This window comes from Bradyrhizobium sp. Rc3b, from assembly GCF_900114915.1.
Classification (GTDB): domain Bacteria; phylum Pseudomonadota; class Alphaproteobacteria; order Rhizobiales; family Xanthobacteraceae; genus Bradyrhizobium.
The window spans coordinates 510,778-623,378 of the sequence record NZ_FOUS01000003.1 but is presented as its reverse complement, the minus strand read 5'-3'; the positions used below and the strand labels follow the sequence as shown (position 1 = coordinate 623,378).

The following is a 112,601-nucleotide window of genomic DNA, read 5'->3' as shown; positions in this document are numbered from 1 at the left end:
CGCTCGCCGCCATCCCGCGCGAAAACTTTCTGCCGAGAGGGCCCTGGCGGATCAAGAGTGAAGCGGCGCGCAGCTATCGGCTGACGCCGGATGGCGATCCCGTCCATCTCTATGACAACGTGCTGGTCGCAATCGACGCGCGCCGCAAGCTCGACACCGGGCTGCCCAGCCTGTGGGCGCATTTCATCGATTTGCTCGACATCAAGGAGAAGCACCGCGTGGTCCAGATCGGCTGCGGGCTCGGCTATTTCTCGGCGGTGTTGTCGAAGATCGTGGGACCCAAGGGCAGGGTGATCGCCATCGAATGCGACGAGCGTCTGGCGCGCCGCGCTGCAGGTTTCCTTCAGACTTATCATAACGTCGAGGTGGTCCATGGCGACGGATGTGAGGAGATCCGCGAGCGCGCTGACGTGATCATCATCCACGCCGGCTTCTCGCATCCGCATCCGCTCTGGCTCGAGGCGCTTCGGCCGCGCGGCCGCCTGTTGGTGCCGCTGACCCAGCGGGACCGTGAAGGCGCCGCCCTCAAGATCACGCGCAGGGGCGGGGGGTTCGAAGCCGAGGCGGTGCAGCAGATCCGGATCTTCCCCGGCCAGGGCCGTGGTGTGACCGCGCTCGACGACCGTGTCGCCGACTGGTGGCAGCGCGCCTCGGCTCTGGCGCCGCTGCGCTTTCGCGGGATCGAGCAGGGACTGCCGTCGGATTAGGGCTTGCCGGAATCGAGGTGGCAACTATCTGGAAGTTATGCTCTTTTTTGTTTCGCGTTGGTTGTCTATATTCTGGTCCGGTCCACGGACAAGCAGATGAGTGACGGATTGAACGAAGGCGTGGTTGGCGACACCGCTAAGCTGATGATGCATCGGCTGATCGCGCGGAGACTTCGTCGTGACCCAACTTTGGTGGACAAGGCCAAGGCAGCTCACACGCGTCAGGCCGACCAATTCACCGACTGGCCATTCGTGCAGGAGTGGCAGGAATTGCTGGCGCTTCCGACTGGAGAGTTGGCGGTGAAACTGATCAGTCGCGATCGCGAGATGGTCAGATTGCGCAATTCGTCGCCGTTCTTTCTCACCGATGGCATTCATTTCGGCGATTACGACACGAGGATCCGGCTACGGAGGGCTGCGAGAAGAATCGTCGAGCGCGGCTTGAGCACTCAACTCGCTTCTGCTCGAGGCCTGTGATGCCTGGTGGCCCCTTCCGCGATTTCGAGGATTTGCTCAGAGTGGTGAGGGCACTTGCCTTGGAGTTCAAGACGGACACCGTGTTCATCGTTGGTAGCCAGGCGATTCTGGCTTCCATGTCGGACGCGCCGGAGGCGGCGACGGAATCGCCGGAAATCGATGCGTTTCCAGCAAACGCGAAAGTCTGGGAAATGACGGAGGCCAAGCGCACGCGTGACGGTGTGCAGCCTATTGCGTCTGAGCACATCGATGGTCTTTTCGGATCTGAAAGCCACTTTCACCGAACACATGGTTTCTACATCGACGGCGTGGATGAGACGACGGCCAAGCTTCCGAGAGGCTGGCGGCACCGCCGTTACAGTGCAGACCGAAGTCGAAGGACGGACGGTAATCGGCGTGGCGCCTGCGCCGGAAGACCTCGTCGTGTCCAAAATCGCCAGATTGGATGAGAGGGACAAGCAGTTCGTTGGCGCGATCCATGAGACGCATCCGTTGGACCTGGAGTTGATCGAACGGAGAATCCGAGAAACCGACCTTGATCCGGCTATTGCGGAGCGAGCGGTCGCCTACATCAGAAGCCTGAAATCCAAAAGCTAGATTTCCCGTGTCGCGCTCCATTTCGCTTTACCTTGATTCAGGTTGAGAGTTTCCAGTCTCTATCCGCGCCGCTATGAGTACGGCCTGATGGCCATTTGAGCGCGCTCCATGCATTCCGTTGCCCTGCTGACCGCCAGCTATGCCAAGGATATCGAACGCTTTTCGCTGCTCAGCGAGAGCATCGACACCTGGCTCTCGGGATACACGCGGCATTATGTTCTCGTTAACGATGAAGACGTGCCGCTGTTCGAGCGCTTCGCCTCCGACAAGCGGGTCATCGTTCCGGCCTCGCGCTATTTGCCGAAATGGCTGTTTGCGCTGCCGCCGGCGCTCCAGTTCATCAGCAAGCGCCGCGTCTGGCTGTCGCTGCTGTCCTCGCCGGTGCATGGCTGGCACATCCAGCAGATCCTGAAGATCGCCGGCGTCCTCAATGCGCCCGAGCAGCGCGTCTGCATCCTGGATTCGGACAATCTGTTCTTCCGCGAATTCGACGTCGGCCAATATGCCGGGGCTGAGAAGACGCCTCTGTTCGTCACGCCGAAGGACATCCGCGCTGACCACCCGCTGCACGGGCTGTGGCTGCGCACCGTCGATCAGCTTCTCGGTATCAAGGATCGCTCGTTTCCCGCCGATGATTATGTCGGCAACGCGCTGGTCTGGGACAAGGACACCGCGCGCGCGATGACCGCCGCCATCAAGTCGGCGACCGGCTTGAACTGGGTTCTGGCGCTGTGCCGGAAGAAGAAGTTCTCGGAATATCTGATGTACGGCCACTTCGTCGCGAACTCGCCCGCGCATCTTGCCGCCCATCGGGTCACCGAAGACAGCATCGCGGTCTCGCATTGGGATGACACGCCGCTCGACCGCCCGGCGATCGAAGCGCTGATGCGTGCCGCTTCGCCCGGGCAGGTCGCGCTCTGCATCCAGTCCTATTCCTCGACCTCGGTCGAGGATATCCGCGACGTGTTCCGCCTCAGCTCGCGCGATCGCCGGGCTCCGAGCCTGTCTCCCGAAGATATGGGAGACGCGGCCGAGTTCGAGGTGAAGACGCGCAGCTAAGCTCGCGCGTTCAAACGTCCTTTGTGAACTTGCTGATCACGTCCATGAATGGCTTCGGCTTGAACTCGCCGTCGAGCGGCAGCGGCCGGTTCGGCTGCTTGTCCGCGCGGGCGAAGGTGCCGTTGATCCAGCTGTAGCGATCCGAGAGGCCCCAGGTCAGGATCGACCGCACCGGGCCGCTGATTGAAATGGCCGTCAGCAGGTCGTCGACGCGTTTGGCGACGATGGCGTCGCGCTCGGCCGGATTGCCCGTCAGCTTCTGGTCGTCGACGTCGAGTTCGGTGACATACACCTCGAGTCCCCACGAGCGCAGCTCGGTGACGAACTCGGCGAGCCCATGGGTGTCGATCTCGAGCTCGGCGTGCAGATGCGATTGCAGTCCGACGGCGTGCAGCGGAACACCCTGGTCGAGCAGGTCCATGATCAGATTGCGATAAGCCGCGCGCTTGGCAATGAAGGAATCCTTGGCCGACTCGATATCATATTCGTTGATCGCGAGCTTGACGAACGGATCGGCCGCAGCGGCCGTGCGGAACGCCAGCGGAATCCAGCTCTGGCCGAGATGCTGCGTCCAGAACGTATCGCGCCGGTCCTTCGGGCTGCGGGGATTGTCAGGGATCGGCTCGTTGACGACGTCCCACGACGTCAGCTTGTCCTTGTAGTAGGAGACGACGGTGCCGATGTGGTCGACATAGGCGCGCTCGACGCCGCGTGTGTCCTTGATCTGCTTGGCCCAGTCCGGGATGTCGTGATACCAGGCCAGCGCGTGGCCGCGCATCGTCAGATCGTTGTCCCGCGCAAAATCCAGAATCGCGTCGGCGCGCTCGAAGTTGAACGTGTGCGCATTCGGCCGCAGCATCGGCCATTTCAGCTCGAGCACCGGGACGACCTGGGTGCAATAGGTGCTGATGGCTTCGCCGAGCCTGGGATCGGCCTGCAGGTCCCAGAGCGTGGCCGCTGCCCCGAACCCCGGATGGCGCTGCGCCAGTTTCGACGCCGGCGCCGCCGACGCGGATGCGCCCGCCGCGAGGGCTGCGGCGCTGCCGAGGAGAAATTCGCGTCTGTCGAGCCTGGTCACGGCCGTCCTTTTCGAACCAACGCACCATCGTACCAAGCGGCGCCTCGCGACGCCGGGGTTTCGCCTTGTTAAGTTAACCTCTGCCGCCTGGAAGCCATGGTTCCTTTTCGTGATCGCGCCTTGCCGTTCAGGGAAGGGCAAATTTAACGCTAACGCGCGAAAGCGGCTCCAAGGCTTCATTCGCCGCCCGATCTGCAGACTTATGTGACACTCTTGAGCGATGCTGCGGCGCATTCGTTTGCCCCGCCAAAGGCCCCATTTAAGGCCCCATTGATGAACGGCCGTCACACCCGCAAGACCGCCGCCGGTCCCGTGCTCGCATGCTGAACCGACATTTTTCGATTTATCTCGTTGCCTACATCCTGCCTGCGGCGGTGGGCTTCTTCGCGGTCACGGCCTATACGCGGCTGCTGACGCCGGCGGAGTACGGCGTCTATGTCGTCGGCATCAGCCTTGCCGGCATTCTGGGCGCGATCTTCTTCGCCTGGATCAAGCTGTCGGTGTCGCGTTATCAGGCGACGTCGGCGGAGGTGGATTTTCGCGGCACCGCGATGGTCGCCTTTGGACTTACTGTCGCCGTGCTGTGCGCCACCACGCCGCTGGTCTTCCTGTTCCGTAGCGACCTCAGTGTCGAGCTGCTGCTCGCCAGCGTGTTCGTCGCGATCATGGCCAATGCCGTCGATGTCGGCCAGGAGTTCGAGCGCGCCAAGTTGCGTCCCTACCGGTTTGCCGCGATCTCGATCGTGCGCAGCGTGTCGAGCGTCGGCTTCGGCCTCCTCGGCATTTGGCTCGGCTGGGGTGGATTGGGGCTGCTTGCCGCGTTTGGTCTGGGGTCGCTCACTGGCATCATCCTGAACCTCGTCGGCGACCGCACCAAAATCGCGCGCTTCCAGCGCAGCCAGTTCATGCAGCTGGCGCGCTACGGACTGCCGCTGACGCTGGCCGGGCTCTCCGTTGCAGTCTATTCGGCCTGCGACCGCCTGATTGTCGCGTATCTGCTCGGCAAGGACGCCGCGGGCATCTTCGGCGTTGCCGCCGACCTGCCGCGCCAGTTCATGGTCATGATCGCATCCAGCGTTGCCGCGGCCACCGTGCCGCTGGTGTTCCGGTCGTTGTCGGAGAATAGCAAGGAGACGACGCGGGAGCGGCTGACCGAGAGCCTCGAGCTGCTGCTCGTCGTCGTCACCCCCGTTGCGATCTGGCTCGCGCTTGCAGCGGATCAGGTTGCCGGCACGCTCGTCGGCATCGACTTCCGCGCCGGCGTGTCGGCGCTGCTGCCGACCCTGGTGCTCGCCCGCTTCTTCGGTATCGCCAATCAGTTCTATGTGCAGATCAGCTTCCAGCTTGCCGAGCGGCCCTTCATGCTGGCGGCGCAGTCCTTTCTCACGCTGGTGGTCAGCGTGGTCCTGATGTTCGCGCTCGTCGCCGGCTACGGGATCTTTGGGGCGGCACTGGCGACGCTCGCGACCGAGGCGCTCGGTTTCCTCGTCGCCGTCGTCCTGATGCATCGCGCCCACCCGGTCCCGTTCGACCTCGGCCGCCTCGCCGGTATTGCGGCCTCCGCAGCGGCGATGGCGGCTGCAATCCTGGCTGCGCGGTCTCAAGCGGGCGGCACCGGCTTTGTGTCGCTCGTCATCGTCAGCTTCGCCGGCGGCCTTGCCTATGTCGCGGCGGCCTGGCTGCTCAACGTCGCCAATGTCCGGACGCTGTCGCTGCGTTTCCTGCGGACGTTCAACCGCAAGGCTCTGGGCGCCTGACGGGCGTGTCCTTGCCGGCAGAGGCGGACATTCTGCCGCAGTGAATGCCACCAGGTTCGGACCAACCCCGGCTGCAACCGACCTTCCGCCGGCTCGGGCCGTCATATATGAGGGATTTGTCGCCGGACCGGGCCGAATATCGCCACAGACGGAACGTATGGCGGCTGCGCTTTCTTAATTGAATGACCGCAATCTGATACATGATCGGCACGAGCGGGCCGGCATTTCGACCGAGGATGGCATGAAAAACCGACTGACGACGGCGCAACCCACCAAGGCGATGCGGCGTCGGTTGCCTCCCGGAATCGTGACATTGGCGGCAATGGCGGTCCTGGCGGCGGTCGCGCCGGCGAGCGCGGCCAAGCAGGCGCGCCAGCCCGCCGAGGCGGTGGCGCAGCGCCAGGCCGGCGATCCCATCATGGCGATCGTGTCGATCAAGAGCCAGCAGGTCACGTTCTACGATTCAGAGGGCTGGATCCTGCGCGCGCCGGTGTCGACCGGCACCACGGGACGCGAGACGCCGGCCGGCGTCTTCGCCGTCGTCGAGAAGGACAAGGACCACCGCTCGACCATGTATGACGACGCCTGGATGCCGAACATGCAGCGCATCACCTGGAACGGCATCGCGCTGCATGGCGGACCGCTGCCCGGCTATGCCGCCTCGCACGGCTGCGTGCGCATGCCCTTCGGCTTTGCCGAGAACCTGTTCGACAAGACTTATATCGGGATGCGGGTGATCATCTCGCCCCACGATACGGTCCCGACCGATATCGCTCACCCCTCGCTGTTCGTACCGAAGCCGGAAGCGATCGCGGCAGCGCCCAGGCTGGCCGACAAGCTCTCCGTCGAGGCCGACGAGGCCACAAGGGCCGCCGACGAGGCCAAGAAGGCTGCGTCCGCCGCCGCCAAGGAAGCTGCGTCGCTTCCTGCCGCACTGCGCAAGCTGGAACAGCAGAAGGCCCGCGCTGACGCCGAGCTCGCCTTCGCCGACAAGACGCTCGCGAATGCCAAGAACGATCAGGCCCGCGCCAAGGCCGAGGAGTTGAAGCAGAAGGCGGCGACCAAGGCCGCCGACGCGGCGACGCAGCTCGACGCCGCCAAGGCCGCCGCGCAGCCGAAGCGCGATGCCGTGGCCGCGACGAAGGACGCCGCGAAGGCCTCCGCGGCCAGGAAGGCCGACGCCGTGAAGGCCGCGACCGACGCAAAGCTCGCGGGTGAGCCGGTCTCGGTCTACATCAGCCGCTCGACGCAGAAGCTCTACGTGCGGCGAAACACGCACAAGCCAGCACCCGATGGCGGCGGTGAGGTGTTCGACACCAGCATCGAAGTCCCCGTTACGATCCGCAATCCCGAGCAGCCGATCGGCACGCATATCTTCACGGCGATGGCGAAGTCCGCTACGGGCCTGCGCTGGAGCGTGGTCACGATCGAGAACGGCGACGAGGCGAGGAATGCGCTCGACCGCATCACCATCCCGCAGGACGTCTGGGATCGCATCGGGCCGACTGCATTGCCGCGCTCTTCCATCATCATCTCGGACGAGCCACTGAGCAGCGAGACCAATTATCGGACCGAATTCGTCGCTGTGCTGAGCGACCAGCCGCAAGGCGGCTTCATCACGCGCAAGCCGACCGCTCCTGCCATGATCGCCAGCGATGACGGCTGGGACAATGGCGGTAACGGCTTTGGCTTCTTCTACCAGCGCGACCCCTACGTACAGCCGGCCAATCCGCGCCGGCAGCGCGGCCAGTACCAATACTATCAATCGACGGAGCCGATGCAGCGGAGCTGGTGGTAGGACGCGGGATAGCCGCTCGGACGACGTGGAGTTACGGACGCGCTTCGATCACCACAGCCTGAATCTTGCCATCTACCGGTCCGGCGCCATGACGCGTCCGGATCGCCTCGGTGACGATGTCGGTCGCAGCCTGAAGCTTGCTGGCGTCTCTTGCCTCGATCTCGCTGCGCAGTGGCGTGCCTTGGCAAAGGGCGACCGCGACGTATTCGGGCGATGGCGCGCGGCTTGTTTCAGCTCGCGTCTCGATCGAGATGTCGCGGAAGCCGGCACGTTCGAGGTCGGCTCTGATGACGTCTCTGTCGTGATAGCCGTGGGGCGTGCGGACCATGAAGCGCGGCGGGTCGTCGGGAAACAGCTTTCCGAGCGCGACCGTCGCTTCATCCGTCAGCACATTGTTCTCGATCCGATCCCAGACGTTGAACACGAACGTGCCGTCCGGCTTCAGGACGCGCTTCACCTCCGCGTAAGCTTTGGTGCGGTCCGGAAAGAACATCGCGCCGAACTGGCAGCAGACCACGTCGAACTCGGCATCACCGAAGGGCAGGGCCATGCCGTCCGCCTGGCGCCAGCTGATGCGATCATCGTCCTTCTGACGCTGCGCGGCGACTGCGAGCATGGGCTCGTTGAGATCGGTGGCTACGTAACGGATGCCGCGCGGCAGCGCCGCCGCCACGGCGCGCGTCACTGCGCCGGTGCCCGCGGCGATCTCGAGCAGCACGGAAGGAGAGCGGGCGGCGATCCGTCTTGCGATGTCCTCCGCATAGACGGAGAAGATCATCGGGACGAGATACTCGTCGTAGATTTTCGGAATCGAGCCGGCGAAAACCTTGTCAGTGTCGGACATGCTTGCCTCGCTGAAGGGTCGGACACCTGGCTTATGTACCATGGTTTGTCCGCCAACGCGCCTGCCCAGCCGGCGAAAGCTCCTACGATTTCCCGCCACCGACCTCGCGGATCGGCCGGGTGCCGTCCCAGCTTATCGCGGCCTGCCGGACCTTCTCGAAGAACGGCCCCTTGGTGCCGCTGATGTCCGAAATCTCGATCACCGTGCCCGGATGGGCCTGGGTGTCGAAATAGGCAAAGCGCCCCTTCTCGCCGCCGATCTGGCCCTCATGGCCGATCCTGTAGCCGAGCCCGATCGCCTTGTCGTAGAGCGCCTGATAGTCGTGGCTCCAGTACGACATGTGCTGGAGGCCTTCGTGCCCGGCGTCGAGGAATTCCTTGTAGAGCGAGGGCGCGTCGTTGCGCTGCTGGATCAGCTCGATCTGGAGGTCGCCGGAATTTGCCAGCGCGATGCTCATCTCCACGGCGGAGTCCTCGCCGCGATGGCGAAACCAGTCGGTCTTGACCCGGTCCATGTAGTACCAGGGGCCGACCCCCATCACCTCGATCCAATGCTTCATCGCAGCGTGGATGTCCCGCACCACATATCCGTTCTGGCGCACCGCGCCGAAGATGCGGCTCATGCCCGCGCTCCTGTCCTTTGCCTATTCACTTGACCTCAATGCCTGCGTCCTTGGCAACCTGCTTCCAGGCCGCGATGTCGCGCGCGTTGAGATCGCGCTGCTCGTCGCCGGGGACGAAATGCGGGGTGATGCCGAGTGCCAGCAGCTTCTGCTTCACCACCTCGTCACCGAGCGCGTCCTTCAGGGCCGCCGAAAGCTTCTGTGCGATCGGCGGAGCGACGCCCGCCGGCGCATACATCGCCCAGGACAGACTGCGATCGAACGGCACCCCCTGCTCCCCGTAGCTGGCGACATCCGGCAGGCTCGGCGAACGCTCGCCGCAGGCGGCCAGCGCCTTGATCGAACCGTCCTTCACCAGCGGCGTTGCCGTCGCCACGTCGAGCGTTGCAAGGGAGATGTGGCCGCCGAGCAAATCGCCGGCGAGTTTTGCGATGCCGTTGAACGGCACGTGGTCCATCTTGATGCCGGCCTGCTGCATCAGGATCTCCGCGCAGAATTGGCCGGTCGAGCCGACGCCCCAGCTGCCGTACTGGATCGGCTCGCCCTTCTTGGCCAGCGCCACTAGGCCCTTGATGTCGTTGGCGGCAAAATTCCTGGTGGCGACCAGCATGATCGAGGAGGTGCCGACGCGGCCGATGGTCGTGAAATCCTCGATCGGATCGTAGGGCAGTTTTGGATAGATCGCGGGAGCCAGCACATGCGTGGTCATGCCGCCGACGGTGATGGTGTAGCCGTCATTCGCAGATGTCGCGACCATCTGCGTGCCGAGCGTGCCGGCCGCACCGGTGTGGTTCTCGATGTAGATGCTCTGTCCGAGCGTCTTGCCCATCCTGTCCGCAAGCAGCCGGCCGACCACGTCACCGCCGCCGCCGGCCGCGTAGGGCAGCAACATCCGGATCTTGCGGGTCGGGTAGGCGGCGGGATCTTCGGCTCGTGCCGGCAGGGCCGCCGACAGCAATGCTAGAAACGAAAGCGTGACCGTGCGCAGCTTCATGATGTTTCCCCCTAATCTTCGAAACGAAATCTGTAGGCATCGCCGTGCCTGACCACGCGTCCCGCGGTCGGCGCCGGAAAATGGCCGGTGAGCAGATAGCTCGGCGTATCCGCAAGCTCTTCCAGCAGCGCCATGCGCGTTGCGACCGCCGCAGCCGGATCGACGTCGGCGGCATTCGATAGCCACGGCGCCGCGCACTGGATCGGATGATGGATGACGTCGCCGGACATCACCGCGTGATCGTGGTCGCCGTTGAGGTGGATCTGCATGTTGCCGGCGGTGTGCCCAGGTGCCGGCGCAAAGCGCAAGGTCGCGTCGTGATCGCTAAATAGGTGATGATCGGTCTCGACGAATTCGGCAAGGCCGGCCGCCACTACCGGCAGCACGGAATCCTCAAACGAGCCGTGGTTCACTGGGCTCCTCGGCGCCGCATTGTGCGCGGCTTCGAAGTGGCGATATTCGGCGCGGCCCATCAGATAGCGCGCATTGGGGAAGGTCGGCACCCAGCGGCCGTCGATCAGCCGCGTGTTCCAGCCGACGTGATCGACATGCAGGTGCGTGCACATCACGAAGTCGACCTGTTCGGGTGCAACGCCCAGCGCCTGCAGGTTATCGAGATAAGGCTGGTCGAGGTTGTTCCACGCCGGCACGCGGGGTCGATGCTTGTGGTTGCCGCAGCAGGTGTCGACGATCGCGGTCCAGCGCGGTGTTCGGACCAGATAGGAGTGATGGCTGAGGATGAACCGGCCGGTCTCCGGCTCGATGTAGCGATGATCGAGCCAGCTCCGGTTTTCCGCGATCACCGCGTCGGTGACGTTGGCGAACAGCCAATCTTTCTCGAAAGCGAGCGCGGGGATCTCGCTGACGAGATCGACCCGCATGCCGCCGATCTTGACCTGCCGCATCGATCAGTTCTTCAGGAGATCGCCGAACGGCACCCAGCGCGTGCCGTCGAAACGAATCAGCTGGAGGCTCGTCATCGGCGTAAAGCGCTCGGGCGAGTTGTTCACCGCGGTGCCGTTGATCAGCATCGGCAGCTTCACGTCCTTCATGGTCGTCGCCTGCTTCATCACGTTGGCTCGGGTGAGATCGTTGCCGGAGGCCTTCAGCACCGTCACCAACGTCTGCGCGATGGTGTAGCCGTAGACGTTGAGCCAGTCGCTTTTGTTGGCGTCCGGCATGTACTTGTCCATGAACGCCAGCCATTCCTTGTAGCCGGGGTCATCCTTGTTGGCGGGGTCGGTTGCGTCCTTCAGATATTGGCTGGAGATGACGCCGGTGGAATTGTCCTTGCCGGCCGGCTCCAGCACGCCGCTGATCGAGGCCGAGACATTGGAGATGATGGTCGTGGGCTTCCAGCCGATCTCGCCGATCTTGCGGATCGCCTGCGCCGCGAATTTCGGCGTCGCCGCGACCAGCACCACGTCGGCGCCGGCGGTCTTCAGTTGCAGGATTTGCGTATCGACGGTCGGCGCCGAGGTCTCATAGGCCGCGCGCGCGACGATCGCCTCGCCGCTGCCGAGGCCTTCCTCCAGCGCCTTCAGGTAATCCTTGCCGAGATCGTCATTCTGGTAGAGCACGCCGATCTTCGCATTGGCGTGGCTTGCCTTGATGAACTTCGCGTAGGCGATCGCCTCGTCGCGATAGGTCGGCTGCCAGCCGACGGTCCACGGAAAATTCTTGGGATCGTCCCACTTCGCCGCGCCCGAGCCCAAAAAGAGCTGCGGCACCTTGCGGTCGTTGAGATATTTGTGCACGGCGCCGTTGGTCGGCGTGCCGACGCCGCCGAAGATCAGCAGCACCTCTTCGCTCTCGACCAAGCGGCGGGTCTGCTCCACCGTCTTCGGCGGGCTATAAGCATCGTCGGCGATGATCATCTGGATGCGCCGCCCGTTGACGCCGCCATCGTCGTTCACCTTGCGGAAATAGGCTTCAGCCGATTTCGCGATCTGCGCGAAGGCCGACACCGGGCCGCTCAGCGGCGCGGTGGTGCCGATCTTGATCGTCTTGTCGTCGGCGCCGGGATCGTATTTGCTTTGGGCAGAGGCGGCGCTGCTTGCGAGCAGCGGCAACAGGATGCAGGCCGCACGAAGGCGGGCAAAGCGCGCCATGACGTCGTCTCCCCAAAATTGCTCTCCGCCTCTCGAGGAGCGGAGTTGAAACGCGAGAACAGCGCCCGCAAGCGGGCTTGCGGGCCGCGACCATTGCCGCCAGACTGACGAAACGAACGATCGTTCGTACGGTTGACTAGCGAACGATCGTTCGTTAGTCAAGCCGACATGGCTGTCCACACCTCCAGCGCGGCGGAAGCGGCTGCGCCCACGACCCGTGAACGCATCCTCACCGAAGCGCTCGACCTGTTCGCCCAGAGCGGCTATGGCGGCGCCTCGATGCGCGAACTCGCGCGCCGCGTCGGCATCCGCGAGAGCAGCCTCTACAATCATTTCCCCGGCAAGGCCGCGATCCTGGAGGCGATCGTCAGCGAGCATGGTCCGGCAAGCTCGGCGAGCCGGCTGGAGGAGCCGCGCTACAAGCAGCTCGCGCGCCAGCCCGCCGCGTTCTGCCGACAGTTTGCGCTCGACCTCGTCGAGCAATGGTCCGATCCGCGCGAGCACCAGTTTCAGAAGGTGATCACGGCTGAGCGTAACCGCGTGCCCGGTATCCGCGCCAAATTCGCCGATCATTTCTACGCGCGCGAGCAGAGCATGATGACGGACTATTTTCGCGGCTTTGCGCTCGCCGGCCTGCTCAAGACGCCGGACCCGCGCGAGACCGCGCGACTGTTCGCGGCTGGCCTGATCTACATCCGCCTCGAGCACTACGTGATGGGCGCAACGCCTTCGCCGCGGCCCAAGGTGATCGAAGCGATCGACCGCTATCTCGCCTTCTTCCTGTCGCTGATCGCGGCAGGCGCTGATACCGACAACAAGAAACGGAAACCCAAGGGAGAGAACCGTGGCAAGGCTGCCCCTGATTGATCCGGAGACGACGAGCGGCGACATCCGCGCCTCGTTCGACCGCATGCCGGTCAAGCTCAACATCTTCCGCATGATGGCCCATGCCGAGGCCAACATGATCCCGGCGATGCGGCTCGGCAATTCGATCCTGCACAAGCAGAAGCTCTCGGCCGTCAACCGCGAACTCCTGATCCTCCAGGCCGCTCAGCTCGAGGGCGGCGCCTATGAATGGCGCCAGCACGTGCCGATCGCGCTCGGGGTCGGCTGCACGCAAGCGCAGGTCGATGCCGTCGAGCGTGCAGATTATGACGCCGCCACGCTGAGCGAGGCCGAGCGTGCGCTGCTCAAGTTTGGCCGCGAGGTGGTCGAGAACGTCCGCGTGCCCGAGGCAACCTTCGCGGCTGCCCGCAAACATTTCAGCGACCAGGAGATCGTGGAGTCCATCGTCGCGCTCGGTTTCTACATGATGATGGCGCGCCTGACCGAGGCGACCGAAACCGATCTCGATCCCGCGGCCGGGATGACGGTCTATGACGGCGGCAAGAAGCAGGGCGGCTGAGATGACGGAGACCGAGAGCAAGCCGGAGCGCTATGTCCGGCCGCCGAGTGCGGAGTCGCTTGGCGAAGCGCCGGGCAGGGGACGGTTGAAAGGACGCCGCATCCTGATCGTCGGAGGCGGCCAGCGCGTATTCGATGCCTCAACCGACCCGATCGGCAACGGCCGCGCCATGAGCATTTTGTGCGCACGCGAGGGCGCGAGGGTCGCGGTGGCCGACCTCAACCATGCCTCCGCGCAGCAGACCGTCAAGCACATCACCGATGAAGGCGGCGAGGGCTTTGCCATCGTGGCCGACGTGACGTCCGAGGCTGACGTCCAGCGCATGATCGAGGAAGCCCATCGCGCCATGGGCGGCCTTGATGGCATGGTTCTGAACATCGGCACCTTCGGCAAAACCGGCCTCGATAACGTCAGCCCCGAGGGGTGGAACAGGATCTACGACGTCAATGTCCGCGGTCCCATGCTGTGCTGCCGCGCCGCGCTGCCGCGATTCGACAATGGCGGCTCGGTCGTCTTCATCTCCTCGATCGCCGCCTTGAAGGCTGGATCGCAGATGGCGGTGTACGATTCCTCCAAGGCCGCGCTCGGCGGCCTGATGCGCAACATCGCCCATCTGGGATCGCGCCGCGGCATCCGCGCCAACCTCGTCTATCCCGGTCTGGTCGATACCCCAAACGGTCGCGAAGCCGGCGCCGGCCGCCCCAACCGCGGCAAGGGCCGCGTCCCGTTCGGCCGCCAGGCCACGGCCTGGGAGATCGCCTATGCGGTGCTGTTCTTCCTGTCGGACGAGAGTGTCTACGTCACCGCGCAGACGCTCGCAGTGGATAGCGGTCTCAGTGGGATGTGAGGTCTGTAGCCCGGATGGAGCAAAGCGTAATCCGGGACCGCCGCCTCATCATGCGAGCTGCCCCGGATTGCGCTGCGCTCCATCCGGGCTACGGATACGACAAAGCAAATGATCGAGCGAAATGTTCCCCGGCCCGTGAGCCATGATGCCGAGCGCCATCGCCGCCCAGGTGAGGTGGATCGGCCAGCCATCGGGCACCGTGAGCTCGACGATGACAGTCATGAACAGCAGCCCGAGCGCGGCCAGCCGGGTGCCCAGCCCGAGCACCAGCAGGATCGGAAGCAGGATCTCGCCGCAGCCCGACAGGAATGCCATCACGGTCGGTGCCGGGAAGTGATAGGGCCCGCCCGGCAGATGCAGCATGAATTCGTCGCTGAACAGCGTCACGGCGCTGTCGTTCAGCTTGAGGAAGCCGCCCCATTTGAGCATGCCTGAACGCCAGAACGGCACCGCCAGCGCGAGGCGCAGCACGAGCTGAACGAGCGACGGCGCGGCAAGCGTCTGGATCAGGCGATTGGCCCTGTCGACGAGCAACCAGGGCGAGGGCAGTCCGCTTTCGGTGGTCATGTGCTGGTCCGTGATCATGATGGGTCTCCGCAAGCGAGCGAGATGAAGGCGCCGGCCTCGATCAGCCCGGCGATGTTCGCGGCGATGTCGAATTCGGGCGCAGCGTCCAGCGCCGCCGCCGCGGCCTCGCCGAGCGATAGCCCCGAGATCAGGTTACTCGCGAAGACCGCGCCGCCGGGCGGAAGGCGGCGCACCGTGACGTCGAATGCCGGTCGCGTGATCAGGGCGTCCTCCGGCGTCGAGGCATCGATGCGCAGAAGCGGTGCACCGTCGCGGTTGGCAGCAAAGATCGTGACGGCTGCGTATTGCGAGCGCAGGCATCGGGCAGCCGGGTGAGCAACGAACACCAGCTCTGCCAATCGGCCAGGCGTCACCGCCGACAGCCGGTCCGCCGGCAGCGGGGCGGCATCGCGCGCATGGTAGCAGTCGAGCCAGGCCCGCTCGATGCGCGCGACGTCGGCGAGAAAGGGCATATCTTGCGCATGCTCATAGGCTGCGATGAATTCCGGAAAGTCGCGGCCATACTCGAACAGCCGCGGCGAGGTCGGCGGATTGCTGCGAACATGGAAGCGTGCCATGGCGCGGAAGAACTCGGCGCCGGTGATGCGCTGCACCGCCGGATAAATCGCGGCCAGCGCGTCGATCAGGCTGACGGTGACGTTGTTGCGGTAGACATCGTAGCGCCGGCCGGCGGCCTTGCCGTTCGGGCCGGTCACGATCGCAGGCGTCCTGCGTGCCGGATCCAGCAGCGCCGGTGCGAACGCGGCGGCGTAGGACAGACCGGATTCAGGCAGCATGACGCTCTCCTGCCATTGCTGTGGATTGATGACGGTCGAGGATCGCCTGTGCGGCAAGGGCTTCCGCTTGCAGCACCGGCCAGTCCGGAATTTTGCTGTCCCATTCGACCAGCGTCGGCACCGCGCCGCGGCGCCTGATGACGATTTCATAGAGCTTCCAGACGGCGTCCGCGACCGGGCCGTCGTGACTGTCGATCAACAGCAGATCGCCTTCGTCGTCGGCCTGCTCGGCATGGCCCGCAAGGTGAATCTCCTGGACCTGCGACAGCGGGAAGTCCGCGAGGTAGTCGAGCGCCGAATAGCCCTGATTGGTGGCGGAGACGAACACGTTGTTGACGTCGAGCAGCAGCGCGCAGCCGGTGCGCTCGGCAATGGCGCGGATGAACTCGGTCTCGCGCATCGAGGATTCGCGGAAGGCGACATAGGTCGACGGGTTCTCCAGCAGCAGCGGACGGCGGATCGCCTCCTGCACCTGGTCGATGTGGTCGCAGACGCTAGCCAGCGTCGCTTCGGTATAGGGCAGCGGCAATAGATCGTTGAAGAAGCTGGTCTCATGGGTCGACCAGGCGAGGTGCTCGGAGACCAGCGCCGGCTGATAGCGCGCGACGAGGCTGCGGAAGCGCGCCAGATGCGCCTTGTCGAGCGGCCGAGGGCCGCCGATCGACATACAGACGCCATGCAGCGACAGAGGATGGTCGCGGCGGATCGCCTCCAGCGCGCGATGCGGCGGACCTCCATCGCCCATGTAGTTCTCGGCGTGAACTTCGAAGAAGCCACGCCGAGGTCCCGCCTCGAGGATATCAGGCAGATGCTCGGGCTTGAAGCTCGTCCCGGCAACGCCGCCGATGGGCGTTGCGAAGCGGAGCGGCATGGCTGCTGGTCGGGTCGGCTGGATCACCGTGCTCATCGTGCTGCTCCGTTCGTGCTTGTTGGCGACGTCGCGCCGGCGGTCAGACCGGCTTGAGCGAGCCCTTCTTGCCGCCCGGCAGCTCGATGCTGGTGCAGGTGCCGCCCTGCACGAACTTCCAGGCGTTGCCCTGGAAATCGATGGTCGAGGTGCCCTGGCAGGTGGTGCCCGGTCCTGCCGCACAATCGTTCTGGCCCTTCAGCGCAACGCCGAAGCACTTTTCCTTCTTGGCGGCGACGGCAGCTTCGCCCTCGGCCTTGGTCAGCGGGCCGGCGGCGGCGAGGGTCGCGAGCGCGGTCGAGACGGCGCCGGCGAGGACGAGCGAGGTGACGGCATGTTTGGCAGACATCGAGATTCTCCTGTTCGAGATGGCATCGCCTGGCAGGCGACGCGCGCATGGTCTCCTTCGCTGCGCGCGCAGCCCGCGTTACAGCGAGACTGCTCACGAACCCGTGAGACCGTTTGGATCGGGCGGACCGCCGGTGCGCTTGGGCCGGCATTAGCGGGCAAGCGTTCTTTGAAGGCCAATGCCTAGGGTCTATCGAGACAGTAGCCACCGGGCATTGGCGGCGCGCGTCCATTTCCTGCCAGACGTAACGGGCGAGCCCCGGCGGCGTAGAGCAATGTCAGTGGCTCGTATGGCAGGCGAAGACAGCGATGAAGGTTGATCCCGAACGACGGCTTCATGCGATCGCTGGGCTGACGGTCAGCATCCGTCTTGCGGTGTCCGCGCTGGTCCTGGCCGCGATCCTGCTGACGGCCGCGCTCTCCAGCCTGCTCTGGTGGCGAACGGCGGAGGCGACCAGCCGACAGCTCGCCGCGACCATCAACGAGCAGATCGTTGCGGCAGTGCGCAAGGAGGTCTCGGCCATCGTCGACGAGGCCCGCGCCGCGCATACCGCGATCCGCACACTGTTCCTGCAGAACGTGCTCGACACCCGCGAGGCCGACAAGCGGGAGTTCGTGTTCCTGTCGCAATTGCAGTCGCAGGCGACGATTTCCTGGGTCGCCTTCGGCTGGCCCGACGGCTCCTTCTTCGCCGCGCACAAGCTCGGCGATCGCCGCCTGGAGATGATGGAGATCTCGCTGACCGATCATCCGGGCCAGCGCCGCGTCGATGAATACGACGTGGTGCCCGGCGACATCGAATTCGCCAATCGCCGGTTCGAGCCCAGCGGATTCCATGTCGCCGATCAGGCCTGGTTCAAGGCGGGGCTGACCGCGGACGATCCGCAATGGTTCAGGGTGATGGACCACGCGACCGGCGAGCGGCCGTCGATCGCGTTCGCGGGGCCGATCGACGTCTATCAGGAGCGGCAGGGTGTATTGGCCGTCATCATCGAATACACGAGACTTGCGCGCTTCCTGTCGCAGCTCGAGGTCGGGCGCACGGGGACCGCCTTCATCGTCGATGGCAGCGGCGAGCTCGTCGCGGCGCCGGACAAGGAGGCCGACGAGCTCCATCCGGCGCGCGGCGACACGACGCTGCTGCCGCTGGCGCGCGCTGCGCTCGACAAGGCGGGCGAGGACGGCCGCAAGGAGGCCTGGCGAAGCCGGCTCACCTCCGGCGGCGCCGCCTACGAGGTCGCGCTGACGCCGCTGCCGTTTCCGGGCTGGTCGCTCGCCACCGTGATCCCGGAGGCCGAATTTCTCGGCCCGGTCGAGACGACGCTGCGGCGCCTGATCGTCGGCCTCGCCATCGGCGCCGTACTCGCCGCGCTGGCCTCGGCGATGCTGGCGCGTTCCGTCATCGCCGCGCCGCTGTCGCGCGTCGTCGGCGAGCTTCGCCACGTCGAGGCTTTCGCGCTGGAGCAGGTGCGCCGCCACCCGTCACGACTCAAGGAGATCGCGAGTCTGTCGGGTGCGATCGCCGAGATGGCGTCCGGCCTCTCCGCGTTCCGCAAATTCATCCCGGCCGATCTGGTCCGCGGCCTGCTGCGCCAGGGCGTCGAAGCGCGGCCCGGCGGCAGCGTCCATGAGCTCAGCGTGATGTTCATCGACATTGCCGGCTTCACCGGGCTGTCCGAGCGGTTGGGCGATCGCGTGGTGCCGCTGCTGTCGCGCTATCTCGACGTCACCTCTGAGATCATCGTCGCCAATGGCGGCACCATCGACAAGTTCATCGGCGATGCCGTGATGGCGTTCTGGGGTGCGCCGCAGCCGCAACGCGACCACGCCGCGCGATGCTGCCGCGCGGCGCTCGCTTGTCGCAGGGGGATCGAAGCATCGGGCCTCGCCGACGATCTCGGTCAGCCGCTCCAGATCCGGATCGGCATCAATTCGGGCCGCATGCTGGTCGGCAATATCGGCTCGGAGTTGCGGCTGAACTATACCGTGATCGGCGATGCCGTGAATGTCGCCAGCCGGCTCGAAGGCGCCAACAAATCCTATGGCACGCAGATCCTGATCGGCGAGGCGACCGAACGCCTGGCGCGCGGCGCCGTCATCACGCGGGAGGTCGACAGCATCGCGGTCTACGGACGGGAGGAGGGACTTTCCGTACACGAACTGGTCGGGATCGCGGACGAAGACGCCATCGACGGAGAGGCGATCGGCTGGATCGGGGATTACGAGCGCGGCCTTGCCTGCTATCGCGCGCGGCGGTTTGCCGATGCGCTCGCCGATTTCGAGGCCGTGCTGAAACGGCGCGGCCACGATCGTCCGGCCGAGCTGATGCGCGACCGCTGCAAGCAGCTCGCATCGGCCGCGCCCGACCCCGCCTGGCGGGCCGTGGCGACACTGGCGTCGAAATAGCGGCGTCCGAGTCCGGGACATCTGGCGTTCTAATCGCGTTTGTCCGCGCATCTCGCATCAGGCTCTTGAGCCCGCCGGGCGTCTATAGTAGGAACTGCGTGGGTCTGCAGTTCACCCAGGCGTCACCGTCCCGCGAGGGAAGCTAAACCTGCAAGGCTCAATCGCACCGACACCAACCTCGTGCCGCGTCGTAAGCCGGTGACCTCCGACAATCCTACCCGGATCGGCGCATCGAGGATTGGTCATGACCAGAACTCCCATTGCCTTTGTCGCGGGCGACATCTCGGCGCTCGCGAAATCCGTGCGTGCCCAGCTGCTGCAGCGGACGTCGCCGCCCGGTCACGTCGAGCTGCTCAACATTCTTGCGCGTGCGACGGGACACAGGAACTATCAGCATTTCCGCGCGCGTGCGGTCGGCACTGCCGTGGATGACCGCGGCACGCCCGCACCACAAGTCGATGCGGTCGATCTGAAGCGCGTGCAACGCGCGGCGCGCCATTTCGACGACCACGGCAGGCTGTTGCGCTGGCCGGCCCGCCACAGCCTGCAGCAGCTGAGTCTCTGGGTGCTGTGGGCCGGCTTTCCGCCGCGGAGCAGTCTGGCCGAGGCGGAAGTGAAGACGCTGCTGAACCGTCAGCACGCTTTCGCCGATGATGCCTTGCTTCGCCGCGCGCTGTGCGATCACGGCATGGTCTCACGAACGGCCGACGGGCGCGCGTATCGCCGGATCGAGCGTCGGCCGCCGACGGAGGCGGCAGCGCTTTTGCGTCATCTCAAGGCCAGCGCACCCGGGCGAGCGGAAGCCGCAACATGACCGCAATTTCGAACGCATTGCCGCCCGCCGGGCGAACGCGCTTCCCTGCATCGCCATCGCATCGAGGACCGCCATGAAGGCAACACTGCTCAGATCTGAAGACTACACCCGCTCGCCCTGGAAGAACGGCGGCGGCATCTTCACCGATATCGCGGATGAACATCGCGCTGACGCAGCGGTGAAGGATTGGAGCAGCATGCTCTGGCGTTTTGCGAGCACGCCGATCGTGGCGCCCGGTCCCTTCTCCCATATGCCGGGCATCGACCGCTTGCAGATGGTGGTCGGTGGGCGCGGGCTGGTGCTCAAGGCTCCGGGCCAGGAATTCGACGAGCGTGAACCTTTTACGACCGTGCGCTTCACCGGCGAGCTCGAGATCGTGACGGAGCTTCACGCCGGGCCGGTCGAGGTCGTCAACCTGATGGCGCGGCGCGGCGTCGCGGAGATCGAGCTTGAAGCGCTCAGGGAAGCCGGCGATCGACCGTTGCATGCCGGCACGCATCTGGTTTACGCACCGCACGGCGATTGCCGCATCCGCCTCGATGGTGAGGATTTTGCCATCCCCGGCAACGGCACGCTCAGGATCGAAATGACCGAGACATCGAGGCTCGCGCTCGTTTCGGGTCTGGTGGTGCTGGGGTCGATCCGGATCGTCGGCTAAGGGGCGATAGCCCCGACGGGCCGATGCGTACAATCCATGCAACTGGCTAGGTTGACGCGGCGGAGCCGGGGCACGATATCTGCCCTGATGCAGACCGCCGTGAAGGGCAGGACATGACCGCGCAAGACAACCACGCCACGCAGGCCGACGGTGTCGTCGACTGGCTGACCAACGGCACGCGCGACGAACGCTTCATCGACAATATCTTCGCCGACATGTGCATCCGTCTGCAGCAGGCGGGCATTCCGCTGAAGCGGTCGACGCTGCATGTCCTGATCCACCATCCGCAATGGCTTGGCGCCCGGTTCATGTGGTCCGACGGCATGCGCGAGGCGGAGATCGCGCGGGTGGATTATGACGTCCGCGAGCGGTCCGAATTCATTGGCAGTCCCGCCAACGAAATGCAGGACGGCGCCAGCGAGGTGCGCGAGAATCTCGAGCGCGATCCCTCGCTCGGCCGCAAGCACGCCCTCTACGACGAGATGCGCGAAAAGGGCCTGACCGACTATGTGGCCTGGCCGCTCTACCACACGCTCGGCAAGCGGCATCTCATCACCTTCGCGACCGACCGTCCCGGCGGCTTCGAGGATTCGCATATTGCCGCGCTCAAGAAGCTGCTGCCGGTGCTGGCGCTGGTCAGCGAGATCCGCATCAAGAACCGGTTGGCGCGCACGCTGCTGGAGACCTATGTCGGCTCCCATGCCGGCCAGTTGATCCTCGCCGGCGCCACCAGGCGCGGCAGCGGCACGACCGTGCGCGCCGCGATCATGATCTGCGACCTCAGGGATTTCACCAAGATCTCCGACAATTGGCCGCGCGACGACGTCATCGATCTGCTCAACGATTATTTCGACGCGATGTCCGAGCCGATCGCGCGGCACGGCGGCGAGATCCTGAAATTCATCGGCGACGGCCTGCTCGCCATCTTCCCGCTTCATGAGCCCGATGCCTGCGCGAACCTGCTCCACGCCGTGACCGAAGCCCGTCAGGCGATGACGGCGCTGAACGAGCGGAACAACGCGACCAGCCGCGCGCCGCTGAACTACGGCATCGGCGTCCATGTCGGCGATGTCATGTACGGCAATATCGGCTCAACCAGCCGGCTCGACTTCACCGTGATTGGCCCCGCCGTCAACATGGCCTCCCGCCTCGAAGCCCTCACCAAGCAGCTCGGTCGAACGGTGCTGCTGTCACGCGACTTTGCGGAGCTGGTGGAGGAGAAGTTCGAGCTCGAGCACGTCGGCAAGCACGAGGTCCGCGGCTTCAGCGATCCGATCGAGCTGTTCGCGTATCACGGGTAGGGCGACTGCCTCACCCAGGACGAATTGCCAGCGGCGCATCTATTTGCGGTTCGCTCCGGAGGAGCCCGAGTTCGGCATCGCCTGCTGGCCGCCCTGGGTTTGCCTTGGGTCGTTGTCCCCCGGCCGCGTCGTTGTCGATTTGGCCGGTGCGCTGGCGCCGCCGCTATTGTTGTCCGATGAGGTGTTGAGGCCCGAAGCTCCTGCTCCGGTCGCGCCGCCCGTCCCGGTCGAATTGATGCTCGACCCGGTCCTGGAGGTACCCGCGCCGCCTTGCCCGTACGCGGAGGGAGGCGATGCGAGAGCCGCAACGAGCCCTGCGAGAACAAGCACTTTCATGTCCGCTCCTCTTGCTTCGGTCAAGCAGCCCCGGCTCTCGGTCCAGGGGCGGAGGTCGAGCCGAGGCCGCCATTCGCCGGAATTGTCGGACCCCGGTGCAGGCCAATGCTCAGGACCGCGCGGTCGTTCCAATCTGGGACGGCACGCCCATCACGCCTACGCGGACCAACGATCCTGCTCTTCCTGGTGCGCGTGCTCGTTCAGACGTTCGGCGATCTGGTCCGCAATCTTGTCCGACTCCGCCGAGGCGACGGGCTCGCCCTTGCGTGTCCTGAGTTTGTCCTTGTCGGCCTCGATCGGGAAGTCGTCAGGCTTCAGTCCATCATCCTTGCCCATGGCGCGCCTCACTGCATCTCATGTCGGAAGAACACGTCTGGAGGCTGATCGTTGCTTGAACAAGAGAAACTTCCGACCGACGAATGGACGGGCGGCTCGCGTTTGGGCGTTGTAAGCACGATCCCGGTGTCAGGCGCCGCCGGCAGCCCTGGCAAGCCCCTATTGCCGATGCAGGATTGTACGAATAGGCTTCCGCCCCGAAGACGCCCAAACGGTCTTTCAATTTCGGCCGCACGTTCATGCCCAAATTCCTTCGCATCGGAGTCCTGCAGTCCAACGTATCCGGCTACACGTCGAAGGCGTGGTGCGTTCGGCGCGTCGGCTCGGCGGTGTTCCTGAAGTGGGGTGCCGTGGAGGTGCAGGGCGCCGGCGATGGACGAAGGGTCTACTGGACGCGACTGCCGCAGGAGAAGACAGTTCGCTGCGGCACGACGCAGCGCGCCCAGGACTACGCCAAAGCGGCTATCGCCCGGCGCCGCAGCCACCGCTACGAACCGCTGGCCGGGCCGATCGCGCTCCGGCCCCGATCCGGCGAGCGGAGCGCGGAGCTCAAGCAGGCACTCGCCACCATCCTGATCGTCGATATCGTCCGCTCCACCGAAAAGGCGGCAAAGCTAGGCGATGCCCGGTGGACCAAGGTCATGGGCCACTATTACGCGGCCGTGCGCAAGGAGCTGAAGAGTACGCGTGGCAAGGAAGTGGTGACGACCGGCGACGGCGTGCTGGCGACATTCAAGGCGCCGGCTTCCGGCGTCCGTTGCGCGACTGCGATCCAAAAGGCCGTGCGCACGCTGGGGCTCGACATCAGGGTCGGGCTGCATGCGGGCGAGTACAGTGTGAGCGGAGGCGAGATGGTCGGTCTCGCGTTTCACATCGGCACGCGCGTCGCCGCCAAAGCGCGCGCCGGCGAAGTCCTGGTCTCGAGCGCAGTCAAGGACCTGATGGCGCAGTCGGAGATCAGGTTCCGCGATCACGGCGTGCATCAGCTCAAGGGCGTGCCGGAGCGGTGGCGGCTGTTTCGGGTGGAGGATTGAGGGGATTGCGGTCTATCCGTTCGAATCGGTCCGGTCGCATCTCGGGCATCGCCCGTCCGCGGCGGCGGCGAGTTGGTGGCCGATCTCTTCCCTGAGAGCGTCCGCCTCGAAGGCCGTGCCGTCGCTCCTGAGGATTCGCTTGGCGCGTTCGTAGGCATGGCTCTCGGCGGCGTCGTCGCCGACGCGGACGATCACCTCATCGTGGAAAGGGCAGATCGTGGTCGCACGAGTGGTTTCGAGCGCGTAGCGAACCGCTGCGGTCAGATCGTCGATGTTGGCGGATATCATGGCTGCTCTCCTGATCGTGGCGGTCCCGATGGTGGCCCGTGTCCGGCGGAGGTCGTACCGTACGGCCGTGTTGGTCGGGTCAGGCGACAAGGACGACGTCAATCAGCGTCGGCTTCCTTGAAGCGCCGAGGCCGATTGCGTGTTCTGTTCAGGGCTGCGCCATCTCAACCCGCGGTTCTTGCCCTGGTTCCATCGAAGCCGCTCGTCCGGAGCCGGCTCCTGGTCGCGGTCGGTCGGTGCCCGTCTTGCGAAGCGGTGCCCGGAGTGCCTAGGAGTCCGGGCTCCGCTTCGTTCGGCACCGGAGCAGGAGCGCCCGATGTCATGCAGAGCATAGGCGTGGGCAGACCGTTCGCCTTGACCCATCTCAAACACTGGGAAGGCCCCTAAGGAATCATCCGCAATTTCGCCGGCCGCGGTTCGGGGCACATCAATAAGGGATGCAGCGCCAGATCCTCTTCAGGTGCCCGCGCACCGGCATGAACGTCCAGCATCGGATCGATGACGCGCGGCCCGAGAGCTTCGAGCCGGCGGACAGCTATGTATCCGTGAGGTGCCCGGCCTGCATGTCGCTGCACTTCGTCAACAGCACCACCGGCAAGCTGCTGGGTGAGCGAAGCGCGCAGCCTGTCTCCATGCCGCGTTCCGCCTGATCGGTCCCCGTCGATCGTGCTGCGACGTGGCGGGCGGGCAACCGTCAATGGATCGCGGCGTACGTGGGCGGGCGCCGAGCGCCGGTGATGACGTTCGGCGGCAATCAAGTCCGGCAAATGGCCGGTCCGCGTGTTCTATTTCTCCACCGCCCCCGACCAATCCTTGAAGCCGCCGACGTTATAGACCTTCTCGTAGCCCATATCCTTCAGCACCTTGCCCGCCAGCGCCGACCGGCCGCCGGACGCGCAGTAGAGAATGACGGACTTGCTCTTGTCGAACGCCTTGTCGTGATAGGGCGACTCCGGGTCCGCGCGAAACTCCAGCATCCCGCGCGAGACGTGCACGGCCCCCGCGATCTTGCCGCTGGCCGCAACCTCCGGCGCATCGCGAACATCGACGACCAGCGTGTTCCCGTTCTTGATCATGTCAGTGGCCTGTTCCGACGTGATCTTGGGCACCGCCGCATTGGCGGCTTCGAGCATTTGCTTGACGCTGGTTGGCATGGGTTGTCTCCGTTGGTGGCCTCGCGGGGAGGATAGCACATTGGCCGCGCTTCGCCTCCTTCTGTTGGAGGAGCGTGCTCTGCTTGATCATGCGCTCATTCTGCGCCCAATATCGCCCGGGCCAGCTCCGACGGGTTCTCGACAGCCGAGAAGTGGCCTGTATTCCTCAGCGTCACCATCTGCGCGTTGGGAATGAGAGACCGTGTGCGCTCGCGCTCGCCGGGCCGGGACCAATCGCTATCGCCATAGATGAGCGTCACCGGCGCCGAGATCTGCCAATAATAGTCGCGGGCCTGGCTCCAGGATCGCCATCCGGCCAACACCTTGCGTGCGGCCCGCTTGTATCCCGCGCGATGGGCCACCTTGTCGAACTCGGCGAGCAGATCGGCCGGCAGCTTGCGCGGGTCGTGATATCCGCCGCCCATGATCTTGCCGAGAACGATCTTGTTTTCGAGTGACGCGTTGATCGCGCCGAGCACCGGCACTTGCAGGCTTCCGATGATGAAGTTCGCGAGCCAGTTGCCACGTCGAAGTCCGTCGCCATAGCGGGTCTCGTAATCGTAAGGATTGATTGCAAAGACCCGCTTCACCCTCTGCGGAAGTGACGCCGCCACCGTGAGAGCCAATGCGCCCCCGATCGACTCGCCGACGAGCGTTACATCCGAGAGGTCTAGCTCCTCGATGAAGCGTATGACTGCCTGCCTGAAATAGGGCTCGTTGAAGCTTGCGTCCGGATCGATCGGTGAGTGTCCGTGGCCGGGCAGATCGATGGCGTATACCGTGTGCGATCGTGCGAGCAGAGGCGCAAGGCTGCGGAAATACTCGAGCTGCGTCCGGATCGTATGGATGAGGAGTAGCGGAGGCCCGCTGCCAGTCTTGTGAAAACGCACACTGAGCCTCTCCGATAATTTGAGCAAGCTCGGCCCGGCTTCGCTCACGTCAAGCATCCGGTCTCTCCATGTTTCGAGGGGGCAGTCGTTCAAGCGGCGGCGGCTTCACGGACCAGCGCGGCTGCGGCATCGAGAAGGGCCCGTGCGAGGTCTGTGTCGTTGACCGCGCGCGCCAGCGTCACGGCGCCGACCATCGTCGCGAGAATGGCCATGGCCTTGTCTCTCGACCCCTTGCCTTCCTTGGCGATGAAGCGGCCGAGCACGTCGAGATGGGCCTTGATGCCCGCTTCGAACTCGGCCTTGACGTCGGGGCCCTGCCGGGCGGCATCCGAGCCGAGGGCCACGATCGGACAGCCTTCCATTCTCTCTTCGCGATGATCTGCGCTGAGATAGAATCCGATCACTGCGCTGAGCGGATCGTCAGGATTGCGTGCGGCCGCGTCCGACCATCGGGTGGAAGCGCTCTCCAACGCTCGCTTGGAGGCCTCGACCGCCAAGTCCTCCTTGGACGCGAACTGCTTGTAGAAGGCGCCCTGGGTGAGCCCGGCCCCCTCCATCAGATCCTTGAGCCCAATGCCGTCAAAGCCGCGCTCCCTGAAGAGGCGACTTGCCACATTGATCACGGTTTGGCGGTTCTCCGCGGCTTGAACGCGACTGACGCGCATCATGCTCCTCCATTTGGATTTCAGTCGAAATCTATGCCCAATATAGATTTCGAACGACATCTATCAAGTTGCCCTCGGACGCGCCCCTGGCTTCCTGAGATCACGTTTCCGTCAGGACGCAAATTTAGATTGTGATCGAGCTCTAAGTCAATATAGAGTTCGAACGAAATCTAAATCCCAGAGGAGACCGTCATGAAAAGGGGTGTTGCCGTGTTGGCCGGTATTATGATCCCGGCGGGGGTGGCCACGTTCGTCAGTCTTGGCATTTTCGCCCCCAACGCCTCTGCCGTGAGCGACCCGAGACAGGAGCCGCCGATGGTCAGCCTGGCGACGGCCACGCGGGTGAGCGGATCCGACCGCGGGTTCACGGGCACCATCGGCGCGCGGGTGGAGAGCAATCTCGGCTTTCGCGTCGCCGGCAAGATCGTCGAGCGGCTGGTGAATGTCGGTGAGCAGGTCAAGGCCGGGCAGCCGCTGATGCGGATCGACGAGACCGACCTCCGCCTTGCGCTCGCGGCAAAGCGCAACGCTGTCGCCGCAGCGCGCGCAGTCGTCGTGCAGACGGATGCGGATGAGCGTCGATACGCCAACCTGGTCAACGACGGATGGACGTCCAAGCAGCGCTACGAGCAGGCGAAGGCCGCCTCGGACACAGCCAAGGCGCAACTCGCCGCGGCCGAAGCCGAGGCAGGGGTCGCGGAAAATCAGGCGACCTATTCCATCCTGGTGGCAGACGCGGACGGCACGGTCACGCAAACGCTTGGCGAGCCCGGCCAGGTGGTCTCGGCCGGCCAGACGGTCGTTCGGCTTGCGCAGTCCGGGCCTCGCGAAGCCGTGGTGGCGCTTCCCGAAACGATCCGGCCGGCCATCGGCTCGCTCGCCGAGGCCAGCCTGTATGGCAGCGATGGACGCCGTTACGCGGCGCATCTGCGCCAATTGTCGAACTCTGCTGACGCGCAGACCCGGACTTACGAGGCCCGCTACGTGCTCGGCGGCGAGGCGGCAGCAGCACCGCTCGGCGCGACAGTCACCATTCGGCTCGCAAGCCAGGACAGTCAGTCGGAAGTCCAGGTGCCGCTGGGCGCCGTGCTCGATGATGGCAGGACCACCGGCGTCTGGGTGTTCGACAGCGCCAACTCGACTGTACACTTTCGCCCCATCAAGCTTCTGCGCGTGACCAGCGAAGCGGCAATCATCTCTGGATCGAGCTCCAGTGACCCCATTGTGTCCCTCGGCGCTCACCTCCTGCACGAGGGCGCCCGCGTCAGGACCGTCACTGACGGCGGGAGCAAATCATGAGCTTCAATCTTTCCGCGGTCGCCGTTCGCGAGCGCGCCGTGAGCCTGTTCTTCATCATGCTGCTGGCGGCCGCAGGCGCCTACGCCTTCTTCATGCTCGGACGGGCCGAGGACCCGTCCTTCACCATCAAGACGCTCACGGTCACCACGGTATGGCCCGGTGCGACGGCACGCGAGATGCAGGACCAGGTCGCCGAACCCCTGGAGAAGCGGATTCAGGAGCTGACCTGGTACGACCGGGTCGAGACGACCACGCGGCCGGGTTATGCCTACATGACGGTGACGCTGAAGGACAGCACGCCGCCATCGAGCGTGCAGGAAGAGTTTTATCAGGCGCGCAAGAAGCTCGGGGATGAAGCGCGCAAGCTGCCGGCCGGCGTGCTCGGCCCCTTCGTCAACGACGAATATTCGGACGTGAGCTTCGCACTCTATGCCCTCAAGGCGAAGGGCATGCCGATGCGTGAGCTCGCCAGGAAGGCGGAGGTGATCCGCCAGGACCTGCTGCACGTGCCCGGCGTCAAGAAGATCAATATCTTCGGCGAACGTCCCGAGCAGATCTTCGTGGAGTTTTCCTATCCCAAGCTGGCAACGCTCGGCGTGTCGGCACAGGATATCGTTGCCGCCCTGCAGCGGCAGAATACGGTGACTCCGGCAGGTTCGATCGACACAAGCGGGCCGCAGGTCTTCATCCGGGTCGACGGCGGCTATGACAGCGTGCAGGCGATCGCCGACACGCCGATCGTTGCGGCGGGACGAACCTTGAAGCTGTCCGACATCGCCGAGGTCCGCCGCGGCTACGAGGATCCGCCCACCTACATCATCCGGCACCAGGGTGAGCCCACGATCATGCTCGCGGCAGTGATGCAGGAGGGCTGGAACGGCCTGGCGCTCGGCAAGGCATTGGAAGAGAGGTCCGCTGCCATGGCGCGGACACTGCCGCTCGGGATGACGCTCGACAAGGTGACCGACCAGGCCGTGAACATCACCTCCGCGGTCGACGAGTTCATGATCAAATTCGCAATGGCGCTCGCAGTGGTGCTGCTGGTCAGCCTGCTCAGCCTCGGCTGGCGCGTGGGAATCGTCGTGGCTGCAGCGGTCCCTCTGACGCTGGCCGTCGTGTTCCTCATCATGCTGGAAACGGGCCGGTTCTTCGACCGCATCACGCTCGGTGCTCTCATCCTCGCGCTTGGCCTGCTCGTGGACGACGCCATCATCGCCATCGAGGTGATGGTGGTGAAAATGGAAGAGGGCATGGACCGCCTCAGTGCGGCGGCCTACGCATGGAGCCACACCGCGGCGCCGATGCTCTCGGGCACACTGGTGACGATCGCGGGATTCCTGCCGGTGGGTTTCGCGCGCTCGACGGCCGGCGAATATGCCGGCAACATCTTCTGGGTCGTCGGGTTCGCTCTCATCGTCTCCTGGATCGTTGCGGTGATCTTCACGCCTTATCTTGGCGTCAAGATGCTGCCTGCGATCAAGCCCGTCGAAGGCGGCCACCACGCGATCTACGACACGCCGAACTACCGGCGTTTGCGGCGGCTCATCACCTTCGCCGTGCGCCACAAGTTCCTGACCTGCAGCCTCGTCGTGATCGCTTTCGCGCTGTCCGGCCTCGGCATGGGCGCGGTCAAGCAGCAGTTTTTCCCGACGTCGGATCGCCCCGAGGTTCTCGTGGAGGTTCGCCTGCCGGAAGGCACCAGCATCGAGACGACGACCGCCGCGGTCGAGAAGCTCGAAGGCTGGTTGCATGATCAGCCCGAAGCGAAGATCGTCACCAGCTATGTCGGTCAGGGCGCGCCCCGCTTCTTCTTTGCGATGGCGCCGGAGCTCCCCGATCCGGCCTTTGCCAAGATCGTCGTGCTGACGCCTGACGCCGAGGCGCGCGAGGCCTTGAAGCACCGGCTCCGGGAGGCCGTGTCACACGGTCTTGCCCGGGAAGCGCGCGTGCGCGTCACCCAGCTCGTCTTCGGACCCTACACGCCGTTCCCGGTGGAGTTTCGGGTGATGGGCCCGGATCCCGCAAAATTGTACGCGCTCTCTGAAAAGGCCGTCGAGGTCATGCGTGGCGTTCCCGACGTGCGACAAGCCAATCGCGATTGGGGCAATCGCACACCCGTGCTCCGCTTCATTCCGGATCAGGATCGGCTGAACCTCATCGGCCTCTCGCCGGCGGAAGTCGGGCGGCAGCTCCAGTTCCTCCTCACCGGCATCGCCGTCACGCAGGTCCGCGAGGACATTCGCAATGTCCCGATCGTGGCGCGCAGCGCCGGCGGCGAGCGGCTCGATCCGGCACGGCTCGCCGACTTCTCGCTGACGAGCCGGGACGGCCGTCTGATTCCGCTCGACCAGATCGGCCATTCGGAAGTCCAGCTCGAAGAGCCGATCCTGAAGCGCCGCGATCGCACCCCGGTCATCACGATTCGTTCGGACATCAATGAGGCGACCCAGCCTCCTGAGGTCTCCAAGGACATCGTGAAAGCGCTTCAGCCGCTGATCGCATCGCTTCCGGCCGGCTATCGCATCGAGACCGGCGGCTCGATCGAGGAGGCGACGAAGGCCAATGACGCGCTGGCGACCATCTTTCCCGCCATGATCGCCGCAACGCTGATCGTCATCATGCTTCAGGTCAGATCATTCTCGATGATGGCCCTCGTCATGCTGACCGCACCGCTCGGTCTCGTCGGCGTCGTGCCTGCGTTGCTGATCTTCAACCAGCCGTTCGGATTCAACGCGATCCTGGGACTGATCGGACTGGCCGGGATCCTGATGCGCAATACCCTGATCCTGACCGAACAGATCAAGGAGAACCGCGCGGCAGGCCTCGACGATTACCACGCCGTCATCGAAGCCACGGTGCAACGCACGAGGCCCGTGATCCTGACCGCACTTGCCGCCGTGCTGGCGTTCATCCCCCTCACACACTCCGTCTTCTGGGGATCGATGGCCTATACCTTGATCGGCGGCACGGCAGTCGGCACGGTGCTGATCCTGCTCTTCCTGCCCACGCTCTATGCCGCGTGGTTCCGGATCAAGCCGACTGCGGATGAGAGCCATGAGAGCGCGACGGACAAACCCGAGGTGCGAACGGCAATGGCTGCGGAGTAGGGCGATCTGATCAGCTCGCGAGGAGCCTGGCGTCTTCCGATCGCGGCAAGAGAGCTTCGATCCGAACGGTGTCTCGGACGCTCAAGCGGCGTAACGCGGCGCCCGCCTTCGCCCTCAGGGCTTCGGCGCGGCAGCCCCGCGGAACACAGTGACCGTCTCAAGTAGATCTCTACGGCACGTCTAGATCTTGCAAGTTGGGGCGTCACTAACCTGCCTTCGGTTCAGTAGCACGCAGCCATCAATCCAAGTGGTGGGTACTGCCGATCGATTGCCACTAGCTCATCCCGCATCTGTACGATGATCCAATCCCGGATCTCAGCAGCGATCGGGCGCATCGGCCGGTTGCGCGGCGGCAGGAATTCGCACACGCGGCGCGTGGTGGTCAGACGGTCGGAGGCCGGCACAAGCGCGCCGGTGAGCAGCCAGTGCGAGGCGACCGTCAACCATCCGAGCGCGATGCCCTGGCCGAGCAGGGCGGCCTGCACCACGACGGCATAATCGGTGAAGCTCAGCGCCTTGGCCGCGCCGCGGCGTCCGGTGAGGAGCGATGCGTAATCTGCGGCCCAGTCGCCCGGCGTCTCGGCGAGGCGGATGATGGTGTTGCTCTCGGTGGGATCGGTTTCCCCGAGATAGGTTGGGCTGCACATCGGCAGCATGACTTCCTTCATCACGAGCGTGCCGCCCGACGACGGCTCGTCGCGATCGCGAAAGCGCATGCCAAGGTCGACATTCTCCACCGGCCCGCGCAACGCGCCGGAGATGAGTTGGAAGCGCAGATCGACCTGCGGAAACTGCTTCTGCAGCTTGTCGATGCGCGGCATCAGCCAGTGCGTGGTGAAGGCGGAGGACACCGACAGCGTCACCGTTTCGGTGCCCTTGCGGCGGCGCTCGATCTCGACGAGGCCGGTCTCGATGCTGCGAAAGCCTTCGAGCACGCGGCGATACAGAAGCTCGCCTTCCTCGGTGAGCACCGCGCGGCCCGCCTTGCGATCGAACAGGCGGACGCCGAGATGCTCCTCGAACTGGCCGAGCATGCGGCTCACCGCGGGTTGCGTGACGTTCAATTCAGCGGCTGCGGCCGTGAAGCTGCCGTTGCGCGCCGCTGCGTCAAAGACGAAGAGGGCGTTGCTGGAGGGCAGCATCCGGCGTAGCTCAGGCATAACGTCATGTTATGAGCGCGGTGAGAATTTGGCAATTGCCGAGTTTTGCCAAGTCTGGTGTCATTGGCATCACAGCCTAAAGACAGGACTTACGGGAGAAGAGATGGTGCGGTGCACGCTTCGAGCGTGAGTGCGTCAACTCCCCTGTCTATAAAGCAGGCTTATGGCGTGCAGTGAGGCACGCCATTGCAGGGACGAGGCGAGGTCGATCGTTGGACAAACGAGCGGAAAGCGTCGAGATCAGATCCGCGAGCAAGGCCTATGGCCCGGTTCGCGCCCTCGATGACGTCTCCCTCAATGTCGGCGCCGGCGAGTTCGTCTCGCTGCTCGGTCCCTCCGGTTCCGGCAAGACCACGCTGCTCGGCATTTTGGGCGGCTTCATCATCCCGACGTCGGGCGCAATTCTCTTCGGTGGTCGCGACGTCACCTGGATGCCGCCGCACAAGCGCGATATCGGCGTGGTCTTCCAGAACTACGCGCTGTTCCCGCATATGAGCGTCGGCGAGAACGTCGCCTTTCCCTTGCGTGCACGGCGTCTGCCGAAGGTGATCTGGCCCGACAAGGTGCGCGCGGCGTTGTCGATGGTCGGCCTTGCCGGCTACGAGGAGCGCGGCATCGCGCAGCTCTCCGGCGGCCAGCGGCAGCGCGTCGCGCTCGCGCGCGCGATGATTTTCGAGCCGCGGCTGATCCTGATGGACGAGCCGCTCTCGGCGCTGGACAAGCAGCTGCGCGAGACCATGCAGATCGAGCTGCGCGCGCTGCACAAGCGCATCGGTGCCACCATCATCTACGTCACCCACGACCAGCGCGAGGCGCTGACCATGAGCGACCGCGTCGCGGTGATGAAGGACGGCCGCCTGATCCAGATCGACGAGCCCGAGCGGCTGCACGATCATCCCGCCGACTCCTTCGTCGCAAGCTTCATCGGCGAGGCCACGATGCTGCCGGTGCGCCGCGTCGACGCCTCCAGCGTCGCGCTCGGCAACGCGCTGCTGCGCAGCGCCCGCGCCATTCCCACAGGCGATGCGCTGATGCTGGCCGTGCACAGCGAAAAACTGCTGATCGACGATGGTGCGCAGGATGCCGCCTGCAACCGGCTCACGGCTACGGTCACCGACATCGTTTATCAGGGCGAGAGCCTGCGCATCTTTCTGGCGCTTGCCGACGGCGTCGCGCTCAGCCTGCGACAGCCGAGCTATCACCAGGCCTACAGCCGCATTCCGCCACTCGGCGGCAGCCTCACCGTCACCCTTCACCCCGAGGACACCATCATCGTGCCCCGGGTGGACTGAACCCTAGCCTGTCTAACCTGAGAGAAAAACGACATGTCGACCCAAGCCGCGTTCAGCAATTTCAAGGTCCTCACCTTCGACGTCGTCGGCACCTTGATCGATTTCGAAACCGGCGTGATCAACGCAGTGCGCAAGATCTCGGGCAAAACGCCGGCCGAGCTCAGCGACGATCAGATTTTCGAGCCCTACAAGCGCGGCCGCGACATGCACTACGAGCGCTCGAGCGAGGCGATGTTCCACGTCTATCGCCATCTCGCCAAGGAGCTCGGCCTGCCGTCTGACGACGCGTCGTGCGATGTCTTCCAGCTCTCGGTGCTGCGCTGGGGACCATTCGTGGACTCAGTCGAAGCACTGAAGCGGTTGCGCACGAAATTCCGGCTGGTGGCGATGACCAATGCGGACCGCGTCGCGCTCTCGTGTTACGCGCATGCGCTCGGCAATCCCTTCGACGACACCGTCTGCGCCGACGACACCGGGGTGGCAAAGCCCAATCCAGAGTTCTTCGCTTACAACAAGGGGCGTCAGTCCGCCTTCGGCTACAAGCAGTCCGACATTCTGCATGTCGCGCAGAGCCAGTACCACGACATCGGCATCGCGCGGAAGCTGGGCTACAAGGTGTGCTGGATCGAGCGCCGCCAGGGCATTGCCGGTTTTGGTGGCACGCCCGCGGTGGAGACACTAACCAAGCCGGACTTCCATTATCCGACCTTGAAGGCACTGGCCGACGCAGCGATCGGGCCGGCGGCATAAATCCGTGAGCGCGGGCATGACACGGGACTGGAGCGCGCAGCCATCGGTCAACTCGCTGTGGGAAGCCACGGCGGAGCCGGCGCGCGATTGTCCCGTGCTGTCGGGCGAGCATCAGGCCGATGTGGTGATCATCGGCGCGGGCTATACCGGGCTCTCCGCCGCGCACCATATCGCCAAGAGCGGGCTCGCACCGATCGTGCTCGAGGCCAACCGCCCCGGCTGGGGCGCGAGCGGGCGCAACGGTGGCGTGATCACCGCAAAGTTTCGCCTATCGTTCCGCGAGATCGACGCCGTGCACGGCCGCGCGATGGCAAAGCGCATGTACGAGATCGCTCATGAATCGACCGACATGGTCGAGGAGCTGGTGTCCGAATTCGGTATCACCAGCGCAAACCTGACGCGCACCGGCCAGGTCAAGGCTGCCCACAACGAGACGACGCTCAAGGCGGCGATCGACGAAGCCAACTGGATGACGCGCGAGATGGGCTCCGCCGAGGTCCGCATCCTCGACAGAAGCGGCGTGCGCGAGGAGACCGGCTCCGACATTTTCGTCGGCGGCGTGCTCAATCCCGGCTCGGGCGGGATCCATCCGCTGAACTATCTGCGCGGCCTCGCCGATGGCGTGGCGCGCCGCGGTGTTCCGATCTTCCAGGAATCTCCGGTCGTCAAGCTGCGGCGCGAGAACGGCGGCATCGTCGCCGAGACGCCGCAAGGCGCGGTGCGCGCGAAACAGGCGATCATCGCGACCAACAGCTATTCGGATTTGACCGGCGCGACCGCGCGTCTGCAGCGCACGCTGATCCCGTTCCGCAGCGCCATGGTGGCGACCGAGCAGCTGCCGCGCAATCTCGCTGGCAAGCTGATGCCGACGGGACGGACCTACACCGAGACCAAGCGCATGATGCGCTGGTTCCGCATGGTCGGCAATCGCGTGATCTTCGGCGGGCGCGGCGCATTCGGCAAGCAGGACTCCCAGGCCGCGTTCGACGCGCTGCGCAAGGCGATGGTCAGCATCTTCCCTGATCTGGCCGAGGTCCCGCTCGCATACAAATGGTCGGGCCTCGTCGCGATGACGCTGGATTCGGTGCCGCATATCGGCCGGCTCGACGACCGCACGCTGGTCTCGCTGGGCTACAACGGAGCAGGTGTGGCGATGTCGAGCCTGATGGGCCGCTATCTCGCCGCCTTCGTGCGCGGCGAGAGCCCCGACGTCGCCCTGCTCGATGTCAGTCGCATGAAGACCATTCCGTTCTATCCGCTGCGCGAGCCCGCCGTGCGCATGGTCGCCGGCTGGTACCAGTTTCTGGATGCGATCGGTCAGTGAGAAGTCTTTGGAGGAGGCGAGGATGACGATGAAGCAGAAGTTTGGACTGGGCTGCGCGCTGCTGGGCGCAATCGGATTGACCAATGCGGCCGATGCCGCCGAGCAGATCACCTTCGTCTCGCAGGGCGGCGCCTACCAGCAGGCGCAGACGGTGGCGATCCTGGATCCCTCCGCCAAGAAGCTCGGCATCACCATCAACCAGGATTCCATTCCCGACGCCTGGCCCGCGATCAAGACCCAGGTCGGCAGCGGCAAGCCGATCTGGGACGTCGTCGACACCCCGACCGGCAACTGCCTGCGCGGCGGCGAGCAGGGGCTGATGGAGAAGCTCGACTTCTCGAAGATCCCGAACGGCGCGGCGATGCCGGAGGCGTATCGCAGTCCCTATTCGGTCTCCTATGAGTTCTATTCCAGCGTGCTGGCCTACAGCCAGAAGACGTTCCCGAAGGACGCGCCGAGTAGCTGGGCCGATTTCTGGGACGTCAAGAAATTTCCGGGCCGCCGCGCGCTGCGCAACCACCCGTTCGCAACGCTCGAGGCCGCGCTGATGGCCGACGGTGTTGCGCCCGACAAGCTCTATCCGCTCGATGTCGACCGCGCCTTCAAGAAGCTGGAGGAGATTAAGCCGCACATCACGGTGTGGTGGACCTCGGGTGCGCAGTCGGCGCAGCTGCTCAACGACGGCGAGATCGACATGGAGATGGCCTGGAACGGCCGTGTCAGCGCGGTCGCCAAGGAAGGCGCCAAAGTCTCCTTCACCTACAACCAGGGCATTTTGCAGAGCACCTCGCTCTGCATCCTCAAGGGCGCGCCGAATCTCGCCACGGCGGTGAAATTTCTCAACGAGGCCGTCGATCCCGTGCACCAGGCCAACCTTCCACTCCACATCGACTACGGCCCGGGCAATCCAAAGGCTTTCGAAACAAATGTGATCAAGCCCGAGCGTGCCGCGCAATTGCCGAGCGAGCCGGCGAATGCAGCGAAGCAGGCGCTGATGTCCTACGCCTGGTGGTCCTCGCCCGCCGGCGAGGCGGCCGAGAAGCGCTGGGCGTCGTTCATGCAGAAGTGAGCGAAGTCGTGATGAGCGCAAGTGTTGCCACAGCCGATGCTGCGCTCCCTCCCCCGCTTGCGGGGGAGGGTTGGGGAGAGGGTGTCTCGGCAACGAAGATTCCCCCAGGGGACCGAACCCTCACCCGGATCGCTTTCGCGATCCGACCTCTCCCGCAAGCGGGAGAGGTGCAACAACTGACACCGACGAGGCGGCGTTGACGATATCAGAGCCAGATCGATCGCAAAGGCATCAGCGCCGCGAGCACGGCCTGATGCTGGCGCTGGTGTCGCCGGCGCTGCTGGTGATTCTGGCGCTGATCGTGCTGCCGGTCGGCTGGCTCGCCTGGCAGTCGATCTATCATGACGGCTTCACACTGGAGAATTATCGCCGCGTCTTTACCGAGGACGTCTACTGGCGCAGCTTCGCACTGACCTTCGAGATCAGCCTCGCGGTCACATTGATCGCGCTGCTGCTCGGCTATCCCGTGGCTTATCTTGCCAACGCGTTGCCGAAAGGCTGGAGTATCCTCATCCTGTCGCTGGTGGTGCTGCCGTTCTGGACCAGCGTGCTGGTGCGCGCCTATGCCTGGCTGGCGCTGCTGCAGCGCACCGGCGTGATCAACCAGTTCCTGCGCTATCTCGACGCCATCTCCGAGCCGCTCGCGCTGGTCCACAACACCTTTGGCACGGTGGTCGCGACCGTGCATATCCTGCTGCCCTTCATGGTGCTGCCGCTCTATGCCGCCATGCAGAAGATTCCGAACGACCTGATGCAGGCCGGCGCCAGCCTGGGCGCGAGCCCGTCGCTGACCTTCTTCAGGGTCTTCCTGCCGCTGTCGTTTCCGGGCGTGCTCGCCGGCTGCACCATGGTGTTCGTGCTCTGCCTCGGCTTCTACATCACGCCGGAGCTGCTCGGCGGCGGCCGCACCGTGATGGTGTCGATGCTGGTGAGCCGCAATGTCGAGCTCTACAACCAGTTCGGCGCGGCGAGCGCCGTCGCGGTGGTGCTGCTTCTCAGCGTGCTCGCAATCTTCTTTGTCGTCAGCCGCTTCATCTCGCTCGATCGTGTGCTGGGGCAGAAATGACGCGCATCTCTCCCGCACGTATTGCCCTCTACGTGATCAGCGCGCTGGTGCTGGTCTATCTGATCCTGCCCGTGCTGATCATCGCGCCGATCTCGTTTTCCAGCGCGCGCTTCCTGACTTTCCCGCCACCGTCGTTCTCTACGCGTTGGTACCAGCAGTATTTTTCGAATCCGGCCTGGATGCAGGCGACGCGGGTGACGCTGACGGTCGGGTTGCTGACCGTGGTGATCGCAACCCCATTGGGGGTAGCCGCCGCCTATGCCATCAGCCATTCAAAACTGCGGATCATGCGCGTGATCCACATTGCGCTGTTGCTGCCGCTGGTGGTGCCGATCATCATCACCGCGGTCGGCATCTTCTTTCTCTACGCCAAGGTCGGCCTGGTCGCGACCATGCCCGGCCTCGTGCTGGCGAATGTGATGCTGGGATTGCCCTATGTCGTCATCTCGGTGCTGGCGGGCCTGCAGAGCTTCGATCCCGCGCAGGAGATGGTGGCGCGGAGCCTCGGCATGAACCGCCTGCGCAGCTTCTTTGCGGTGACGCTGCCGCAGATCAAGTCCAGCGTGGTCGCCGGCGGCATCTTCGCCTTCATCTCGGCGATGGACGAGACCATCGTCGCGCTGTTCATCTCCGGCGGGCAATATCAGCCGCTGACCAAGCGCATGTTCACCGCGCTCCGCGACGAGATCGATCCGACCATTGCCGCGATCTCGACACTGATGACGGCGGCTTCCTTCGTGCTGGTGCTGCTCGCAACTGGGCGACGCCGTAGGAATGCCTGACGTATCGCGAATATGGCACCAGAGCTAACGCATGGCGAAATGCCCGAGGCCAACGACTTCAGCAGCCTGTTGCTGGAGTAGGAATTACACCATCCGCAAATTTGCGGCTGCGGGGCATCGGTATCGAGGGACGTCCAGGCGCCGTACGTCCTGGCCGGTTTGCCGAGTCCAAAAGGATTGGACATCGCCAATCTGCACGTTCCGCTTGCAGGTTCGCAACCATCGAGTGGCCGTTCCGCCCACGAAAGTGCAACCTGCCGCCAGAGCTCCTCTTGCGAAAATTCCGCCGAATCTACGATCGCGAGGAAACCATTGATCCCGCTGGTGGGCCCGGCAGGACTCGAACCTGCAACCAGACCGTTATGAGCGGCGGGACAACGATTGGCTTCGTTGATTTTGCTGACTTTTTGTTTGAATCTGATCTCGTTTGTTGCGCTCCGGCTGGATCGTTTCTGGTGCGAAACTGGTGCGGTAGCGCCTGCTCGCGCAAACGAGCCGGCCCTGACATCCGTAAGCTCTTCATCGCAGGACTCTCCTCGCGATGATCATCAAGCGGATCGAATTTACCCTCTCAAGGCTGAAACAGGGGTTCGATTCCCCTAGGGAGCGCCAGCGGCTTTAGAAGCGCTGAGATTTCAAAAACATCACGCAAATCATGGCTTTGACTGCGCTCAGGTGGTAGCACTGCGTGGTAGCTTTTGATGCGCGCGTTGATGGGACTGATCAAGGATAGACACGGGACGTACCACGCTCAGCGGAAGGTGCCTGAACGCCTCCAAGAAGCCGTCGCGCGCGTTCTCAAGTCTGAGAAACCCAAGCAGGTCTTCCTGAAGAAATCCCTTGGCACCAAGGTGCTACGGGAGGCGAATGTCGCTGCCACGCACGTCCTAGCGGACTTCAATCGGACGTTGGCGAGCGCCGAGGCCCTGCTCAAAGAACGCCCCGTCGTCGCAACACTAACCGATGCAATGATCAAGCGTATGGCCGAGTGGGTGCACGCCACATCAGCGGGCGCTGAAGGCCATTCCGAAGGTGTCGGTGCCGCGCAAGGATCCGGTCTTTGGGGCCGACGGGCCGCTCTCGAAAATCTGGAAGAGAGCGAAATGACCGAGTACGTCATACGCTTCCTTGTCGGGGGTGCCGTCGTATCGGCATTTGCCATGCTGGGAGATCTTCTGCGTCCAAAAAGCTTCGCCGGCCTGTTCGGAGCAGCGCCGTCGGTCGCACTCGCCACGCTTGGAATCGCGGTGTATCAGCACGGGGCCGGTTATGCCGCCTTGCAAGCCCAGGCGATGATTGCAGGAGCGATTGCGCTCGCCATCTACAGTGTCGTCGTCTGCCAGCTGCTTGTCCGCGCAAAGCTGCGAGCAGTGATGGCTACGTTGCTGTCACTGGTCGTTTGGCTGGTCGCCGCCTTCGGGCTGCTAATGTTTGCCGGAGGTCAGACGTGAGCCCGATCCGGTTTTCGCCGTCATCTCTCAAGGAAGGCCGCTGGTACGAATATCTGATCCGGTTCGCGCTCGGCGGCGCTGCGACCGTCCTTACTGGCCTCATCAGCAGTCGTTATGGAGCCGTCATCGGCGGCGTTTTTCTTGCCCTTCCAGCCATATTCAGCGCAAGCGCGACGCTGATTGAGAAGCACGAAATCCGCCGCAAGCGTGAAGCGGGTCTCACCGGCGAGCGCCGCGGGCAAATGGCGGCCGCCGTCGATGCCGCTGGCGCTGCGCTCGGCGCTCTTGGCATGCTGGGCTTTGCGGTCGGCTTTTCGATGCTGATTTTACGCAGCAACACGCCTGCCGCCTTCGTCGGCGCGTCCATCGCCTGGCTGACTATGGCGGTCCTGGCCTGGTCCGTGCGCCGGAAAATGCGATCGATGCGCACTGTTCGACAAACTAGCCGCTCCGCGAATTCGCGAGCCCGATAGGACCTTGTGGCGGCCTTTCATCCTCTCCGTAATGAGGAAGCGGATGATCCCCGTCGCTTGCTCTGGAGGTTAATTAGCGAGACCGGATCGCGCGACAGGGGGCGGGGAGCCGGGATCGCTGCAGATCATTCGCTAACCTGCCCGGAAAGGGAGACGCGAGGAACCGCGGTTAGCAGCGCGTGTTGAAAGCAAGACCGCCCAGTTGGTGCTTTGTGTAAGGTTAGAATGGCCGACGAAACGATCACGACCACCGGCATAGCCGCTCACGGCGCCTCTCGCCTCCCGTGGGTGGAGATCGATAGTTTCAACCTCGAACTGAAAGATGAAGAAGAATTCCTCGGGGATCGCGCAGCAAGGGCGCCTTCCGAGAAAACCTCGAAAAGTGGCGAAAGCCGCTGCGCAAATCTGGCGAAGACCCATTCGGTAAGGAGCTTTCCGAAGACATCAGCAAGAAGGAGCTCGACGCCGTCCTTGGCGGTGACGATGCTGAAGCCTCGGTCGTCGTCCACAGTGCCATCGAAGATTTCGCGCAGGAGCTCGCCCACGTAACGCGTCGGTTCTCAAAACCAAGGCTTGGGATAAAACCGAGCGCATCATCGTGGGCGGCGGCTTTCGGGACAGCCGACTGGGCGAACTCGCCATCGCGCGCGCCGAAATCCTCCTCAAGGCGGAAAACTTCAAGGTTGAGATGCTACCGATCCATTCTCACCCGGACGACGCCGGCCTTATCGGCGCGCTATATCTCGCTCCATCCTGGATCTTCGAAGCTCACGACTCCATCCTTGCCGTGGACATCGGAGGCACGAACATCCGTTGCGGCGTCGTGGAAACGCGTCGCAAAAAGGCGCCCGACCTCTCCAAGGCATGCGTGTGGAAGTTTGAGCTATGGCGTCATGCCGACGACGAGCCATCGCGTGAGAATGCCGTGAAGCGCATGGTCAAAATGCTCAAAGAACTGATCGCGAAGGCGGAAGATGAGGGGTTCAAGCTCGCACCATTCATCGGCATTGCATGCCCAGGCGTCATCGAGAGCGACGGCTCGATCGAGAAGGGCGCGCAGAACTTGCCCGGTAACTGGGAAAGCAGCAGATTCAATTTGCCCGCAAGTCTCGTCGAAGCGATCCCGCAGATCGGGAAGAACGACACCGCCGTCGTCATGCACAACGATGGGGTGGTGCAGGGATTATCCGAGGTCCCCTTCATGCAGGACGTGAAGCGTTGGGGCGTACTGACGATCGGCACCGGCCTCGGCAACGCCCGCTTTACCAACCGCAAGAGCAAAGGCGAACGCTGAGGTTATCGAGAGAAGGTGGCTCGATCGCGGTTCAAATGAGGGCCCTATCCTTGACGCGTGTGAATCGCGGTCTTGGACGAGACCAAGATCAGCATCTCAAGAAGCAGCCGAAATTTCCTTCCTGGTCGTGCTAGGCGGCGGTCAGCACCGCGATTTCGTTTGGCCCCAAGGCGACGTTTTGCCGCTTACAACGGCGAGGTTTCAACGGAGGAACCTCGCTGACTTCGCGGGTTTATCACCGGAGGAAGCGCAGCGAGTGGATAAATGGCTGTGGTAGCCGGCCCCGGCAAGCTGTTGAAGAGGCCGCGACTAGCCGGCATTCACCCAACGATCCCTTACAAAAATGATGGAGGCCGTGGTGACCCAACCGACTGAAAAGGAAATCGAGAAGCGCGCCTATGAAATATGGGAGCGGAGCGGCAAACCCGAAGGTAGGGAGGAGGAATTCTGGCAGTTGGCTGAGCAGGAGTTGCGAAACGAGGACAAGTCATCTCCCCTCCGAACTCCAGACAGCCTGTAAAACAGAGAAGAAGCGCTTATCGGATGTCTCGTTTCGCAGCAGCCGAAACCATATTGCTGTACTTCGTGATGCCCCTTTGGTTATTGGCCGGCTTTGCTGATTACCTTTGCCATCGCGCTTCTAGGATTGAGCTAACGAGCGGCTATAAGGAATCTCTGCTTCACCTGTTGATGTTGATCGAGCTGGCGATACCGCTGCTGGCGGCGATTTTTTTGGAGATCAATGCTCTTGTTATTGCGATTATGATTGCCGGTTTTGTTACGCATCAGCTGACGGCCCTCTGGGACACAACATTCGCCAGCCATAAGCGGCGCATCACGCCCATCGAACAGCAGGTCCATAGTTTTCTTGAACTGATGCCTCTCATGGCGATGGTTATCGTGATTATCTTGAACTGGCCGCAATTCCTCAGCCTCTGGGGGATGGGGTCTGAGCCCGCACGTTACGAACCCGTCCTGAAGACAGAGCCATTACCTTGGACCTACGTGGCGGCGTTCTTACTCGCAGCCCTGCTGTTTGAAGTCCTTCCCTACATGGAGGAATTGGTTCGAGGCTTACGGTCGCGGAAGAGGGCTTAACTCCGAACGTGGAGGACCAGGAATGAAGGTTGCCGTCATCGGAGGGACAGGACTGTTGGGATCCGCGATCGTGGCTGACCTAACCTCGCGCGGCCATTCAGTTGTTTCGATGAGCAGAAGCGCCGGAATCGGGTGTCCGGGCGCGATCTCGGTTGATCTCAACGAGGCGACGTCGCCCTCCTATTGGCTGCCGCATCTCGACGGCGTAGAGGCCGTCGTTGAATTGAGCCGGGGTGCTCCAGGATAGCCCAAAAGACTCCACGTCAATGGTCCATCACCAGGGCATTGCGACTCTTTTTGTCGCCTGTGAGCAACTCCAAATCCGCCGCGTCATCCATTTCTCAGCAATCGGGGTAGACCGGAAAACCCCCAGCGCGTTTTCAGAAACGAAATTATCTGGCGACAAGGCGCTGATGGGGGGGCGTGACCTCGACTGGATCATCTTGCGGCCGTCCGTCGTGGTCGGTCGGGCGGCCTACGGAGCCAGCGCGCTCATGCGAGGCTTGGCGGCCCTGCCGGCTTTGCCGGTGATGCCGAACACGGGACAGCTCCAGATCGTCCTGCTTGAAGACGTCGTGCGTACCGTGAGGCGGTTTCTAGAACCCGGCGCACCCGCACGGACAATTGTCGAACTGGTCGGCCCACATCGCCATTCTTTCCCCGAAGTCATTGCGCTGATCCGCCGTTGGTACCGTTGGCCTGCGGCGCACGAGATCCGCTTGCCGAACTTTGTCTCGAGCGTGATGTACAAGTTTGGTGACATGATATCGCTGTTGGGCTGGCGGCCTCCCGTACGGAGCACTGCCGAGCGGGAGATTAGGCGAGGCGCGGTCGGCGGGCTTGAAGACATGCAGCGGCTTGGGCTGCGTCCAAAAGGCCTTCCGGAGTTCTTCGCCTCCGAACCAGCTTCAGTGCAGGAACGTTGGTTTGCGCGGATGTATTTGCTCAAGCCAGCGATATTTTTTGTGTTGTCTCTATTCTGGATCTCGACCGCCTTTGTCTCGCTGGGACCGGGCTGGGGCTACGGTCTGGGTCTCATGGGCGAGGGCGGCGTCGAAGGATCGAGTGCTGCGCTCACGGTGATCGCCGGCGCATTATCCGACCTGGTGATTGGACTCGCGATTGCCTATCGACCAACCAGCCGGTACGGACTCTATGCGGCCATCGCTATCTCCTCCACTTACGCGGTCATCGGGACCATACTTGTGCCTCGCCTATGGGCCGATCCTCTAGGGCCGATGCTGAAATTTGGCCGATTATCGTCCTGCATTTCGCAGCGCTAGCTGTTGTTGAAGATCGATGATGCTATACTTCGTTCTTAAGTACTTACATATCGTCGGCGCCGCTGTCTTGCTTGGCACAGGATCCGGCATTGCGTTTTTCATGCTTGCAGCTCACCTCGGCGGAAAGCCCTCCGTCATCGCAGGCGTCGCCTGAATTGTTGTGATTGCGGATTTTATCTTCACAGCCACTGCCGTCGTTGCACAGCCCATCACGGGCTCGCTGCTTGTGCTGCACGTTGGTTACTCCTTCTGGGAAGGATGGATCGTTTGGTCGATCGTGGTATATGTCATCACGGGGGCATTGTGGCTGCCCGTTGTTTGGATGCAAATGCGCCTTAGGGACATTGCCTCAATCGCAGCGGCAAAAGGCTCGCCTTTGCCGCCTGAATATCACCGAATTTTTTGGCTGTGGTTCGCCTTCGGCATTCCAGCGTTCACTGCCGTGGCCGCTATATTCTGGCTGATGATAGCCAAACCCCAAATTGCATTTTTTGAAGTGTGGTAGCAATGCCGAGCAGACTAGGATACTCCGCTCGTTTGCGTAGGCGAGGCCATTCCCGGTTTGCAGGAGTTGCCGCGCGCAGCCGTTCGCGCTTGTGTTCGCTTCATGCAAAATGAATACACCCTTGCAGTCCTGACAAAGCCACCATGTGACCTGCAATGCGACAAAGCGCGGCGGTATTGGAGCAAACTGGCTCCCCGTATCCGCCGCCCCTCCCTATGCCTGAAAGTCCAGCTGCGCGGTACTCTTAGGAACTAACGTCTCTAGCCGGAGGTTGAGGAGCAGTTAGCTTGGGCGACGCTGCCGTCATCAAGGGAGTCCGCTTTCCGCGTGAGTAGGAATGCACAGCCGAGTAAATCCGCACCAGTTTCCAATGAAACGTGGTGGCGTAACGTGGTCGTGTACGAAATCGCCGCGCAGTCATTTCAGGACAGCAACGGCGATGGACAGGGGGATCTGGCCGGCCTTCTGCAGCGTATCGACTATCTCACTTGGCTTGGCGTCGGCGCCGTATGGCTGACCCCAATCTACAACAGCCCCAATCATGATTTCGGCTATGACATTGCCGATTTCTGCTCGGTTGACCCGCGTTTCGGCAGCCTGGAAGATTTCGACAAACTACTACTTGCCTTGCACGATTCAGGCATCCGGCTCATTCTCGATCTCGTCCCAAATCATACCTCCGATCAGCACGCCTGGTTTGGGGAAAGCCGCGCTTCGCGAAACAACCCGAAGGCCGATTGGTATCTGTCGGCGGAAGCCGGTGCCAACGGTGGACCGCCGAACAACTGGCTCAGCCGTTTCGGAGGCAGCGCTTGGGAGTGGTGTGAGGAGCGCCGGCAGTTCTACTACCATTCATTTCTGCCGAGCCAGCCAGACCTCAACTGGCGAAATCCCGAGGTCCGAGAGGCCATCGCGGCTACGATGCGGTTCTGGCTCGAGCGCGGCGTCGACGGCTTCCGGGTTGATGCCAGCGCCGTGTTGATCAAAGATGACCTGCTGCGCGACAATCCGCCTGACCCGGAGGCCAATGACGAGAAGCCACCCCCTCAGGCCAGGAGGCCTGTGTTTACGGACGACAGGCCGGAAGCCATGCGCTGCATCGAATACATCAGGGAAGTTCTGGACCAGCATGACGGAAAACTTCTCTGCGGTGAAGTGCAGGGCAAGACTGATCGGATCGGCCATTTTTACGGAAACAGCAAGCCGCGCCTGCACCTGCCGCTGAACTTCGCACTGCTGGACTCGGAATGGAATGCGATCTCGCTTCAGGCGACGATCGATGCCTATTTCAATGCGCTTCCGCAAGGTGCTTGGCCGGACTTCGTGATCGGCGGACATGACAAGCACCGGGTCGCCAGCAAGGTGGGTCAATCTCAGGCACGTGTTGTTGCGATGCTGCTGATGACGATCAGGGGCACACCGTTCCTGTTCGCCGGCGATGAGATCGGTTCGGAACAGGTCCCGATTCCACCGGACCGCGTCCAAGATCCATTTGAAAAACTCGTGAAGGGCTTTGATCTCGGTCGCGATCCCGAGCGGGCGCCCTTGCGTTGGGACGACACGGAGGGAGGCGGCTTTACCAGTGGCGAACCCTGGTTGCCGCTGAGCCGGGATCGCGCCCGCAATATCAAAGCGCACCAGGGCGATCGGAATTCGCTCTTGAACCTCTACCGTGAACTCATTGCATTGCGTCGGGAGGAGCCTTGCTTGTTGCGGGGAGAGTATCTGCCACGCCGAGCACAGAATGACATCTTCTCGTTCGGACGCAGGATGAACGATACGGAAATCCTCGTCGGCCTCAATATTTCCGGAGAACCACGGCTCTGGGAGTGGGATGGTTGCGGAATCCGATTGCTATCGACAGGGCCGGACTGCAAGCAGGAAAAGGTAGCGGGATCAATCCACCTGAAGCCGAACGAAGGAGTCATCGTCAAAGTAATTCGTTGAGCCGCCGCGGCCGGGTCGACGACCGGTCAGGTAATTCAAATCGCGCCAATGCATGGGCCGACCCGAGCATGCGCCTCAGAGCTGTCGCTTTTCTTGGCGTCCCAGCGAACCGTCGTGTGCGACCGTGACAAGAAACGAGCGGGCGAAGAGGTTCTGAGAACAATGATGTTGTCGGGAAGACGCTTACCGCTGCTCCGGCCGAAGTGGGCGGCCCCGCCGACCATCCCCAATGGAACCCTTTTTCCGCCCTCCCGTTGGCCCTCCTTGAGAGGTGCGTCATGAACGTGCGAGATGAATATACACGATCGCTCTGGATGGATGTTTCGGTGGTCGAAGCTCCCAGCCTGTCGGGATCCGAGCGGGCAGATGAAGTTGTGGTCGGTTCCGGCATTGCCGGGCTGTCGGTGGCCTATGAGCTTGTGAGCCGCGGGCGTTCCGTAATCGTGCTCGATCGCGGCAGCATCGGCAGCGGCATGACGGCGCGCACGACCGCGCATCTCGCCACGGCGCTGGACGACTATTACAAGGAGCTCGTTAGCGTCCGCGGCGAGGAATGTGCGCGGCTTTATTACCAGAGCGTCATGGCCGCAATCAGCCGCGCCGACGTAATCCAGGATCTCGAAAATATCGAGTGCGATTTTTGCAGGGTCGATGGCTTCTGGGTGCAGGCGCCGGAGACGCCGAGTTCCCTGCTGGACGACGAACTCGAGTTCTGCCAGCGGCTCGGTATTCCCGTCGAAAACCACGAGACGGCGACGCCCTTCCACTCCGATGGCATGGTGCGTTCGTTGCGCTTTCCCGGGCAGGCGCGCTTTCATCCGACGACCGGGCTCGCAAGCGCGCTGCAGCGTGCCGGCGCTAAACTTTACGCCGACAGCTGTGTCGAGAGCATCGAACAAAAGTTGGACGAAGTCGTCGTGAAAGTTTCGTCCGGGCACGAGGTGCGAGCTATCGACGTAGTGGTCGCGACCAACTCTCCGGTCAACCTTGAAGTCGCTGTTCACACCAAGCAGGCGCCCTATCGCACTTACGTCATCGCGGCGAACCTGCCGGGCGGCGTGCTGGCCGACGCGCTCTATTGGGACACGCTCGATCCCTATCACTATGTCCGCCTGCAGCCGCTCTCTACCGACGAGGTACTCGTTATCGTCGGCGGCGAAGACCACAAGTCCGGCGAGGCTGATGACGGAGAGCAGCGCTTCGCGGCGCTAGAGCACTGGGCGCGCGAGCGATTGCCCGACCTGGGCGCGATAACCCATCGCTGGTCGGGACAAGTCCTGGAGCCGATAGATTTCGTCGGCTTCATCGGCCGCTCGCCGGACGAGGAGCATGTTTTCATCGTCAGCGGCGATTCCGGACAAGGTATTACCAATGGCCTCGTTGCCGGCAGCCCGATCGCGGACCTGATCACTACGGGGTCCAGTGCGTGGGAGGAGATCTATTCGCCGGCACGGAAAGTCCACAAGAACATCGGTGAATACATCAGCGAGAACATCACACCGTTGAAGAATTTCGCGGAGTATTTTTCGGCGGACGAAATCGCTTCCGTCGAGCGGTTGCAGCCAGGCGAAGGCTGCCTGGTGCGTAGCGAATTGCAGAAGGTCGCCGCATGCCGGGATCAGAAAGGACAGCTGCATTTGCATTCCGCCAGCTGCACACATCTCGGTTGCGTCGTGCACTGGAATTCGCTGGAGCAATGCTGGGATTGCCCGTGTCACGGATCGCAGTTCGCGCCCGACGGCACTGCGCTCAATGGACCGGCAGTATCCCCGCTTGCAGAGCTCGAAAAGCCGGCGCACCACCAGGCCGCGGAATAGCTCCGGTTGGCCGCCGTATGCCTGCTCGCAAGGAACTCGAGTGATGGTAGCTCGTTGTCCCGGATCATTGTCAGGCGCTAAGGGCGGATGTACCCCTTAGGGAAAGGCCCTGGAAAGCGGGGCCTTTTTCATGTCGCTTCCTGGCGAATGAACTGATGACAGCCAAACTCATGAACATTTGAGGAGGGGCGCTGTTTGGCTTGTGTCAGAACAAGGAGGAAGCCACGCCGGGTCAGAACAAGACACTTGGAGCCCTCTTTCTGGAGATCCTTAAGGACATGTACTACGCCGACAGGAAGATACTCGTTGCGTTGCCAAAATGGCAAAAGCAGTGAATTCTGACCAGCTGCGTGCTGCTTTTGAAAAACATGCCGGGGAGACGGCGGCCAGCGTCTGCAGAGTGTTCAAATTGATGAAGCAGAGTCCCGAGGCAGAACCTGCCCTGCTATCCTGGGGCGGTCGAGGAGGGCGAAGAAGTGATAGAGAAGATTCTCCGGCGCTAGACGCGGGCCTTCTCTCGGGTGCTCAGGCCGTCGAGCACAAATATCGCGTTACGGCACGTTGATTACCTGGGTTGAACCTGAAGCAGGGTCCAACCGCTCGGGCAGACGCTTGAGGGAGAAAAGAAAACTGACGTCGCGCTGAACAAGCTGGCGGAGCCGCAATCAATCGTAAAGCGGTTAGCCGCAATCGGCCGACACGCTCGTTGGGCCATCCCAATTGGCGCTACATCACCGTGTAGGCGCTGGTCACAATGAAGCCAACGCCACCTGGGCGGCCAGCGGCAGCAAAAAGGGAAGGAGCCGCCTGGCAGCGGCTCCCTTTCAGCTATTTCTTGCCCTCGCCGACCGTAGGTGCGGGCTTCTTGTCAAGATTCTGCGCCATCTCAAGGTGATGCTTTAGCGCGGGCAGGGTTTGCCGGCCCAGTCCTTCAGATCCGCATTGTCGCCGGCCTTGGCATAACGTTCGAACAGGTCGACGGCATCCTTATGAGCGCTGACCTGCATCGGATTGAACTCGGAGCTGAAGTCGTTACCATTGGCACCCTTGAGTTTGTCCAGCTTGCTTTGATGCGATGAGTCGAGAGCGCTGGGCAATTCGGCTTTCACCTTGCCACTGGTGACTAGTCCCTTCAGTTCATTGCTGGTTTTAGTGTGGTCCGTTACCATCTGGGAAGCGAAGGTCTTCTCCGCTGCATTTTCCTTCTGTTGTGCGAGCTTGTTAGACTCGATTTCAAACATGTCCGATATCGCGACCTGCTTGACAAAATCCACCGTCGAGGGGCTGACCCCGAGCACGGAATTGACGCCGGTCTTCTCGCTGACTGATTGGGCCAGTGCCGGCGTCGCCAGCAAAATGCACGCGACTGCTATTATGGTGCGTCTCATGTGTATCTCCATCAGCTTGCGGTCGAGCAGTTGACGCCCATGCGGAGCGCCATGGTGTTGAGCTTGGTGTCGCCGCCTTTCCTCGACGAATTTGGCGGGTAAGGAATCGGACGATCTCGTCGTGGCTGAGCTCTCAGCCCAGACGATCAAGATATCGTAGCAGCGACCGGCCATGACAGGAGCCCGCCAGATAGCTAAGCGGTCTCAAGTCACCGGTCTTGCGGCATCTTCGACCGCTCGTGCGGTGGTTGCCATTCCGGCGGCATAGGCAGCGCCGGCGCCCAACAGAAGCGCGCAGAAACTGGCAAGCATGGCATAGGCGAGGTGCTTGCGGGCCTCCTCCATTTGAGCTTGCGTTACCGGCCTGCTCGTCGAGCCGACTGTTTCACGCGTCGGGCTGTTCGAATAATATGCGATGCGGGCATTCGCCGCATAGCTGGGGCCGGCGAGGTTGCCCGCGATGCTGGCAGCCGAACCAGGTATCATCGCTGCTGCCGCCACCACGATGACGGTGGCGACCGCCCAGGCACCCAACGCATGTCCGACACGGCCCAAACCGCTCTGATCGGGCGAATTGGCGGCTGCGATGGCGCCGCCGACGAAGGCGGCAATGATGCCCGAAACTGCCCACCAGACGAAGGCGGGCCAGCCAGCGCTAGCAGGCGCTGAGGCGGCCGTCGGAGTGTCGATGGCGAGCAGGCCAATGCCAAAGCCCAGCATGGTCAGCAGGATTTGGACGACCAATGAAGCAAATACGCCCGCCAAGACAGGTGACCAGGTCCAGGCGAAGAAAGCGTGCGGTACCGCGCGTGTGGCCATGTTTACCTCCTCAAATAGGGCTTTGGATTCAAGATCAAATTCGTACGTAAGTTCCAAGTCGTTGGAACCGCTGACCCGGTCGAGGCTTGATCGCTAGAAAGGAGGAGGATTGACCATGACATTCGGCAGAGGCGCCCTATTGTGGCTCTTGGGCATTCCACTACCCGTCATCCTGCTGCTTGCGCTGTTCTGGCGCTAGCGGCCGGCGCACTCGAAGACCCCCCTGGTCTGGCAGCGAGACCGGTCGCCCTGCCACGCGTTGGACTGGGGAGGCCCGCCCTCCTGAAGAGAGATTTGAGCGCTGAGCAGGAGAGCGAAGAAGAGCTGATGGCCTGCGTTGCTCGAAGAGAACTAATAGCTTGATGGCTTCCGCGGCGTTCACAGCGCCACTGCGCAAATCAGTGTTACCGTTCAACGATCTCGTGACGTTGGAGGACGTGGCGACGAGCCGTTCGCAAGAGGGGACAATGGCTTCGTCCAGGAAGGCGGAAGCGCGGTCGTCAACCTGGGACAGTGGGGCTGAGCGGGCGGTACCGGCGGCTTCAATTGAGCGGCGTGCGGAGTCTCTTGATGATCTCCCGTAGATCGTTCGCGTACTCCTCGATAACCCGCCGGGCCTCCTCCAAGCGCGGACCCGAACAGCCTCTCGCCTTTGGCCCGGATAGCCGCGAACTTTGGAGGGCCCGGCAAACGTGGCGGCGAAGCGCCGAGTTCGTCCCTTCGCCTAGGTGGTCATCTGCGGGCGGCGACCGGCCCCAGATCGCGTGATCTACGCATGTGACGGTTTGAGTCGCACGGAAGGGACCGTCTTCAGTGATCTTTTCGATCGCTTCTCCCCTTAGCAGTCCCGGATTTCGCATTTCGAGGCGGTGGGTGGGAAGGGTTTCGTGATCACGGGCGCCCCCGGTGGCATCGATGGCGCGGTCATTCTGAAAAACGCCGCTAAATCAGCGGATCCAAGTTCAAACCAGCGCGCACACTTGTGCCCCGTTCCCCCAGAGAACGCCGCAACGAAATCGCAACGAATTGGGTGAAACGACCGTGAACAAAACGGGATAGAAACGACTATCATCTCAATAAATATCAATAGCTTAGATGATACTCACTGCGTTCGGGACGCCGGGTTCGTAGGCCGATCCCGGATCGACCGATCGACCTGTTCAGGCCGCTGCCTCTAACAGCATTTGAGATGGATGCAGGTCCAGGATTTGAACCCACCTGCGGGATATTCTGGTCGCGAAGCGATTGCGCACAAACGGCGGCTTGTGACTGACTATCAAGTCGTTAAGTGCCGAGTTAGGCTGCTCTCCGGTAGGAAAACAGGGCCGCGGAAATAGTGGGTCTAGCGACGTAGCGGTCTCCCGCTACCAATATCCCCGAGCTTCGCATGTCCATCCTCCAAGAGGCGTTGCACGACCTGCTTCGTGTCCTCGCCTTTGCGGCCTGGGGATGTGCGGTCGTAATCTTGGCGATGGCGATACGCCTGGCCTTCGTGAGAGCCGGGACGTTGCCCGAGTGGCGCGGCCTGCTGACGCTCCGGCGTCCCGTTGGCGAGCGAGCTCTCGCGGGAATTCCACGCGGCCAATGGTCAGCTCATGCGCCTCATGCTCGCATTCGCTGCGGTGCTAGGCATCGGCGCCCTCCTGTTCTGGCTGGATACCCTGTTTCTTCCTGTCTCAAGTAATTGATGAGCGCGCTATCGCCCGGCGCGCGCAACTAGGAACTCCCGCGCACGATGGAAGCTTGAATCCGCGGGCCAGCCTCGCCGCCGATCGCTGGCCTGCACGGCCCGCCTCCAAGCCCCCCATACCCCCCAGGGTGGGCCGTGCTTCACCAGAGGAGACGAGAATTGTCCGATCCGACCGAGCAAGAGATCAGAGAACGCGCGCACCGCTTGTGGGAGCAGGCCGGCAAGCCCGAAGGCCGTGAAGAAGAATTTTGGAACGCGGCCGAGCAGGAGCTGCGCAACGAGGAAAAGTCGAACACGCTGCGAACGCCGGATACGCTGTGACCGACAAGACCTGCCCATTCTGCCAGGGTCTGGGATGGGTCTGCGAAAACCATCCGCTCCGGCCTTGGAGCGAGAAGCTCGGCGGCTGCCGCTGCGGTGAGGGCATGCCCTGCACCTGCAACACGACTGAGGATCCGGAAATCAGAGTGGTGATCGTCGAAGCCGACACGACGTGGCACTAGCGGCGGCCCGCTTCGGCTCGCAGTGGTGCCGGGTAGGATGGGTAGAGCGAAGCGAAACCCATCGTGCTTCTTCTTGCCCAGCCCCATGGGTTGCGCTCCGCTCTCCCATCCGCCGCGCCGTTGCCGAGGGAACAGACCATCCCGAAAGGAATTCAATCTCCGAACAGCACGGGCTCTGACAACATTCCTTTCCCACGGCAGTGTCGGCGGTGGACGAGCAGAAAAAGATAGAGCACCAGATCGAACTCGCCACGCGAGCGGCCGCGCTCGTCAGGGACGAAACCACCGGCCAGCGTTTCCGAAGTTTTGCCGAAGAACTGAAGCGAAAGCTCCGCCGCATGATGCGGCGCGGCCAGGTGCGCGCACGCGCCTACGAGCTCTGGGAGCAGGCGGGCCAGCCGAGCAATCGTGACCTGGAGTTCTGGCTCGAAGCGGAGCGGCAACTGGAGGATGAGCGCGAGGAGCGGAAGGGGGCGGGTGGTTCGTAGGCGATAGATGCCGGCGCGATCGAGCAGCATCGCATTCGGATCTTTGCAAGGCCGTCACGCCCGGGCTCGTCCCGCCTGCCGGGCCGAAGCCCCATCGGCGCGGCAAAGGCCCGGGCATCCACGTTCTCAGTGCTGCACGGCAACAAAGAAAAAAGCCGCCGGGCTCTTCACCCTGGCGGCCTCAAAAGTCCCTAGCTGTTGATCGCCTCCGCAGCCTCACGCGTACCGCCGTTACCTTGTTTGCGGCCATGCAGGGTGTTTGTAGGGGAGGGAGAATGATTCTGCTGTGACTTGAAGCACACAGTGGAAAAGAGGATGGGGACGGCTGGGATAATGTCGCGAGAGCGGGCAGGTAGAGAGTACTTGCGAAACCCGTCTTGCCCTAGCATTGGATACACCCAGATGGGTTTCGCTTCGCTAGACTGCGCCGCTGTATAGAGAATGCCTTCGCGCTGATTCCACCAATTGCCGAATAATACCTGAGAAGCGGGTTCTCACTGACGGTCAGATCAATGTGCAGACGTTTCTTCGCAAACGTCTAAGTGTCTGACGAAGCCTGAGTGGAGGCAGTGCGTAGGATGGCGTCGGGCAGAACCCCGCCCCTGTGTCGCCCTCCGTCAACCCCTCCTCGCAAAAATATTCCACTTTACCGAAATTCGGTTTCGGCGTATGTGTTGCCCATCCCGGCTCATCCAAGAGGGGCGACTATGTGTCGTCACTGTCGCGAGCCGGGCTTGCGGTGGACGCGGCAGCGTCGGCACGAAAGGCGCGGGCAGGGCGGGTAGTCCCTGTGAGCCCGTAACCGCGTGCGACGAGCGGCGCTGTTAGGTTCGTCTCGTCTGCAGGTCGACGGCAACGTGCACAACGTCGTCGAATCCTGCGGCGAACAAGCGGGCCGTGCGTACGGCAAAACCGTGTGGTCCTGGCCGTCGTTGCTACGGTCAAGCTGTCTGCGGAGATGCGCGCGAGCCCAACCGGGCAGACGGCATCGTCAATTCGCGGGGCGAGGGAGGCCAGAAGGAAAGGTCGGCTCCCGGGAGATCACGGCATAAGCCGTCCGACCATCGCGCAGGGAAGGCCGAGTGATCGGCGACACCTGTATGCTGCTGTGCGGTCTCCTTTGCGCATTATTCGCGCAGCAGACCGCGGGTGCCAGCTGGCACCCGGCCTTCCCTGCGCCCCCTTGGCTTTATGAGGGTGGAGCGACGAAGCAAAGCTCGGGTGGATTGAGCCGCGAGAACGCGAAGGCGTGTCTGTGAGCCGAGCTGCGTGTCACACGCTCGATATCGTAGGGTGGGCAAAGCGCAGCGTGCCCACGCCTTGTTGCTCATGGAGGGACATCGTGGGCACGGCGCTATGCGCCTTTGCCCACCCTACGGCACTGCACGTTGGGATGTGCATTGGACCTTCGCGCCGTGCGCCTCAAACCCGATACCACGCCGCCAGATTCCACGTGATGGTGTCCCAGCCGGAGATGTCGATCATGAGGTTGTTGGCGCCGGCGTTGACGATGGGGCGTGAGAGCAGCGGCAGGAACACGTGCGCTTCGCAGAATATCTCATCGACCTTCATCAGCAGCGCGGCGCGCTTGACCGGGTCGAGCTCGTTCTGCGCGGCCTTGTAGGCCTTGTCGGCTTCGGGATCGGAATAGCGCGAGTTGTTGCGGCCGAGCCATTTGTTGTCCTTGGTGGCGATCTCCCAGGACACGCACTGGTTCAAGAGGCGCTCCGGATCGGGCTGCGGCTGCGTGGTGTTGTACATCTCCATGTCGGCATAGAATTTCGAGTAGGTGTCGGGATTGCCGACGTCGGAGGAGAAGAACACCGATGCGGTGACCGACTTGAGCTCGATGTCGATGCCGGCCTTCTGGCAGGCCTGCTTGATGATGGCCTGCGTCTTCTGGCGCGGCGCGTTGATCGAGGTCTGGAACACGTATTTGAGCTTCTTGCCGTCCTTCTCGCGGATGCCGTCCGCGCCCTTCTTCCAGCCGGCCTCGTCGAGGATCTTGTTCGCCTTGTCGATGTCGAACTCGTATTTCAGCTTGGGCGACTTGAACTGCTTGGGCGCGTTGACGAAGCTCGCGGTGGCGATGCCGCCGCGGCCGTAGATGAATTTCTGGATCGAGTCGCGGTCGATCAGGAGGTTGATCGCCCGGCGCACCGCGGGATCGGACAGCGTCGGGTGCTTGGACTTGACGCTGGAGCGCTCGCCGTCGATCTCGGTCCACGGGTCCGTCGTGTTGAGGATGATGAACTCGACATTGCCGGACGGCGTGATGTCGAGCTTGCCTTTGCCGCCCGCCTCCATGCGCTTGAGCACCTCCTCCTCCACCTGCATGTTCCAGGCAAAGTCGTACTCGCCGGTCTGCAGCACGGTGCGCGCCGCGGACACCGCATCGCCGCCACCCTTGATCTCGAGCGTGTCGAAATGCGGCTGGTTCTTGATGTGATAGTCGGGATTGCGTTCGGCGCGAATCAGATCGCCCGGCTTGAACTCGACGAATTTGTACGGGCCGGTGCCGACCGGCTTCAGATTGGCCGGTGCCTCGCGCGACTTGGCGCCGGCATAGTCGCCGAAATGATGCTTTGGCAGGATCGGGCCGACCGAGCCGACGAACGGATCGGCCCAGAACGGCGTCGGCGCCTTGAAGATCACCTTGACGGTGTGGTCGTCGATCTTCTCGACCTTGATGTCCTTGTAGGATCCCGTGGTGTAGGCCGCCGTTGCGAGATCGGCGGCGTATTGCCAGGTGAAGATGACGTCGTCGGCGGTGAAGGGCTGGCCGTCATGCCATTTGACGCCCTGCTTCAGCTTCCAGACCACGCTCATGCCGTCGGCCGCAAGGCTGCCGTTCTGCTTGGTCGGGACCTCGGCGGCGAGGCACGGGATCAGGTTGCCCTCCTTGTCCCAGCCGGCGAGCGGCTCGAAGAACACGCGCGAGGCCATCTGGTCCTTGGTGCCGATTGCGAAATGCGGATTGAGCAGCGTCGGCGCCTGCCAGAACAGCAGCTTGAGCGAGCCGCCGCCGCCGGCCTTGGTCGGCTTGTACGGCAAGGTGGCATCCGCCATCGCCACGTCGTGCCAGAGCAGGATCTGGCTCGCGATCGGCGCTGCGATTCCGACCGCGGCCACCTTCTGGATGAACGAGCGCCGCGACAGCGTGCCTTGCTTCACCTCCGCGACCAGACCCCGGATTTCGTTCTCGTTCATCAGATGACCCTCCACCTCGAAGAAAAATCGTCGCCGGCGGCCATCATGTTGCATCATGCACGGGGCGGCAATGCCGGCGAGGCTGCCGGGCCATGCGACGAAATGACGATGGGGAACGCCCTTGCGGGCCACGGCCCGGACCGCCACCCGGGAGCGGCGAGGGTGGTCATGGCGAAACGCCGGGGCTGCTTGCGCGCCTCACGCTTGCGCAGGCGCGTTCGTTCCCCACATCGGATCCAACGGAGAAGCGTTGTCCGCACCGGGCGGCAAATATGGTTTTCCATTTCATTGATTTCATTCGACGGAGAAGCGAATACGGTTCCAATCATTCTCGCCGTGCCATGGAGACCAAGATGTCGTTTCGCCTTCCCCTGATCCTCGCAACCGCGCTCGCCGCCTGGTCGGCAGCAGCCACCGCCGAGACCATCAAGATCGGCGTGACACCGGGCCCGCATGCGCAAATCCTCGAGGCGGTGAAGCCGATCGCCGCCAAGCAGGGCCTCGACATCCAGCTGCTCGAATTCTCCGACTATGTCGTGCCGAATGCCGCGCTCGATGCCGGCGAGATCCAGGCCAATTCGTTCCAGAACCAGCCCTATCTGGACAACCAGAAAGCCGACCGCGGCTACAAGATCGAGGCCGTGGGCCTGACCGTGAATTTCCCGATCGGCGTCTATTCGAAGAAGCACAAGGCCATCGCCGACATCCCCGAGGGCGGCAAGGTCTCCATCCCGAACGATCCGACCAATGGCGGCCGCGTGCTGCTGTTGCTGCGTGACAAGGGCCTGATCAAGCTGAAGGACGGCACCGGCTTCAAGCCGACCGTGCTCGACATCACCGAGAACCCGAAGAAGCTGAAATTCATCGAGGTCGACGCGGCGCAGGCGCCGCGCGCGCTCGATGACGTCGACGCCGCCGCGATCAACACCAATTATGCAACCCAGGCGGGCCTCGATCCGGTCAAGGATCCGATCCTGCGCGAGGACCCGAAGGGCCCCTATGTCAACCTGATCGCCGTGCGCACGGCCGACAAGGACAAGCCCTGGGTCAAGATCCTCGTCGACAGCTATCACACGCCGGAGGTCAAGGAGTTCGTCCTGACGAAGTTCAAGGGCGCGGTGCTGCCGAGCTGGTAGGCAATCTGCCCAGCCAAAGTTCAGTAAAGCCTTGCGCAGGGGCGATCCCGGCGGACCATTGTGGGTATGAGCCCTGCGCAATGCCTGCTTGTCGGAAGCCGCAGTAACCGACATCATCGGCAGCCTGGCCATCCTCGCCCGACAGGGGTCGCATGAAACGCTTTGCAAATCTGAAACGCCTGGGGTTTTTTACGCGGCTTCTGGACGAGGCCCCGCCCGCCGAGCGCTATCGCTTCGCGGCCGAGCAGATCGTGCGCGCGGAAAAGGCGGGCCTCGATTCCGCGTGGATCGCCCAGCATCACTTCCACGAGCGTGAAGGCGGCCTGCCGTCGCCCTTTACGTTTCTCGGCTACGTCGCAGCCCAGACCTCGCGCATCCGCCTCGGTACCGGCATCGTGACGCTGCCGCTGGAGAATGCGGTACGGGTGGCGGAGGACGCAGCCGTGCTCGATCTGATCTGCAACGGCCGCTTCGAGCTCGGCGTCGGCACCGGCGGCAATCCGTCGGCCTTTGCCGCCTTCGGCCTCGACAGCGCCCAGCGCAACGAGATTTTCGCGCGCAATCTGGAGGTCGTCCGCACCGCCCTGGTCGGCAAGCCGCTCGATGGCGGTGACACGATCTATCCGCAACGGCCGCAGCTGGACAAGCGGATCTGGCAGGCCACGTTCTCGGTGGCCGGTGGCGCGCGCGCCGGCAAGGCGGGCGATGGCCTGTTGCTCTCGCGCACCCAGCCGCGACCGAAGGAGGCGCCGCAGGCGACGCTCGCCGAGATCCAGAATCCGGTCATCGATGCCTATCTGGAAGCGCTGCCCAAGGGGGCAGAACCCCGCATCATGGCCTCGCGCAGCGTGTTCGTCGCTGACGATCATCGCGAGGCGTTGCGGCTTGCCGACATCGGTCTGCGCCGCGCGCTGCCGCAGTTCATGAAGGGCGGTCACGCCAAGCCGGGCGAGACGCTGGAGGAGATGATCACGGCGTTCGACACCCATGTCGGCGGCGCCGACGAGGTCATCGCCTCGCTGCGCACCGATGCCACGCTGGAGCGGGTGACGGATCTCGTGTTCCAGGTGCATTCGGTCGATGCCCCGCACCCCCATGTCCTGCGCTCGATCGATCTGGTCGCGGAGAAGGTCGCGCCCGCGCTGGGCTGGACTCGGACGGCGCCCGACGTGGCGCTGGCGGGCTGATTGGACATGAAGAGCATCGCGTTGCACGAGGCTGAATGATGAGTACGCAGGATATCATCGACACACTCGCCGGGATCGAGCCGGGCTCAGCCTTGGACGCCATTCGCGCACGGCGCCTGCAGGCGCGCGAGAACGCGCAGAAGAGCTATCTCTCGCTGTTCGAGCCGATCGACGCCGGCGATGTCTCGCTGGCCGAACGCGCGGCGGTCGCCGCCTTCGTGACCGGGCTCCATGGCGAGTCCCCCGTTGCCACCTTCTATCGCGACAAGCTTGCCGCAAACGCGAACGGTGCGCCCCTGCTGGAGGCGATCGACGCCGAGATCGCGCGGGGCAGGACCTCGGGTCCCTATGGCTCGTATCCCGCCGGCCCACTGTCGATCGAGAACACCGCCGGCCTGATCTATCGCGTCAGTGCCGCAAGCAAGCCGGCGCTTGGTGCGAAGCTCGCAGCAGCGCTCGAGCATGCACACCTCCTGGTGTTCCGGCCGCGCGATGCGGCGGCTAGCGACATGAAAGCGCTGCTTGACGCCGGCTGGTCGACCACCGGGATCGTCACCTTCTCCCAGCTCGTCGCGTTCCTGTCGTTCCAGGTGCGTGTCGTCAGCGGCTTGCGCACGCTCGCCGCCGTGAACGCATAAGAGGAGGCCGCAATCATGAGCGCCACCGTCAATCCGCCCGTCGTCTTCAGCCAGGACGAGCTCGGTTGGGTCTCCTGGATCGATCCGCTGCCCGAGGCCGAGCTGACCGAACGACACTTTAATGGCCTCGTCGATCGCTCCCGCGCCAAGTCGGAATATTTCCGTCTGCTGGTGCGCGATCCCGAAGTCCTGGAAGCCCGCACCAAGACCGACAAGGACATCTTCTACAACGTCGCCGACGGCCTGCCGCGCGCCGAGCGCGAGCTCGCGGCGGCGGCGACCTCACGCTACAACGGCTGCATCTACTGCGCCTCGGTGCATGCGCGTTTCGCCAGCACCTATTCCAAGCGCCGCGACGACGTGCAGCGCCTGCTCGACGAGGGCGTCAAGGCCGATCTCGGCGAGCGCTGGAATGCCGTGGTCAAGGCGTCGGTCGCATTGGCCGCAACCCCGATCGCGTTCGGGCCCGACAATATCGCGGAGCTGCGCCGCGCCGGTCTCGACGATGCCGAGATCGTCGACGTCATCAACGGCGCCTCGTTCTTCAACTGGGCGAACCGGCTGATGCTGTCGCTCGGCGAGCCCTCGAAGTAGGCAATCTCACCGGCACAAGAATTGCCGCTTGTTTCAACACCTAAGTGGATGGAGCCGTGCATGAGCAACATCGATCGTCGTAGCCTGGTCAAGGGCTCGCTCGCCGTCATGATGGCGGGAGCAGCGTCACGCGCCGCCTTCGCGCAATCGTCCGAACCGATCCTGCTCGGCGTCAGCGGTCCGCTGACGGGACCGAACGCGCAATATGGCACGCAGTGGAAGCAGGGCTTTGATCTCGCGCTCGACGAGATCATGGCGGCCGGCGGCATCAACGGGCGCAAGCTCGCCTACCAGTTCGAGGACAGCCAGAGCGATCCGCGCCAGTCGGTCGCGATCGCCCAGAAGTTCGTCTCCGATCCCCGCATCGTCATGGAGCTCGGCGACTTCTCCAGCCCGGCCTCGATGGCGGCCTCGCCGATCTATCAGCGCGGCGGCCTCGTGCAATTCGGCTTCACCAACTCGCACCCCGATTTCACCAAGGGCGGCGACTTCATGTGGAGCACGTCGGTCAGCCAGGCCGACGAGCAGCCGCTGCTGGCGGCCTATGCCGTGAAGCGTCTCGGTCTCAAGAAGCTCGCGGTGCTGCACCTCAACACCGATTGGGGCCGCACCAGCCGCGACTATTTCGTCAAGGCGGCGAAGGGGTACGGCGCCGAAATCGCGGTCACCGAGGGCTACATCGCGGAGGAGCGCGACTTCCGTTCCACGCTGGTGCGCGTGCGCGACGCCAGTCCGGACGGGCTGATCCTGATCTCCTATTATTCCGACGGCGCGCTGATCGCCCGGCAGGCGCGGCAGGTCGGCCTGAAACAGGTGATCTGCGCCGCGAGCTCGGTCTACTCGCCGAAATTTCTGGAGCTCGGCGGCGAGGCGGTCGAGGACGTCCATCTCGGCACGCGCTATTTCCCCGAGGATCCCAGGCCCGAGGTGAAGAAATTCATCGCCGGCTTCAAGGCGAAATACGGCGGGCAGGAGCCGGACGCCTTCAACGCTTATTCCTATGATGCGATGAACATGGCGGCCGCCGTGGTCAAGATCGGCGGCACCGACCGCCGTGCGGTCCGCGATGCCTTCGCGAAAGTGAAGGACGTCTCCAGCGTCATCTTCGGCTCGGCGACGTTCGACGTCGAGAGCCGCCGCGTCAAGGGCGCCATGAATGCCGAGCTGGTCGTGCGCAAGGGCCAGTTCGCGCTCTGGGACGGCAAGCCGACCTGATCTGTAGGCTGGAGCAACCGCTTCGGCCGACTTCATTCTACGCGGGGATCACCGTTTGTCTTCCTGGCTCGACTATACGATCAACGGGCTGATCGTCGGCAATGTCTACGCCCTCGTTGCGGTCGGGCTCGCGCTGATCTTCGGCGTCAGCCGGCTGATCAACTTCGCGCAAGGCTCGATCTATCTGGTCGGTGCCTATATCGGCTGGGTCGCGGTGGTGCAGCTGCATACGCCGCTGCCGCTCACCATCATCGTGGTCGCGGTGGCTGCCGCGCTCGTCGGATTGATCATCGAGCGGTTCGGCTTGCGTCCGCTGCAGAACTCGGTGCGCATCGCGCCGCTGCTCGCCACGATCGGCATCAGCTTCGTGCTCGATCAGCTTGTCATGCTGACCTTCTCGCCCAATCCGCGCGCGCTGCCGAGCCAGTTGCCTGATGTCCGCTTCCAGGTCGGCGGCGGCACGATCGGCCCGCTCGATCTGCTCATCGCTGGCGTCGGCCTCACCAGTGCGCTGTTGCTGTTCGTGTTCCTGCGTTACAGCAAGCTCGGATGGGCGGTGCGCGCGGCGTCGCAGGACCGCGACGCGGCGATGCAAATGGGCGTTGACGTCAACCGCGTCAATCAGGCGGTGTTCGGCATTGCCGCCGCGCTCGGCGGCGTCTCCGGCATGCTGGTCGGCATGTACTACAACCAGATCGACACCGCGATGAGCCTGCAGGCGACGCTCAAGGGCGTCGTCGCTGAAGTCGTCGGCGGCGCCGGTAATGTGCCCGGCGCGGTGATCGGCAGCCTGCTGCTTGGTCTTGTCGAGAGCTACGGCGTTGCGGTATTCGGCACCAGCTACCGCAATCTGTTCGCGTTCCTGCTGCTCGTCGTCGTGCTCGTGCTGCGGCCGAACGGCCTGTTCGCGAGCGCGCGGCAGGCCCCGCCCGAGCCGCTCACCGGCACCTTCATCGCGCCGAGCCGCCCGGTGCGCATCCCGCGCTGGGCGCTGCTGGCTGCGGCCGCGATCTTCGCGGTTCTGCCGTTTTTCCCGGTGTCGTTCTACGTGCTCCAGACCCTGATCAATGCCTGGCTGCTCGGCATGCTCGCACTCAGCCTGACACTGGTTGCGGGCACGATCGGCCAGGTCTCGCTCGGTCACGCCGCGCTGCTCGCGATCGGCGCCTACACCTCCGCGCTGCTGTCAATGACCCTCTCCGTACCGGTGGGCCTTTCGATCATCGGCGGCGGCTTGATGTGCGCCGCGCTCGGCACCGCGCTGATCTCGCCGTCGTTTCGCCTGCGCGGGCATTACGTGTCGATCGCGACACTCGCCATCGGCGAGATCGTGTCCCTGGTGATCCTGAACTGGGAAAGCGTCACACGCGGCCCGATCGGCATCTCCGGCATCCCGCCGCTGTCGCTGTTCGGCTACGATCTGATCAGCCCGACCTCGATCTACTGGTTCAGCTTCGCGGTGATGGTCGTGCTGGCGCTGCTGCAGGGGCGGCTGCTGACATCGCACCTCGGCCGCAGCTTTCGCGCCATCCGCGACGACGACATCGCCGCGCGCGCCTATGGCCTCAGCCTGAACCGCTACAAGTCGCTGGCCTTCATCTTCGGCGGGTTCGCCGCCGGCGTCAGCGGCGGCATCGCCGCGCATCTGTATTCCTACATCAACCATGAGACCTTCAACACGCAGCAATCCATCCTGGCGCTGACAGTGGTCATCCTCGGTGGCCTCGGCAATGTCGTCGGCGCGATTCTCGGATCGGTGGCGCTGGTCGGCCTGCCCGAGGTCTTTCGGATCGCGGCGGAGTATCGCATCCTGATCTACGGCATCGTGCTGTTGCTGCTGGTGCGGTTCAGGCCGCAGGGCCTGCTGGGGACGATGTGATGGCGGAGCAGCACACGACCATGCTGTCCTTGCGTGGGCTGACGCGGCGCTTCGGTGGCCTCACCGCGGTCGACGCCATCGACCTCGATCTCGCCAGGGGAGAGCTCATCAGCATCATCGGCCCGAACGGCGCCGGCAAGACGACGCTGTTCAACCTCGTGACCGGTCTTGATCGCCCCGACGCCGGCGTCGTCCATTTCGAAGGTCAGGACATCACCGGCCTGTCGCCGGAGCGGCTCGCCGCCGAAGGCATCGCGCGCACGTTCCAGCTCGGCCGCGTCTTCGGCAATCTCAGCGTGATGGACAACGTGCTGATCGGCGCCCACACGCGGCTGCGTGCGGTGAAGCCGGCGGTGCCGGTGATCGGCCCGCTGCTGGAATTGGGGTTGGCGCTGCTGCGTCCCACCAGCGTCAGGGCTGAGGAAGAGCGGCTGCGCGAGGAGGTGAAAGCCATTCTCGCCCGCTTCGGCGAACGGCTGCTGCCGCGGATCGACCAGCCGGCCTACAGTCTGTCTTACGCCAACCGCCGCCGTGTCGAGATCGCACGCGCGCTGGCGCTGAAGCCGCGCCTGTTGCTGCTCGACGAGCCCACGGCCGGCATGAACCCGACCGAGACCGCGGAGATGCAGTCGCTGGTCGCCGAGCTCAAGGCGGAGGGGCTGACCATCCTCCTGATCGAGCACAAGCTGGAGATGGTGATGCGCCTGTCCGATCGCGTCATCGTCATGGACGAGGGCAAGAAGATCGCGGAAGGGCCGGGCGAAGCGGTGCGGAGCGATCCCAAGGTGATCGAGGCCTATCTTGGCCACGGGCTATCAGGGACGTCGGAGCAGGAGAGCGCAGCATGACGACGAGCGCCCCCGAACCTCTGCTGGCATTGTCGAACGTCAATACGTTCTACGGGCAGGCCCAAGTGCATTTCGACCTGTCGATCACGGTCGCGCGCGGCCACATCGTCTGCCTGCTCGGAGGCAATGCCAGCGGCAAGTCGACGACGATGAAGATCATCCTTGGCTTGGTCAAACCGCGTTCCGGCGATGTCACGTTCGACGGCGCATCGTTGATCGGGCTGACCACGCCGCAGATCGTCCGCCGCGGCATCGCCTCGGTGCCGGAGGCGCGGCGGCTGTTCGCGGACATGAGCGTGCGCGAAAATATCCTGATGGGCGCCTTCGTGCGCAACGACCGCGAGGCGATCGCGCAGGATCTCGACAGGATGCTCACCCTATTCCCGAAGCTCGGCCAGCGGCTGTCGCAGCGCGCGGGCTCATTGTCAGGCGGCGAGCAGCAGATGGTCGCGATGGCGCGGGCGCTGATGAGCCGTCCCAGGATGATCGTGATGGATGAACCGACCATGGGTCTGTCGCCGCTCTATGTCGACCGCGTGCTGGAGCTGATCCGGACCATCAACCAGGAGGGAGTCTCTGTGTTCATGGTCGAGCAGAACGCCAGCCTCGCGCTGGAGATCGCGCATGAAGCCTATGTGCTCCAGACCGGCAAGATCGTGCTGTCAGGCCCGGCGCGGGCGCTGAAGGACGACCCTCGAATCCGCGATGCCTATCTCGGCGGCTCCGAGGCGGCGTAGCGCTTCAAGCCGAAGCCGCGCTCGCGAGCTGCTCCGCCGGCAGATCATCGCCATTGGGATCGCCCGGCGCAGTGGCCCAGGCCAGCTCGACCAGCGTCACGATCCTGCGTCCGCCGCCGTCGAGCTGGATCACGATCAGGCCCTGCTCCTCCATGTAGCCGAGCAGCCGCTGCGCGCGGCGCAGCGAATGCGAGCCATAGGCCCGCGCGATCGCGGCGTCGCCGGGACACGGCCAGCCTTCCTTCGCGGCGCGCGCGATCATCATGAACACGCCCTGCATGTCGTCGGGCAGGATCGAGGCGCGCAGCGACACGTCCTGCCAGGCGTCGTCATCAGTGAGATCGGTGCCGAGGCCGGCGCGCGCATGGGTCAGCATGCGGCGGAATTCGTTCAGGTCGGGCACGGCCGCCCCTAAGCCCTCGATGCGGCAGCGGACCACGAACTCCTGATAGAGCACGCCGATGGCGCGGAAGCCCGCGTCGGGCTCCGCCAGCACGGCGCGCAGCGTACGAGCCACGCGCTCGCGCCGCTCCGCGAGCTCCTCGGCGCTGACGGGCACCTCGACCAATTCGGGCCGGATCTCCGGCGTAGCGGCGGCCTTCGCGGCGCGGAGCTGTTCGAGCAAATCCGGTGCCGGCCTGCGCTGCGGGCGGCTGGCATCGGGCGGCGGCGCGGCCAGGATCACGGCGCGCATATCTTCAAGCGAGGATTCCGGCAGCGGCATCAGCCGCGGCGTGGAATTGCGTGGGCTCGTGTCGGTCGGGCCGATATGCAAACGCAGCGGCCGGCGCGACAGCGCAGGTCCCAGCGCCATGAACTGCCCACGCTCGAGATCGCGGAAGGATTCGGCTTGCCGCCGTTCCATGCCGAGCAGATCGGCGGCGCGCGCCATGTCGATGTCGAGGAAGGTGCGCCCCATCAGGAAATTGGAGGCTTCCGCCGCGACGTTCTTGGCTAGCTTCGCCAGCCGCTGGGTCGCGATGATGCCGGCCAGCCCGCGCTTGCGGCCGCGGCACATCAGATTGGTCATGGCGCCGAGCGAGAGTTTTCGCGCCTCGTCCGAGACTTCGCCGGCCACCGCCGGCGCGAACAGCTGCGCCTCGTCGACGACCACGAGCATCGGATACCAATGGTCGCGGTCGACGTCGAACATCCCGCCGAGAAACGCGGCGGCGCGGCGCATCTGGTTCTCGGCGTCGAGCCCTTCGAGATTGAGCACCGTGGAGACGCGGTGCAGCCGCGCGCGCTCGCCGGCGACCTGAAGGCCGCGCTCGGTGTGATCCTCGGCCTCGATCACGAGATGGCCGAAGCGTTCAGCCAGCGTGACGAAATCGCCTTCGGGGTCGATGATGGCCTGCTGCACCCACGGCGCGCTCTGTTCCAGCAGCCGCCGCAGCAGATGCGACTTGCCGGAGCCCGAATTGCCCTGCACCAGGAGACGGGTCGCCAAGAGTTCCTCGAGGTCCATGGCGGCCGCGGCGCCCGCCGTGGTCTGCCCCATCTCGATTGCAACCGTCATGCCCGACTCAAGTCCCCGTCATTCGCGGACAGGGGCTTATCAATCCCGCCGCGGCGCGTCGAGCGGCACGGCGCTGATCAGGCCGCGTTGCCCACGGCGGCGTTCAGGCGTGATTCGATAGCCGTAAAAGTGCGGGCCGATAGGGGGCTTGCGGATCGTCGTCCTCGTTCGCAGGGATGACGCAAGAGCCGAATTCCTGCCTGATCCGCTCCATCTCGGCGATGCGCTCATGCAACCGCTGCAAATGCTCCGGCGATGTCGCCCGCCAGAACCGGAACGTGTCGGCCGTCAGCGGCACGAAGGCCGTGCCGAACAGGGTCGGCTCGGGAACGACGGTGCGTCCGAGCAGCAGGAAGCGGTCGGCGCCGGAGACGATCAGGGTCGCATAGCCGCGGTTTCCGATCCGCCTGATGCCATTCAGCGACCATTCGGCGAGCTTGCTGAAATACGGCTCCTCGCGCCAGCGATCGGGGCAATGGTCGTCGACCGTGACGTTCACGGCATCCTGGCTGAAATGAACGATGATGCCCGACTTCGCCGGGAACCAGTCATCGTCGAGATGCCCCTGCAGCCAGGCGCAGACGAAGGAGCGGCACATCTGGGGACGGCGGTCGTAGATGGTGCAGCCGGTGCCCGTCTGCCAGTGCTTGCAGAGCTGGTTCACCGGCTTGTCGACGGCGGCCACCTCGAGAATGTCGCAGCAGGCGTTGCACGATCCGCATTGCCGGGCGAACGGCGCCGTCTTCGGCTGGCCGGCTGCCTTGAAGCCCTGGCCGTCGCGAACGAGCAGTTTCTGCTTCTCCAGCGTGTTCAAGGCGCGCTCGACCTTGAGACGGGACAATCCGGTCGCGTCGATGACACTCTTCATGGTTGTCGCGCCGGCCTCCACCGCGCGAGCGACCTGCAACGTCGACTGATCCATCTTCGATGACTTGTTCTTTCGCCCGTCAATCCGGCTATCGCGGGCAGGCTTGGAACCTGCCCGCAGCCGGCATCTGGAGTCTCTGCCGAAGCATCTCGGCGGCCTCCGTTACGTAAGGCCAGACCTCGCACGGATGCAACGTTTTCGCAAATCGGCGACCACGGGGGTGGGCGGATTCGGGTCGATTCCGGGCTTTGACGACCGGATTCGATGATGAAGATCAAACCAGCCTGGCCAGGGGCCTGCTAGCTCAGGCGCATGAGCTTCCTGACCTTCTTCACGGCGACCTATTTCCTGCTGGCCGTGCCCGGGCCGACCAACACCTTGCTCGCGACATCGGGCGCAGGGATCGGGATCGCGCGCTCGCTTCATCTGCTTGTGGCGGAGCTCGCCGGCTATCTGCTGGCGATCGCGCTGTTGCGGCTGGCGCTCGGGCCCATCGTCATGGATATCCCGCTCGCGGCCGTCCTGCTCCGCGTCGCAGTGACCATCTACATCCTGTGCCTTGCCGCCATGCTCTGGCGGGTCAACACGCGCGAGCTGCGCGACGGTGCAGCGGTGACGTTCGGCCAGGTGCTGCTCACAACCCTGGCGCCGCGTGGATCACTCTGGGCGCAACGCTCGGCCGCGGCGCCCGCCGGCTCGGGCATCCCGACCTGGTCACGCGCACCGGCGCGGTCACGCTTGTCGCGGTGACCGGCCTGATCTGGCTTCAATCGTTCCTGAGCGCGTGAGCGCCGACGTCGCTGGAGGCGGCGCGCTTACTGCGCGCCGGATCCGCCCTGCACGATCTTCTCGTTCAGCTTCAGATCGACGGTCTCGACCGTGCGGTCGATCTCGGCATTGGGCACGCCGAGCTGATGCGAGATCAGCTTCACCAGGAGGTCGACGCGCTCGATGAAGGGGGCGCCGCTCGCGACCGCGCGCGCCGCCGATGACGGCTTGAGCAGGCTCTCGGCGGCCTTGGCGTATTTCGCGAACGGCACCTGGTCCTGCGGATCGGCGCCGAGCTTGCGGGCGATGGCGTCGACATGGTCGTAGATCGTTTGCGAGCGACTGAGGTCGCTGTGCACGGCGTCGCGGATCGACTGCGGATCGTGCGGCGTGATGCAGCGGTAATTGCCGGTGAGCAGCATCGACCATTTCGCCAGCGGCACGAACAGGGAATCGAACACTTTCAGCTTCACCGGCACGTCGTGGCCGTCGAGCGTCACCGCGTCGATGTCGGCCTCCAGCTCGCGCAGCACCTTGTTGTGCTTCTCGTCGGCGAACACCGACGCCTTGAAGTTGGTGGGCAGGCCGACATGCAGCACGTTGGCGGCTTCTTCCGGCGGACGGAACGCCTGCGGGTCGGGCGAGCACAGCGTCACCAGCCCCGGCTCGAACCGCTCCCACACCTGGGCATTGGTGTAGGCCTCTTCCAGATCCATGTCGGCGAGCGCCGGGATCCGCTTCAGATAGGGCAGCGGCGGCATGTTCATGATCGACAGGCACGGCAGCTTCGCCGCGGCGATCTTGACCATGAGAACGCGAACTGTGTGGTTGGTGTATTGCGGCTCCTGCATCGCAAGGCCGACCATGTCGTAGCGGGAGAGGTCGACATTGGCGGGGGTCACGGCGTCGAGCTTGCCGGGCAGGTTGCGCGAAAAGATCGCCCGATGCACCGCTTCGTCACGCAGCTTGATGCGCACCTCGGTACCTTCGCGGTTGATCAGCTCCGCGGTCTTGGCGCGGCAGACCAGGGTCACATTGTGCCCTGCCATCAGCAGCTTCGTGCCCAGCAGCGAGCCGTAAGAAGCCCCGAGAATCAATATGTTGCGCGCCATATTCCGTCCCTTTGACAATGTGTGTGATTCTTGAGCCCCGGCCGTCATCCGCGGGCGAGTTGCCGGCATGTAAAGCGAAGTGCGCGGGGATGGCAACTGGGATAATGCATACAAGGCGCGCCAGGATCCCGGCGGCCGGGATGGAGCGAAGTCCGGCAAATACTTCGGCCTGCCGGCAAGGACCAGGCTTATGCCGCGCTCATCCGCTACGAGCCCCAATTTTGCCCGACGGGTCCTTGCTGTCCCGCCACCTGCGGCTGTCAATCGGCTCACTCAACGCCATACGGCTTTACCGAATCCGGTAGGCCGGAGGATGTCTCGCTCGTCCCGGCTCAGCGTGAGGTGCGATCGTGCGTCGTCACATGTCGCGTGCCGATGATCGCCACGTCGGCTGGTCCCGCTGTTTTCTTGTTGTCACATTTGCCTTTCGGCATTGATGAAGCGGCAATCCGCCGCATCTCTCACCATATCGTGCTTTCACAATGCCGGCCTACGCAGGCATGTATTTTACGTCGGCGAAGTGAGTCATTTCAGTTCGCCGATCGCAACAAGAAAAGTCAGGGCCCGCATCGCAAGTCTGATCGCAAGACTGGCGGAGTGCGCGGCAAGCAACTGTGTTCAGCGATGGAGCTGGGACGTGACGATTGAGTTGGGCCGGGCTCGACCTTGGGCTCAAGCGGGCTGGTTTGGAATGGCGGCGAAAGACGTCGACGTGACGGGCTGCCTCGCCAGACGCAAGCGCGATGGACGCGATCAGGGGCGGCGGCGATCGCATCGAGCAGGGGCGCGGGACGCTGCGCAGAATGCAAAGCCGGCTAGTCTGGACGCAAGTCCGGGCAACCGTTGACGGCGCCGCTCGGGGGTTGAAATGGAAGGTGATCATTGGCCTCACGGCTCGTGCGACGGCGCCGGGCAAAGCCTGGCGCGCTTGCGGGATCGCGCCTCCCAATTTTTCCAAAGCCTGTCCGTCGCGGAGCTTGGGCGTGAGACGCACCGGCATCTGTGGATTTCGGACTGGTTGAAGGTCGCGGACGACTACCGGACCTTGGCCGAATCCGCGCACCAAGACCGTTCCGCCTGGGTTTCGCGGGAAGCGTGGCTCTGTTCGCTGACGGCTCTCGAAGTCGTCAGACGCTTGTCTTGTCCGGAAGATGTCGAAAGTGCCGGCCTCGCAGACGAGGTCGGCATCAGCCTGCGAGGTTTCGAGGCGGAGGCCGGACTGGCGATCGAGCGGGTCAAGATTGATTGCTTCGACCAAGGGGCGCTGGCCGGCTTCTTTCTGCCGGCGCTCCGTCGTGGGACTTCCGCGCCGACGGTCATCTGCCTCAGCGACGAGGACATCACCCTGGGCTCGATGATGAGCAGGCTGTTGCCGGCCTCACTCTGCGGGACCATGTCGCTCCTGTTCGTCGATGCCGGCAATTCAACCGTGCATCGCTCCTTCAAGCCGGAGCACAGGCTTCAGTGCTGGTTGGACTATCTGGAGGCTCGCCCCGATGTCGATGCGCGGCGGATCGCAATCTATGGCGAAGGGGAGGGCGCCTCTCATGCGTCCCGCCTTGCCCTCTCGGATCGCAGGATAGCGGCCGCCGTGTGCGATGGCGGTCTTTTGACGCCGGTGATGCGTCGAGCGTCGCTTCGCTGGATGACCGGTTTCGGGCAAGCGGTCCCCGACGGGGCCGCGACGGGTTCGCTACCGCCGTCGCGTCGACTCCCGTGCCCGCTGCTCATGGTCGTCGGGAGCCGCTCCATGATATGGGAGCAGGATGCCCTCGATCTGCAAGCCGGCTATCGGCAGACCGGAGCGGATTGCTCGGTCGTGGTGCCCAACAATGTCCGGCACCCGCTCGGCGAGGTCGAGAATTTCATTGCTGTCGACGACTTCGTCTTCGAATGGCTCTGCAGCAAGCTCGGAACGGCCCGTCAGCTTGATCCCGTGACCTATCTCTAGCCCTTGGGAGAATCGCATTTGAGAGCGGTGTTTGCCGCCATGCTTCGGGCGGTCGCCTCGAAGCCGAGGCGCGCGTCACGACACGTCGATAGCCAGCAATCGTGCCGCCAGCCGCGCGTTCCTGGCGATCGTTGCCAGCGCGGCATTCAGTTCAGCCAGGGTCTTCTCGTCGAGCTCGTTGAAGATGGTCGAATTCAAGGCGAGCTTTCTCTTGGATAGTTTTTCGATTTCCGTCGTGGCCTTCTCCGTCAGCGACATCAGAACGAAGCGGGCATCGTCCGGTGCCGGCCGCCGCGACAGGAAGCCGCCCTTTTCGAGGCTCTTGGTCTGGTTGGTCACGAAGGCCGGGTGGACCCGCAACTTGTTCGCGATATCGATGCCGGCGACGCCGCGCCCGTCATCCAGTTCGGTGATCGCCATCAGGATCAGCCACTGCGGCTCGGTGATGCCCAGCAGTCCGGCCCAGCAGGTATGGATGTCCTCCAGCTGGGAGTGAATTTCGACGACGTTCCAGATGAAGTCCGTAATCGCCCTGTCGAGTTTCTTCTCGATCATGTGGCTGCCCCCCGTTTCCCTCAGTTCACTCTTTTAATGGGATATTGGGGAATCGTCTCGCATATCGCGCGTGGACAATTGTGGCGGACACCGCATGGCGGAAACGGCTCGGCGGTTTAGTACTTGCAAAAAGCAATTAATTAAATTACGTCTCCTCCCACTCAATCTTTGCTGCTCTTGACCCTGTCGATGGACAGCGATGTGAGACCTCCAAGAAAGCCCTCGGGATGCCCCCTGAGGGCTTTTTCGTTTTATATTAAAGAGTTAGTTGCCGCGCCAATCGTCTTTGTTGCGCTTGAGCAACATCTCGGATGGAAGTTACGATTCACTAAATCAATAAATTGAGGCCGTTGTTTTTATAAACTATACGTGAGCTACGACGGAGGGGGGGCACCTCACTGTCGTTTCAGTCCGGACCTTCAGTGCGGACCTGAATTGAACGGAAATTAAGTGGGTCAAGCGGCGTCCTCCGAGGAGCCGAGCCCCCTGAACCGACCTGGAGGTTTACTAATGAAGTTGACGAAGACGCTCTTTCTCGGCTCGGCTGCCGGCCTGATGGCCGTCTCCGGGGCGTTCGCAGCCGATCTGCCCGTGAAGGCCAAGGCCGTCGAATACGTGAAGATCTGCTCGCTGTACGGCGCCGGCTTCTACTACATCCCGGGCACCGACACCTGCATCAAGCTGGGTGGTTATCTGCGCGCTGAAGTCGCGTTCAACACCAATAGCAACTACGGCATCTCGAACGGCTCCCCGGCTGGTGCGCACAACCGCCTCAGCAACTACTACCAGATGCGCGCTCGTCAGGATCTCAACATCGACACGCGCACCGCGACCGAATACGGCGTCGTCCGTACCTTCTTCGACGGCGTGTTCACCTGGACCACCGGCGGCTATCAGGGCTCCGGCTCCGCGACGGGCGGCACGGTCTATACCGGCAACCTCGGCCTCAACACCTCCGGCGCGACGCCGGCGCTCGTTGGTTCGTCGATCAACGGCACCGACGGCAACACCTCGGGCGGTTCGCTCGGCGTGTACTACGCCTTCATCCAGTTCGCCGGCTTCACCATGGGTAAGGCCGTGTCGCAGTTCGATGCGCCCTGGACCAACTATCCCGGCAACAACATCGACAGCCTCGTCGGCGGCAGCGGCACGGTCACTGGTGTCAACCAGTTCACCTACACCGCTGACTTCGGTCAGGGCGTGACGGCTTCGTTCTCGGCGGAAGACGCGACGGCCTACTACCAGGCCGGCAACGTGAACCTGACCGGCGCGACCGTCGGCAGCATGGTCGGCGGTACGTACGGCACCAACGCCATCGGCGGCTCGCGTTCGCCGAACCTCGTCGGTATGGTTCGTGTCGACCAGGCTTGGGGCATGTTCCAGGCGTCGGTCGCCGCTCACGACAACCACGTCGCCTACTACGGCGCCAACGAAGCCACCGGTCACCCCGACGACAAGTGGGGCTGGGCGGTTCAGCTCGCTCTGTCGATCAAGAACATCCCGACCGGCGCGGGTGACGTGATCAACATTTCGGGCGTCTACACCGACGGCGCGACCCGCTACAACTTCCAGAACCTGGCGGGCAGCAGCTACTCGATGTTCGGCAGCTCGGGCGTTGCCTATCAGAGCGTCGGCTTTGCCTATGCTCCGGACACCGTGTTCGTCACGGGCGGCCAGCAGGAAACCGTCAAGACCTGGGGCTTCCGCGGTGCTTACACCCACAACTGGGATCCCTACTGGAACACCGCGCTCTACGGCGCCTACGCTCAGGCGCAGTACGGCTCGGTCGCCAAGACCGCTCTCTGCGGCGCTGGCGGTGCAGGCGGCGTGTTCGGCGGTCTCGCCGGTGTCACGGGTTGTAACCCTGACTTCGCCGTCGGCCAGGTCGGTATCATCACCCGCTGGACCCCGGTCAAGAACCTGACGTTCTCGGGCGACCTGAACTGGACCCGTCTCGACCAGAAGTACTCGGGCACGGTTGGCTACGCCGGTGCCGGCACGACGGCCAAGCCGGCCGCCCTGTACGAGCTGAAGGATCAGGACAGCGTCACCCTGCTGCTCCGCGCCCAGCGCAACTGGTAAGATCTTTCGAACCACGTGATGAACACCCGGCGGGAAACCGCCGGGTGTTTTTTTGTGCGCCCATCCCGCGTGATGCCTGACGCCCCCGTTGCCCGGATCGAGCCAACGGGTCGCGTGAATGCGCTGCCCGATGGTGTAGGGACCGCTCGCCCCGCATCGCGGGCCGTCCCGGATTACGCTGGCGCTCAATCCGGGCTACGGCAACCGAGCCTGTTTCGCTGCGCTGAGAATCGCGGTGCAAATATTTCGATCTACCGAAATTCGGTTTCAGCGACAGTGGTGATTGCAGGACGCTCGATCATTGCGGGGAGCTCTTGCGACGAAGCAATCCCGAATCCTTCCGTGGAAAGAGTTTGGATTGCTTCGCTGCGCTCGCAATGACGGCGTGGAGAGAGCGGGCGTCATAACTCCGCTCGCGTGCCCCGGACGCAGCGCAGCGTCTCCCTGGCGATGCGAAGCATCTGCGCAGCAACGTTGTCAGCGTTGCGGCTTGTCCGGGGACACGAGGGAACTGCATGCGTTGTTCAGAGACCGGCGCTGCGAAGTTGTCCGCGGGCTGTGCCGCAACCACTCGCGCGGAAATTGCGTGCGTCTCAGCCCTGGCTTGCCATCCGCGCGCGGTCGAGATGCTCCTCGATCTTGGGGCGGTCGCGGGTGCGCTCGAAACTGGTGCACAGCAGTTCGGTCTCATCGAGCGAGACTGGAGCGCGATACAGCCGGCACATGAATTCGGCGCTCGCGCGTCCTTTGGAGGTAGCCGGGCCGCGTTCGGCGAGAAACATGCAGTCCCGGCAGACACTGGCATCGAGCCGCTGATGGGCCGCGTCGAGGTGATTGAGAACTTCGCGGAGCGAGTCGCGCAGCCTGACGCATTCGTCGTTTCCAAGCGAGGTGACCGCATTGACGACGTGATTGATCGGGTCGTGCTGGTTCAGGCATTTCTCGCCCTGGGCGGTGACGTGCAGGACGACAGAACGCTTGTCCTCTTGCGACGGCTTGCGCACCAGAAAGGATTTGCTCTCCAGCGTTTTCACGATCTGCGATGCAGTTGCTCTGGTGGCGCCGATGAAGCCGGCCAGCGCGGACGGCGTGCGCGAAAATCTGTTGGCGCGGCCGAGAAAGCGCAGCGCCATCCATTCGCGATCGCGCAATCCATGCTGATTGCCTTCGAAATACCAAGCCCTCGCCGCCTGAACCAGCAGCTCGACGGCTTCCCGTGCCAATGGCATGAATCTACCTCGTCCCCGGAACTTCGTCTGCGGCGCCCCGAAGCCGCTTTGCATCCTGGTCCGCGAAACCTTCGAAAGACATCGAACGGCTGCAGCTGTCCGGCGAACGCGTCGTGTCGAGCTCTCGTTCGTAGGAACGAATTATAGCGCGGCCGACCTGGACCGATGCGCGTCGCGTGCTTCGGAGTGACGAACTGCGTCGTTGGCATGCCAACAGCGTCGTCGCACGGGAGCCCGAGTTGCCGTCGCCAGCCGACGATGGATCGGAATAGTTCAACCGAAGCCCCTGAGTTCAAGTCACACGCAGACGTTTCTTATATTCCGTCGAAACGATGAATGAGCTTCTCAACAAAATCAAGTAGAGACGCTCGCGGAGCCCAGATGTCGTTGCAGGCGAATGTAACGTTCAAGACAATCTCGCTCATCGGGACACATGATAGTGAACGCAATAGGCTGTCCGGCAAGCAGCATGCACTCAACTCTGCGACGCCATGATTGCACGGCGTCCTGCTGTCCGTGATCGACGCAAATTGATCGAAGCTTGTGCATGACGACGATGAGTTCGGCAGGTCATCCACAACTTGTGGGTGGAGCCGGAGAATCGTCAAGGGAATTCGGAAGAATTACACGCGCCGGTTGTTGACCGTTTGCTCGCAGAATCGCCGGTGCGGTCGCATCCGGCGCGGTCGTCCGCTGCTCTCACCCGAGTGGTGGCCGCGCTCAGGGCGGAAAACCGGCGACGGCCGTGCGGCGCATGCGCCGGCGGCGTGGCGGCATGCGCAATCTCCTGTCGAAAACAACGGGCAGGAGCAGGATAGCGGCGCATGTTGCGGGCGGTCGCGGCCCCTCGCGCTGCTATTCGCCCTTGAGCATGTCTCGCAGCTCGCGGAACGGATCGGCACTCGGCGGAGCCGAAGCGTCCTGCCGCATCGCGCCGTAGATTCTCGGAACCATGTCGACCGCCTGGTCGAGGCCCGAATCACGTCCCGATTGATAGCCGCCCATCAGGCGAAGGTCGCGCGTGTCCTCGTATTTGGCGATCAAGGCGCGCAGCTTGCTGACCAATTCGCGCTCTTCGGGATCCCAGACGTTGTGGGCGAGGCGCGAGACCGAAGCGAGCACATCGACGGCCGGATAGCGCGCCTGGTCGGCGATGTGCCTGGAGAGCACGATGTGCCCATCGAGCGTGCTGCGGATGGTATCGGCGATCGGCTCGTTGTGATCGTCGCCGTCGACCAGCACCGAGAAGATTCCGGTGATGGTGCCGGCACCTTCGTCGCCGGGCCCGGCGCGCTCCAGAAGGCGTGGCAGATCGGTGAAGACCGTCGGCGCGTAGCCGCGCGCGACCGCAGGCTCGCCGGCGGCGAGCGCGACCTCGCGGGCGGCGTGGGCGAAACGCGTGATCGAATCGACCATGAGCAGCACCGATTCGCCCCGGTCGCGGAAATATTCCGCGACCGCCATCGCCGTCTTCGGCGCCAGCCGCCGCATCATCGGGCTTTCGTCTCCGGTCGACACGATGGTGACGGCGCGCTGGCGATCATTGCCCAGCACATCCTCGATGAACTCGCGCACCTCGCGGCCGCGCTCGCCGACCAGGGCCAGTACGACGGTGTCGAAACCCTGGCTGCGGGCGAGCATCGCAAGCAGCGTCGATTTGCCGACGCCGGAGCCGGCAAAGATGCCGACGCGCTGGCCGGCGCAGATCGGTGCGAACAAATCGATGACGCGTACGCCGGTGCGCAGCGGCTTGTGCACGCGTGCGCGCTTCATGGCCGAGGGCGCCTCAGCCTCCGCCGAGACCGCCTGTGGGCCCGGCGTGAGGGGCCCCAATCCATCCAGCGGCGCGCCGAGGGCGTTGATGACGCGACCCTTCCAGCTCGGATCGGGCGCAAAGGACAAGGGCGGCATCCGGTAGGCGACCGAGCCGAGGCCGCCGGCGAACTGCCGGTCGAACGGCTTGGCGACGATGCCCTCGCTGTCGATTCGCACCACTTCGCCGATCTGCGGCTTGCCGCCCGAATTGACGCCGATGAGCTCGCCGAGCCTGACGAAGCGCGACAGGCCGGAGACACGGAAATGCGTCGGCGCGATCTCGGAGATCGCGCCGCTGACGCTTGCCAGGGGAGTGCTCTGCTGAAGCTCCAGCAGCGCCCACTCGAGTTGCCGAAGAGCGTTCAAGGAAACCGTCCAACCTCAATCTCAATGCGCGCGAGGCGCGGTCTACTTGCCGGGTTCGCCCAGCGTCCGGATTGCGTTCTGCAGCGAGCTTTCGGTGCCCTCGATCATCGAATTGGTGCCGTCGAAGGCACGCGAGGCCGCGATCAGCTTGGTCAATTCCATCATCGGATTGGCGCCGGAGCCCTCGACATAGCCTTGCTTGAAGCCGTCGCGGGAGAAATCGGCGATGGCGCTCGCAGGTCGGTCCGGCGTCACGCCGGAATTGCCGTAGCGCTCGAGATTGGCGTCAGCGGGAATGTTGAACAGGCCGATGGTGCCGATCTCGTTGTTGTCCTGGGTGATCGCGCCGCTGCGCGAGATCGAGATCGGTCCGCCGTTCGGGTCCAGCGTGATCTGCGCGCCGCCGGAATCGACGACGGGAAAGCCGCTTACGGTCTGAAGATCGCCGTTGGCGGCGATCTGGAGCCGGCCGTCGCGGGTATAGACCGTGCCGTTGGGACCTGCGAAGGCGATCCAGCCCTGGCCGACCACGGCGACGTCGAGCGGATTGCCGCTCTCGGTGATGTTGCCTTGCTCGCGCGAGATGATGTTGTCGCCGGGCGAGGAGAAGGCGACCGGGTTTGCGCCCGCCTTGGACAGCACGGTCTCGAACTTCACCACGTCGGTGCGGAATGCCGCCGTGTTGACGTTGGCGACGTTGTTGGCGATCGTCTGGAGGCGCTTTTCGAGAGCGACCTGGGCCGACAATCCCACATAGAGGGCCGATTGCATGGTCTACTTTCCGAACCGGAGGGACTGAAGTTTCGAGAGCATGTTGATATCCATGCTGGCCGAGCTGGCACCGCCGATCAGGACTAGCGCGGGATTGGTCGAATTGTCGCTCTGGGCCTGGGTCGCATCCCACATCGCCGCAAAGCGCTGCACGAATTTGGTGACCTTGGCCGGGTCCTGGAAATCGGTAAGCTTGACCCTGTTCGTGATCATCTTGGCCTGGGCGTCGATGTCGGCCGCGCTGATTGTCGAGGGCAGGCCCAGCGCGGTCTGAACCACCTGCGTCAGCGCCTTGTCCGCGAGCACCTGGTAGGCGGTCGTGATCGTGGAGGCCTTGCGGGTGAAATAGAGCGCCAACCGCAGGCCCTCGTTCTGGTCGCCGGCCTTCTGCTCCATCGTCTGCGTGACGTAATGGGTCGCCGTCCCGGTCGTCGCCTGGGTGGTCTTCGTCGCGTTGCTGCCGAGGGCGGCGAAATTGAAGGCGGTGGCGAATTCCCGGTAGCGGGTGTCGGTCAGCTTGTTGGCGAAGGTGTTCTTGTTCCCGACACCCTCGGTCAGCACCTTGCGCATGAACGCCTTGGCGTAGGTCATGTCGCTGAGGCCAAAGGCCTTCATCGCGTAGGAATAGAGGCGATAGTCCTTCAGGAAGTCGTCGATCGTCTTCACGTTGCCGATATGGCTCAGGAAATAGTCGGTCTCGCGGCTGACATCCGGCTGTGTCGCGACCTGCGTCAGCGATTTGCCCATGTCCTTGGTCAGTCTGGTGTAGTCCGCGATGGTGGATAGCATGACACGCGCCCCTCTGGCCGCTGTTGCGACGCCGCCCCAAGCTGCCGCCGATTGCTTGCGCGGGGCTGGCGAGGCGGGAAGCCAGCTTCGCGCAAGGCTCGCCGACTAGATATTCCCGGTGGGATTGGCGATGGAGCGGCGCGTTGGGCAGTTTCGTGGGGATTTTCATCACGGTAGCGGCGCTGCTCGGCGGATTTGCCGCCATGGGCGGGCATTTGGCCGTGCTCATGCAGCCGTGGGAGTTCGTGATCATCATGGGGACCGCGGTCGGCACCTTCATCGTCGCCAATCCGTGGAAGACGGTGGTGGATACCGGCGTTGCCTGCATGCAGGCCATCACCGGCGCGGTGCCCGGCCAACGCTACTACCTTGATCTGCTCGGCGCGCTCCACGCCCTGATGCGCGAGCTCAGGGGCAAGGGCCGCAACGAGGTCGAGGCTCATATCGACGATCCCGCGTCCTCCGAGATCTTCAAGGCGTTTCCGAGCGTGCTCGGAGATCCCTCGCTGCTCCAGTTCATCTGCGACTACGTCCGCCTCATCATCATGGGCAACGCGCGCACGCACGAGATCGAGGCGCTGATGGACGAGGAGATCCACACCATCGTGAAGAGCAAGCTGGCGCCCTATCATGCGCTGGTGACGGTGTCCGAGGCGCTGCCGGCGCTGGGCATCGTCGCCGCCGTGCTCGGCGTCATCAAGGCGATGGGCGCGCTCGACCAGTCCCCGAAGCTGCTGGGCGGCTTCATCGGCGCGGCCCTGGTCGGCACCTTCGCCGGCATCTTCCTGTCCTACGGCGTTCTTTCGCCGTTCGCGATCAAGATCAAGATGACGCGCGAGAAGAAGTGCCGGCCCTACATCATCGTCAAGCAGACGCTGCTGGCGTTCATGAACGGCGCCATGCCGCAGATCGCCGTCGAGCACGGCCGCAAGATGATCGCGAGCACCGAGCGGCCGTCGATCGACGTCGTCGAGAACGAGACGATCGCAGGTCCCAAGGCCGTCGTCACCGAGCCCGAACCCAAGGCTGCCCGCGCATGATGATGGAAGACGTCGAGGTCGATCAGCGCAAGCAGCTGCCGAACTATCTGCTGGACGCGGCCGGCATATCGATCGAACGCATGCCGATGCTCAATGTGATCTTCGATCGCATGGCGGCATCGTGCACCGACAGCCTGCAGCCGATGGCGGGAACGCCGTGCTATTTCTCGGTCAACGGCATCACCAACGATCCCCTTGGCGACATCATCAAGGACTACGAGGGCAACGCGGTCGCTGCGGTGCTCTATGCCGAGCAGTGGGACTCGCGCGTCATCATCATGCTGGACCGCGACTTCGTGTTTACGATGGTCGAGGCGATGTTCGGATCCGACGGCGCGGAACCGCCGCTCGATGTCGAACGCACTTTCTCGAACATCGAGATCCGCCTGGTCCAGGCGCTGTTCGAGCGGTTCGCCAAGGCGCTGCAGAGCGCCTTCGCCGGCACGTCGAACGTCACCTTCCGCGTCGAGCGGGTCGAGACGGCGATGGCCTCGCTGGCGATCGGGCGCGCCAGCAACATGTCGATCTGTGCGAACATGATGGTGCAGGCACTCTACCGCGGCGGCCAGATGTTCCTGATCATTCCGCACTCCGCGCTCAACCCGCTGCGTCAGAAGCTTGCAACGGTCACCGCCAGCGACGGTCGCGCGACCGATCCGCGCTGGCGCGAGCAGATGGAGAGCGAGGTCCACCGGACCGAGGTGACCCTGAGCGCGGTGCTCGACGAGAAGATGATTTCGCTCGAGGACGTCGTGAAGTTCAAGGTGGGGCAGGTGCTCGAGCTCGAGGCGACGCCGCGCACGCTGGCCCGTCTCGAGAGCAACAACCAGGTGTTGTTCTGGTGTCAGATCGGCCAGCTCGATGGCTATTACGCCATGCAGGTGGCCGATCCCGTCGATCAGAAACGGGAGTTCGTCGATGATATCCTATCTCGTTGATGCCGTGCTGCTGATCGCGCTCGCCTTCACCAGCATGCGGGTGACGCGGATGCACCGCGAGCTGGCGCGGCTGCGCAGCTACCAGGGCGAATTCTCCACCATCGTCCACGAGACCGCGGGCGCCTTCGACACCGTCATCACCGCGGCGCATGATTCCACCGCCAATCTCGGACGGCTCGCCAACGTGCTGACCACCAAGATCGATCAGGCCCACGAGGCGATCGCGGCGCTTGACGCCCGCAGCGGGCTCGCGCCGGCCGCGACCGCAGGCGGCGCTGAGGTGAACAAGCACTGAAGCCAGAGCCGACAGAACCAATACGAGCGGAACGCCGAGGCGTTCCGGGAGCGGAAAGACCAAGAGGCGATACCAGATGGCGCAATCCTTCGACTATGACTCTGCCACGCGAGCACCTGCCGCCGACGAGGGGCATACCGACACCTCTCCGCTGGAGCGGCTCGCGGAGATCGCCGCGCGCACGGCGGAGGAGAGCGGCAAGTTCGGCAATGTCGATGCCATCCTGCGTATTCCTGTCACCATGCAGGTGGTGCTGGGATCCGCGACCATTCCGGTGGCGAACCTGATGAAGCTCGGGCGCGGCGCGGTGGTTCCGCTCGACCATCGGGTCGGCGAGCCCGTCGACGTCGTCGTCAACGGCCGCATCGTCGCCCGCGGCGAGGTGGTCGTCGTCGAAGAGGACAATTCCCGCTTCGGCGTCTCGCTCACGGAGATCGTCGGACCGCTGGGGCAGGGTGACAGCTGACCATGGCGGCACAGGTCGGCATCGCTCCCGTCAAGCAGCGAGGCGTTGCCACGCTGGGCGGCACGGAAAAGGTCGCGGCGCTGCTGCTGGCCATGGGCCGGCAGGCGGCCGCGAGCGTGCTTGCGCAATTCGAGCCGCAGGATATTCGCATCGTTACCAAGGCCGCGGCCGAGCTGCGGCCGATCACGGCGCAAGAACTCGAATCCATCGTCGAGGAGTTCGCCCAGCAATTCTCTATGGGCGCGAACATTCTCGGCACCCTCGGTGGCCTCGAGGCCGTGCTCGGCGACGTGCTTCCGGCCGACCAGGTGTCGGCGATCATGTCGGACCTGCTCGGCAATTCGAGCCGGTCGGTGTGGGACCGTGTCTCGTCGGTGTCCGAAAACTCGCTCGCGAGCTACCTGTCCAAGGAGCATCCGCAGACCGCGGCGCTGATCCTGTCCAAGGTCAAGCCGGCCTGCGCCGCCAAGGTCATGAGCCAGCTGCCCTCGAGCCTGCGCAACGAATTGATGCGGCGCGTACTCAGCCTCAAGCCGATCGCCGACGACGCCATGAGGGTGCTCGAGAAGACGCTGCATGAGGATCTGACGCTGAACTTCGCCCGCAACCTCGGCGCCGACACCTACGCCCGCGTCGCCGACATCATCAACAAGATGGAGCGCGGACATATCGAGGACATGCTCAAGAGCCTGTCGGAGAAGCGGCCGAAGTCGGCCGAAGTGCTGAAGGAGCTGCTGTTCACTTTCGACGACGTCATCAACCTGGCGCCGAAGGCGCGCACCATGATCTTCGACCAGGTGCCGACCGATCGCATCGTCGTCGCGCTGAAGGGCACCGACAAGCATTTCCGCGAACTGATCCTGTCCGCGGTCGCCTCGCGCGTCCGCCGCGTCGTCGAGCACGAGCTCGCCATCGGCGAGCCGTCGAACCAGCGTGACGTGCTGGAGGCGCGCCGCGTCATCACCGACCTCGCGCTCGAGCTCGCAGAGAAGGGTGAAATCGAGCTCAATCCCGACCAGGAGGATGAGCTGGTCTTCCGCTGACCGCTGAACGGGCATGGCAGAATCATCCGATCAGGAGAGCAAGACAGAAGAGCCGACCGAGAAGAAAGTCCGTGATGCGCTCGAACAGGGCAAGATCCCGGTCTCTCGGGAGGCCTCCATTTTCGCCTCGATGGCCGCGCTGATGGTCATTCAGGCGTTCCTGATCGGCCAGGGCGTGCAGCAATTGACGCCGACGTTGAAGAACCTCCTGGACGATCCCGAAGGCTTCCCGCTCTCGACCGGCGCGGACGCGCAGAACCTGCTCACCGTGGTCGGCCTCCAGGCGCTGCGCTTCCTGGTGCCGCTGGTCGTCACCCTCGGCGCGTTCGGGCTCGCCGCCTCGCTGCTGCAAAACGCGCCGCGCCTGGTGCTGGAGCGCATCAAGCCCGACCTGTCGCGAATCTCTCCGATCAGCGGCTGGAGCCGTCTGTTCGGAACGCAGGGACTGGTCGAATTCGCCAAGTCGCTGTTCAAGCTAGCCGCGGTGACCTCCGTGGTCGCCTTCGTGCTGCGCGCGTCGGAGGCGAAGGCGTTCGAGGCGATGTACACCGATCCGGTTGCGCTGCCGGAGATGATTCTCAACATCGCGATGCGGATCGTCTCGGCGATCTGCATCGCGACCATCGTCCTGGTGGCGATCGATCTCGCCTGGGCACGCTTCCACTGGCGGCGCCAGTTGCGCATGACCAAGCAGGAGATCAAGGACGAGCACAAGCAGGCGGAAGGCGATCCGCTGATCAAGGCGCGCCTGCGCTCGCTGGCGCGCGACCGCTCGCGGCAGCGGATGATCGCGTCCGCATCGCGCGCGACGCTGGTAATCGCGAACCCGACGCACTTCGCGATCGCATTGCGCTACAAGCGCGAGGAAAATCCCGCGCCGCTCGTGGTGGCCAAGGGCATGGACGTGATCGCGCTGAAGATCCGCGAGGTCGCCGAGCAGAATCGGATTCCGGTGATCGAGAACAAGGCGCTGGCGCGCGCACTCTACGAGGCGGTGCAGGCCGATCAGGTGATCCCGGCGGAATTCTTCCGCCCCGTCGCCGAGATCATCTACTTCCTCCAGTCGAAGCAGGCGTCGCGCACCGAGAAGGTCCAGTAGAATTCAGAGGACGACGTCCGACCCAACAGCTTGACGAAAGCTTAACGCCCTAGGCTTCTCCCGAATGGACCAGAACGGGGCTGTCGTGGGACCGCTTTATCTCTTCGAACTCGCATCGTCGCAGGCGCGGTACCTCGAGCTTCGCCAGTCGACCATCGCCACAAACGTCGCCAACGCCAACACGCCCGGTTTCAAGGCGCGCGACGTCGAGCCCTTCAACAAGGTGCTCGACGGCTTGCCGATGAGGCTTGCGATGACGTCGCCGTCGCACATGCAGCTGGCCGCGGCCGAGACCGACACGCGGGCGACCGCGAAGAAGGACAGCTGGGAAGTGGTTCACTCCGGCAATTCGGTCAGCCTCGAGCAGGAAATGATCAAGGGCAGCGACGTCAGTCGCGATTACTCGATGAACTCGGCAGTCGTGCGGTCGTTTCACCGCATGCTGCTGTCGAGCGCGAAGAGCTGAGGTGAATTGAGATGCTGGACTCACTGCAAGCGTCATTGACGGTCGCGAGCTCCGGGCTCGAAGCGCAGTCGACGCGTATGCGCATCGTCTCGGAGAATTTGGCGAACGCGACCTCGACGGGGCGCACCGCCGGCGCCGATCCCTATCAGCGCAAGACGATCACCTTCGATGCTGCGATGGATCGCGCCTCGGGCTCGCAGCTGGCGAAGGTCAAGGAGATCGGGGTCGACACCACGCCGTACCGCGTGGAGTACGACCCGGGACATCCCGCTGCCGACAAGGCCGGCTACGTCAAGCTTCCGAACGTCAACATGATGATCGAGATGGCCGACATGCGGGAAGTCAACCGGTCCTATGAAGCCAATCTCCAGGTCGTGAAACAGGTGAGGTCGATGCTCGGCATGACCATCGACCTCTTGAGGAGCTGACAATGCTTGAGGCAATTTCATCCACTGCGATTTCCGCTGGGCAAGCGGCGAGCCGTGCGACCGAGGCGCAGGCCATCTCGCCGGCGGCTCCGACCGCCATTCAGTCCACCGACGATGTCGGCTTCGAATCGGTGATGAAGCAGGTGACGACCGACGCGATCGGGACGCTGAAGGCAGGCGAAGCGGCGTCGATCTCGGCGATGCAAGGCAAGGAATCGACGCGCAAGGTCGTGGAGGCGCTGATGTCGGCCGAGCAGGCCTTGCAGACGGCGGTCGCGGTTCGCGACAAGGTCGTGCAGGCCTACCAGGAAGTCGTCCGGATGTCGATTTGATCTGAAGGAATGAAGCTGTGAAATCGCTCGCCATTGCGGCCACGGGCATGAACGCCCAGCAGACCAACATCGAAGTCATCGCGAACAATATCGCCAACATCAATTCGACGTCGTACAAGCGTGCGCGCGCCGAGTTTACCGATCTGTTCTACCAGATGGACCGCATGCAGGGCGTCGCGAACGTCAACGGTTCGTCGCCGATCCCGGAAGGCGCCAATCTCGGTCTCGGCGTCAAGTCGGCCGCGATCCGCAAGCTGCACATCCAGGGCGCGCTGACGCAGACCGGCAACCCCTACGATATGGCGATCAACGGCCGCGGCTGGTTCCAGGTGCTCGGTCCGAACAACGAGGTGCAATACACCCGCGCGGGCTCGTTCAACACCAATGCCAACGGCCAGCTCGTCACGATCGACGGCTATCTGCTGGATCCCGCGATCACAATACCGCAGGGCACGGTCGAGGTCACGGTCAACCAGACCGGCCAGGTCTTCGCCAAGCTGGATACCGAGGTGAACCCGCGCCAGATCGGCCAGCTCAACCTCGCCAACTTCGCCAATGAGGCGGGCCTCGAGCCGCTGGGCAGCAATCTCTACAAGGAGACCACGGCGTCGGGCACGCCCGTCGTCGGCCTGCCTGGCGATTCCGGGTACGGCAAGATCAACCAGAAATGGCTCGAAGCCTCGAACGTCGACCCGGTCAAGGAAATCACCGAGTTGATCTCGGCGCAGCGCGCCTACGAAATGAATGCCAAGGTCATCCAGGCCTCGGACGAAATGGCCCAGACAGTATCGAAGGGCATGCGCTAGTTCCGGTGTCTCGATGTTGAACAGGGTGGGCCTGATCGTGCGCGGGTTGGCCGCCGTGCTGCTGGTTCTGGCTTCAGCGCGCCTCGCCGAGGCCGAGGAGAAGCGGCTTCCGGTGCCGGCGGTTGCAATCCGCGCCGGCGAGCTGATCCGGGACGACATGATCACCGAGCGCGCCTTCGCGCCGAGCGTGCTCGGCGTTGCCATGTTCGTCGAAGGGCGCCAGGTCCTGGTCGGCCGCATGGCGCGGCGCGCGCTGCTGCCGGGCCAGCCCATCCCAACCAACTCGGTGGAAGACCCCTGGACCGTCGCCCGCGGCGCCATGGTCAAGGTCGTGGTGGAAGACAGCGGCCTGTCCATCGTCACTTACGGCTCGGCGATGCAATCGGGTGCGTCCGGCGCGCTCATCCCGGTGCGCAATACGGATACCGGGGTGATCATCAGGGGCGTGGTCCAGCCGGACGGCACCGTGAAGGTCGTGGACGGGTCATGACCAGAATCCTGCTTGCGCTCGTCCTGCTGCTTTCGGCCGCCAGCGCCCATGCCGCCGTCCGCATCAAGGACATCGCGGACATCAAGGGCCTGCGCGAAAACCAGATCGTCGGCTACGGCCTCGTCATCGGCCTGAACGGCACCGGCGACACGCTTCGCAACGCTCCGTTCACGGAGCAGTCCCTGCAATCGATGCTCGAGAACATGGGCATCAACGTCAGGAACGAGACCACGAGCACCAACAATCCGACGCGACCGACGACGCTGCGCACGCGCAACGTCGCGGCCGTGATGGTGACTGCGGACCTGACGCCCTCGATCGGGCCCGGCGAGCGCATGGACGTGACGGTGTCGTCGCTCGGCGATGCGACCTCGCTGCTCGGCGGTACGCTGGTCATGACCTCGCTGCGCGCGGCGGACGGCGCCGTCTACGCGGTGGCGCAGGGCGCGATCACGGTCGCCGGTTACAGCGTCGGAGGCCAGGCGCAGAACGTCAGTCAGGGTACGCCGACGGCCGGGCGCATCCCGAACGGTGCGCTGGTCGAACGCGAGGTGCAAGGAAGTCTCCATGAGATGGAGTTCCTGGTGCTGCAGCTGAAGAACCCCGACTTCGTCACCGCAACACGCATCCTGGACGCCATCAACCGCTACGCCGGTGGACGCTACCGCGCGCAGATCGCCTTCGAGCGCGACTACCGCACCATCGTGCTGTCGAAGCCGCGCCACATCGGCCCTGTCCGCTTCCTTGCCGAGATCGGCGAACTGACGGTCGAGCCTGACACGCCGGCACGGGTGGTGATCAACGAGCGCACCGGCACTGTCGTGATCGGGCGCGACGTGCGGATATCGACCGTCGCCGTGACGCACGGCAATCTGACGGTACGTGTCACGGAGATGCCCGTAGTGTCGCAGCCGGCGCCGTTCTCGCGAGGGCAGACCGTGGTGGTCCCGCAGACCGTGGTCGAGGCCAACGAGGCCGGATCTCAGGTGGCGATCCTCAGCGGGGTCGATCTCCAGCGCCTGGTGCGCGGGCTGAACCAGATCGGCCTGAAGCCGTCGGGCATCATCGCGATCCTGCAGGCGATCAAGACGGCTGGTGCGCTCCAGGCCGATGTCATCGTCCAATGATGCGCAAGCGTCGTGCAAGCTTGGTCGCTCAATGCTCGTGTCTCGACCGAGAATCGCACGCCGCCCGATGCTGAAGCTGGATCACAAAGCCAAACTCCTCCTGCTGATCGCGGCATCCGTGCTCGCGGGCGCGTCGCCCGTGCTGGCCCTGCACGAGGCCAAGCCGCCGAAGCCGCTCAACCTGCTCTCCTTCGCGCGCGCCCGCGCCTCCGGCCCGCAGAAGCCGCTGCCGGTCACCACGATGCCAGGCGACAATGCGTCGATCCGGGCGACGGCATGGGCGGCCGAAGACCAGGGACCCGCGACCACCGGCGCGGTGCCTGCTTCCCAGACGCCAGCGGCTGCACCTGCACCACCACCGGCACGTCCGGCCAAGCCCGGCAGCGTCACGGCGCCGCCGAAACCTGCGCCGCCACAGGCCGCGGTATCGGCGGACAATGAAGTCGCCCTGTTCTGCAGCAACGTCGCCGATCCCGCCGTCGATGCAAGGCTGGCCTGGCAGCTCAAGGAGCTGGAAAAGGCCGAGAGCCTGCTGCGCGAGCGGATCGCCGAGGTCGAGGCCAAGCGCGTCGAATACGAGAAGTGGATGGCGTTGCGCGACGACTTCCTGAAGAAGGCCGAAGCCAGCGTCGTCGAGATCTATTCGCGCATGAAGCCCGAAGCTGCGGCGACCCAGATTGCCGGCATGGCGGATGAGACTGCCGCCGCCGTGCTCGCCAAGCTTAGCCCGAGGAACTCGAGCGCGATCTTCAACGAGATGGATACGGCACGCGCGGCGCACCTCGCCGACCTGCTCGGCGGAATGCGTCGCGTGGATGACGGAAAGACCAAATAGATGAAGAAGCCGATCCTCATCCTCTCGCTCGTGCTGGCGTCCGTGCCCTTGGCCGGATGCTTCCATGATCCGTCCGAGGTCCTGACCGGCCCGCAAATGTCGCCGGTCGGCAGCGGCCTTCGGACCCAGGCCGATCCGATTCCCGTGACGCCGCGCATGCGCACGCCTGTCAGCTATCGCTCGACCTGGGACGACGGCACCGACCTCTACCGCGATCCCCGCGCCCGGCGCACCGGCGACGTCGTGACGGTGATCATCTCGATGCAGGACAAGGCCAAGCTCGACAACAAGACCGGTCGCTCGCGCGATTCGCAGGTCAAGTTCGGGCTCGACTGGCTGATGGACGTCGCAGGGTGGAGCGACAAGGGATCGACCAACGCCAATCTCAGCACCAACACCCAGATCAAGGGCAATGGCCAGATCGATCGCACCGAGGACATCAAGCTCTCGATCGCGGCCATCGTCACCGACGTGTTGCCGAATGGCAATATGATGATCAGCGGCTCGCAGGAGTTTCGCGTCAACACGGAGATGCGCGTGCTCAACGTCGGCGGCATCGTGCGTCCGCGCGATATCTCGCGGGCCAACACGATCTCCTACGACAAGATCGCCGAGGCCCGCGTGTCCTATGGCGGTCGCGGAAATCTGTCCGACGTGCAGCAGCCTGGATGGGGACATCGGATCTATGACGCCGTGGCACCATTCTGAAGTCCGCGCCGGTCTGGCCGCGCCGCGAGGGCAGGGGACGTGATGCGCCTGATTGCGGCCATCGTGGTGCTGACCCTTGTCGCGATCGGTGCGGGCGCGCTGGCCGGGCTGCATCTGTTTGCGGCCGCCGAGCGCGTCGCCGACGCGAAGAAAACTGCCACGCCGCCGCCGCTTGCCTCGAGCTACGCCGGCAGCGCGCGGCTCAGGAAGCTGTCGCCGATCGTGACCAACCTCGCCGCGCCGGCCAACAACTGGGCCCGCATCGAGGCCTCCATGGTGACCGAGAGCATGAGCGACGAGGATGCCGGCATCCTGGCTGCCCACATCAGCGAGGACATCGTCACCTATCTGCGGTCGGCGACGGTGACGCAATTCGAGGGATCGCGCGGGCTTCAGCATCTGCGCGACGACCTGACCGAGCGCGCCAATATCCGCTCGTCGGGCAAGGTGCGCGAATTGATCATTGAGACTCTGGTGATTCAGTGAGAGTGAAAATCCTGCTGCTCGCGTTGGTCCTGGTCGTGCTGCCCGAAGTGGCGCTCGCCCAGATTCCGGACCTCAACTCGCTGCTGCCGCCCGGAAACGGCTCGACCAGCGGCCGGATCATCCAGCTGATGGCGCTGATCACGGTGCTGTCGGTGGCGCCGGGACTGCTCATCATGGTGACGAGCTTCACGCGATTTGCGGTGGCGCTGTCGTTCCTGCGCGCCGGCCTCGGCCTGCAGACCACGCCGGCCAACCTGGTGCTGATCAGCCTCGCGCTGTTCATGACCTTCTACGTGATGGCGCCGACCTTCGATCGCGCCTGGGAGACCGGCGTCCGGCCGCTGATGAAGAACGAGATCTCGGAAGAGCAGGCCTATCTGAAGATCACGGATCCGTTCCGCGAGTTCATGCTGGCCCATGTCCGCGACAAGGATCTGCAGACCTTCGAGTCGCTCGCCGCGGAGAGCTTTCGCAAGAAGTTCGACGACAAGCGCGTCGATTTGCGCGTCATCATTCCGGCCTTCATGATTTCCGAGCTGAGGCGCTCGTTCGAGATCGGATTTCTCATCATCCTGCCGTTCCTCGTCATCGACATGATCGTGGCGACGCTGACGATGTCGATGGGCATGATGATGATGCCGCCGACGATCCTGGCGCTGCCGTTCAAGATGCTGTTCTTCGTGCTGATCGACGGCTGGAATCTGCTCGCCTCCGGACTGGTGCGCTCGTTCTCGTAACGGCGACGAGCGTCGGCCCGGCTCGTTATGGTTAGCGGAAAGTAATATTAACCATATGATATTGCTATGGAATTCAAGCCGATCTTAATCCGGCGGCAAGATTCGACGTGTTAGCAAGGCGTCACGGCGGGTTGGACCTCACCCACATCAGTCCAAAGGCATGATGCCGCCCCTCCGTACCGGTGCAAGTCCGGTATGTCCCCTGATGAAAATGTAACGCGTACATAAAGGGACATTCGCAATGTCAAGCCTACTCACGAACTCGTCCGCCATGACCGCGCTCCAGACCCTGCGGTCTGTCAGCTCGCAACTCTCGACCACGCAGAGCCGGATCTCCACCGGCCAGCGCGTGGCTACCGCCGCGGACAACGCCGCCTATTGGTCGATCGCGACCTCGATGCGCGCCGACAACGCCGCGCTCTCCGCCGTCTCCGACTCGCTCGGTCTGTCGGCCGCGACCGTCGACACCGAGTACACCGCTCTGAACAAGGTCCTCGGCGACAGCAACTCCGGCCTGACCAAGCTGCAGTCGCTGCTGGTCGAAGCCAAGACCGCCGGTATCGATCGCAGCAAGATCCAGTCGGAAATCACCCAGATTCAGCAGGACATGAAGAACGTCGCAAGCGCGGCGACCTTCAACGGCGTCAACTGGCTGAGCACGAACGCCTCCACGCCGACGACCGTCAATCTCGTGTCGTCGTTCTCGCGTGTCGGCTCTACGCCGACCACCAGCTCGATCACGGTGACCGTCGCCAACTACTCGCTGTACACCTCGAGCACGGGCGGCATCCTCGACACCGTGAGCGGCAGCGCGTCGGTCGACAGCCTCAACATCGGTGCGCTGACCGACTCGGCTGCTGACCAGACCATTCTCGATGGTTACATCGCGAAGGTCACCGCAGCGATCGGCACGGTGTCTTCGGGCGCCGCCAACCTCGGCGCCATCAAGAACCGTATCTCGAACAACTCGGAGTTCGTGAAGTCGCTGATGGACTCGGTGGATCGCGGTATCGGTCAGCTCGTCGACGCCGACATGAACCAGGAGTCCACCCGCCTGGCGGCCCTCCAGGTCCAGCAGCAGCTCGGCGTTCAGGCGCTCTCGATCGCCAACAACAACAGCCAGAGCATCCTGTCGCTGTTCCGCTAAGCCTTCGACGATCTTGGGAGGGCCGCGCTTCTTGCGAAGCGCGGCCCTTTCGTTTGCCTGACCCGCGCACCGTGATTTCGGCTGCCCTGTTGCAGCGGGGGCACAGCGCCACAAGCCCCGCACAAGCTTCGCCGGCTAGTCTGGCCGTTACGACGGATTGGGTTTACGCGCATTTCCGCAGCCCAAAGACATGATGCCGCCCTGTCGTACCGGTGCAAGCCCGGTATGTCCCCATCCAATCTGTTTTCAAAGGGACATCAAAGATGGCTTCCAGCCTGCTTACCAACTCCGCTGCAATGACTGCGCTCCAGACCCTCCGGAATGTCAGCGCCAGCCTGCAGACCACCGAAAACCGCATCTCCACCGGCCAGCGCGTCTCGACCGCTTCGGACAACTCGGCCTATTGGTCGATCGCGACCTCGATGCGCGCCGACAACGCCGCGCTCTCCGCCGTCTCCGACTCGCTCGGTCTGTCGGCTGCGACGGTCGACACCGAATACACCGCTCTGAACAAGGTCATCGGCGACCAGAACTCCGGCCTGACCAAGCTCCAGGCGCTGCTGGTCGAAGCCAAGACCGCCGGCATCGACCGCACCAAGATCCAGGCCGAAATCACCCAGATCCAGCAGGACATGAAGAACGTGGCCAACGCGGCGACGTTCAACGGCGTCAACTGGCTGAGCACCAACGCATCCACGCCGACCACCGTCAACCTGGTGTCGTCGTTCTCGCGCGTCGGCGGCACGCCGACGATCAACACCATCACGGTGACGGTCGCCAACTACTCGCTCTACACCGCGACCACAGGCGGTATCCTGGACACGGTGACCGGCAGCGCGTCCGTCAACACCATCGGTATCGGTTCGCTGACCGACTCGACGGCCGACCAGACCATCCTCGACGGCTACATCGCGCAGGTCACCACCGCGATCAACACGGTCAGCCAGTCCGCCGCCAACCTCGGCGCCATCAAGAACCGCATCTCGAACAACACTGAGTTCGTGAAGTCGCTGATGGACTCGGTGGATCGCGGTATCGGCCAGCTCGTCGACGCCGACATGAACGCGGAATCGACCCGGCTCCAGGCGCTGCAGACCCAGCAGCAGCTCGGCGTTCAGGCGCTCTCGATCGCCAACCAGAACAGCCAGAGCATCCTGTCGCTGTTCCGCGGCTAAGCGGCGCTCTTGAAAACGACCGTGCTCCCTTAAGGGAGCACGGTCCCCGCCGTGACCGGCGGAGGGCGGCACAAGACGCCCGCAATCGATCTCCCGACGTTGAATTTCATGCGATACGCCGCGGCCGATCGTGCGGCCATGCGTCCCGGCGCACGTAGCCGCTGGCCCGATTGCCTTGTCAGGGCTTCTTGTAAAATAGGCCTTCTTGTAAAATAGGCCTTCTTGTAAAATTGCAACGCCTCGCCTGCGAACTGACACATTCGTGTCCTTGCGCAACCTTCAGACAAGGTTGGCAGCGGAGTGTCCCGTACGTTCGCATTGGTACGAGGTCATATGCTCAGTCGTGCGCAGGTACAGCAACTGCTCAACAATCTGCTGGAGCTTGGGCCGCGACGCCTGATGGCCCTGGGCCTGATCGGTTTTGCCGTTCTCGTGACGGTCGTCGGCGGCGCGTACTATCTGAGCCGGCCTGAATTCGAGACGCTCTATACCGGCCTCACCCGCGAAGACGTGACGCGCATGGGCGCCGCGCTGCGCGAGCAGAACATCACCTTCGACGTCAATACGGCCGGCGACGCGCTCTCGGTACGCCCGAGCCAGACCATGCAGGCGCGGATGCTGCTGGCCGAGAAGGGGCTGCCGACCAGCGCCAATTCCGGCTACGAGCTGTTCGACAAGATCGGCTCGCTCGGCCTGACCTCGTTCATGCAGGAGGTCACCAAGCTCCGGGCGCTGGAAGGCGAGATCGCGCGCACGGTGCAGTTGATGAAGGGCGTCAAGGCGGCGCGGGTGCATATCGTGCTGCCGGTGCGCGGCTCGTTCCGCGCGACGCAGCAGCCGCCATCGGCATCGGTCGTGCTGCGCACCGACGGCGCGATCGAGGCCCGCACCGCGCAGTCGATCCGCCATCTCGTCGCCGCCGCCATTCCAGGCATGAACCGCGACAAGGTGACGGTGCTGGATGCCGACGGTTCGATGCTGCTCGCCGAGGAGGACGAGGCGAGCGCCGCCCCGACCAAGATGGCGAGCCTGCAGAAGACGGTCGGCGGCATGGTGCAGGAGAACATCCGCAAGGCGCTGACGCCGTATCTGGGCCTCGACAATTTCGAGGTCAGCGTCGCACCGCAGCTCTCCACCGACAAGCGGCAGATCAACGAGACCGTCTACGATCCGGAGAGCCGGGCCGAGCGTTCGGTGCGGAACGTGCGCGAGAAGGAATCCTCGCAGAACGCCGACCGTTCGACGCCGACCACGGTGCAGCAGAACCTTCCCGATCAGCAGGTCAACGCCGGCGGCGGCAAGAACTCCAGCGAAGACAAGACCCGCCGGGAGGACGTCACCAACTTCGAGGTCTCGTCCAAGACCACGACGACGGTGAGCGACGGCTATTCGGTGAAGAAGCTCTTCATCGCGGTCCTGGTCAATCGGGCGCGGCTGGTCGCCGATCTCGGCGACAAGAGCAACCAGGCCATCGTCGACAGCAAGCTCGCCGAGATCAGCCAGCTCGCGGCGACGGCCGGCGGACTGGATAAGCAGCGCGGCGACCAGATCCAGGTGACGGCCGTCGACTTCATCGAGGGCTCGCGCGAGCTGGCGCCGGTGCCGCCGATCAGCTTCGTCGAGATGATCAACAAGCAGCTCGGCAGCGTCATCAACGCGGTGACGATCCTGGCCGTCGCGTCGATGCTGGTCTGGTTCGGCTTGCGGCCGGCGGTCAACGGCATTCTGACCCATCGCGCGGAGCAGGAGCAGGTGGAGGCCGCCGAGGCCGCTGAGATCGAGGCTGCCGCGGCCCTTGCATTGGCCGAGAGTCAGGACCCCGAGCTCAATCTCGTCGAAGATCTCGAAGGCAAGATGCAGCGAACGCCGCAGAAGCGACTGGAGCAGATCGTCCGGCTCGACCAGGCGCAGGCCGCAGCGATCCTTAAAGACTGGATGCGACGCGAGGAGGCGGCATGAACGCGGCAATCGGAAAATTCCTGACGCAGTTCGACGCGAACGGCCGGGCCAAATCACCGCCGCCTCCGCCGCCCAGGATCCAGGACGTGCTGACGAGGCCGAAGGAGGTCATGCGCGAGGCTCCGCAGCAGCCTCAGGCCCATTCGCAGCCGCTGCCGCAGTCGCCGTCTCCGGCGCCGAAGGCGGAAGCGCCGCCGGCCAATGTCCTGGACGATGCCTACCGCCGCGGCCATGCGGCCGGCGTCGCGGAAGGCGACGCCAGGCTTGCCGAGGAGCGCGTCCGCAGCGCGATCCGGCTCGGCGAGGAGCGCGCCAAATGGTCCGACCAGCAGGCGGTCGCGATCGTCAGCGGCTTCGAGACCGCTTGCCGCGAGATCGAGACCAACATTGCAAGCTCCGTGGCGCGAATATTGCTGCCGTTCCTCACCGAGGCGGTCCGCGACAAGGCGATCGGATCGCTGGTCGAGCAAATCGCGGCGCTGACCGGCAACTCGTCGGTGCCGGCGTTCAAGGTCACCGGCCCGAGCGAGCTGCTCGACCTCGTGAAGACGCAGCTCGAGGCGTCTAGGCGCACCGGCATCGAGTACGAGGCTGCCGACACCCTGGAGGTTCGCGTCGTGGCCGACCAGACCGTGATCGAGACGCAGATCACGGCCTGGAGCGAGCGCCTGAAGGAAGCACGCCGGTAACCCGCCATGGAAGAGGTCAAGCATGAACTCGTGATCGTCCGCCGGCGCAGCGCCTTCGCTGAGGAGGCGCATCACGGCGGCGTGTGGAAGATCGCCTATGCGGACTTCATGACCGCAATGATGGCGTTCTTCCTGGTCATGTGGCTGCTCAACGCGCTCAACCAGGATCAGAAGCAGGTCGTCGCGAGTTATTTCAATCCGATCCAGCTCGCGGAAAATGCCCCCGCGCCGAAGGGCCTGAAGAATCTCTCCAAGAAGGAGCCGACCTCGTTCGAAGGTCAGGACGGCAAGCGTCAGCCGGCCGGCTCGAACGAGGAACGTCGCGGCGACTCGCCGACAGCCGAGAAGCCGGCCTCCTATGAAGAGAAAGTCCTGTTCCGCGATCCCTATGCGACGCTCTCCGAGATCGCGAACAGCGCGAACCAGTCCACGGGACAGCGGCGCGCCGGCGCGCTGACGTCCGCCGAAGAGGATGGTCTCAAGGGCGGCGACGCCTACCGCGATCCCTTCGATCCCGGCTATTGGAAGCTGGCGCCGCAAGCATCCAAGGATGCCGATCGCATGATCGAGAGCGAGCCCAAGCCGAATGCCTCCGCGCGCGACGGCGCCTCAGGCACAAATCAGGGCGAGCCGCAGGCCCGTCGTGCCAAGGCGGACGATGCCGGCGGAAGCCTGGCGCCGAACGCGGATGCGTCGTCCGCAAACCTGTCGCCGCTATTGCCGCCGGGGCCCGCGCCGGCGCAAGCCCCGCGCGAGGGCAGCGCGCAAGCGAGCGTTCAAGCCAACGCCGCCGCGCAGGCGCGTCCCAACGATACGGCGAAGGAGTCTGAGCCGCGCGATGCGGCGCAAACCCAGCAGCCGACCGTGAAGCAGCTTCAGGCCGCGATCGCGGACGCGCTATCTGACATCAAGGCGGGCGCCGGGCCGGCGGCCGAGGTGCGTCAGGTCGAGGAGGGCCTCCTGATCAGCCTGACCGACGATGCGAGCTTCGGCATGTTTGCGGTCGGCTCGGCCGAGCCGCGGCCCGAGTTGATCCGCGTGATCGACAAGATCGGGCCGTTGCTGACGAAACGCCAGGGCATGATCATCGTCCGCGGCCATACCGACAATCGGCCGTATCGTTCTGAGACTTACGACAATTGGCGGCTGTCGACCGCCCGCGCGCAGATGGCCTATTACATGCTGGTTCGCTCCGGTGTCGACGCGCAGCGGATCGAGCATGTCGAAGGCTATGCCGACCGCCGGCCGAAGCTTCCGAACGATCCGGCGGCTGCTCAGAACCGCCGAATCGAGATCCTGATCCGTGAGAGGCGCCCTTGATCAGGCCGCTCCTCTGCGCCGTCCTGCTGCTCCTGCCGTTCACGGCAGCGAACGCGCTCGCACAACCCGCGCGCCAGTCGGGCGAGCCCTATGAGCTCGTCCGCGCGTTGCAGGCCGTGCAGGATGGCATCGCCAACGGTGACACCGCCGCGCATGGCAGCCACGTCGCGCTGATCCGGCAGATCGGAGAGAAGTTTCTCGCCGCCGATCCGGACGTGTGGAGCAATGCGCAGAACAGCCAGGCTGCAGTCATCTACCTGCTCAGCGGCGGCGCGCCGCAAATCGTCCGCAAGCTGCCGCGCGACAAGATGAACGTCGACGAGCGGCTGTTCAACGGCGCGCTCGCCTATGTCGAGGGCCGTCAGGAGGAGGCGCGGGAGCTGCTCAAGGACGTCAAGCCGCGGACGTTGTCCTCCGGCCTCGGCGGACAGGTCGCGCTGGTCCAGGGCGCGTTGTTCGCGCGTTCCGAGGCATCGCTGGCGATCGAGCGTCTGGACGACGCGCGCCTGCTCCTGCCCGGTACGCTGGTGGAGGAGGCGGCGTTGCGGCGCGAGATCCTGCTGGTGGGGCAGGCGGAGGATTTCGACAAGTTCGAGTTCCTGGCGCTGGCCTATATCCGCCATTACCGCAACTCGATCTATGCTGGCGATTTCTGGCAGCGCTTTTCCTCGGGCCTGACGCAATCGAGTCTGGCGCTCGACGATCGCCGCTTCGCGCGGATCGCAGCGCTGCTCGAGCAGATTGATCGCGCGAGCCGCCTCAAGCTCTATCTCGTGATCGCGCGCGCGGCGATGGTGCGCGGGCAGATGGCCGTGACGCGGCTTGCCGGCGAGCGGGCGCTGACGCTCAGCGCCGACGCCTCGGCGGATCGCGAGCGGGCGCATTTCTTCCGCGGCGCCGCGCGAGCGCTCACCGACGAATATGACGGCGGTCTTGCCGAGCTGAAGGCAGTCGACCGGTCGAAGCTGCCCGAGCGCGACGTGCCCCTTATGAATGCCACGGTGCAGCTCGCGCTCGATGTTCGCAAGCCGTTTCCGGGCGGATCCGCCGTCTCGGCCGACAAGCCTCCGGCAACGCCGGCGCGTCTCGATCTGGCGTCATCGACCGTGACGCTCGCGCGCGCGCAGAAGCAGCTCGGCGAACTCGAACTCCTTACCAGGGACCGCCGCCCATGACCAAGCTCAGTGGAACCTCCGGACAGCTCTTCTCGGGTCTCGCCGAGAGCCTCAACATCCGCGGCACGTCGCGTTCGGCAAAGAGCGCCGGGGCCAAGTCGCAGGCTGGCTCGTCGTTCAACGATCTGCTCCACACCGTCTCGAACCTCGCCAAGCAGGCACTCAACGATGAGGGCAGCGATACGACCGCGAAGGCCGGAGCGCTGCGCACGCGTCTGGCGCACCCCGCAGGCAAGGACAAGTCGAAGGACGAGACGGACGAGCGCACCGAGGCGACCGACGTGCTCAAGGCTGGCGACCAGACGACCGCCAAATCGTGGGAGACGCAAAGTCCGGTCGGCCATGATCCGAAGCCGGACGTTTCAAACCGCCCGAACGCTCCCGCGATCGTGGGACAGGATCTCGTTGCCGCATCGGCCGCGAAGCCGCAAATGCCGTCGCAGTCGGGCGACAGGAAAGACGTGCCCGCGCGCGACGAGCGCTCATCCGGGACGAGGCGTGAGGTTGCAACGACAGCGGATTCCGTGCCGTCTGCTGCCGTTCCGACCGGCGCGCGTGCACAAGGCGATGCATCGCAAGCCGCGGCCGCACAGCCAGGCAGCGAGGCTTCCGCCAAAGCCATGCCCGCGACCTCAGGCTTCGAGGCGGTCACGGCCAATGTCGAACGCGCCGCCAAGGTCTCGACGCGCGACGCGTTGCCCGAGACGACCAAGGTCACCGTGGTCCAGCAGGAGACCCATCTGCCCCCGGCGCAGTTCAACGCCCCGCAACAGGTCGCCAATGCGGTCGTCGCCGAGCTGAAGGACTCCGCAGCCCCGGCGGTGTCGGCAGCGCCCGATCTCGCAGCATCCCAGACCAATGCGCCGGATCAGCCGCTCAAGATCCTGACCATCAATCTCGAGCCGCCGGCGCTCGGCAACGTCACCGTGCGCCTTCGTCTCGTCGGCACCGAAGTGTCCGTCCACCTTGCGGCCGCGCGCAAGGACACGAGCCAGATGCTGGATCAGCAGCGCGACCAGATCCGCGATCTCATGCAGACGGCGGGTTATGTCGCCGACGTCGCGCCCGTGCAGCACGGCTCGCTGGATGGATTCCAGAGCGGTTCCGGCCAGTCGCAGCCGCAGCTCTCGGGCCAGCAACAGCCCTCGTCGCAGTCGCAAGGTGCGTTCGGTGGCGCAGGCACGTCGTCGGGGCAATCCGATGGCGGCGCGAAACAGGCCCGCCAGGAACGCCAGCCCCAGGAGACGCGTCATGACCAGGACGTGGGTCAGCCGAATCGTCGCGGCCCTGTTTATCTGTAATGCGGGCGCCGCGGACGCGGCCACCGACGTCGCGCGCCCCTGCGAACGCGAGATGGCGCGCGCGGCCCAGCAGCATGGGATTCCGCTCGGCATTCTCTATGCAGTCGGTCTCACCGAGACCGGCCGCCGCGGCGCGCTTCATCCTTACGCCCTCGGCGCCGACGGCCAGACCGTGTTCGCCAGGGACATGGATGATGCGATCGCAAATTTCCAGGCCATGCGCGGCAAGGGCATCAAGCTGATCGATCTCGGCTGCATGCAGATCAATCACTACTATCACGGCGACAAGTTCGCCTCGGTGCGCGCGATGTTCGATCCCGCCAAGAACGTCGAGTATGCCGCGCGCTTCCTGAAAGAGCTGAAGCAGCGCGAGGGCAGCTGGACCATGGCGGTGGCTCGCTACAATGCCGGCCCCAACAACCAGCCGGCGCAGAAGCGCTATGTCTGTCACATCGTGGCTCACCTCGTGTCGAGCGGCTTCGGCGCCTGGACCGACAAGGCGCGCTCGTTCTGTCAGCCGAAAACGACATGACGACGTGAAGTTGTGCATGGTTCCGAACCATCAGCCCCGCGCAAGCAAGATCCCCCATTGTAACTGCAACCTACCAAAGGAGCCCACTTCATGAGCCTGTATGGTGTTATGCGCACCGGCGTTTCCGGTATGAGCGCGCAGTCCAACAAGCTGTCGACGGTTTCGGACAACATCGCGAACGTCAACACCACCGGTTACAAGCGGGCTTCGACCGAATTCTCCTCGCTGATCCTGAAGAGCGGCTCCGGCAATTACGACTCCGGCGCCGTCGAGACGACCGTCCGTTACGCCATCAGCGACGCCGGACATACCCAGTTCACGACGTCGTCCACCGACCTTGCCGTGCAGGGCAACGGCTTCTTCGTGGTCTCGAACGCCACCAACACGCAGCAATATTTGACGCGCGCCGGCTCCTTCGTGCCGGACGCTCAGGGCAACCTCGTCAACGCGGCCGGCTACTACCTTCTGGGCCAGCCCGGTAAAGTGACCAATTTTTCGCAGAACAGCCTGGCTGGAATGCAGATCGTGAACATCGCCCAGGTCTCGCAGGTGCCGGTGCCGTCGACTGCGGGCACCCTGACGACCGGCAATCTCGATCCGAAGGCGGCTGTCATTGCTGGTCCGCCCGGTCCGGCGTCATATTCGTCGAAAAGCTCGATCGTCGCCTACAACAATATCGGTCAGGCCGTTACGCTCGACGTCTATATGTCCCACACCGCGACGGCGGCCGGCTCGGATACCTGGCAGGTTCAGGTCTACAATTCCGCGACGGGCACCTCGCTCGCCGCCGCCACCACTTTCACCTTCGACACCACCGCGACCGGAAAGGGCGCGCTGGCCGCGGCGAGCCCGACGGGCCTTACGTTCACGGTCCCGGGCGGCGCGGCGATGACCATGGACCTGGCGAACATGACGCAGGTTGGAGCCGACTTCAGCTTCAAGGCCACCGTCAACGGCAGCGTCCCCGCGGCGATCGACAAGGTCGATGTCGACGAGGCGGGCCACGTGACGGCGATCCTCAAGAACGGGCAGCAGCTGACGCTCTACACGATCATGCTCGCCGACGTCGCGAGCCCCGACAATCTGACGCCCGAGCCGGGCAACGTCTATTCGACCAACATGAATTCCGGCAATGCGCAGGCCGGGAATGCCGGCACCGGCGGGCTCGGCACGGTCCAGTCCGGTGCGCTGGAGGACTCCAACGTCGATCTCGCGGACGAGCTCACCGGGATGATCGAGGCGCAGCGCGGCTTCACCGCCAACTCGAAATCGTTCCAGACGGGCGCCGACCTGCTCGACGTCGTCGTCAACCTGAAGCGCTGAATTCTCCAGCGCTCACCCCCGGCAAGAGCAGATCATGTCCCTTACCGCCGCCCTCGACTCCGCTCGCGCCTCGCTCATGGCGTCGGGCATCCAGTCGTCGACGATCTCGCGCAACATCGCCGGTGCCAGCGCCACCGGCTATTCGCGCAAGATCGCCGTGCTGGACAACCTACCCGGCACCGGCGTCTATGTCGCGGCGATCCAGCGCGCGGCCAGTTCGGGCCTTTATTCGAACGTGCTGACCGCGACCTCGTCGTCGGCCAAGCAGAACGTGATCTATGACGGCCTGCAGAAGATCGCGGCCGCGACGGTGGACGATCCCGAGCTCGAGCAGTCACCGACCGCCCAGCTCAACAAGCTGAAGCAGGCGCTGCAGCAATTCGCCAACTCCACCGACAATGCGACCCTGGCGCAGGCCGCCGTGACGTCCGCCAAGGACATGGTGACCGGGCTCAACCAGGCCACAAGGACGGTGCAGTCGGTCCGCGAGGGGGCCGACGCCGACATGGCGAATTCGGTCGCCAACATCAACCAGCTGCTGTCCCAGTTCCAGACCGTCAACACCGCCATCGTGAAGGGTACGATCTCCGGCGACGACGTCACCGACTATCTCGACCAGCGCGACAGCATCGTCTCCAGGCTGTCGCAGGAGGTCGGCGTCTCGATGTCGATCCGGACCAATGGAGATGCCGCGCTCTATACCGACAGCGGCGTCGTGCTGTTCGACAAGACGGCGCGGGCCGTGAGCTTTGCGCCGACCAACGCCTATACCGCCGGCACCACGGGCAATGCCGTCTTCATCGACGGCGTTCCCGTGACCGGTGCCAATTCCGTCATGCCGCTCAAGTCCGGCAAGCTCGCCGGCCTGGCCCAGCTGCGCGACAAGGACACGGTCACGTATCAGAGCCAGCTCGACGAAATCGCGCGCGGCCTGATCGAGGCCTTCAAGGAAAGCGACCAGTCGGCTGTCCCGACGCTGGCGGACCGGCCCGGCCTGTTCACTTATCCCGGCGCGCCCGCGATGCCCGCGAGCGCCACGATCTCGGTGGGCCTCGCCGGGAGGATCTCGGTTGCCGCTTCGGTCGATCCGGCCGTGGGCGGAAACCCGAACCTGCTGCGCGACGGCGCGATCAGCGGCGTTGCCGCCTATAATTACAACACGACCGGCAATGCCGGCTTCTCGGCGCGGTTGCAGCAGCTCATCAACAAGATGGAAGCGCCGCAGCCGTTCGATGCCACGGCCCAGGGCAAGCCGAGCGGCAGCGTGATCGAGTTCGCGTCTTCCTCGGCGAGCTGGATCGAAAGCCAGCGCAAGACCGCCGACGACAACGTCCAGTATCAGAATACGCTGCTCGACCGCAGCACTGCGGCGCTGTCCAACGTCAGCGGCGTCAATATGGACGACGAGATGGCGTTGATGCTCCAGGTCGAGCGCACCTATTCGGCGTCGTCGAAGATCATTTCCACCGTCGATGAGATGCTGCAGAGCCTGCTGGCTGCCGTGGGGAATTAAGTCATGATGAGCGCGAACTACATCTCGACCCTGATGCTGTCTTCATCGTTGAGGTCGTCGATCACGAACAACCAGAGCGCGCTGACCAAGGCCTCGAAGGAGGCGACCACCGGGCGTTTCGCCGATGTCGGCCTCGAGCTCGGCACGGGAACGGGCCGTGACGTGGCGCTGCGCGCCGATTTCAACTTCGCCGATCAGCTCGTCGACACCAACGAGCTGGTTTCGGGGCGCCTCGACGTGACCCAGAACCGGATCACGCAGCTCGGCAAGACCGCGTCGGAATTCCTCAAGAACCTGATCGCGGCCCGCGACGCCGACAGCGGCGCGAAGATCATCCTGCCGAGCGCGTCAGCGAACCTTCAGGACGTCATCGGCGCGCTCAACGTCTCCTACAACGGGTCGTATCTGTTCGGCGGAATCGATACGCAGACCGTGCCCATCACGAACTACGCGGCCGGCTCGGCCAGCAAGAACCAGGTCGATGCGGACTTCCTGGCGACGTTCGGCTTCTCGCAGGCTGCGGCCGGTGTCAGCACCATCACGCCGGCGCAGATGCAGAATTTCCTCGACAACACCCTCGACCCCGAGTTCGCGAGCCCGGCCTGGAACGCCAATTGGTCGTCGGCCACGGACCAGACGCTGTCGAGCCGTATCTCCACGACCGAGGTCGTCGACAGCTCGGTCAGCGCCAACCAGCCCGGCTTCCGCAAGCTGGCCGAGGCCTACACCATGCTCACTGATCTCGGGAACACGAGCCTGAGCAAGGACACGTTTCAGGTCGTCGTCGACAAGGCCATCAGTCTGGTCAGCGGCGCGATCAACGATCTCGCCGTGCTCGGCGGTACCGTCGGCTCGATCCAGCAGCGGGTCACCGGCGCGACCGAGAAGCTGAAGATCCAGAAGGACATCCTCAACGACCAGATCGTCAAGCTGGAGGCGGTCGACCCGACCGAGGCCTCGGTCCGCGTCAACACCCTGCAGACCCAGATCAAGACGGCGCTCGCGCTGACCTCGCAGCTCCAGCAGATCAGCCTCATCAACTATCTCTAGAGCCGAGGCTCGCAACCTCGTCTTGTTAACCGGTCTCTTGCGCAGAGTGATGCTGATGACGTTTGAAGCCTATGAATCGGTCGTCGACGAGAGCGGCTACGAGGCGCGGGGCCGCGAGCGGCAGGCGCTCAGCCTCGGCATCGACCGGCTCGAGCGGATTCAGCGAGGCGTGTTCCGCCTCGAGGATCTGGTCGAGAGCCTGCTCTATGTGCGGCGGCTATGGACGATCTTCATCGAGGATCTCTCGCATCCGGAGAACGGCCTCCCGGACAAGCTGCGCGCCGACATCATCTCGATCGGCCTGTGGGTCGTCAAGGAGGCCGATCGGCTTCGCGAGGAGAAGTCGAACGACGTGATGCAGCTCATCGAAATCAACCGCCTGATCCGAGACGCTCTTTGATGAAGATCTCATTGCGGGCGGGCGAACGGATCTACATCAACGGCGCGGTGCTGCGCGTGGACCGCAAGGTCTCCGTCGAGCTCGTCAACGACGTGATGTTCCTGCTCGAAGGGCAGGTCATGCAGGCCTCCGACGCCACCACGGCGCTGCGGCAGCTCTACTTCATCGTCCAGCTCATGCTGATGAACCCGACCGACATCCGCGACGCCGCGGCGCTCTACGCACAGCATCACGCGGCCCTGTGCGCCGTGTGCGAGAGCCGCGAGATGCTGGACGGACTGGGCGCGGTCGACGAGCTGGTCGAGGCGACCCGCTACTTCGAGGCGCTCAAGCGGATCCGGGCTCTGTTCCCGGTGGAGCAGGCCATCCTGGCCGGCGCCATCACCGAGTCCCCATTCCAGGCTGCCTGACAGCGGAGAGCTACATGAACGTCAACAGCGCGACCGACAGCACGAGCAAGTCGTCCAGTTCGACCGGCTCCACCAATTCGACCTCGAGCAACAGCGTCGACTACAACACGTTTCTTCAGCTTCTCGTCGCCGAGATGAAGAACCAGGATCCGACCAATCCGATGGATACCTCGCAATATATGAGCCAGTTCGCACAGCTCTCGACGGTCGAGCAGGCCATGCAGACCAATTCGAAGCTGGATGCGCTGCTGTCCTCGCAGTCGTTGTCGCAGGCCAACGGCCTGATCGGCAAGACCGTCAGCTTCACCGACGCCACCGGCGCCAGCTTCAGCGGCAAGGTCGTCTCGGTCTCCATCAACGCCGACGGCTCCATCGCGACCCTCGAGAACGGCACCAAGGTCGCGGTCGGGCCGGGACTCACGATCAGCCAGTCATGAACGAACGCGACGCTCTCGACATCGTCCAGGCTGCAATCTGGACCATCATCGTCGCCTCCGGGCCCGCGGTCGGCGCGGCCATGCTGGTCGGCACCATCATTGCGCTGATCCAGGCCCTGACCCAGATCCAGGAGGTGACGCTGACCTTCGTTCCGAAGATCATCGTCATTCTCCTGGTCGTTGCCGTCTCCGGCTCCTTCATCGGAGCACACCTCTCCACCTTCACAGAGATGGTCTATTCGCGGATCGAGCGCGGCTTCTGATCCGCGCCGGCGATCTGCCACCATCCCCGCGTAAGCTTTGCCGGGCAGATTAGGGGTGGACCCTCTGCCGGTGACCCATGGCCGATACGTTAGCTGCTAGCCTGCCGACCCCACGACGATTGGGGGCCGACGCCTTTTTCGCCGGCGGTATCGTGGCCATGCTCACGATCCTGTTCCTGCCGATCCCGCCGATCCTGATCGATCTCGGCCTTGCGTTCTCGATCGCGCTGTCGGCGCTGATCCTGATGGTCGCGCTGTGGATCCAGCGACCGCTCGATTTCTCGGCCTTCCCGACCGTGCTGCTGATCGCGACCATCCTGCGGCTGGCGCTGAACGTCGCGACCACCCGCCTGATCCTGTCGCGCGGCGGGGAGGGCGAGCAGGCCGCCGGCCACGTCGTCGCAGGCTTCTCCAAGTTCGTCATGGGCGGCGACTTCGTCATCGGCCTGATCATCTTCGCCATCCTGGTCACGGTGAATTTCGTCGTGATCACCAAGGGTGCGACGCGTATCGCCGAAGTCGGCGCCCGTTTCACCCTCGACGCCATCCCCGGCAAGCAGATGGCGATCGACGCCGATCTGTCGGCGGGCCTGATCGACGACAAGGAAGCCCAGCGCCGGCGCCGCGAGCTCGAAGAAGAGAGCGCGTTCTTCGGTGCCATGGACGGTGCCTCGAAATTCGTTCGAGGCGATGCCATCGCCGGCCTGATCATCACCGCGATCAACATTTTCGGCGGCATCATCATCGGCGTCACCCATCACGGCCTGACGCTGTCGCGCGCCGCCGACGTCTACACGAAGCTCTCCGTCGGCGACGGTCTGGTGTCGCAGATGCCGGCGCTCATCGTGTCGCTGTCGGCCGGCCTCCTGGTCTCCAAGGGCGGCACGAGAGGATCGGCCGAGCAGGCCGTGCTGCGCCAGCTCGGCGGCTATCCCCGCGCGGTCTCGGCCGCCGCCCTGATGATGTTCGTGCTCGCCTTGATGCCGGGGCTGCCGTTGGCGCCCTTCGTGCTGCTCGGCGGCGTTATGGCCTTCGTCGGCTACTCGCTGCCGAAGCAGCAGGCGGCCTTGAAGCAGAAGGAGGACGCGCGCAAGGCCGACGAGCGCGCCCAGGCCGAGGCCAAGGAATCCGTCAAGGACCAGCTCAAGACCGCCGAGATCGAGCTGGCGCTCGGCGGCCATCTTTCGGTCCATCTGCTGGGCTCGCGCACCGAGCTGGCCCACCGCGTGGCCAAGATCCGCAAGAAGTTCGCCAAGCAGTACGGCTTCGTCATTCCCGAGATCAAGCTCAGCGACAATCTGTCGATCGACCCCAAGGGCTACCAGATCCGGATCCACGACACCCGCGTCGCCCATGGCGAGCTCAGGCTCGGCGAGGTGCTGGTGCTGGTCGACAAGGACGGCAAGCCCGACGTGCCCGGCGAAGAGGTGGTCGAACCCGCTTTCGGCATGAAGGCGCTGTGGGTGACGGAAGCCTTCACGGACGAAGTCAAGCGGCAGGGCTGCAAGCCGGTCGACAATCTGTCGGTGCTGCTCACGCATTTGAGCGAGGTGATCCGGGCGAACCTCGCCCAGCTCTTGTCCTACAAGGACATGCGCGCGCTGCTCGACCGGCTCGATCCCGAGTACAAGCGCCTCGTCGAGGATCTCTGCCCGTCGCAGATCTCCTATTCCGGCCTGCTGGCGATCCTGAAGATCCTGCTGGCCGAGCGCGTCTCCATCCGCAATCTTCACCTCATCCTCGAGGCGATCGCCGAGATCGCACCTCATGTGCGGCGCTCCGAGCAGGTCGCAGAGCACGTGCGGACCCGGCTTGCCCAGCAGATCTGTGGCGATCTCTCCGACAACGGCGTGCTCAACGTCGTCCGGCTCGGCAACCGTTGGGACCTGGCGTTCCACCAGAGCCTGAAGCGCGACGCCAAGGGCGACGTTGTCGAGTTCGACGCCGATCCGCGCCTGATCGAGCAGTTCGCGACCGAGGCCAGCGCCGCGATCCGCAAGTTCACCGAGAACGGCACCAGCGTCGTGCTGGCGGTGACGCCGGAAGCCCGGCCCTATGTCCGGATGATCCTGGAGCGGGTGTTCCCGACCTTGCCGATCCTGTCGCATGTCGAAGTCGCGCGCAGCGCCGAGATCAGGGCGCTCGGAGCGGTGTCGTGATCAGCGGCCTTGCCGACAGCGTGCTGGTGACGTTCATCGTGTTCTGCCGCATCGGCGCCTGCCTGATGCTGGTGCCCGGCTTTTCCAGCGTCAACGTTCCGGCCCAGGTCCGCCTGTTCGTCGCGCTCGTCACGACCTTCGCGCTGACGCCGATCCTGATCGCGGTGCTGAAGCCGCTCACGGACAACGCCGCGCCGCTGACGCTGGCGCTCCTGATCTGCTCCGAGCTCGTGGTCGGCAGCGTCATCGGGCTCGGCGGGCGGGTGTTCTTCCTCGCGCTCCAGACCATGGCGACCGTGATGGCGAGCGCGATCGGGCTCAGCAACATCCCGGGAACGCCGGTTGCCGACAGCGATCCGGCGCCGGCGCTGGTGCCGCTGATCATGGTGTCGGTCACCACGCTGTTCTTCATGACCGACCAGCATTGGCAGGTCCTGCGCGGGCTGATGAATTCCTACGACGTCTGGCGTCCCGGCGACAGGCTCGGCGGCGGCATGGCGCTCGACCTGCTCGTCGGCCGCCTGTCGGAAGCATTTGTGCTGACGCTGCGGATCGCCAGCCCGTTCATCGTCTATTCGGTGATCGTCAACCTGGCGGTCAGCCTGATCAACAAGCTGACGCCGGCGATTCCGGTCTATTTCATCTCCGTGCCCTTCGTGCTGTTCGGCGGCTTCCTGCTGCTCTACCTCACGAGCGACGAGCTGCTGACGCAATTCATGCTCGGCCTCTCGTCCTGGCTGGCGGAGTGATGCTGTGATGACGTCGCGCGCGGACAAGCTCGGCCGGATGGTTTCGCTGGTGAAGCTCCAGCTCCGGCTGTCCGAATGGCAGCTCGCGCAGCTGCGGCAGCAGGAGAGAAGCCTGCGGGACGAGCAGGAATGGCTGGTGGGAGCCCTGAATGAAGGGAAGCCGCCGGCGGGATCGTCGAGCGATTCGATCGCGCGGCGCTTGAACAGGACGAGCGTCGGTGCGCGCGCGATCCAGACGCAGGCCGCGCAGCAGCTCGACCAGGTCCGCGCCGAGAGCCGCCGCGTGAAGCAGCTCGAGCAGGTCGCGAAGGCGGCGCTGGCCGACGAGCTCCGTGACGCCGAGAAGCGCTCGCTCGAGGAGATGACGGGAATAAGCCCAGCCGTGCGCGCGTGGACGCCACGGCCAGCCAATCGGAACAAGCCATGATCGTGACCGCGACGCCCGACCTCGTTCTCGACGTCCTCGAGGCCGCCGATCCCGTGACCCAGCGCGCGGCGACCGCGAAACTCGATGCGCTGAAGTCCTCCGATGCCGACTTCGCCGCCACGATGGACGCGGAGGCCGGCAAGGCGGCTGCCGAGCAGACCGCGACGAAGGTTTCCGAGGCGCAGTCGGATGTGGTGAACGGGGCGCCGGTGCGGATGATCAAGGCGCCGGCATCCGGCGAGGTGTACCGGAAGTTCGAAGCTTTCATCCTCCAGACCTTCGTCGAGACGATGCTGCCGAAGGAATCCGAGCAGGTCTTTGGCAAGGGCACGGCCGGCGGCGTCTGGAAGTCGATGCTGGCGGAGCAACTCGGCAGCCAGCTGGCTAAGGGCAACGGCATTGGCATCGCCAAGCAGCTGGCCGCCGCCAATCCAGCGGGGCCGAACGGTGCCGGCAAGGCCGGATGAAGATCCGCGAACGGGTGACAGAAGTTGAAGGGTGAATTTCCTATGCAGGCACAAGACAGCGCGGCGGCCATGGTGATCGAGCAGCCGGTCGTGGATACCGGGGTGATGACGACGGAAGCAGCAGAAGCCGATGCGCTGCTGCCGGTGCTGCTGCCGATCATGAGCGGCGAGGCCGTGGTCGACGGCGCGGATGCGGCGAGATCGGATGAAGTGCGCGGCCTGCTGGCAGCGATCCGCCGGCTCGAGAGCATCGTCGAGGAGGAGACGGTCGCGCTCACGACGCGTCAGAAGATCGATTTCGACGACTTCAGCGCGCGGAAGAGCCGGAGCATGCTCGAATTCGTCCGCCTGATGCGGGCGCGGATGCATCTCGGCGGCGACGTCGAGGTCACCGAGGAAATTCGGCGGCTGCGCGAGAAGCTCGAGCGGAATCGCTCGATCCTCGAAATGCACTACGACGCGGTGCGCGAGGTCGCGGGCATCATCGTCAAGGCGATCAAGGAGGCCGAGTCGGACGGCACCTATACCGGCCGCGCAGCACAGGACGGAAAATGATCAGACTGGTGCTGGCCGGGCTCTGGGTATGCATCCTCACCGCGGGCACGAGCTATGGCGTGGCCTATTGGAAGGAGAACGGCAGCCTGCTGCCGGCGAAGGACGAATATCTCGACGGCCTGCAATACCAGAAGACCCGGGCATTGAGCGTGCCCATGGTCGAGAACGGCAATGTGCAGGGCTATATCGTCGCGCGCTTCGTCTACACCGTGGAGGCGCGGACGATGCACCAGCTCAACGTTCCGCCGGAGCCGTTCGTCGTCGACGAGGCCTTTCGCAGGATCTATGCCGACGACCGTCTCGACTTCAGGAAGCTCGCCCGCTACGACCTCTCCATCCTGACGGCCGCCATCAAGCAGCGCGTCAACGAGCGGATGCAGGCTGACGTCGTCCAGGACGTCCTGGTCGAGGATTTCAATTACGTCTCCAAGGAAGAATTTCAGCAGAAGCCGTAGAACGTGATGCAGGGGCTATCGCATTTGGCGCTTTGCGCGAGCTGAGCGCGCGCCTCGTCCTTCGAGATGACCGCTTCGCGGTCTCCTCAGGATGAGGCTAAGCGGGCATCGACACTCGTCAAAACTGGCGCAACGCTCTCGGTCCTCATCCTGAGGGCCCGCCAACGGCGGGCGTCTCGAAGGATGGCCACAGGCGAAATCGCGCCCATATGCGATTGCCCTGCTCACCAGGGGTAGGGGAACGCAGCTCCATCGGGGCACTCGTAGGGCTCATCCCATCCGTCTCCCGCCCCGAACGTGCAACGGCCTCTGCGAAGCTGCTTCGCAGAGGCCGTTGTTGGTTTCGCCCGCAGGCTTGTGCCGTGTCAGTTGTTGACCGGATAGGCGGCCGGGACGGCATGCGCCCTGTTCAGGATGATGCCGACCTCGTCGAGCTCCCGCATCGGCACGTCGAGGGTCTCGCCGGCCGGGATGTCGAGGCGGTAGCCGACGTAACGCCGGGCCACGATCGCATCGAAGCCGAGGCGGTCGCGGAGCTTCTTGCGCAGCTTGCTGACGTGGCTCTCGATCACGCTCTCGTCGAAGGTGGACTCGAAGATGCCGTAGACCGCGTTGAAGATCTGCGTCTTGGTGATCCACTTGCCGTGATTGCTGACCATATACTCGAGAATGCGCAGTTCGCGGCGGGGCAGGGTGAGGGCGTGGCCCGCGATCTCGGGGTCACGGCCGTTGAAGAAGACCTGGATCCTGCTCTCGCAGGGCCTCGGCAGCTCGCCCACCCGGCGGCGCGCGATCGCGGCCGTTCGGGCCAGGATCTCGCGCAGGTGGATCGGCACGTGCACGACGTCGTCGACGCCCGACTCGAACAGCTCCAGCGTGTTCTTGAGCATCTTCTGGCCGCTCATGGCGATGATGGGAGCCGAGGAACGCTTGCGCATCGCCCGCGGCAGGCTTCCGCGGGCATCGCAATCCCCGAGGAGGAAGGCGTCCACCGCCGCCAGATCCGATTCACTGGCGGATTGCAGCCAGTCCCAGAATTCTCCGGAGGAGAAGCCGATCGACGATACGCCTTCGCGAACGAGCCCTCCGACATAGCTGTTCGCGACGCTCTCGCGATCATCAACGATAATATACATCAGTCTTTCGCCCCTGTTTCGCACCTGTCGCGGCCGGTTGGTTGTTGTGATGCCCGGCTCGGCAACGATGCTGTTTGACGACATTCCTTCCCGCGAACCGTTGTTATGGTTTCGATATTCGCGGGCAGCCCTACGCATTCAGTGCCTGCGTCTCGCAGGCCTGTTACTTCAACTCGATACTGAACGCTTACTGCGTGAGGCCCGGCGGGTGTCTTACGGATCACCTCGCGGGGCGGATTGAGAAACGACCTAGAACAGTTGCGCCAAGTTGCTCATCGCGTCCGAACGCCACTGAATCTGTGTCGATCTCCTCGCCAACTGGCGAGAATCACTTGAGTAGGACCGTAACAATTGCCGATTTCCGATCAAGCGTGCGTAACAAAGCGATTGCTACGTGTGCTTGATGCTGTTGGTTTGTTTCGGGTTGTTTCTTGATATATTCAAACGCATCAGTTGATTTGGAAACTAAACTAGTTCTGCATCGTGATGGGTCTAAGGTTCCGCATCCCCGTACAATCACAGCTATTTTAGGTGGTGTGGGGGATGAGGCATACCGAGGGGTTTTCAACCCGGGATTGACTCTCATGGGAGTGTTTCCCCATGCGACAATTCGACTCACGTGTGGCGGCGAGACTCCAGCTTGGCGAAATCTTGGCGAGTGTGTGTCTTTCGAGTCGCACTCTCGCCACGTGCATGACGCGATTGACTCATGTGACGTCGCATCGCGCGCGATGGAAAAGTTTTCGATGCGCACGTTTCAGGCAAGCTTCGGCAAATAACGTCACCGTTCGACAGATCGAACCGAACGGAGCATTTTCACATGTTGTCCGATGGACAAGCTCGTCCCAACGCGACCGCTGATGTTTCCGCGACGACGAAGCCGACTCTCGAAGCACGCGATACGAAGGACGATATGGCGCGAGCGCCCAGGCCCGCTGCGGGCGCAAAGCGGGCATCGGCCGCGGCAAGCGATGAAGCTCTCGCGAAGGAGGCACTCGAGGGGCTGAAACGTATTCGCGCCAAGGCGCGTCTCGACAAGATGGCGATCCCCAAGCCCGCGCCGACAGTGATCAAGCCGGCCGTGATCGTCGCCAAGCCCGCGCCGCCCCGTCCGACATGGGTTGCGCCGCTCGCAACATTGGCGGTCGCCGCCATGTTGGTGGTCTGCGCCTGCACCGGCGTGATCGCCTATCTCACCACGCAGCCCGCCCAGAACAACGTTGCAGCCAATACGGAGATCAGGAATCTGCGCGAGACCGTCGCGCATCTGCGCAAGCAGGTGTCGGGCGTGTCGGAAAATCTCGACGGCCTGCGCACCGCGGTGGATCAATCGAGCAAGGCGACCAATGACCGTTTCGGCAGGTTCGCCGAGAATTTGGACCGTATCGAGCGGGTGAGTTCGTCCTCGACAGTGAAGCTCGACAAGCTCGCTCAAGCACAGGTTCAGACGCCGGCTCCGGCGCCGGCCATGGTGCAATCGCAGCCCTCGCCACAGCAAGGATCGATGCTGGCCTCGGCCGCAGCACCTGAGTTCACGGGCTCGGTGTCTCCGTCGGAGCGCGCGCCGGCGCCGCGGAAGGTGATCAAGGGCTGGTCGGTCCGCCAGGCCTATGAAGGCATTGCGATCCTGCAGGGTCCGAACGGCGTCATCGAGGCGGTGCTGGGACAGCAGGTGCCCGGCCTTGGCCGCATCGAGGAGATCAGGAGTGAGAACGGGCGCCTGGTGGTGGAGGCGAGCGGCGGTGTCATCTATTCGTCACGCAAGGCGACGCCCTGATCGAGGGCTGTCCTCTATTGGCGGTGATGCTCGAAGCTGGTGCATAGCAGATCGACCTCCGCTTCCGCGATCGGCGAGCGAAACAGGCGGCAGCTGAACTCGGCCGCTGCCTTGCTGTCGGTGGTGGTGCGCTCCTCGCGGAGGAAGATGCATCGCTTGCAGACGTCGGTGTGGTGCCGCTGCTCGGCCGCGTCCGACTGATCCAGCACGTGCCG

The 112,601-nt window shown here is 64.0% G+C and carries 112 protein-coding genes and 4 pseudogenes (2 of these 116 only partly in view); 87 read left to right on the top strand and 29 right to left on the bottom strand.

The annotated features are described in order from the left end of the window. From BM190_RS09760 to BM190_RS09745, 4 genes are all read left to right on the top strand, one after another. Positions 1–707, top strand: partial view of a protein-L-isoaspartate O-methyltransferase family protein gene (locus tag BM190_RS09760; RefSeq protein ID WP_092253873.1) — the 3' portion only. Its footprint begins 85 nt before the window's first position; the window shows 707 of its 792 coding nt (coding positions 86–792); its start codon lies off the left edge, out of view; it ends in the stop codon at positions 705–707. A gap of 96 nt (positions 708–803) precedes the next feature. Next, the gene (locus BM190_RS09755; RefSeq protein WP_049814814.1) at positions 804–1,184 is read left to right on the top strand and encodes a hypothetical protein; all 381 of its coding nucleotides are present in this window, start codon (positions 804–806) and stop codon (positions 1,182–1,184) included. A 249-nt stretch (positions 1,185–1,433) separates the two neighbouring features. Then, positions 1,434–1,781 (top strand): DUF6036 family nucleotidyltransferase, encoded by a 348-nt coding sequence (locus BM190_RS41060; protein WP_244550628.1) that lies wholly within the window; start codon positions 1,434–1,436, stop codon positions 1,779–1,781. Positions 1,782–1,889: 108 nt separating this feature from the next. Then, positions 1,890–2,840 (top strand): DUF6492 family protein, encoded by a 951-nt coding sequence (locus tag BM190_RS09745; RefSeq protein WP_092253871.1) that lies wholly within the window; start codon positions 1,890–1,892, stop codon positions 2,838–2,840. A 10-nt stretch (positions 2,841–2,850) separates the two neighbouring features. Here BM190_RS09745 and BM190_RS09740 read toward each other — a convergent pair whose 3' ends face one another. Further along, positions 2,851–3,918, bottom strand: a complete 1,068-nt coding sequence (locus BM190_RS09740; RefSeq protein WP_092253869.1) for an endo-1,4-beta-xylanase — start codon at positions 3,916–3,918, stop codon at positions 2,851–2,853. 320 nt (positions 3,919–4,238) lie between these two features. On the opposite strand from BM190_RS09740, the gene BM190_RS09735 reads away from it, so the two are divergent. Together BM190_RS09735 and BM190_RS09730 are read left to right on the top strand one after the other, a co-directional pair. Further along, positions 4,239–5,675, top strand: a complete 1,437-nt coding sequence (locus BM190_RS09735; protein ID WP_092253867.1) for a lipopolysaccharide biosynthesis protein — start codon at positions 4,239–4,241, stop codon at positions 5,673–5,675. Positions 5,676–5,916: 241 nt separating this feature from the next. After that, entirely contained in the window at positions 5,917–7,473 is a 1,557-nt protein-coding gene (locus tag BM190_RS09730; protein ID WP_092254014.1) for a L,D-transpeptidase, read from the top strand. Between the two features lie 31 nt (positions 7,474–7,504). On the opposite strand, the gene BM190_RS09725 is transcribed toward BM190_RS09730, so the two are convergent. The 5 genes from BM190_RS09725 to BM190_RS09705 form a co-directional block, all read right to left on the bottom strand. Further along, the gene (locus BM190_RS09725) at positions 7,505–8,317 is read right to left on the bottom strand and encodes a class I SAM-dependent methyltransferase (RefSeq protein ID WP_092253865.1); all 813 of its coding nucleotides are present in this window, start codon (positions 8,315–8,317) and stop codon (positions 7,505–7,507) included. A gap of 82 nt (positions 8,318–8,399) precedes the next feature. Beyond that, entirely contained in the window at positions 8,400–8,939 is a 540-nt protein-coding gene (locus tag BM190_RS09720; protein ID WP_092253863.1) for a VOC family protein, read from the bottom strand. Positions 8,940–8,964: 25 nt separating this feature from the next. After that, entirely contained in the window at positions 8,965–9,933 is a 969-nt protein-coding gene (locus BM190_RS09715; protein WP_092253861.1) for a Bug family tripartite tricarboxylate transporter substrate binding protein, read from the bottom strand. An 11-nt stretch (positions 9,934–9,944) separates the two neighbouring features. After that, positions 9,945–10,838 (bottom strand): MBL fold metallo-hydrolase, encoded by an 894-nt coding sequence (locus BM190_RS09710; RefSeq protein WP_092253859.1) that lies wholly within the window; start codon positions 10,836–10,838, stop codon positions 9,945–9,947. A 3-nt stretch (positions 10,839–10,841) separates the two neighbouring features. Then, a complete protein-coding gene (locus BM190_RS09705) occupies positions 10,842–12,044 on the bottom strand; it encodes an ABC transporter substrate-binding protein (protein ID WP_092253857.1) in 1,203 nt (400 codons plus the stop codon). A 168-nt stretch (positions 12,045–12,212) separates the two neighbouring features. On the opposite strand from BM190_RS09705, the gene BM190_RS09700 reads away from it, so the two are divergent. Genes BM190_RS09700 through BM190_RS09690 form a run of 3 tightly spaced genes read left to right on the top strand, consistent with a single transcriptional unit; the run spans position 12,213 to position 14,296 of the window. Then, positions 12,213–12,911 (top strand): TetR/AcrR family transcriptional regulator, encoded by a 699-nt coding sequence (locus BM190_RS09700; protein WP_092253855.1) that lies wholly within the window; start codon positions 12,213–12,215, stop codon positions 12,909–12,911. Further along, positions 12,889–13,449: a carboxymuconolactone decarboxylase family protein gene (locus BM190_RS09695; protein ID WP_177236988.1), complete on the top strand. Its 561-nt coding sequence runs from the start codon at positions 12,889–12,891 to the stop codon at positions 13,447–13,449. Before BM190_RS09700 ends, BM190_RS09695 begins: the two co-directional genes overlap by 23 nt. A 1-nt stretch (position 13,450) precedes the next feature. Continuing rightward, complete coding sequence (locus BM190_RS09690) at positions 13,451–14,296, top strand: SDR family NAD(P)-dependent oxidoreductase (protein ID WP_177236987.1); 846 nt, start codon at positions 13,451–13,453, stop codon at positions 14,294–14,296. A gap of 48 nt (positions 14,297–14,344) precedes the next feature. Here BM190_RS09690 and BM190_RS09685 read toward each other — a convergent pair whose 3' ends face one another. Genes BM190_RS09685 through BM190_RS09670 form a run of 4 tightly spaced genes read right to left on the bottom strand, consistent with a single transcriptional unit; the run spans position 14,345 to position 16,916 of the window. Next, the gene (locus BM190_RS09685; protein ID WP_092253849.1) at positions 14,345–14,881 is read right to left on the bottom strand and encodes a DoxX family protein; all 537 of its coding nucleotides are present in this window, start codon (positions 14,879–14,881) and stop codon (positions 14,345–14,347) included. Next, the gene (locus BM190_RS09680; RefSeq protein WP_092253847.1) at positions 14,878–15,660 is read right to left on the bottom strand and encodes an HvfC/BufC N-terminal domain-containing protein; all 783 of its coding nucleotides are present in this window, start codon (positions 15,658–15,660) and stop codon (positions 14,878–14,880) included. Before BM190_RS09680 ends, BM190_RS09685 begins: the two co-directional genes overlap by 4 nt. Then, complete coding sequence (gene bufB, locus BM190_RS09675) at positions 15,650–16,567, bottom strand: MNIO family bufferin maturase (protein ID WP_092253845.1); 918 nt, start codon at positions 16,565–16,567, stop codon at positions 15,650–15,652. Before bufB ends, BM190_RS09680 begins: the two co-directional genes overlap by 11 nt. A 43-nt stretch (positions 16,568–16,610) precedes the next feature. Beyond that, on the bottom strand, positions 16,611–16,916 hold the full coding sequence (locus BM190_RS09670; RefSeq protein ID WP_092253843.1) for a BufA1 family periplasmic bufferin-type metallophore: 306 nt from the start codon (positions 16,914–16,916) through the stop codon (positions 16,611–16,613). A 308-nt stretch (positions 16,917–17,224) separates the two neighbouring features. Here BM190_RS09670 and BM190_RS09665 point away from each other — a divergent pair, with 308 nt between their 5' ends. The 4 genes from BM190_RS09665 (at position 17,225) to BM190_RS09650 (ending at position 22,094) form a co-directional block, all read left to right on the top strand. Beyond that, complete coding sequence (locus BM190_RS09665) at positions 17,225–19,321, top strand: adenylate/guanylate cyclase domain-containing protein (protein ID WP_092253841.1); 2,097 nt, start codon at positions 17,225–17,227, stop codon at positions 19,319–19,321. Between the two features lie 244 nt (positions 19,322–19,565). Beyond that, complete coding sequence (locus BM190_RS09660) at positions 19,566–20,135, top strand: DUF2087 domain-containing protein (protein WP_092253839.1); 570 nt, start codon at positions 19,566–19,568, stop codon at positions 20,133–20,135. A gap of 73 nt (positions 20,136–20,208) precedes the next feature. After that, positions 20,209–20,793 carry a HutD/Ves family protein gene (locus BM190_RS09655; protein ID WP_092253837.1) on the top strand — a complete coding sequence of 195 codons (585 nt, stop codon included), beginning with the start codon at positions 20,209–20,211 and terminating at the stop codon, positions 20,791–20,793. A 113-nt stretch (positions 20,794–20,906) separates the two neighbouring features. Beyond that, the gene (locus BM190_RS09650; protein ID WP_092253835.1) at positions 20,907–22,094 is read left to right on the top strand and encodes an adenylate/guanylate cyclase domain-containing protein; all 1,188 of its coding nucleotides are present in this window, start codon (positions 20,907–20,909) and stop codon (positions 22,092–22,094) included. A gap of 492 nt (positions 22,095–22,586) precedes the next feature. Here the strand turns inward: BM190_RS09650 and BM190_RS09640 are convergent, their stop codons facing one another. After that, a complete protein-coding gene (locus tag BM190_RS09640) occupies positions 22,587–22,766 on the bottom strand; it encodes a hypothetical protein (protein WP_018316987.1) in 180 nt (59 codons plus the stop codon). Between the two features lie 239 nt (positions 22,767–23,005). Here BM190_RS09640 and BM190_RS09635 point away from each other — a divergent pair, with 239 nt between their 5' ends. Further along, positions 23,006–23,800, top strand: coding sequence for an adenylate/guanylate cyclase domain-containing protein (locus BM190_RS09635; RefSeq protein ID WP_018316988.1), 795 nt, complete (start codon positions 23,006–23,008; stop codon positions 23,798–23,800). 12 nt (positions 23,801–23,812) lie between these two features. Here the strand turns inward: BM190_RS09635 and BM190_RS09630 are convergent, their stop codons facing one another. Beyond that, complete coding sequence (locus BM190_RS09630) at positions 23,813–24,088, bottom strand: hypothetical protein (RefSeq protein WP_092253831.1); 276 nt, start codon at positions 24,086–24,088, stop codon at positions 23,813–23,815. Positions 24,089–24,525: 437 nt separating this feature from the next. Here BM190_RS09630 and BM190_RS09625 point away from each other — a divergent pair, with 437 nt between their 5' ends. Then, complete coding sequence (locus BM190_RS09625; protein WP_018316991.1) at positions 24,526–24,738, top strand: hypothetical protein; 213 nt, start codon at positions 24,526–24,528, stop codon at positions 24,736–24,738. A gap of 135 nt (positions 24,739–24,873) precedes the next feature. On the opposite strand, the gene BM190_RS09620 is transcribed toward BM190_RS09625, so the two are convergent. The 3 genes from BM190_RS09620 to BM190_RS09610 form a co-directional block, all read right to left on the bottom strand. Then, positions 24,874–25,242 (bottom strand): rhodanese-like domain-containing protein, encoded by a 369-nt coding sequence (locus BM190_RS09620; RefSeq protein ID WP_091956283.1) that lies wholly within the window; start codon positions 25,240–25,242, stop codon positions 24,874–24,876. Between the two features lie 95 nt (positions 25,243–25,337). After that, positions 25,338–26,189 (bottom strand): alpha/beta fold hydrolase, encoded by an 852-nt coding sequence (locus BM190_RS09615; protein ID WP_092253829.1) that lies wholly within the window; start codon positions 26,187–26,189, stop codon positions 25,338–25,340. A gap of 32 nt (positions 26,190–26,221) precedes the next feature. Beyond that, the gene (locus tag BM190_RS09610) at positions 26,222–26,797 is read right to left on the bottom strand and encodes a TetR/AcrR family transcriptional regulator (RefSeq protein WP_092254012.1); all 576 of its coding nucleotides are present in this window, start codon (positions 26,795–26,797) and stop codon (positions 26,222–26,224) included. A 192-nt stretch (positions 26,798–26,989) separates the two neighbouring features. Here BM190_RS09610 and BM190_RS09605 point away from each other — a divergent pair, with 192 nt between their 5' ends. Both BM190_RS09605 and BM190_RS09600 read left to right on the top strand, forming a co-directional pair. Then, positions 26,990–28,096 (top strand): efflux RND transporter periplasmic adaptor subunit, encoded by a 1,107-nt coding sequence (locus BM190_RS09605; RefSeq protein ID WP_092253827.1) that lies wholly within the window; start codon positions 26,990–26,992, stop codon positions 28,094–28,096. After that, a complete protein-coding gene (locus BM190_RS09600) occupies positions 28,093–31,203 on the top strand; it encodes an efflux RND transporter permease subunit (RefSeq protein WP_092253824.1) in 3,111 nt (1,036 codons plus the stop codon). The genes BM190_RS09605 and BM190_RS09600 overlap by 4 nt, the downstream gene beginning before the upstream one ends. 221 nt (positions 31,204–31,424) lie before the next feature. Here BM190_RS09600 and BM190_RS09595 read toward each other — a convergent pair whose 3' ends face one another. Continuing rightward, positions 31,425–32,363: a LysR family transcriptional regulator gene (locus BM190_RS09595; RefSeq protein ID WP_092253822.1), complete on the bottom strand. Its 939-nt coding sequence runs from the start codon at positions 32,361–32,363 to the stop codon at positions 31,425–31,427. 212 nt (positions 32,364–32,575) lie between these two features. On the opposite strand from BM190_RS09595, the gene BM190_RS09590 reads away from it, so the two are divergent. From BM190_RS09590 to BM190_RS41055, 17 genes and pseudogenes are all read left to right on the top strand, one after another. Further along, positions 32,576–33,655 (top strand): ABC transporter ATP-binding protein, encoded by a 1,080-nt coding sequence (locus BM190_RS09590; protein ID WP_018316997.1) that lies wholly within the window; start codon positions 32,576–32,578, stop codon positions 33,653–33,655. Between the two features lie 33 nt (positions 33,656–33,688). Next, a complete protein-coding gene (locus BM190_RS09585) occupies positions 33,689–34,405 on the top strand; it encodes an HAD family hydrolase (protein ID WP_018316998.1) in 717 nt (238 codons plus the stop codon). A 16-nt stretch (positions 34,406–34,421) separates the two neighbouring features. Next, positions 34,422–35,729: an NAD(P)/FAD-dependent oxidoreductase gene (locus BM190_RS09580; RefSeq protein ID WP_177236986.1), complete on the top strand. Its 1,308-nt coding sequence runs from the start codon at positions 34,422–34,424 to the stop codon at positions 35,727–35,729. Positions 35,730–35,751: 22 nt separating this feature from the next. Next, on the top strand, positions 35,752–36,798 hold the full coding sequence (locus BM190_RS09575; RefSeq protein ID WP_177236985.1) for an ABC transporter substrate-binding protein: 1,047 nt from the start codon (positions 35,752–35,754) through the stop codon (positions 36,796–36,798). A 253-nt stretch (positions 36,799–37,051) separates the two neighbouring features. After that, positions 37,052–37,864 carry an ABC transporter permease gene (locus BM190_RS09570; RefSeq protein ID WP_092253815.1) on the top strand — a complete coding sequence of 271 codons (813 nt, stop codon included), beginning with the start codon at positions 37,052–37,054 and terminating at the stop codon, positions 37,862–37,864. Continuing rightward, complete coding sequence (locus BM190_RS09565; RefSeq protein ID WP_092253814.1) at positions 37,861–38,646, top strand: ABC transporter permease; 786 nt, start codon at positions 37,861–37,863, stop codon at positions 38,644–38,646. The genes BM190_RS09570 and BM190_RS09565 overlap by 4 nt, the downstream gene beginning before the upstream one ends. A 701-nt stretch (positions 38,647–39,347) precedes the next feature. Then, a pseudogene (locus tag BM190_RS41735) lies at positions 39,348–39,554 on the top strand (DUF6538 domain-containing protein); the annotation flags it as partial. Between the two features lie 195 nt (positions 39,555–39,749). Next, positions 39,750–40,097 carry a DUF3147 family protein gene (locus BM190_RS09560; protein ID WP_177237008.1) on the top strand — a complete coding sequence of 116 codons (348 nt, stop codon included), beginning with the start codon at positions 39,750–39,752 and terminating at the stop codon, positions 40,095–40,097. Next, positions 40,094–40,570 (top strand): DUF3147 family protein, encoded by a 477-nt coding sequence (locus BM190_RS09555; protein WP_092253812.1) that lies wholly within the window; start codon positions 40,094–40,096, stop codon positions 40,568–40,570. The genes BM190_RS09560 and BM190_RS09555 overlap by 4 nt, the downstream gene beginning before the upstream one ends. Before the next feature lie 225 nt (positions 40,571–40,795). After that, positions 40,796–41,864 (top strand): annotated as a pseudogene (locus tag BM190_RS09550) (ROK family protein). Between the two features lie 358 nt (positions 41,865–42,222). Then, a complete protein-coding gene (locus tag BM190_RS09545) occupies positions 42,223–42,384 on the top strand; it encodes a DUF2934 domain-containing protein (RefSeq protein ID WP_092254008.1) in 162 nt (53 codons plus the stop codon). Between the two features lie 23 nt (positions 42,385–42,407). Further along, positions 42,408–42,962, top strand: a complete 555-nt coding sequence (locus BM190_RS09540) for a hypothetical protein (RefSeq protein ID WP_092253811.1) — start codon at positions 42,408–42,410, stop codon at positions 42,960–42,962. A 266-nt stretch (positions 42,963–43,228) separates the two neighbouring features. Then, on the top strand, positions 43,229–44,245 hold the full coding sequence (locus BM190_RS09535; protein ID WP_502686986.1) for an SDR family oxidoreductase: 1,017 nt from the start codon (positions 43,229–43,231) through the stop codon (positions 44,243–44,245). 19 nt (positions 44,246–44,264) lie between these two features. After that, positions 44,265–44,750, top strand: a pseudogene (locus BM190_RS09530) (DUF2269 family protein). A gap of 390 nt (positions 44,751–45,140) precedes the next feature. Continuing rightward, positions 45,141–46,697 (top strand): alpha-amylase family glycosyl hydrolase, encoded by a 1,557-nt coding sequence (locus BM190_RS09525; protein WP_244550627.1) that lies wholly within the window; start codon positions 45,141–45,143, stop codon positions 46,695–46,697. 278 nt (positions 46,698–46,975) lie between these two features. Then, complete coding sequence (locus BM190_RS09520; protein WP_177237007.1) at positions 46,976–48,514, top strand: FAD-dependent oxidoreductase; 1,539 nt, start codon at positions 46,976–46,978, stop codon at positions 48,512–48,514. 319 nt (positions 48,515–48,833) lie between these two features. Then, on the top strand, positions 48,834–49,079 hold the full coding sequence (locus tag BM190_RS41055) for a DUF892 family protein (protein ID WP_244550626.1): 246 nt from the start codon (positions 48,834–48,836) through the stop codon (positions 49,077–49,079). A 263-nt stretch (positions 49,080–49,342) separates the two neighbouring features. On the opposite strand, the pseudogene BM190_RS09510 reads toward BM190_RS41055, so the two are convergent. Both BM190_RS09510 and BM190_RS09505 read right to left on the bottom strand, forming a co-directional pair. Next, positions 49,343–49,902 (bottom strand): annotated as a pseudogene (locus tag BM190_RS09510) (DUF4142 domain-containing protein). A 204-nt stretch (positions 49,903–50,106) separates the two neighbouring features. Continuing rightward, positions 50,107–50,721, bottom strand: a complete 615-nt coding sequence (locus tag BM190_RS09505; protein ID WP_143109029.1) for a hypothetical protein — start codon at positions 50,719–50,721, stop codon at positions 50,107–50,109. Between the two features lie 1,849 nt (positions 50,722–52,570). Between BM190_RS09505 and BM190_RS09500 the strand changes: the two genes are divergently transcribed. The 3 genes from BM190_RS09500 (at position 52,571) to BM190_RS09490 (ending at position 53,402) form a co-directional block, all read left to right on the top strand. Continuing rightward, positions 52,571–52,732 carry a DUF2934 domain-containing protein gene (locus BM190_RS09500; RefSeq protein ID WP_018318410.1) on the top strand — a complete coding sequence of 54 codons (162 nt, stop codon included), beginning with the start codon at positions 52,571–52,573 and terminating at the stop codon, positions 52,730–52,732. Continuing rightward, positions 52,729–52,914: a hypothetical protein gene (locus tag BM190_RS09495; protein WP_020508686.1), complete on the top strand. Its 186-nt coding sequence runs from the start codon at positions 52,729–52,731 to the stop codon at positions 52,912–52,914. Before BM190_RS09500 ends, BM190_RS09495 begins: the two co-directional genes overlap by 4 nt. Before the next feature lie 209 nt (positions 52,915–53,123). Then, positions 53,124–53,402, top strand: coding sequence for a DUF2934 domain-containing protein (locus tag BM190_RS09490; RefSeq protein ID WP_177236984.1), 279 nt, complete (start codon positions 53,124–53,126; stop codon positions 53,400–53,402). Positions 53,403–54,824: 1,422 nt separating this feature from the next. Here the strand turns inward: BM190_RS09490 and BM190_RS09480 are convergent. Next, a complete protein-coding gene (locus BM190_RS09480) occupies positions 54,825–56,612 on the bottom strand; it encodes a peptide ABC transporter substrate-binding protein (RefSeq protein WP_092254006.1) in 1,788 nt (595 codons plus the stop codon). A gap of 341 nt (positions 56,613–56,953) precedes the next feature. On the opposite strand from BM190_RS09480, the gene BM190_RS09475 reads away from it, so the two are divergent. From BM190_RS09475 to BM190_RS09440, 8 genes are all read left to right on the top strand, one after another. Then, the gene (locus BM190_RS09475) at positions 56,954–57,748 is read left to right on the top strand and encodes a MetQ/NlpA family ABC transporter substrate-binding protein (RefSeq protein WP_018318413.1); all 795 of its coding nucleotides are present in this window, start codon (positions 56,954–56,956) and stop codon (positions 57,746–57,748) included. Positions 57,749–57,900: 152 nt separating this feature from the next. Further along, entirely contained in the window at positions 57,901–58,935 is a 1,035-nt protein-coding gene (locus BM190_RS09470; RefSeq protein ID WP_092253803.1) for a putative FMN-dependent luciferase-like monooxygenase, read from the top strand. Between the two features lie 35 nt (positions 58,936–58,970). Further along, positions 58,971–59,573, top strand: a complete 603-nt coding sequence (locus BM190_RS09465; RefSeq protein WP_018318415.1) for a CMD domain protein — start codon at positions 58,971–58,973, stop codon at positions 59,571–59,573. A 15-nt stretch (positions 59,574–59,588) separates the two neighbouring features. Continuing rightward, a complete protein-coding gene (locus BM190_RS09460) occupies positions 59,589–60,167 on the top strand; it encodes an alkylhydroperoxidase domain protein (protein WP_092253801.1) in 579 nt (192 codons plus the stop codon). A gap of 60 nt (positions 60,168–60,227) precedes the next feature. Then, the gene (locus tag BM190_RS09455) at positions 60,228–61,382 is read left to right on the top strand and encodes an ABC transporter substrate-binding protein (protein WP_092254004.1); all 1,155 of its coding nucleotides are present in this window, start codon (positions 60,228–60,230) and stop codon (positions 61,380–61,382) included. Between the two features lie 55 nt (positions 61,383–61,437). After that, the gene (locus BM190_RS09450) at positions 61,438–63,261 is read left to right on the top strand and encodes an ABC transporter permease (RefSeq protein WP_092253800.1); all 1,824 of its coding nucleotides are present in this window, start codon (positions 61,438–61,440) and stop codon (positions 63,259–63,261) included. Then, positions 63,261–64,109 (top strand): ABC transporter ATP-binding protein, encoded by an 849-nt coding sequence (locus BM190_RS09445; protein WP_177236983.1) that lies wholly within the window; start codon positions 63,261–63,263, stop codon positions 64,107–64,109. Before BM190_RS09450 ends, BM190_RS09445 begins: the two co-directional genes overlap by 1 nt. Continuing rightward, on the top strand, positions 64,106–64,846 hold the full coding sequence (locus tag BM190_RS09440; RefSeq protein WP_092253797.1) for an ABC transporter ATP-binding protein: 741 nt from the start codon (positions 64,106–64,108) through the stop codon (positions 64,844–64,846). The genes BM190_RS09445 and BM190_RS09440 overlap by 4 nt, the downstream gene beginning before the upstream one ends. A gap of 4 nt (positions 64,847–64,850) precedes the next feature. Here BM190_RS09440 and BM190_RS09435 read toward each other — a convergent pair whose 3' ends face one another. Continuing rightward, the gene (locus BM190_RS09435; RefSeq protein ID WP_092253795.1) at positions 64,851–66,365 is read right to left on the bottom strand and encodes a helicase HerA domain-containing protein; all 1,515 of its coding nucleotides are present in this window, start codon (positions 66,363–66,365) and stop codon (positions 64,851–64,853) included. Between the two features lie 103 nt (positions 66,366–66,468). Further along, positions 66,469–67,287 (bottom strand): YkgJ family cysteine cluster protein, encoded by an 819-nt coding sequence (locus BM190_RS09430; RefSeq protein ID WP_092253793.1) that lies wholly within the window; start codon positions 67,285–67,287, stop codon positions 66,469–66,471. Between the two features lie 258 nt (positions 67,288–67,545). Here BM190_RS09430 and BM190_RS09425 point away from each other — a divergent pair, with 258 nt between their 5' ends. Then, entirely contained in the window at positions 67,546–67,983 is a 438-nt protein-coding gene (locus BM190_RS09425) for a hypothetical protein (protein WP_244550625.1), read from the top strand. Positions 67,984–68,048: 65 nt separating this feature from the next. Here the strand turns inward: BM190_RS09425 and BM190_RS09420 are convergent, their stop codons facing one another. Continuing rightward, positions 68,049–69,113 (bottom strand): ketopantoate reductase family protein, encoded by a 1,065-nt coding sequence (locus tag BM190_RS09420; protein ID WP_018318424.1) that lies wholly within the window; start codon positions 69,111–69,113, stop codon positions 68,049–68,051. A 375-nt stretch (positions 69,114–69,488) separates the two neighbouring features. Between BM190_RS09420 and BM190_RS39470 the strand changes: the two genes are divergently transcribed. Beyond that, entirely contained in the window at positions 69,489–69,761 is a 273-nt protein-coding gene (locus BM190_RS39470; RefSeq protein ID WP_143109027.1) for a hypothetical protein, read from the top strand. A 220-nt stretch (positions 69,762–69,981) separates the two neighbouring features. Beyond that, positions 69,982–71,064, top strand: coding sequence for an alpha/beta hydrolase family protein (locus BM190_RS09415; protein ID WP_092253791.1), 1,083 nt, complete (start codon positions 69,982–69,984; stop codon positions 71,062–71,064). Positions 71,065–71,139: 75 nt separating this feature from the next. On the opposite strand, the gene BM190_RS09410 is transcribed toward BM190_RS09415, so the two are convergent. Further along, a complete protein-coding gene (locus BM190_RS09410; protein WP_018318426.1) occupies positions 71,140–71,619 on the bottom strand; it encodes a MarR family winged helix-turn-helix transcriptional regulator in 480 nt (159 codons plus the stop codon). A 510-nt stretch (positions 71,620–72,129) separates the two neighbouring features. On the opposite strand from BM190_RS09410, the gene BM190_RS09405 reads away from it, so the two are divergent. Beyond that, positions 72,130–73,701: a porin gene (locus tag BM190_RS09405; protein ID WP_018318427.1), complete on the top strand. Its 1,572-nt coding sequence runs from the start codon at positions 72,130–72,132 to the stop codon at positions 73,699–73,701. Positions 73,702–74,294: 593 nt separating this feature from the next. Here BM190_RS09405 and BM190_RS09400 read toward each other — a convergent pair. The 4 genes from BM190_RS09400 to BM190_RS09385 form a co-directional block, all read right to left on the bottom strand. Further along, positions 74,295–74,930, bottom strand: coding sequence for a MarR family winged helix-turn-helix transcriptional regulator (locus tag BM190_RS09400; RefSeq protein ID WP_018318428.1), 636 nt, complete (start codon positions 74,928–74,930; stop codon positions 74,295–74,297). A gap of 855 nt (positions 74,931–75,785) precedes the next feature. Further along, a complete protein-coding gene (gene fliI, locus BM190_RS09395) occupies positions 75,786–77,111 on the bottom strand; it encodes a flagellar protein export ATPase FliI (protein ID WP_092253789.1) in 1,326 nt (441 codons plus the stop codon). A 42-nt stretch (positions 77,112–77,153) separates the two neighbouring features. Beyond that, positions 77,154–77,882: a flagellar basal-body rod protein FlgF gene (gene flgF, locus BM190_RS09390; RefSeq protein WP_018318430.1), complete on the bottom strand. Its 729-nt coding sequence runs from the start codon at positions 77,880–77,882 to the stop codon at positions 77,154–77,156. A 3-nt stretch (positions 77,883–77,885) separates the two neighbouring features. Continuing rightward, entirely contained in the window at positions 77,886–78,671 is a 786-nt protein-coding gene (locus BM190_RS09385) for a DUF1217 domain-containing protein (protein WP_092253787.1), read from the bottom strand. 143 nt (positions 78,672–78,814) lie between these two features. On the opposite strand from BM190_RS09385, the gene motA reads away from it, so the two are divergent. The 37 genes from motA (at position 78,815) to BM190_RS09200 (ending at position 109,473) form a co-directional block, all read left to right on the top strand. Next, complete coding sequence (gene motA / locus BM190_RS09380) at positions 78,815–79,711, top strand: flagellar motor stator protein MotA (protein ID WP_028145751.1); 897 nt, start codon at positions 78,815–78,817, stop codon at positions 79,709–79,711. Continuing rightward, entirely contained in the window at positions 79,708–80,649 is a 942-nt protein-coding gene (locus BM190_RS09375; RefSeq protein ID WP_092253785.1) for a flagellar motor switch protein FliM, read from the top strand. Before motA ends, BM190_RS09375 begins: the two co-directional genes overlap by 4 nt. Continuing rightward, positions 80,630–80,944 carry a hypothetical protein gene (locus tag BM190_RS09370; protein ID WP_092253783.1) on the top strand — a complete coding sequence of 105 codons (315 nt, stop codon included), beginning with the start codon at positions 80,630–80,632 and terminating at the stop codon, positions 80,942–80,944. Before BM190_RS09375 ends, BM190_RS09370 begins: the two co-directional genes overlap by 20 nt. A 76-nt stretch (positions 80,945–81,020) precedes the next feature. Further along, a complete protein-coding gene (fliN, locus tag BM190_RS09365; RefSeq protein WP_092253781.1) occupies positions 81,021–81,410 on the top strand; it encodes a flagellar motor switch protein FliN in 390 nt (129 codons plus the stop codon). A 2-nt stretch (positions 81,411–81,412) separates the two neighbouring features. After that, positions 81,413–82,453, top strand: coding sequence for a flagellar motor switch protein FliG (locus BM190_RS09360; RefSeq protein WP_018318436.1), 1,041 nt, complete (start codon positions 81,413–81,415; stop codon positions 82,451–82,453). Positions 82,454–82,466: 13 nt separating this feature from the next. After that, positions 82,467–83,552, top strand: a complete 1,086-nt coding sequence (flhB, locus tag BM190_RS09355; RefSeq protein ID WP_092253779.1) for a flagellar biosynthesis protein FlhB — start codon at positions 82,467–82,469, stop codon at positions 83,550–83,552. A 64-nt stretch (positions 83,553–83,616) separates the two neighbouring features. Continuing rightward, positions 83,617–84,018 (top strand): flagellar basal body rod protein FlgB, encoded by a 402-nt coding sequence (flgB, locus tag BM190_RS09350; protein WP_092253777.1) that lies wholly within the window; start codon positions 83,617–83,619, stop codon positions 84,016–84,018. An 11-nt stretch (positions 84,019–84,029) separates the two neighbouring features. Continuing rightward, complete coding sequence (gene flgC / locus BM190_RS09345; RefSeq protein WP_028145745.1) at positions 84,030–84,446, top strand: flagellar basal body rod protein FlgC; 417 nt, start codon at positions 84,030–84,032, stop codon at positions 84,444–84,446. A 2-nt stretch (positions 84,447–84,448) separates the two neighbouring features. Continuing rightward, a complete protein-coding gene (gene fliE, locus BM190_RS09340; RefSeq protein WP_018318440.1) occupies positions 84,449–84,778 on the top strand; it encodes a flagellar hook-basal body complex protein FliE in 330 nt (109 codons plus the stop codon). A gap of 17 nt (positions 84,779–84,795) precedes the next feature. After that, a complete protein-coding gene (flgG, locus tag BM190_RS09335; protein WP_018318441.1) occupies positions 84,796–85,584 on the top strand; it encodes a flagellar basal-body rod protein FlgG in 789 nt (262 codons plus the stop codon). A 13-nt stretch (positions 85,585–85,597) separates the two neighbouring features. Further along, entirely contained in the window at positions 85,598–86,074 is a 477-nt protein-coding gene (flgA, locus tag BM190_RS09330; RefSeq protein WP_092253775.1) for a flagellar basal body P-ring formation chaperone FlgA, read from the top strand. After that, positions 86,071–87,201 carry a flagellar basal body P-ring protein FlgI gene (gene flgI / locus BM190_RS09325; protein WP_038950160.1) on the top strand — a complete coding sequence of 377 codons (1,131 nt, stop codon included), beginning with the start codon at positions 86,071–86,073 and terminating at the stop codon, positions 87,199–87,201. Before flgA ends, flgI begins: the two co-directional genes overlap by 4 nt. A 67-nt stretch (positions 87,202–87,268) precedes the next feature. Continuing rightward, complete coding sequence (locus BM190_RS09320; protein WP_177236982.1) at positions 87,269–88,036, top strand: MotE family protein; 768 nt, start codon at positions 87,269–87,271, stop codon at positions 88,034–88,036. Then, a complete protein-coding gene (gene flgH, locus BM190_RS09315; protein ID WP_092253771.1) occupies positions 88,037–88,744 on the top strand; it encodes a flagellar basal body L-ring protein FlgH in 708 nt (235 codons plus the stop codon). A gap of 42 nt (positions 88,745–88,786) precedes the next feature. Next, positions 88,787–89,230, top strand: a complete 444-nt coding sequence (locus BM190_RS09310) for a flagellar basal body-associated FliL family protein (protein WP_177236981.1) — start codon at positions 88,787–88,789, stop codon at positions 89,228–89,230. Then, a complete protein-coding gene (fliP, locus tag BM190_RS09305; RefSeq protein ID WP_092253767.1) occupies positions 89,227–89,967 on the top strand; it encodes a flagellar type III secretion system pore protein FliP in 741 nt (246 codons plus the stop codon). Before BM190_RS09310 ends, fliP begins: the two co-directional genes overlap by 4 nt. Before the next feature lie 241 nt (positions 89,968–90,208). After that, positions 90,209–91,114: a flagellin N-terminal helical domain-containing protein gene (locus BM190_RS09300; protein ID WP_028145737.1), complete on the top strand. Its 906-nt coding sequence runs from the start codon at positions 90,209–90,211 to the stop codon at positions 91,112–91,114. Between the two features lie 263 nt (positions 91,115–91,377). Then, positions 91,378–92,289, top strand: coding sequence for a flagellin N-terminal helical domain-containing protein (locus BM190_RS09295; RefSeq protein ID WP_018318449.1), 912 nt, complete (start codon positions 91,378–91,380; stop codon positions 92,287–92,289). Between the two features lie 333 nt (positions 92,290–92,622). Next, the gene (gene fliF / locus BM190_RS09290; protein WP_018318450.1) at positions 92,623–94,248 is read left to right on the top strand and encodes a flagellar basal-body MS-ring/collar protein FliF; all 1,626 of its coding nucleotides are present in this window, start codon (positions 92,623–92,625) and stop codon (positions 94,246–94,248) included. Continuing rightward, on the top strand, positions 94,245–94,937 hold the full coding sequence (locus tag BM190_RS09285) for a hypothetical protein (protein ID WP_092253766.1): 693 nt from the start codon (positions 94,245–94,247) through the stop codon (positions 94,935–94,937). Before fliF ends, BM190_RS09285 begins: the two co-directional genes overlap by 4 nt. 6 nt (positions 94,938–94,943) lie before the next feature. Beyond that, the gene (locus BM190_RS09280) at positions 94,944–96,257 is read left to right on the top strand and encodes a MotB family protein (RefSeq protein WP_092253764.1); all 1,314 of its coding nucleotides are present in this window, start codon (positions 94,944–94,946) and stop codon (positions 96,255–96,257) included. After that, positions 96,254–97,432 (top strand): chemotaxis protein, encoded by a 1,179-nt coding sequence (locus tag BM190_RS09275; RefSeq protein WP_092253763.1) that lies wholly within the window; start codon positions 96,254–96,256, stop codon positions 97,430–97,432. Before BM190_RS09280 ends, BM190_RS09275 begins: the two co-directional genes overlap by 4 nt. Further along, positions 97,429–98,733, top strand: coding sequence for a flagellar hook-length control protein FliK (fliK, locus tag BM190_RS09270; protein WP_092253761.1), 1,305 nt, complete (start codon positions 97,429–97,431; stop codon positions 98,731–98,733). Before BM190_RS09275 ends, fliK begins: the two co-directional genes overlap by 4 nt. Continuing rightward, positions 98,684–99,265: a transglycosylase SLT domain-containing protein gene (locus BM190_RS09265; RefSeq protein ID WP_092253760.1), complete on the top strand. Its 582-nt coding sequence runs from the start codon at positions 98,684–98,686 to the stop codon at positions 99,263–99,265. The genes fliK and BM190_RS09265 overlap by 50 nt, the downstream gene beginning before the upstream one ends. Positions 99,266–99,355: 90 nt before the next feature. Beyond that, positions 99,356–100,588, top strand: coding sequence for a flagellar hook protein FlgE (locus tag BM190_RS09260; RefSeq protein ID WP_092253758.1), 1,233 nt, complete (start codon positions 99,356–99,358; stop codon positions 100,586–100,588). 34 nt (positions 100,589–100,622) lie between these two features. Continuing rightward, a complete protein-coding gene (gene flgK / locus BM190_RS09255) occupies positions 100,623–102,101 on the top strand; it encodes a flagellar hook-associated protein FlgK (RefSeq protein WP_092253757.1) in 1,479 nt (492 codons plus the stop codon). A 3-nt stretch (positions 102,102–102,104) separates the two neighbouring features. Next, positions 102,105–103,151 (top strand): flagellar hook-associated family protein, encoded by a 1,047-nt coding sequence (locus tag BM190_RS09250; protein ID WP_092253755.1) that lies wholly within the window; start codon positions 102,105–102,107, stop codon positions 103,149–103,151. Between the two features lie 55 nt (positions 103,152–103,206). Continuing rightward, positions 103,207–103,551 carry a flagellar biosynthesis regulator FlaF gene (gene flaF, locus BM190_RS09245; RefSeq protein ID WP_026202022.1) on the top strand — a complete coding sequence of 115 codons (345 nt, stop codon included), beginning with the start codon at positions 103,207–103,209 and terminating at the stop codon, positions 103,549–103,551. Continuing rightward, positions 103,551–103,961, top strand: a complete 411-nt coding sequence (gene flbT, locus BM190_RS09240) for a flagellar biosynthesis repressor FlbT (RefSeq protein ID WP_018318460.1) — start codon at positions 103,551–103,553, stop codon at positions 103,959–103,961. The genes flaF and flbT overlap by 1 nt, the downstream gene beginning before the upstream one ends. 14 nt (positions 103,962–103,975) lie before the next feature. Next, complete coding sequence (flgD, locus tag BM190_RS09235) at positions 103,976–104,398, top strand: flagellar hook assembly protein FlgD (RefSeq protein ID WP_018318461.1); 423 nt, start codon at positions 103,976–103,978, stop codon at positions 104,396–104,398. After that, entirely contained in the window at positions 104,395–104,661 is a 267-nt protein-coding gene (fliQ, locus tag BM190_RS09230) for a flagellar biosynthesis protein FliQ (RefSeq protein WP_018318462.1), read from the top strand. Before flgD ends, fliQ begins: the two co-directional genes overlap by 4 nt. A 77-nt stretch (positions 104,662–104,738) precedes the next feature. Beyond that, complete coding sequence (gene flhA, locus BM190_RS09225) at positions 104,739–106,820, top strand: flagellar biosynthesis protein FlhA (RefSeq protein ID WP_018318463.1); 2,082 nt, start codon at positions 104,739–104,741, stop codon at positions 106,818–106,820. Then, positions 106,817–107,569 carry a flagellar biosynthesis protein FliR gene (gene fliR, locus BM190_RS09220; RefSeq protein ID WP_018318464.1) on the top strand — a complete coding sequence of 251 codons (753 nt, stop codon included), beginning with the start codon at positions 106,817–106,819 and terminating at the stop codon, positions 107,567–107,569. The genes flhA and fliR overlap by 4 nt, the downstream gene beginning before the upstream one ends. Positions 107,570–107,576: 7 nt before the next feature. Beyond that, positions 107,577–107,996, top strand: a complete 420-nt coding sequence (locus BM190_RS09215; protein ID WP_092253753.1) for a hypothetical protein — start codon at positions 107,577–107,579, stop codon at positions 107,994–107,996. Next, positions 107,993–108,463 carry a rod-binding protein gene (locus tag BM190_RS09210; RefSeq protein WP_177236980.1) on the top strand — a complete coding sequence of 157 codons (471 nt, stop codon included), beginning with the start codon at positions 107,993–107,995 and terminating at the stop codon, positions 108,461–108,463. The genes BM190_RS09215 and BM190_RS09210 overlap by 4 nt, the downstream gene beginning before the upstream one ends. A gap of 42 nt (positions 108,464–108,505) precedes the next feature. Beyond that, entirely contained in the window at positions 108,506–109,018 is a 513-nt protein-coding gene (locus tag BM190_RS09205) for a flagellar biosynthesis protein FlgN (RefSeq protein ID WP_092253749.1), read from the top strand. Beyond that, complete coding sequence (locus BM190_RS09200; RefSeq protein WP_018318468.1) at positions 109,015–109,473, top strand: hypothetical protein; 459 nt, start codon at positions 109,015–109,017, stop codon at positions 109,471–109,473. Before BM190_RS09205 ends, BM190_RS09200 begins: the two co-directional genes overlap by 4 nt. A gap of 365 nt (positions 109,474–109,838) precedes the next feature. Here BM190_RS09200 and BM190_RS09195 read toward each other — a convergent pair whose 3' ends face one another. After that, a complete protein-coding gene (locus BM190_RS09195; protein WP_177236979.1) occupies positions 109,839–110,609 on the bottom strand; it encodes a response regulator transcription factor in 771 nt (256 codons plus the stop codon). Positions 110,610–111,429: 820 nt separating this feature from the next. On the opposite strand from BM190_RS09195, the gene BM190_RS09185 reads away from it, so the two are divergent. Beyond that, positions 111,430–112,386 (top strand): hypothetical protein, encoded by a 957-nt coding sequence (locus BM190_RS09185; RefSeq protein WP_092253745.1) that lies wholly within the window; start codon positions 111,430–111,432, stop codon positions 112,384–112,386. A 14-nt stretch (positions 112,387–112,400) separates the two neighbouring features. On the opposite strand, the gene BM190_RS09180 is transcribed toward BM190_RS09185, so the two are convergent. Beyond that, positions 112,401–112,601, bottom strand: the 3' portion of a protein-coding gene (locus BM190_RS09180) for a MarR family winged helix-turn-helix transcriptional regulator (protein ID WP_092253743.1). Its footprint extends 378 nt past the window's final position; 201 of the gene's 579 nt are visible here — the last part of the coding sequence; its start codon lies beyond the right edge, outside the window; it ends in the stop codon at positions 112,401–112,403.

Excerpts from the sequence above, each read along its gene's own strand:
- BM190_RS09755 (WP_049814814.1), top strand. The coding sequence starts at position 804 with ATGAGTGACGGATTGAACGAAGGCGTGGTTGGCGACACCGCTAAGCTG.
- BM190_RS41060 (WP_244550628.1), top strand. The coding sequence starts at position 1,434 with ATGGTCTTTTCGGATCTGAAAGCCACTTTCACCGAACACATGGTTTCT.
- BM190_RS09745 (WP_092253871.1), top strand. The coding sequence starts at position 1,890 with ATGCATTCCGTTGCCCTGCTGACCGCCAGCTATGCCAAGGATATCGAA.
- BM190_RS09735 (WP_092253867.1), top strand. The coding sequence starts at position 4,239 with ATGCTGAACCGACATTTTTCGATTTATCTCGTTGCCTACATCCTGCCT.
- BM190_RS09730 (WP_092254014.1), top strand. The coding sequence starts at position 5,917 with ATGAAAAACCGACTGACGACGGCGCAACCCACCAAGGCGATGCGGCGT.
- BM190_RS09725 (WP_092253865.1), bottom strand. The coding sequence starts at position 8,317 with ATGTCCGACACTGACAAGGTTTTCGCCGGCTCGATTCCGAAAATCTAC.
- BM190_RS09720 (WP_092253863.1), bottom strand. The coding sequence starts at position 8,939 with ATGAGCCGCATCTTCGGCGCGGTGCGCCAGAACGGATATGTGGTGCGG.
- BM190_RS09715 (WP_092253861.1), bottom strand. The coding sequence starts at position 9,933 with ATGAAGCTGCGCACGGTCACGCTTTCGTTTCTAGCATTGCTGTCGGCG.
- BM190_RS09710 (WP_092253859.1), bottom strand. The coding sequence starts at position 10,838 with ATGCGGCAGGTCAAGATCGGCGGCATGCGGGTCGATCTCGTCAGCGAG.
- BM190_RS09705 (WP_092253857.1), bottom strand. The coding sequence starts at position 12,044 with ATGGCGCGCTTTGCCCGCCTTCGTGCGGCCTGCATCCTGTTGCCGCTG.
- BM190_RS09700 (WP_092253855.1), top strand. The coding sequence starts at position 12,213 with ATGGCTGTCCACACCTCCAGCGCGGCGGAAGCGGCTGCGCCCACGACC.
- BM190_RS09690 (WP_177236987.1), top strand. The coding sequence starts at position 13,451 with ATGACGGAGACCGAGAGCAAGCCGGAGCGCTATGTCCGGCCGCCGAGT.
- BM190_RS09685 (WP_092253849.1), bottom strand. The coding sequence starts at position 14,881 with ATGATCACGGACCAGCACATGACCACCGAAAGCGGACTGCCCTCGCCC.
- BM190_RS09680 (WP_092253847.1), bottom strand. The coding sequence starts at position 15,660 with ATGCTGCCTGAATCCGGTCTGTCCTACGCCGCCGCGTTCGCACCGGCG.
- bufB (WP_092253845.1), bottom strand. The coding sequence starts at position 16,567 with ATGAGCACGGTGATCCAGCCGACCCGACCAGCAGCCATGCCGCTCCGC.
- BM190_RS09670 (WP_092253843.1), bottom strand. The coding sequence starts at position 16,916 with ATGTCTGCCAAACATGCCGTCACCTCGCTCGTCCTCGCCGGCGCCGTC.
- BM190_RS09665 (WP_092253841.1), top strand. The coding sequence starts at position 17,225 with ATGAAGGTTGATCCCGAACGACGGCTTCATGCGATCGCTGGGCTGACG.
- BM190_RS09660 (WP_092253839.1), top strand. The coding sequence starts at position 19,566 with ATGACCAGAACTCCCATTGCCTTTGTCGCGGGCGACATCTCGGCGCTC.
- BM190_RS09655 (WP_092253837.1), top strand. The coding sequence starts at position 20,209 with ATGAAGGCAACACTGCTCAGATCTGAAGACTACACCCGCTCGCCCTGG.
- BM190_RS09650 (WP_092253835.1), top strand. The coding sequence starts at position 20,907 with ATGACCGCGCAAGACAACCACGCCACGCAGGCCGACGGTGTCGTCGAC.
- BM190_RS09640 (WP_018316987.1), bottom strand. The coding sequence starts at position 22,766 with ATGGGCAAGGATGATGGACTGAAGCCTGACGACTTCCCGATCGAGGCC.
- BM190_RS09635 (WP_018316988.1), top strand. The coding sequence starts at position 23,006 with ATGCCCAAATTCCTTCGCATCGGAGTCCTGCAGTCCAACGTATCCGGC.
- BM190_RS09630 (WP_092253831.1), bottom strand. The coding sequence starts at position 24,088 with ATGATATCCGCCAACATCGACGATCTGACCGCAGCGGTTCGCTACGCG.
- BM190_RS09625 (WP_018316991.1), top strand. The coding sequence starts at position 24,526 with ATGCAGCGCCAGATCCTCTTCAGGTGCCCGCGCACCGGCATGAACGTC.
- BM190_RS09620 (WP_091956283.1), bottom strand. The coding sequence starts at position 25,242 with ATGCCAACCAGCGTCAAGCAAATGCTCGAAGCCGCCAATGCGGCGGTG.
- BM190_RS09615 (WP_092253829.1), bottom strand. The coding sequence starts at position 26,189 with ATGCTTGACGTGAGCGAAGCCGGGCCGAGCTTGCTCAAATTATCGGAG.
- BM190_RS09610 (WP_092254012.1), bottom strand. The coding sequence starts at position 26,797 with ATGCGCGTCAGTCGCGTTCAAGCCGCGGAGAACCGCCAAACCGTGATC.
- BM190_RS09605 (WP_092253827.1), top strand. The coding sequence starts at position 26,990 with ATGAAAAGGGGTGTTGCCGTGTTGGCCGGTATTATGATCCCGGCGGGG.
- BM190_RS09600 (WP_092253824.1), top strand. The coding sequence starts at position 28,093 with ATGAGCTTCAATCTTTCCGCGGTCGCCGTTCGCGAGCGCGCCGTGAGC.
- BM190_RS09595 (WP_092253822.1), bottom strand. The coding sequence starts at position 32,363 with ATGCCTGAGCTACGCCGGATGCTGCCCTCCAGCAACGCCCTCTTCGTC.
- BM190_RS09585 (WP_018316998.1), top strand. The coding sequence starts at position 33,689 with ATGTCGACCCAAGCCGCGTTCAGCAATTTCAAGGTCCTCACCTTCGAC.
- BM190_RS09580 (WP_177236986.1), top strand. The coding sequence starts at position 34,422 with ATGACACGGGACTGGAGCGCGCAGCCATCGGTCAACTCGCTGTGGGAA.
- BM190_RS09575 (WP_177236985.1), top strand. The coding sequence starts at position 35,752 with ATGACGATGAAGCAGAAGTTTGGACTGGGCTGCGCGCTGCTGGGCGCA.
- BM190_RS09570 (WP_092253815.1), top strand. The coding sequence starts at position 37,052 with ATGCTGGCGCTGGTGTCGCCGGCGCTGCTGGTGATTCTGGCGCTGATC.
- BM190_RS09565 (WP_092253814.1), top strand. The coding sequence starts at position 37,861 with ATGACGCGCATCTCTCCCGCACGTATTGCCCTCTACGTGATCAGCGCG.
- BM190_RS09560 (WP_177237008.1), top strand. The coding sequence starts at position 39,750 with ATGACCGAGTACGTCATACGCTTCCTTGTCGGGGGTGCCGTCGTATCG.
- BM190_RS09540 (WP_092253811.1), top strand. The coding sequence starts at position 42,408 with ATGTCTCGTTTCGCAGCAGCCGAAACCATATTGCTGTACTTCGTGATG.
- BM190_RS09535 (WP_502686986.1), top strand. The coding sequence starts at position 43,229 with ATGGTCCATCACCAGGGCATTGCGACTCTTTTTGTCGCCTGTGAGCAA.
- BM190_RS09520 (WP_177237007.1), top strand. The coding sequence starts at position 46,976 with ATGAACGTGCGAGATGAATATACACGATCGCTCTGGATGGATGTTTCG.
- BM190_RS41055 (WP_244550626.1), top strand. The coding sequence starts at position 48,834 with ATGGCAAAAGCAGTGAATTCTGACCAGCTGCGTGCTGCTTTTGAAAAA.
- BM190_RS09505 (WP_143109029.1), bottom strand. The coding sequence starts at position 50,721 with ATGGCCACACGCGCGGTACCGCACGCTTTCTTCGCCTGGACCTGGTCA.
- BM190_RS09480 (WP_092254006.1), bottom strand. The coding sequence starts at position 56,612 with ATGAACGAGAACGAAATCCGGGGTCTGGTCGCGGAGGTGAAGCAAGGC.
- BM190_RS09475 (WP_018318413.1), top strand. The coding sequence starts at position 56,954 with ATGGAGACCAAGATGTCGTTTCGCCTTCCCCTGATCCTCGCAACCGCG.
- BM190_RS09470 (WP_092253803.1), top strand. The coding sequence starts at position 57,901 with ATGAAACGCTTTGCAAATCTGAAACGCCTGGGGTTTTTTACGCGGCTT.
- BM190_RS09465 (WP_018318415.1), top strand. The coding sequence starts at position 58,971 with ATGATGAGTACGCAGGATATCATCGACACACTCGCCGGGATCGAGCCG.
- BM190_RS09460 (WP_092253801.1), top strand. The coding sequence starts at position 59,589 with ATGAGCGCCACCGTCAATCCGCCCGTCGTCTTCAGCCAGGACGAGCTC.
- BM190_RS09455 (WP_092254004.1), top strand. The coding sequence starts at position 60,228 with ATGAGCAACATCGATCGTCGTAGCCTGGTCAAGGGCTCGCTCGCCGTC.
- BM190_RS09445 (WP_177236983.1), top strand. The coding sequence starts at position 63,261 with ATGGCGGAGCAGCACACGACCATGCTGTCCTTGCGTGGGCTGACGCGG.
- BM190_RS09440 (WP_092253797.1), top strand. The coding sequence starts at position 64,106 with ATGACGACGAGCGCCCCCGAACCTCTGCTGGCATTGTCGAACGTCAAT.
- BM190_RS09435 (WP_092253795.1), bottom strand. The coding sequence starts at position 66,365 with ATGACGGTTGCAATCGAGATGGGGCAGACCACGGCGGGCGCCGCGGCC.
- BM190_RS09430 (WP_092253793.1), bottom strand. The coding sequence starts at position 67,287 with ATGGATCAGTCGACGTTGCAGGTCGCTCGCGCGGTGGAGGCCGGCGCG.
- BM190_RS09425 (WP_244550625.1), top strand. The coding sequence starts at position 67,546 with ATGAGCTTCCTGACCTTCTTCACGGCGACCTATTTCCTGCTGGCCGTG.
- BM190_RS09420 (WP_018318424.1), bottom strand. The coding sequence starts at position 69,113 with ATGGCGCGCAACATATTGATTCTCGGGGCTTCTTACGGCTCGCTGCTG.
- BM190_RS39470 (WP_143109027.1), top strand. The coding sequence starts at position 69,489 with ATGATCGCCACGTCGGCTGGTCCCGCTGTTTTCTTGTTGTCACATTTG.
- BM190_RS09415 (WP_092253791.1), top strand. The coding sequence starts at position 69,982 with ATGGAAGGTGATCATTGGCCTCACGGCTCGTGCGACGGCGCCGGGCAA.
- BM190_RS09410 (WP_018318426.1), bottom strand. The coding sequence starts at position 71,619 with ATGATCGAGAAGAAACTCGACAGGGCGATTACGGACTTCATCTGGAAC.
- BM190_RS09405 (WP_018318427.1), top strand. The coding sequence starts at position 72,130 with ATGAAGTTGACGAAGACGCTCTTTCTCGGCTCGGCTGCCGGCCTGATG.
- BM190_RS09400 (WP_018318428.1), bottom strand. The coding sequence starts at position 74,930 with ATGCCATTGGCACGGGAAGCCGTCGAGCTGCTGGTTCAGGCGGCGAGG.
- flgF (WP_018318430.1), bottom strand. The coding sequence starts at position 77,882 with ATGCAATCGGCCCTCTATGTGGGATTGTCGGCCCAGGTCGCTCTCGAA.
- BM190_RS09385 (WP_092253787.1), bottom strand. The coding sequence starts at position 78,671 with ATGCTATCCACCATCGCGGACTACACCAGACTGACCAAGGACATGGGC.
- BM190_RS09375 (WP_092253785.1), top strand. The coding sequence starts at position 79,708 with ATGATGATGGAAGACGTCGAGGTCGATCAGCGCAAGCAGCTGCCGAAC.
- BM190_RS09370 (WP_092253783.1), top strand. The coding sequence starts at position 80,630 with ATGATATCCTATCTCGTTGATGCCGTGCTGCTGATCGCGCTCGCCTTC.
- fliN (WP_092253781.1), top strand. The coding sequence starts at position 81,021 with ATGGCGCAATCCTTCGACTATGACTCTGCCACGCGAGCACCTGCCGCC.
- BM190_RS09360 (WP_018318436.1), top strand. The coding sequence starts at position 81,413 with ATGGCGGCACAGGTCGGCATCGCTCCCGTCAAGCAGCGAGGCGTTGCC.
- flhB (WP_092253779.1), top strand. The coding sequence starts at position 82,467 with ATGGCAGAATCATCCGATCAGGAGAGCAAGACAGAAGAGCCGACCGAG.
- flgB (WP_092253777.1), top strand. The coding sequence starts at position 83,617 with ATGGACCAGAACGGGGCTGTCGTGGGACCGCTTTATCTCTTCGAACTC.
- flgC (WP_028145745.1), top strand. The coding sequence starts at position 84,030 with ATGCTGGACTCACTGCAAGCGTCATTGACGGTCGCGAGCTCCGGGCTC.
- fliE (WP_018318440.1), top strand. The coding sequence starts at position 84,449 with ATGCTTGAGGCAATTTCATCCACTGCGATTTCCGCTGGGCAAGCGGCG.
- flgA (WP_092253775.1), top strand. The coding sequence starts at position 85,598 with ATGTTGAACAGGGTGGGCCTGATCGTGCGCGGGTTGGCCGCCGTGCTG.
- flgI (WP_038950160.1), top strand. The coding sequence starts at position 86,071 with ATGACCAGAATCCTGCTTGCGCTCGTCCTGCTGCTTTCGGCCGCCAGC.
- BM190_RS09320 (WP_177236982.1), top strand. The coding sequence starts at position 87,269 with ATGCTGAAGCTGGATCACAAAGCCAAACTCCTCCTGCTGATCGCGGCA.
- flgH (WP_092253771.1), top strand. The coding sequence starts at position 88,037 with ATGAAGAAGCCGATCCTCATCCTCTCGCTCGTGCTGGCGTCCGTGCCC.
- BM190_RS09310 (WP_177236981.1), top strand. The coding sequence starts at position 88,787 with ATGCGCCTGATTGCGGCCATCGTGGTGCTGACCCTTGTCGCGATCGGT.
- BM190_RS09300 (WP_028145737.1), top strand. The coding sequence starts at position 90,209 with ATGTCAAGCCTACTCACGAACTCGTCCGCCATGACCGCGCTCCAGACC.
- BM190_RS09295 (WP_018318449.1), top strand. The coding sequence starts at position 91,378 with ATGGCTTCCAGCCTGCTTACCAACTCCGCTGCAATGACTGCGCTCCAG.
- fliF (WP_018318450.1), top strand. The coding sequence starts at position 92,623 with ATGCTCAGTCGTGCGCAGGTACAGCAACTGCTCAACAATCTGCTGGAG.
- BM190_RS09285 (WP_092253766.1), top strand. The coding sequence starts at position 94,245 with ATGAACGCGGCAATCGGAAAATTCCTGACGCAGTTCGACGCGAACGGC.
- BM190_RS09280 (WP_092253764.1), top strand. The coding sequence starts at position 94,944 with ATGGAAGAGGTCAAGCATGAACTCGTGATCGTCCGCCGGCGCAGCGCC.
- fliK (WP_092253761.1), top strand. The coding sequence starts at position 97,429 with ATGACCAAGCTCAGTGGAACCTCCGGACAGCTCTTCTCGGGTCTCGCC.
- BM190_RS09265 (WP_092253760.1), top strand. The coding sequence starts at position 98,684 with ATGACCAGGACGTGGGTCAGCCGAATCGTCGCGGCCCTGTTTATCTGT.
- BM190_RS09260 (WP_092253758.1), top strand. The coding sequence starts at position 99,356 with ATGAGCCTGTATGGTGTTATGCGCACCGGCGTTTCCGGTATGAGCGCG.
- flgK (WP_092253757.1), top strand. The coding sequence starts at position 100,623 with ATGTCCCTTACCGCCGCCCTCGACTCCGCTCGCGCCTCGCTCATGGCG.
- BM190_RS09250 (WP_092253755.1), top strand. The coding sequence starts at position 102,105 with ATGATGAGCGCGAACTACATCTCGACCCTGATGCTGTCTTCATCGTTG.
- flaF (WP_026202022.1), top strand. The coding sequence starts at position 103,207 with ATGACGTTTGAAGCCTATGAATCGGTCGTCGACGAGAGCGGCTACGAG.
- flbT (WP_018318460.1), top strand. The coding sequence starts at position 103,551 with ATGAAGATCTCATTGCGGGCGGGCGAACGGATCTACATCAACGGCGCG.
- flgD (WP_018318461.1), top strand. The coding sequence starts at position 103,976 with ATGAACGTCAACAGCGCGACCGACAGCACGAGCAAGTCGTCCAGTTCG.
- fliQ (WP_018318462.1), top strand. The coding sequence starts at position 104,395 with ATGAACGAACGCGACGCTCTCGACATCGTCCAGGCTGCAATCTGGACC.
- flhA (WP_018318463.1), top strand. The coding sequence starts at position 104,739 with ATGGCCGATACGTTAGCTGCTAGCCTGCCGACCCCACGACGATTGGGG.
- BM190_RS09215 (WP_092253753.1), top strand. The coding sequence starts at position 107,577 with ATGACGTCGCGCGCGGACAAGCTCGGCCGGATGGTTTCGCTGGTGAAG.
- BM190_RS09210 (WP_177236980.1), top strand. The coding sequence starts at position 107,993 with ATGATCGTGACCGCGACGCCCGACCTCGTTCTCGACGTCCTCGAGGCC.
- BM190_RS09205 (WP_092253749.1), top strand. The coding sequence starts at position 108,506 with ATGCAGGCACAAGACAGCGCGGCGGCCATGGTGATCGAGCAGCCGGTC.
- BM190_RS09200 (WP_018318468.1), top strand. The coding sequence starts at position 109,015 with ATGATCAGACTGGTGCTGGCCGGGCTCTGGGTATGCATCCTCACCGCG.
- BM190_RS09195 (WP_177236979.1), bottom strand. The coding sequence starts at position 110,609 with ATGTATATTATCGTTGATGATCGCGAGAGCGTCGCGAACAGCTATGTC.
- BM190_RS09185 (WP_092253745.1), top strand. The coding sequence starts at position 111,430 with ATGTTGTCCGATGGACAAGCTCGTCCCAACGCGACCGCTGATGTTTCC.